The 112,646-nt window shown below is 70.2% G+C and carries 104 protein-coding genes (2 of these 104 only partly in view); 35 read left to right on the top strand and 69 right to left on the bottom strand.

Annotated features, from left to right (window positions below):
* The 5 genes in view from A4W93_RS23600 to A4W93_RS23620 are tightly spaced (at most 13 nt apart) and all read left to right on the top strand, a layout consistent with a single transcriptional unit that may run on beyond the window.
* Positions 1–46: the end of an FkbM family methyltransferase gene (locus tag A4W93_RS23600; protein WP_085752939.1), read on the top strand. 716 nt of this gene lie to the left of the window's left edge; the window shows 46 of its 762 coding nt (coding positions 717–762); its start codon lies beyond the left edge, outside the window; the stop codon is at positions 44–46.
* Between the two features lie 13 nt (positions 47–59).
* On the top strand, positions 60–998 hold the full coding sequence (locus A4W93_RS23605) for a UDP-glucuronic acid decarboxylase family protein (protein WP_085752940.1): 939 nt from the start codon (positions 60–62) through the stop codon (positions 996–998).
* Positions 995–1,942 (top strand): hypothetical protein, encoded by a 948-nt coding sequence (locus tag A4W93_RS23610; protein WP_085752941.1) that lies wholly within the window; start codon positions 995–997, stop codon positions 1,940–1,942. Before A4W93_RS23605 ends, A4W93_RS23610 begins: the two co-directional genes overlap by 4 nt.
* 1 nt (position 1,943) lies before the next feature.
* Positions 1,944–2,741, top strand: coding sequence for a class I SAM-dependent methyltransferase (locus A4W93_RS23615; protein WP_085752942.1), 798 nt, complete (start codon positions 1,944–1,946; stop codon positions 2,739–2,741).
* The gene (locus A4W93_RS23620) at positions 2,738–3,847 is read left to right on the top strand and encodes a glycosyltransferase family 4 protein (RefSeq protein ID WP_085752943.1); all 1,110 of its coding nucleotides are present in this window, start codon (positions 2,738–2,740) and stop codon (positions 3,845–3,847) included. Before A4W93_RS23615 ends, A4W93_RS23620 begins: the two co-directional genes overlap by 4 nt.
* Positions 3,848–3,877: 30 nt before the next feature.
* Here A4W93_RS23620 and A4W93_RS23625 read toward each other — a convergent pair whose 3' ends face one another.
* Genes A4W93_RS23625 through A4W93_RS23640 form a run of 4 tightly spaced genes read right to left on the bottom strand, consistent with a single transcriptional unit; the run spans position 3,878 to position 7,548 of the window.
* Complete coding sequence (locus tag A4W93_RS23625; RefSeq protein ID WP_157782225.1) at positions 3,878–4,447, bottom strand: class I SAM-dependent methyltransferase; 570 nt, start codon at positions 4,445–4,447, stop codon at positions 3,878–3,880.
* A 47-nt stretch (positions 4,448–4,494) separates the two neighbouring features.
* Complete coding sequence (locus tag A4W93_RS23630) at positions 4,495–5,601, bottom strand: glycoside hydrolase family 99-like domain-containing protein (protein WP_085752945.1); 1,107 nt, start codon at positions 5,599–5,601, stop codon at positions 4,495–4,497.
* Positions 5,602–5,606: 5 nt separating this feature from the next.
* Positions 5,607–6,341 (bottom strand): glycosyltransferase, encoded by a 735-nt coding sequence (locus tag A4W93_RS23635; protein WP_085752946.1) that lies wholly within the window; start codon positions 6,339–6,341, stop codon positions 5,607–5,609.
* Positions 6,292–7,548 (bottom strand): hypothetical protein, encoded by a 1,257-nt coding sequence (locus tag A4W93_RS23640; protein WP_157131761.1) that lies wholly within the window; start codon positions 7,546–7,548, stop codon positions 6,292–6,294. Before A4W93_RS23640 ends, A4W93_RS23635 begins: the two co-directional genes overlap by 50 nt.
* 199 nt (positions 7,549–7,747) lie before the next feature.
* Here A4W93_RS23640 and A4W93_RS23645 point away from each other — a divergent pair, with 199 nt between their 5' ends.
* Both A4W93_RS23645 and A4W93_RS23650 read left to right on the top strand, forming a co-directional pair.
* A complete protein-coding gene (locus tag A4W93_RS23645) occupies positions 7,748–8,530 on the top strand; it encodes a glycosyltransferase family protein (RefSeq protein ID WP_099959973.1) in 783 nt (260 codons plus the stop codon).
* A 115-nt stretch (positions 8,531–8,645) separates the two neighbouring features.
* On the top strand, positions 8,646–9,746 hold the full coding sequence (locus A4W93_RS23650; protein WP_085752948.1) for an MraY family glycosyltransferase: 1,101 nt from the start codon (positions 8,646–8,648) through the stop codon (positions 9,744–9,746).
* Between the two features lie 6 nt (positions 9,747–9,752).
* Here A4W93_RS23650 and A4W93_RS23655 read toward each other — a convergent pair whose 3' ends face one another.
* The 11 genes from A4W93_RS23655 to A4W93_RS23705 are packed head-to-tail and all read right to left on the bottom strand — an operon-like array spanning position 9,753 to position 20,957.
* Complete coding sequence (locus A4W93_RS23655) at positions 9,753–11,633, bottom strand: polysaccharide biosynthesis protein (RefSeq protein WP_085752949.1); 1,881 nt, start codon at positions 11,631–11,633, stop codon at positions 9,753–9,755.
* Complete coding sequence (locus A4W93_RS23660) at positions 11,630–12,226, bottom strand: sugar transferase (protein ID WP_085752950.1); 597 nt, start codon at positions 12,224–12,226, stop codon at positions 11,630–11,632. The genes A4W93_RS23655 and A4W93_RS23660 overlap by 4 nt, the downstream gene beginning before the upstream one ends.
* A 2-nt stretch (positions 12,227–12,228) precedes the next feature.
* Positions 12,229–13,395 (bottom strand): DegT/DnrJ/EryC1/StrS family aminotransferase, encoded by a 1,167-nt coding sequence (locus A4W93_RS23665; protein ID WP_085752951.1) that lies wholly within the window; start codon positions 13,393–13,395, stop codon positions 12,229–12,231.
* A gap of 5 nt (positions 13,396–13,400) precedes the next feature.
* A complete protein-coding gene (locus tag A4W93_RS23670; protein ID WP_085752952.1) occupies positions 13,401–14,084 on the bottom strand; it encodes a class I SAM-dependent methyltransferase in 684 nt (227 codons plus the stop codon).
* Between the two features lie 13 nt (positions 14,085–14,097).
* A complete protein-coding gene (locus tag A4W93_RS23675; protein WP_085752953.1) occupies positions 14,098–15,324 on the bottom strand; it encodes a glycosyltransferase family 4 protein in 1,227 nt (408 codons plus the stop codon).
* Positions 15,321–16,388: a glycosyltransferase gene (locus A4W93_RS23680; protein WP_085752954.1), complete on the bottom strand. Its 1,068-nt coding sequence runs from the start codon at positions 16,386–16,388 to the stop codon at positions 15,321–15,323. The genes A4W93_RS23675 and A4W93_RS23680 overlap by 4 nt, the downstream gene beginning before the upstream one ends.
* A complete protein-coding gene (locus A4W93_RS23685; protein WP_085752955.1) occupies positions 16,388–16,993 on the bottom strand; it encodes an acyltransferase in 606 nt (201 codons plus the stop codon). The genes A4W93_RS23680 and A4W93_RS23685 overlap by 1 nt, the downstream gene beginning before the upstream one ends.
* On the bottom strand, positions 16,974–18,215 hold the full coding sequence (locus A4W93_RS23690) for a lipopolysaccharide biosynthesis protein (RefSeq protein WP_085752956.1): 1,242 nt from the start codon (positions 18,213–18,215) through the stop codon (positions 16,974–16,976). The genes A4W93_RS23685 and A4W93_RS23690 overlap by 20 nt, the downstream gene beginning before the upstream one ends.
* 4 nt (positions 18,216–18,219) lie before the next feature.
* On the bottom strand, positions 18,220–19,311 hold the full coding sequence (locus A4W93_RS23695; RefSeq protein WP_085754301.1) for a DegT/DnrJ/EryC1/StrS family aminotransferase: 1,092 nt from the start codon (positions 19,309–19,311) through the stop codon (positions 18,220–18,222).
* A gap of 2 nt (positions 19,312–19,313) precedes the next feature.
* Positions 19,314–19,895, bottom strand: coding sequence for an acyltransferase (locus A4W93_RS23700; RefSeq protein WP_085752957.1), 582 nt, complete (start codon positions 19,893–19,895; stop codon positions 19,314–19,316).
* A 3-nt stretch (positions 19,896–19,898) separates the two neighbouring features.
* Positions 19,899–20,957 (bottom strand): Gfo/Idh/MocA family protein, encoded by a 1,059-nt coding sequence (locus A4W93_RS23705; protein ID WP_085752958.1) that lies wholly within the window; start codon positions 20,955–20,957, stop codon positions 19,899–19,901.
* Positions 20,958–21,055: 98 nt separating this feature from the next.
* On the opposite strand from A4W93_RS23705, the gene lysS reads away from it, so the two are divergent.
* Positions 21,056–22,552 (top strand): lysine--tRNA ligase, encoded by a 1,497-nt coding sequence (gene lysS / locus A4W93_RS23710; RefSeq protein WP_085752959.1) that lies wholly within the window; start codon positions 21,056–21,058, stop codon positions 22,550–22,552.
* A gap of 18 nt (positions 22,553–22,570) precedes the next feature.
* Here lysS and A4W93_RS23715 read toward each other — a convergent pair whose 3' ends face one another.
* The 7 genes from A4W93_RS23715 to A4W93_RS23745 form a co-directional block, all read right to left on the bottom strand.
* On the bottom strand, positions 22,571–23,950 hold the full coding sequence (locus A4W93_RS23715; RefSeq protein ID WP_085752960.1) for a hypothetical protein: 1,380 nt from the start codon (positions 23,948–23,950) through the stop codon (positions 22,571–22,573).
* Complete coding sequence (locus A4W93_RS23720) at positions 23,947–25,269, bottom strand: hypothetical protein (protein WP_099959974.1); 1,323 nt, start codon at positions 25,267–25,269, stop codon at positions 23,947–23,949. The genes A4W93_RS23715 and A4W93_RS23720 overlap by 4 nt, the downstream gene beginning before the upstream one ends.
* The gene (locus tag A4W93_RS23725) at positions 25,266–25,472 is read right to left on the bottom strand and encodes a hypothetical protein (protein ID WP_085752962.1); all 207 of its coding nucleotides are present in this window, start codon (positions 25,470–25,472) and stop codon (positions 25,266–25,268) included. Before A4W93_RS23725 ends, A4W93_RS23720 begins: the two co-directional genes overlap by 4 nt.
* Before the next feature lie 88 nt (positions 25,473–25,560).
* Positions 25,561–26,637: a DUF3108 domain-containing protein gene (locus tag A4W93_RS23730; protein ID WP_085752963.1), complete on the bottom strand. Its 1,077-nt coding sequence runs from the start codon at positions 26,635–26,637 to the stop codon at positions 25,561–25,563.
* Positions 26,622–28,355 carry a M61 family metallopeptidase gene (locus A4W93_RS23735; protein WP_099959975.1) on the bottom strand — a complete coding sequence of 578 codons (1,734 nt, stop codon included), beginning with the start codon at positions 28,353–28,355 and terminating at the stop codon, positions 26,622–26,624. The genes A4W93_RS23730 and A4W93_RS23735 overlap by 16 nt, the downstream gene beginning before the upstream one ends.
* A gap of 74 nt (positions 28,356–28,429) precedes the next feature.
* A complete protein-coding gene (locus A4W93_RS23740) occupies positions 28,430–29,182 on the bottom strand; it encodes a DsbC family protein (RefSeq protein WP_085752965.1) in 753 nt (250 codons plus the stop codon).
* A 12-nt stretch (positions 29,183–29,194) separates the two neighbouring features.
* The gene (locus tag A4W93_RS23745; RefSeq protein WP_085754302.1) at positions 29,195–30,298 is read right to left on the bottom strand and encodes an FAD-dependent monooxygenase; all 1,104 of its coding nucleotides are present in this window, start codon (positions 30,296–30,298) and stop codon (positions 29,195–29,197) included.
* 98 nt (positions 30,299–30,396) lie between these two features.
* On the opposite strand from A4W93_RS23745, the gene A4W93_RS23750 reads away from it, so the two are divergent.
* The 3 genes from A4W93_RS23750 to ychF all read left to right on the top strand — a co-directional run bounded on the left by A4W93_RS23750 (position 30,397) and on the right by ychF (position 35,946).
* Positions 30,397–32,817: an AsmA family protein gene (locus A4W93_RS23750; RefSeq protein ID WP_085752966.1), complete on the top strand. Its 2,421-nt coding sequence runs from the start codon at positions 30,397–30,399 to the stop codon at positions 32,815–32,817.
* Positions 32,818–32,994: 177 nt separating this feature from the next.
* Positions 32,995–34,782 (top strand): ATP-binding protein, encoded by a 1,788-nt coding sequence (locus A4W93_RS23755; RefSeq protein ID WP_169726582.1) that lies wholly within the window; start codon positions 32,995–32,997, stop codon positions 34,780–34,782.
* Positions 34,783–34,854: 72 nt separating this feature from the next.
* Positions 34,855–35,946: a redox-regulated ATPase YchF gene (ychF, locus tag A4W93_RS23760; RefSeq protein ID WP_085752968.1), complete on the top strand. Its 1,092-nt coding sequence runs from the start codon at positions 34,855–34,857 to the stop codon at positions 35,944–35,946.
* A 65-nt stretch (positions 35,947–36,011) separates the two neighbouring features.
* Here the strand turns inward: ychF and A4W93_RS23765 are convergent, their stop codons facing one another.
* A complete protein-coding gene (locus A4W93_RS23765) occupies positions 36,012–36,620 on the bottom strand; it encodes a hypothetical protein (protein WP_085752969.1) in 609 nt (202 codons plus the stop codon).
* A gap of 172 nt (positions 36,621–36,792) precedes the next feature.
* Complete coding sequence (locus A4W93_RS23770; RefSeq protein ID WP_169726583.1) at positions 36,793–37,668, bottom strand: LysR substrate-binding domain-containing protein; 876 nt, start codon at positions 37,666–37,668, stop codon at positions 36,793–36,795.
* Positions 37,669–37,837: 169 nt separating this feature from the next.
* On the opposite strand from A4W93_RS23770, the gene A4W93_RS23775 reads away from it, so the two are divergent.
* The 3 genes from A4W93_RS23775 to A4W93_RS23785 all read left to right on the top strand — a co-directional run bounded on the left by A4W93_RS23775 (position 37,838) and on the right by A4W93_RS23785 (position 43,926).
* Positions 37,838–40,393, top strand: a complete 2,556-nt coding sequence (locus A4W93_RS23775; protein WP_085752971.1) for a beta-glucosidase family protein — start codon at positions 37,838–37,840, stop codon at positions 40,391–40,393.
* 155 nt (positions 40,394–40,548) lie between these two features.
* Positions 40,549–41,349 carry a helix-turn-helix domain-containing protein gene (locus A4W93_RS23780; protein WP_085752972.1) on the top strand — a complete coding sequence of 267 codons (801 nt, stop codon included), beginning with the start codon at positions 40,549–40,551 and terminating at the stop codon, positions 41,347–41,349.
* Between the two features lie 63 nt (positions 41,350–41,412).
* Positions 41,413–43,926, top strand: coding sequence for a penicillin acylase family protein (locus A4W93_RS23785; RefSeq protein WP_085752973.1), 2,514 nt, complete (start codon positions 41,413–41,415; stop codon positions 43,924–43,926).
* 49 nt (positions 43,927–43,975) lie between these two features.
* Here A4W93_RS23785 and A4W93_RS23790 read toward each other — a convergent pair whose 3' ends face one another.
* From A4W93_RS23790 to A4W93_RS23805, 4 genes are read right to left on the bottom strand one after another with little or no spacing between them, the layout of a single operon-like run.
* Complete coding sequence (locus A4W93_RS23790; RefSeq protein WP_085752974.1) at positions 43,976–46,825, bottom strand: bpX6 domain-containing protein; 2,850 nt, start codon at positions 46,823–46,825, stop codon at positions 43,976–43,978.
* On the bottom strand, positions 46,818–48,617 hold the full coding sequence (locus A4W93_RS23795) for a hypothetical protein (RefSeq protein WP_085752975.1): 1,800 nt from the start codon (positions 48,615–48,617) through the stop codon (positions 46,818–46,820). The genes A4W93_RS23790 and A4W93_RS23795 overlap by 8 nt, the downstream gene beginning before the upstream one ends.
* Entirely contained in the window at positions 48,614–49,045 is a 432-nt protein-coding gene (locus A4W93_RS23800) for a bpX5 domain-containing protein (RefSeq protein WP_085752976.1), read from the bottom strand. Before A4W93_RS23800 ends, A4W93_RS23795 begins: the two co-directional genes overlap by 4 nt.
* Before the next feature lie 7 nt (positions 49,046–49,052).
* Positions 49,053–50,174 carry an AAA family ATPase gene (locus tag A4W93_RS23805; protein WP_085752977.1) on the bottom strand — a complete coding sequence of 374 codons (1,122 nt, stop codon included), beginning with the start codon at positions 50,172–50,174 and terminating at the stop codon, positions 49,053–49,055.
* A gap of 163 nt (positions 50,175–50,337) precedes the next feature.
* Between A4W93_RS23805 and A4W93_RS23810 the strand changes: the two genes are divergently transcribed.
* The gene (locus tag A4W93_RS23810; protein ID WP_085752978.1) at positions 50,338–53,520 is read left to right on the top strand and encodes a CHASE domain-containing protein; all 3,183 of its coding nucleotides are present in this window, start codon (positions 50,338–50,340) and stop codon (positions 53,518–53,520) included.
* 12 nt (positions 53,521–53,532) lie between these two features.
* Here the strand turns inward: A4W93_RS23810 and A4W93_RS23815 are convergent, their stop codons facing one another.
* Complete coding sequence (locus A4W93_RS23815; RefSeq protein WP_085752979.1) at positions 53,533–53,877, bottom strand: translation initiation factor Sui1; 345 nt, start codon at positions 53,875–53,877, stop codon at positions 53,533–53,535.
* Between the two features lie 271 nt (positions 53,878–54,148).
* Between A4W93_RS23815 and rpoH the strand changes: the two genes are divergently transcribed.
* Positions 54,149–55,093, top strand: coding sequence for an RNA polymerase sigma factor RpoH (gene rpoH, locus A4W93_RS23820; protein WP_174694894.1), 945 nt, complete (start codon positions 54,149–54,151; stop codon positions 55,091–55,093).
* Positions 55,094–55,215: 122 nt separating this feature from the next.
* Here the strand turns inward: rpoH and A4W93_RS23825 are convergent, their stop codons facing one another.
* Genes A4W93_RS23825 through A4W93_RS23845 form a run of 5 tightly spaced genes read right to left on the bottom strand, consistent with a single transcriptional unit; the run spans position 55,216 to position 59,281 of the window.
* On the bottom strand, positions 55,216–55,821 hold the full coding sequence (locus A4W93_RS23825) for an SCO family protein (RefSeq protein ID WP_085752981.1): 606 nt from the start codon (positions 55,819–55,821) through the stop codon (positions 55,216–55,218).
* A 10-nt stretch (positions 55,822–55,831) separates the two neighbouring features.
* Positions 55,832–56,737, bottom strand: a complete 906-nt coding sequence (cyoE, locus tag A4W93_RS23830) for a heme o synthase (protein WP_085752982.1) — start codon at positions 56,735–56,737, stop codon at positions 55,832–55,834.
* Between the two features lie 23 nt (positions 56,738–56,760).
* A complete protein-coding gene (locus A4W93_RS23835; RefSeq protein ID WP_085752983.1) occupies positions 56,761–57,882 on the bottom strand; it encodes a COX15/CtaA family protein in 1,122 nt (373 codons plus the stop codon).
* Positions 57,883–57,885: 3 nt separating this feature from the next.
* Entirely contained in the window at positions 57,886–58,575 is a 690-nt protein-coding gene (locus A4W93_RS23840) for an SCO family protein (protein ID WP_085752984.1), read from the bottom strand.
* Complete coding sequence (locus tag A4W93_RS23845; RefSeq protein ID WP_085752985.1) at positions 58,526–59,281, bottom strand: SURF1 family protein; 756 nt, start codon at positions 59,279–59,281, stop codon at positions 58,526–58,528. Before A4W93_RS23845 ends, A4W93_RS23840 begins: the two co-directional genes overlap by 50 nt.
* Here A4W93_RS23845 and A4W93_RS23850 point away from each other — a divergent pair.
* Positions 59,280–59,507, top strand: coding sequence for a DUF2909 domain-containing protein (locus A4W93_RS23850; RefSeq protein WP_085752986.1), 228 nt, complete (start codon positions 59,280–59,282; stop codon positions 59,505–59,507). The two genes, A4W93_RS23845 and A4W93_RS23850, sit on opposite strands and share 2 nt — an antisense overlap.
* Positions 59,508–59,574: 67 nt before the next feature.
* On the opposite strand, the gene A4W93_RS23855 is transcribed toward A4W93_RS23850, so the two are convergent.
* The 8 genes from A4W93_RS23855 to A4W93_RS23885 all read right to left on the bottom strand — a co-directional run bounded on the left by A4W93_RS23855 (position 59,575) and on the right by A4W93_RS23885 (position 66,070).
* Positions 59,575–60,459, bottom strand: coding sequence for a cytochrome c oxidase subunit 3 (locus A4W93_RS23855; protein WP_085752987.1), 885 nt, complete (start codon positions 60,457–60,459; stop codon positions 59,575–59,577).
* A gap of 93 nt (positions 60,460–60,552) precedes the next feature.
* On the bottom strand, positions 60,553–60,747 hold the full coding sequence (locus tag A4W93_RS23860) for a DUF2970 domain-containing protein (protein ID WP_085754304.1): 195 nt from the start codon (positions 60,745–60,747) through the stop codon (positions 60,553–60,555).
* Between the two features lie 38 nt (positions 60,748–60,785).
* Positions 60,786–61,352 (bottom strand): cytochrome c oxidase assembly protein, encoded by a 567-nt coding sequence (locus A4W93_RS23865; protein WP_085754303.1) that lies wholly within the window; start codon positions 61,350–61,352, stop codon positions 60,786–60,788.
* Between the two features lie 61 nt (positions 61,353–61,413).
* The gene (locus A4W93_RS30300; RefSeq protein WP_218919165.1) at positions 61,414–61,524 is read right to left on the bottom strand and encodes a cytochrome oxidase small assembly protein; all 111 of its coding nucleotides are present in this window, start codon (positions 61,522–61,524) and stop codon (positions 61,414–61,416) included.
* Positions 61,525–61,546: 22 nt separating this feature from the next.
* Positions 61,547–63,184, bottom strand: coding sequence for a cytochrome c oxidase subunit I (gene ctaD / locus A4W93_RS23870; RefSeq protein WP_085752988.1), 1,638 nt, complete (start codon positions 63,182–63,184; stop codon positions 61,547–61,549).
* A gap of 33 nt (positions 63,185–63,217) precedes the next feature.
* Positions 63,218–64,396: a cytochrome c oxidase subunit II gene (gene coxB / locus A4W93_RS23875; RefSeq protein ID WP_099960093.1), complete on the bottom strand. Its 1,179-nt coding sequence runs from the start codon at positions 64,394–64,396 to the stop codon at positions 63,218–63,220.
* Between the two features lie 23 nt (positions 64,397–64,419).
* Positions 64,420–64,917, bottom strand: coding sequence for a DUF2244 domain-containing protein (locus A4W93_RS23880; protein WP_157782226.1), 498 nt, complete (start codon positions 64,915–64,917; stop codon positions 64,420–64,422).
* A 244-nt stretch (positions 64,918–65,161) separates the two neighbouring features.
* Positions 65,162–66,070 carry a class I SAM-dependent methyltransferase gene (locus A4W93_RS23885; protein WP_237357614.1) on the bottom strand — a complete coding sequence of 303 codons (909 nt, stop codon included), beginning with the start codon at positions 66,068–66,070 and terminating at the stop codon, positions 65,162–65,164.
* Positions 66,071–66,120: 50 nt separating this feature from the next.
* Here A4W93_RS23885 and A4W93_RS23890 point away from each other — a divergent pair, with 50 nt between their 5' ends.
* Together A4W93_RS23890 and trmL are read left to right on the top strand one after the other, a co-directional pair.
* Positions 66,121–66,807: a ComF family protein gene (locus tag A4W93_RS23890; protein WP_085752991.1), complete on the top strand. Its 687-nt coding sequence runs from the start codon at positions 66,121–66,123 to the stop codon at positions 66,805–66,807.
* Between the two features lie 30 nt (positions 66,808–66,837).
* Positions 66,838–67,308, top strand: coding sequence for a tRNA (uridine(34)/cytosine(34)/5-carboxymethylaminomethyluridine(34)-2'-O)-methyltransferase TrmL (gene trmL, locus A4W93_RS23895; RefSeq protein ID WP_085752992.1), 471 nt, complete (start codon positions 66,838–66,840; stop codon positions 67,306–67,308).
* 44 nt (positions 67,309–67,352) lie between these two features.
* Here the strand turns inward: trmL and A4W93_RS23900 are convergent, their stop codons facing one another.
* The 5 genes from A4W93_RS23900 to A4W93_RS23920 form a co-directional block, all read right to left on the bottom strand.
* Positions 67,353–68,324: a Bug family tripartite tricarboxylate transporter substrate binding protein gene (locus A4W93_RS23900; protein ID WP_085752993.1), complete on the bottom strand. Its 972-nt coding sequence runs from the start codon at positions 68,322–68,324 to the stop codon at positions 67,353–67,355.
* Positions 68,321–69,310 carry an NAD(P)H-dependent glycerol-3-phosphate dehydrogenase gene (locus A4W93_RS23905; RefSeq protein WP_085752994.1) on the bottom strand — a complete coding sequence of 330 codons (990 nt, stop codon included), beginning with the start codon at positions 69,308–69,310 and terminating at the stop codon, positions 68,321–68,323. The genes A4W93_RS23900 and A4W93_RS23905 overlap by 4 nt, the downstream gene beginning before the upstream one ends.
* 19 nt (positions 69,311–69,329) lie before the next feature.
* Positions 69,330–69,788 carry a protein-export chaperone SecB gene (gene secB / locus A4W93_RS23910; protein WP_085752995.1) on the bottom strand — a complete coding sequence of 153 codons (459 nt, stop codon included), beginning with the start codon at positions 69,786–69,788 and terminating at the stop codon, positions 69,330–69,332.
* A 135-nt stretch (positions 69,789–69,923) separates the two neighbouring features.
* Positions 69,924–70,181 carry a glutaredoxin 3 gene (gene grxC / locus A4W93_RS23915; RefSeq protein ID WP_085752996.1) on the bottom strand — a complete coding sequence of 86 codons (258 nt, stop codon included), beginning with the start codon at positions 70,179–70,181 and terminating at the stop codon, positions 69,924–69,926.
* A gap of 25 nt (positions 70,182–70,206) precedes the next feature.
* The gene (locus tag A4W93_RS23920) at positions 70,207–70,617 is read right to left on the bottom strand and encodes a rhodanese-like domain-containing protein (protein WP_085752997.1); all 411 of its coding nucleotides are present in this window, start codon (positions 70,615–70,617) and stop codon (positions 70,207–70,209) included.
* 74 nt (positions 70,618–70,691) lie between these two features.
* Between A4W93_RS23920 and gpmA the strand changes: the two genes are divergently transcribed.
* The 3 genes from gpmA (at position 70,692) to A4W93_RS23935 (ending at position 74,291) form a co-directional block, all read left to right on the top strand.
* Entirely contained in the window at positions 70,692–71,438 is a 747-nt protein-coding gene (gene gpmA, locus A4W93_RS23925) for a 2,3-diphosphoglycerate-dependent phosphoglycerate mutase (protein ID WP_085752998.1), read from the top strand.
* 85 nt (positions 71,439–71,523) lie between these two features.
* Positions 71,524–73,197, top strand: a complete 1,674-nt coding sequence (locus A4W93_RS23930; protein WP_085752999.1) for an FAD-dependent oxidoreductase — start codon at positions 71,524–71,526, stop codon at positions 73,195–73,197.
* A 164-nt stretch (positions 73,198–73,361) separates the two neighbouring features.
* Positions 73,362–74,291: an alpha/beta fold hydrolase gene (locus tag A4W93_RS23935; RefSeq protein ID WP_085753000.1), complete on the top strand. Its 930-nt coding sequence runs from the start codon at positions 73,362–73,364 to the stop codon at positions 74,289–74,291.
* A 16-nt stretch (positions 74,292–74,307) separates the two neighbouring features.
* Here the strand turns inward: A4W93_RS23935 and A4W93_RS23940 are convergent, their stop codons facing one another.
* From A4W93_RS23940 to A4W93_RS23950, 3 genes are all read right to left on the bottom strand, one after another.
* Positions 74,308–75,021 carry an alpha/beta fold hydrolase gene (locus A4W93_RS23940; protein WP_085753001.1) on the bottom strand — a complete coding sequence of 238 codons (714 nt, stop codon included), beginning with the start codon at positions 75,019–75,021 and terminating at the stop codon, positions 74,308–74,310.
* Between the two features lie 18 nt (positions 75,022–75,039).
* On the bottom strand, positions 75,040–75,660 hold the full coding sequence (locus tag A4W93_RS23945; protein ID WP_237357615.1) for a DUF1294 domain-containing protein: 621 nt from the start codon (positions 75,658–75,660) through the stop codon (positions 75,040–75,042).
* A 139-nt stretch (positions 75,661–75,799) separates the two neighbouring features.
* Positions 75,800–76,168 carry a hypothetical protein gene (locus A4W93_RS23950; protein ID WP_085753002.1) on the bottom strand — a complete coding sequence of 123 codons (369 nt, stop codon included), beginning with the start codon at positions 76,166–76,168 and terminating at the stop codon, positions 75,800–75,802.
* Positions 76,169–76,327: 159 nt separating this feature from the next.
* Here A4W93_RS23950 and A4W93_RS23955 point away from each other — a divergent pair, with 159 nt between their 5' ends.
* Entirely contained in the window at positions 76,328–78,169 is a 1,842-nt protein-coding gene (locus tag A4W93_RS23955; protein WP_085753003.1) for a hypothetical protein, read from the top strand.
* 26 nt (positions 78,170–78,195) lie between these two features.
* Here A4W93_RS23955 and A4W93_RS23960 read toward each other — a convergent pair whose 3' ends face one another.
* The 9 genes from A4W93_RS23960 to A4W93_RS24000 form a co-directional block, all read right to left on the bottom strand.
* Entirely contained in the window at positions 78,196–79,305 is a 1,110-nt protein-coding gene (locus A4W93_RS23960; protein ID WP_085753004.1) for an AraC family transcriptional regulator, read from the bottom strand.
* Positions 79,265–80,359: a lipase secretion chaperone gene (locus A4W93_RS23965; protein ID WP_085753005.1), complete on the bottom strand. Its 1,095-nt coding sequence runs from the start codon at positions 80,357–80,359 to the stop codon at positions 79,265–79,267. The genes A4W93_RS23960 and A4W93_RS23965 overlap by 41 nt, the downstream gene beginning before the upstream one ends.
* Positions 80,360–80,362: 3 nt before the next feature.
* Positions 80,363–81,286, bottom strand: coding sequence for a lipase family alpha/beta hydrolase (locus A4W93_RS23970; RefSeq protein WP_085753006.1), 924 nt, complete (start codon positions 81,284–81,286; stop codon positions 80,363–80,365).
* A gap of 162 nt (positions 81,287–81,448) precedes the next feature.
* Entirely contained in the window at positions 81,449–82,198 is a 750-nt protein-coding gene (locus A4W93_RS23975; RefSeq protein WP_237357616.1) for a lysophospholipid acyltransferase family protein, read from the bottom strand.
* Complete coding sequence (locus A4W93_RS23980) at positions 82,195–83,490, bottom strand: dihydroorotase (protein WP_085753007.1); 1,296 nt, start codon at positions 83,488–83,490, stop codon at positions 82,195–82,197. Before A4W93_RS23980 ends, A4W93_RS23975 begins: the two co-directional genes overlap by 4 nt.
* A gap of 16 nt (positions 83,491–83,506) precedes the next feature.
* Positions 83,507–84,469, bottom strand: coding sequence for an aspartate carbamoyltransferase catalytic subunit (locus tag A4W93_RS23985; RefSeq protein ID WP_085753008.1), 963 nt, complete (start codon positions 84,467–84,469; stop codon positions 83,507–83,509).
* A 5-nt stretch (positions 84,470–84,474) separates the two neighbouring features.
* Positions 84,475–84,975 (bottom strand): bifunctional pyr operon transcriptional regulator/uracil phosphoribosyltransferase PyrR, encoded by a 501-nt coding sequence (gene pyrR / locus A4W93_RS23990; protein ID WP_085753009.1) that lies wholly within the window; start codon positions 84,973–84,975, stop codon positions 84,475–84,477.
* Positions 84,972–85,385, bottom strand: a complete 414-nt coding sequence (gene ruvX / locus A4W93_RS23995) for a Holliday junction resolvase RuvX (protein ID WP_085753010.1) — start codon at positions 85,383–85,385, stop codon at positions 84,972–84,974. The genes pyrR and ruvX overlap by 4 nt, the downstream gene beginning before the upstream one ends.
* Positions 85,382–85,963, bottom strand: a complete 582-nt coding sequence (locus A4W93_RS24000) for a YqgE/AlgH family protein (RefSeq protein WP_085753011.1) — start codon at positions 85,961–85,963, stop codon at positions 85,382–85,384. The genes ruvX and A4W93_RS24000 overlap by 4 nt, the downstream gene beginning before the upstream one ends.
* 56 nt (positions 85,964–86,019) lie before the next feature.
* Between A4W93_RS24000 and A4W93_RS24005 the strand changes: the two genes are divergently transcribed.
* Positions 86,020–87,495: a cryptochrome/photolyase family protein gene (locus A4W93_RS24005; RefSeq protein WP_085753012.1), complete on the top strand. Its 1,476-nt coding sequence runs from the start codon at positions 86,020–86,022 to the stop codon at positions 87,493–87,495.
* An 18-nt stretch (positions 87,496–87,513) separates the two neighbouring features.
* Here the strand turns inward: A4W93_RS24005 and A4W93_RS24010 are convergent, their stop codons facing one another.
* Complete coding sequence (locus A4W93_RS24010) at positions 87,514–88,728, bottom strand: acyltransferase family protein (RefSeq protein ID WP_085753013.1); 1,215 nt, start codon at positions 88,726–88,728, stop codon at positions 87,514–87,516.
* Positions 88,729–88,870: 142 nt separating this feature from the next.
* Between A4W93_RS24010 and A4W93_RS24015 the strand changes: the two genes are divergently transcribed.
* The 8 genes from A4W93_RS24015 to A4W93_RS24050 all read left to right on the top strand — a co-directional run bounded on the left by A4W93_RS24015 (position 88,871) and on the right by A4W93_RS24050 (position 96,132).
* The gene (locus tag A4W93_RS24015) at positions 88,871–89,269 is read left to right on the top strand and encodes a VOC family protein (RefSeq protein WP_085753014.1); all 399 of its coding nucleotides are present in this window, start codon (positions 88,871–88,873) and stop codon (positions 89,267–89,269) included.
* Positions 89,270–89,316: 47 nt separating this feature from the next.
* The gene (locus A4W93_RS29895) at positions 89,317–90,132 is read left to right on the top strand and encodes a helix-turn-helix transcriptional regulator (protein WP_157131763.1); all 816 of its coding nucleotides are present in this window, start codon (positions 89,317–89,319) and stop codon (positions 90,130–90,132) included.
* Positions 90,133–90,177: 45 nt separating this feature from the next.
* The gene (locus A4W93_RS24025; RefSeq protein WP_257790081.1) at positions 90,178–90,390 is read left to right on the top strand and encodes a type II toxin-antitoxin system VapB family antitoxin; all 213 of its coding nucleotides are present in this window, start codon (positions 90,178–90,180) and stop codon (positions 90,388–90,390) included.
* A gap of 182 nt (positions 90,391–90,572) precedes the next feature.
* Positions 90,573–93,521 (top strand): LysM peptidoglycan-binding domain-containing protein, encoded by a 2,949-nt coding sequence (locus A4W93_RS24030; protein WP_085753017.1) that lies wholly within the window; start codon positions 90,573–90,575, stop codon positions 93,519–93,521.
* A 21-nt stretch (positions 93,522–93,542) separates the two neighbouring features.
* Positions 93,543–93,878, top strand: a complete 336-nt coding sequence (locus A4W93_RS24035) for a hypothetical protein (RefSeq protein ID WP_085753018.1) — start codon at positions 93,543–93,545, stop codon at positions 93,876–93,878.
* A 176-nt stretch (positions 93,879–94,054) separates the two neighbouring features.
* Positions 94,055–95,134 (top strand): acyltransferase family protein, encoded by a 1,080-nt coding sequence (locus tag A4W93_RS24040; protein WP_085753019.1) that lies wholly within the window; start codon positions 94,055–94,057, stop codon positions 95,132–95,134.
* 33 nt (positions 95,135–95,167) lie between these two features.
* A complete protein-coding gene (locus A4W93_RS24045; protein ID WP_085753020.1) occupies positions 95,168–95,917 on the top strand; it encodes a class II aldolase/adducin family protein in 750 nt (249 codons plus the stop codon).
* Between the two features lie 23 nt (positions 95,918–95,940).
* A complete protein-coding gene (locus A4W93_RS24050; RefSeq protein ID WP_085753021.1) occupies positions 95,941–96,132 on the top strand; it encodes a 4-oxalocrotonate tautomerase in 192 nt (63 codons plus the stop codon).
* Between the two features lie 10 nt (positions 96,133–96,142).
* Here the strand turns inward: A4W93_RS24050 and A4W93_RS24055 are convergent, their stop codons facing one another.
* Positions 96,143–96,895, bottom strand: coding sequence for an SDR family oxidoreductase (locus tag A4W93_RS24055; protein ID WP_085753022.1), 753 nt, complete (start codon positions 96,893–96,895; stop codon positions 96,143–96,145).
* A gap of 96 nt (positions 96,896–96,991) precedes the next feature.
* Here A4W93_RS24055 and A4W93_RS24060 point away from each other — a divergent pair, with 96 nt between their 5' ends.
* Positions 96,992–97,936, top strand: coding sequence for an AraC family transcriptional regulator (locus A4W93_RS24060; RefSeq protein ID WP_085753023.1), 945 nt, complete (start codon positions 96,992–96,994; stop codon positions 97,934–97,936).
* A gap of 8 nt (positions 97,937–97,944) precedes the next feature.
* On the opposite strand, the gene A4W93_RS24065 is transcribed toward A4W93_RS24060, so the two are convergent.
* From A4W93_RS24065 to A4W93_RS24100, 8 genes are all read right to left on the bottom strand, one after another.
* Positions 97,945–98,970: a DUF695 domain-containing protein gene (locus tag A4W93_RS24065; protein WP_085753024.1), complete on the bottom strand. Its 1,026-nt coding sequence runs from the start codon at positions 98,968–98,970 to the stop codon at positions 97,945–97,947.
* Positions 98,971–99,058: 88 nt separating this feature from the next.
* The gene (locus A4W93_RS24070) at positions 99,059–100,102 is read right to left on the bottom strand and encodes a GGDEF domain-containing protein (RefSeq protein WP_085753025.1); all 1,044 of its coding nucleotides are present in this window, start codon (positions 100,100–100,102) and stop codon (positions 99,059–99,061) included.
* 38 nt (positions 100,103–100,140) lie between these two features.
* Positions 100,141–106,734 (bottom strand): hybrid sensor histidine kinase/response regulator, encoded by a 6,594-nt coding sequence (locus A4W93_RS24075; protein WP_085753026.1) that lies wholly within the window; start codon positions 106,732–106,734, stop codon positions 100,141–100,143.
* A gap of 76 nt (positions 106,735–106,810) precedes the next feature.
* A complete protein-coding gene (locus A4W93_RS24080; protein WP_085753027.1) occupies positions 106,811–109,120 on the bottom strand; it encodes a methyl-accepting chemotaxis protein in 2,310 nt (769 codons plus the stop codon).
* Between the two features lie 70 nt (positions 109,121–109,190).
* Positions 109,191–109,709, bottom strand: a complete 519-nt coding sequence (locus A4W93_RS24085; protein WP_085753028.1) for a chemotaxis protein CheW — start codon at positions 109,707–109,709, stop codon at positions 109,191–109,193.
* A gap of 47 nt (positions 109,710–109,756) precedes the next feature.
* Positions 109,757–110,122 (bottom strand): response regulator transcription factor, encoded by a 366-nt coding sequence (locus tag A4W93_RS24090; protein WP_056665926.1) that lies wholly within the window; start codon positions 110,120–110,122, stop codon positions 109,757–109,759.
* Between the two features lie 77 nt (positions 110,123–110,199).
* Positions 110,200–110,589, bottom strand: coding sequence for a response regulator (locus A4W93_RS24095; protein ID WP_085753029.1), 390 nt, complete (start codon positions 110,587–110,589; stop codon positions 110,200–110,202).
* A gap of 90 nt (positions 110,590–110,679) precedes the next feature.
* Positions 110,680–110,844: a rubredoxin gene (locus A4W93_RS24100; protein WP_085753030.1), complete on the bottom strand. Its 165-nt coding sequence runs from the start codon at positions 110,842–110,844 to the stop codon at positions 110,680–110,682.
* A 183-nt stretch (positions 110,845–111,027) separates the two neighbouring features.
* Here A4W93_RS24100 and thiD point away from each other — a divergent pair, with 183 nt between their 5' ends.
* Both thiD and hemL read left to right on the top strand, forming a co-directional pair.
* Complete coding sequence (gene thiD, locus A4W93_RS24105; protein ID WP_085753031.1) at positions 111,028–111,969, top strand: bifunctional hydroxymethylpyrimidine kinase/phosphomethylpyrimidine kinase; 942 nt, start codon at positions 111,028–111,030, stop codon at positions 111,967–111,969.
* Positions 111,959–112,646: the 5' portion of a glutamate-1-semialdehyde 2,1-aminomutase gene (gene hemL, locus A4W93_RS24110; RefSeq protein ID WP_085753032.1), read on the top strand. 629 nt of this gene lie beyond the right edge of the window; only the first 688 of its 1,317 coding nucleotides appear in the window; it begins with the start codon at positions 111,959–111,961; its stop codon lies beyond the right edge, outside the window. Before thiD ends, hemL begins: the two co-directional genes overlap by 11 nt.

Raw genomic sequence — 112,646 nt, forward strand, 5'->3', positions numbered from 1 at the left:
CAACGAACAATTCGTCTTCCAGAACATCATCGCCTTCCGGCGTTGAAAGGAGCTCCCTGATGACACGACACTTGATCACCGGCGGCGCCGGCTTCCTGGGCTCCCATCTCTGCGACCGGCTGATCGACCGCGGAGACGACGTCCTCTGCGTCGACAACTTCTTCACCGGCGCCAAACAGAACGTCAGCCACCTGCTCGACCATCCGCGCTTCGAGCTGATGCGCCACGACGTCACGTTCCCGCTGCACGTGGAGATCGACCGCATTTTCAACCTGGCCTGCCCTGCATCGCCCGTGCACTACCAGCACGACCCGGTGCAAACCATGAAAACCAGCGTGTTCGGTGCGCTGAACATGCTGGGCCTCGCCAAGCGCACAGGTGCACGGGTGCTGCAGGCCTCCACCAGCGAGGTGTACGGTGATCCGGACGTCCATCCCCAGCCAGAAGGCTACTGGGGCAAGGTGAACCCGATCGGCATCCGCAGTTGCTACGACGAAGGCAAGCGCGCCGCCGAGACCCTCTTCTTCGACTACCACCGCCAGCACCAGGTCCCGGTGAAGGTCGTGCGCATCTTCAACACCTACGGCCCGCGCATGAACCCGGAGGACGGCCGCGTCGTCAGCAACTTCATCGTGCAGGCCCTGCGGGGCGAGGACATCACGATCTACGGCACCGGACAGCAGACGCGCAGCTTCTGCTACGTCGACGACCTGGTCGAGGCCATGCTCCGCATGATGGACACGCCCGCCGACTTCACCGGCCCGATGAACATCGGCAACCCAGGTGAGTTCACGATGCTCGAACTGGCCGAGAAGGTGCTCCAGCTGACGGGTGGAAGTTCGAAGCTCGTGTTCAAGCCGCTGCCATCGGACGATCCGCGGCAGCGCCGGCCGGACATCGGCCTGGCCAAGCAGCGAATCGACTGGGAGCCGAAGGTCGCGCTGGACGACGGACTCAAGGAAACCATCGCGTACTTCCGCAAGGTGCTCGCCGCATGAGCATCCGCAGCCCCATTCTCTTCCTGGTGTTCAACCGGCCGGACACCACGGCGCGTGTCTTCGAGGCGATCCGTGCCGCGCGGCCGCCGCGTCTGTACGTCGCCTCCGATGGCCCGCGTGCCGGCCGGCCCGACGAAGCCGCGCGATGCGACGAAGTGCGGCGCATCGCAACGGCTGTCGACTGGCCCTGTGAAGTCAAGACCCTCCTGCGTCCCGAGAACCTCGGCTGCAAGCGAGCCGTGAGCTCCGGCATCAGCTGGTTCTTCGAGCAGGAACCGGAAGGCATCGTCATTGAGGACGACTGCGTTCCCGACCCGTCGTTCTTCACGTACTGCGACGAGTTGCTCGAGCGGTACCGCGACGACCCCCGCGTCATGTGCATCAGCGGCGACAACTTCATCTCGAGCGACTGGAAGCCCGACAGCAGCTACTACTTCTCCAAGTACATCCACGTCTGGGGCTGGGCCAGCTGGCGTCGGGCCTGGAATCTCTACGACGTGGAGATGCGAGACTGGTCCGCGCAGGACAAGGCCGGTCTGCTGGAGCGACGTTTCCCGAACGCACCGCGGGCGCAGGCCCATTGGCGGGAACTCTTCGATCGCGTGTCGACCGGCCGCATCGACACGTGGGACTACCAGTGGAACTACGCGTGCCTGAAACACGACGGCGTGAGCTGCATGCCCGAAGTCAACCTGATCTCGAACATCGGATTCGGCCAGGGCGCAACGCACACGGTCAGCCCCGAGAGCAAACTGGCCAACCTCCCGGTCTCGAGTCTCTCGCTGCCACTGCGCCACCCGGACAAGGTCGCCGCAGACGTGCGGGCCGACCAGTGGACGAGCGACCACGTGTTCGACATCGACGAACGCAACGTCAGCCTGAAGCGCCTGCGGCGCGCTGTGACGGGCCGGCTGCGCCGGGTGTGGTCGCTGGTGGCGAGCTGACATGACTGGCAGAGACCACGACACCTGCCGCGTGTGCGGCGGCCGGAGCCTCTTCACCTACAGCCAACGGGTACTCGACGACGACGTCCGCTATTTCGACTGCGCCGCCTGCGGCTACTTCCAGACCGAAAAGCCTTACTGGCTCGAGAAGGCCTACGCCTCGGCGATCAACGACGTGGACACCGGCATCCTCTGGCGCAACCAGCTGAACGTGCGCCGTGTGCTGATGACGCTCTCGGCGTTCGGGAAGTTGTCGGGCGTGGTCGTGGACCACGCGGGGGGTTACGGCATCCTCGTGAGGCTGCTCCGGGACGTCGGCGTCGACGCCCGATGGCGCGACAAGTATTGCGCCAATCTCCTTGCCCGAGGCTTCGAGGCTGATGGCACCCGTTGCGACCTGCTGACGGCCTTCGAGGTCTTCGAGCACCTGGAATACCCGCTCGCCGAACTCGAGTCACTGCTCGCGCAGGCGCCGGTGGTGCTCCTGTCCACCGACCTGATCCGCCAGACGGCGCCGCCCGCCCCGGACTGGTGGTACCTCGGCCAGGAACACGGCCAGCACATCGGCTTCTTTCGCGAGCGCACCCTCGCCGGGATGGCCAAGAAACTCGGCTGCCACCACGCGAGCGACGGCCGTTCCCTGCACGTCTTCTCGCACGAGCCCATACCGCGCCGCTGGTTGCCCATGCAGCGCCTCAACCGACTGGCGCCGCTCGTCACGGCGGGCGCGTTGCGGTCCCGCGTGCAAAGCGACTTCGAAGCGCTGCGGCGCTCGGGCGCTCCCCTCCCCCCACCATGAATCCAGTTGTCTACGACTATCAGACGTTCAGTCTCCAGCAGTATGGCGGCATCTCGCGGTACTTCTGTGAGCTGGCCCTGCGGGTCCATCGCACGGACGGCTTCCGGGTCAAAGTAGTGGCCCCGGTGCACTTCAACGAGTACCTGCCGGAGTGCGGCGTGCCCCAGGTGGCCGCGTACCTCCCCATGCGGATCCCGAGAACGGGACGGCTCTACCGTGGCGCGAACCGCCTGCTGGGGCCCCTGTTGACGCGGGCCGCCTCGCCGTCCCTCATCCACCGCACCTACTACACCCCCATGGGCAGCCCCTCGGGTGTTCCCGTAGTGGTGACGGTGTTCGACATGATCCATGAGCTGTTCGCGGACCGGTTCCCGGCCGGCGACACCACGAGCCGCGACAAGCGAGCGAGCCTCGAGCGTGCGGACCACATCCTGTGCATCTCCGAGTCGACGGCCAATGACCTGGTGCGCCTGTTCGACATCCCGCGCGAGAAGATGTCGGTCACGCACCTCGGCTACTCGAACATCTTCGCCACGCCGAGGACCGCGCAGGAAACCGCCCCGCATGCGCGACCCTACCTGCTGTATGTGGGACACCGCGTCGGGTACAAGAACTTCGACATGGCGCTCAAGGCATACGCCAGTTCGGCGCGCCTGCGCGGAGAGTTCGACTTCGTCACGTTCGGCGGGCCGCCGCTCAGCGCCTCGGAACGATCACTCATCGAGGAACTGGGGCTCGCGCCATCGCAGGTCGTGCGCATCGGTGGCTCCGACGCGGACCTCGCGCGGGCCTATCGCCACGCGCGGGCGTTCGTCTACCCCTCCCAGTACGAAGGATTCGGCATTCCGCCCCTGGAGGCCATGAGTTCGGGCTGCCCCGTTGCGTGCTCGGACGTGAGTTCGGTGCCGGAAGTGGTCGGGCAGGCTGCAGCACTCTTCGATCCCATGGACGTCGAGTCCATCCGGGCTGCCCTGGAAAGCCTGTGCCTGAACGACGTTCGCCGGCAGTCCATGATCGACGCTGGCAACGAACGTGTCAGGCAGTTCTCGTGGGATCGCTGCGCCGCCGACACCGTGGCGGCCTACCGAAAGGTGCTGGGCACCTGAGCACCCGAACGCACATGCCGCACAGGCGACTCAGCGACTCACCTCGAAGAGGCCGTACAGGCAGTACTGGCGCAGCTTGCGGTCGAGCAGGCTCGACTTGCCGATCGGAGTGTGGAGCACCTCGACGGAACGGAAGCCCGCCCGTTCGACCGTGGTGCGCAGCGAACCCTCGTCGTACATGACCTTGTGGTCCGGATCGCTCTGCCAGCCCCGCTGGCCGGGCACGCCGACGAGGAAACGTCCGCCGGGCACGAGCACGCGCCGCACTTCGGCGAGCAACGGTGCGGGCACCTCGATGTGCTCGAGCACGTTGTCGAGCAACACGGAGTCGAACGACATGTCAGCGAACGGCAGCACGTCCGGCACCATCAGGTGGGCCTCGAGGCCCCGCTCCCGGCAGAAGCGGAGCGTGTGCTCGTTGACGTCGACACCGGTCGTCTGCGGACGGAACGCGAGCATGTCACCAATTCCGCAGCCGATGTCGAGCGTCTTGCCGCGCAAGCGGCGCACGAGGCGCGGATAGAGCCAGTAAGTGCGGTACAGGTGTCCGAGCTTGCTGCGCTTGAGCAGGTACCGGAAGTATTGATCGTGGTCGGTCATACGGGCCTTCGTCGATGCGTTTCGTTCAAGGGGACGAGCGGCGCAGGTCAGGCGGAGGGGCCCGAGAGCGACACCAGCGCATCCACGTAACGGGTTCCGAAATAGGCGCACGGCTCGATCGCGGCCCCTTCCGACCATTCGTTCCAGGCGTTGATCAGCGGCGGAATGTCGTCGCGCATGCCCTGCGCCTGCCGGATCAGGCGCCCGAAGTCGGCGGGGTCGAGCGCTTCGAGCGCCGTGAAGCGCTCCCCGTAACGCGGCGTGTTGTTCCAGCCCGGGGACAAGACTTCCTGCAGCGGGCCGTCGATCGAATCGAGGAAGGCCTTGCGCTCGGGCGAGCCCATGTACTTCACGAAATCCGTGGCGTGGTAAACCTTGCCCTTCTGTTGCCACTTGTCGAGCAGGATCAGCAGCTGCGTGGAGGCCCGGTTGCCGAGCACCGATCGCAGGTGGTCGAACATGCGTTTGGCGCCAGAACCGCGTGCCGCGCGCTGGCTTCCGAAGTACAGCCGAGGCTCGAACACGTAGGTGAGGTCCACGAGCCGGGAGTGCGGCACCTCGAAGGGGTTCTTCACGAAGTGGCCGAACGACACGTCGACGCCCAGCTTGCGGAAACCTGAGCGGTACATGTCGACCACCTCGGCGGGGCGGTGGAAATGCCCGAGGTTGTACCAGACGAACAAGGGCTTGCCGTTCCACTGGAAGTAGTCCGGACGCTCGAAACACCGCACGAGGTGGCGGCAATGTGCATCCACCTCGGCCACCGCGGGCTCATGCGTCAGGTCCACGATGGGCGAGGGATCGCCGAGCCACCGCCGCGACCAGCTTTCGGTGGCCCAGATCAGGAACCACGGCAAAGGCGACGGCGACGAGAGCAGCGTCGACTCGACTGCGGGCAGTTCCTGGTGGCTGTAGAACCAGTAGTGGTAGAGAGCGACTCCACCAAGCCCGGACGCCTTCATCTCCGCCATCTGGGAAAGCTGCACTGCAGGGTCGCTGCCGTCGTAGAAACCGCGGCTGGGCGCGCGCCGCGCCCAGCGGTCATGCAGGTTGGCCGTGGCCACGAGCGACCAGTCAGTGAACCCACTGCCCCATGCTCGGTCGTTCGTGGGAGTGGGGTAGAACTGGGGGAAATAGATCGAGAAAGGTTTCATAAAGTTCAGCGCCCCCGCACCTTGCGGGACGCAATCAGCAGCCAGGAGGCGAACGCGCCGACGTACCGTCGCATCACGACGGGATACAAGCGCCAGAACACCGGATCCCGGGCGACCGATGAGAAGCCGTCGCCCGAATACCAGACGCGCGCGCCCGGCACATAGCGGGGGCCGGCGCCGAGAGACCGGTCCCACAGCACCTTGATGTTCACGAAATGATCGGCCTGCACACGCATCTTGCGCAGGTAGGGACCGTGTTTCTCCAGAGCCTCGCGCGAGTACACGATGCCCTGATGGCAGAAGTTCTTCAGCAGCACGCGCCAGCGGGATGGCCTGCCGGTGAAAATCCCGGTGCTGCCCCAGTAGACGTCGCAGAACACCGACGACGGTGCATCCTCGCGCAACACCTTCAGCACCTCGGCGAACGGGGGCAGGACGATGTCGTCCTTGCCGATGAAGTACAGGTAGCGGCCCCGGGCCGCGGCCAGGCCGTCATTCATCGCGGCATAGATCCCCCGCCTGCGCTCGGCAACGAACGACACGCCCTGAAGGAGCTTGCGGGCGTGTTCGATGCGGGCCGGCGGCATCACGATCAGGACCTCGCACTCGGGCCCGTTCCCGCAGGCCAGGTGGATGGAGTCGACGCATCGCCGGAGCTCCACGTCGGCGTCGATCGCGGGAATGATCACGCTAAGCAGCGGGCTGGACGTGTTTGGAGTGAATTCGGCTTGAGCGGTCATGTCGTTGATCAAGCATCGCCATCACGGCGATGGTGACGATGGCGAGGGGCATCACCACCTGGAAGGCGAGAAAATCCTGGGAGAACATCACCACGGCGATGAGACCCAGGGTGAGGACTGCACCTTGGTTGGCGCGATGACGCATGGCCCGGGCGCAGTGGAAGAAGAGCCATGCCAGCCCCCCAACCGCAAGCGAGCCGAACAGCGCGGGAATTGTGGCGTAGCCCGGCGTCGAATAGAACGTGACCAGGGCCATCAGGCTCGCGTTGGCGCCACTGCCGTTCGTCACGCCCAGCCGTTGGGCATAGAGCAGCACGCCGAGCGGATCATTGCGTGGTGGCGACCCGAACAGGTTGCCGAGCGAACGGAAGCTCTCCGAGAGCAGACCGGTCTCGGCGGTCACCTGGCTGCGCAGATCGAAGGCCAGCGAACGCGCGTCGTTGTTCAGAAAGAAGCGTGACAACGCGAGGTCGGTGAACTGTTCCGTGGTGATGCCGATGAAGTCGGCGATGATGATCGACGACACGACGAGGGCGCCGGCCCCGCCCACCGCCACCAGCAACTGCAGCGTCTTCGGGATGCGCGCACGCCGGTAGTCCACCAGTGCCGCGACAGAAAACATCCAGAGAAACGCGCCCCCCTTGGACCCCGCCGCGACGGACAGGCCGAGGTTCATCAGCAGCGCGAGCGCGCCGGGCCAGCCGATACCGCCGGTGTGCGTGATGCGGGAGGCGAGCAACGCCGCCTGGGTCGTGGCCACCATCAGGCCGGCGTACGTAAAGTATTTCGGCAGCGACCCGGCGTAGATGTACTCGATGCGCGCGCCTTCGGAGAAGATGCCGAAACCGCCGCTGGCCACGATGGGCACTGCGAACACGATCTGGAGCACGACGGAGATCTTGAGGCTGCGATTCACCTCGTCAACCGGGATCTCCCGTACGCATGCCAGCAGGCGCCGCAGCAGCATGAGGTACATGACGAAGACCACCAGCTCGAACGTGATCACGGAGAGCAAGTCAACGAGGTTGGGCGGCGAGTCGGCGAACAGCAGAGCGACGTAGAACGCGAGCGCGAGCATGGGGCCGAACCCGTAGGCCATCGACCTCAGCCCCAGTCCTCGCCCGCCCAGGGCAGCGCCCACGGTCACTGACAACAGCAAGCCGATCAGTCCGGTCAGCAGTTTGTGGGTCAGGAGGAATTCGTACACGGGGCAGGGTTCGGGTCAACACAATGGCGGGACTGCACGCTCGCGCACCTGTCCAGTGGGCAGCACCGGATTATCGTTCATTCGCACACGCTTGCCGGCGACCGCTCCCGCCCCTGCACCGAAGCTGCGCTATCGTGTGCACGCCTTCAGCGCCGGATCGGCCGGCGGGGCGCCCTCCCTTCGTTCCGGACCCTGTGCCTTGAGAAACCTGACCCTCTCGATCATCAGCCACGGCCACACCGCCCTGCTTCCCGCCCTGCTGGGTGACCTGGCGGCCCTGCCCGAAGCCAGCTCGCTCCGCGTGATCGTCACCCTGAACGTTCCGGACGCACGTTTCGACCCGCAGGCCTACCCTCCCCTGTCCATCGACGTCATCCACAACGCCGAGCCCAAGGGGTTCGGCGCCAACCACAACGCGGCCTTCCAGCAATGCCGCGACGACACGGCCTGGTTCGGGATCCTGAATCCCGACCTGCGCCTCCCTCGGAACCCGTTCCCGGCCTTGGAGGCGGCCACATCGGCCGACCCCCGGCTCGCGCTGGTCGCGCCAACCATCGTCGGTTCGTCCGGCCGGCCCGAGGACGCCGTGCGCGGAAACCTGACCCTCCCCTCGCTGCTGCGGCGAAGCCGCGGACACCGCTTGGCACTGCAGGTCGACCAGCCTGCGGTGGCCGGCCAGCCGTTCTACTGGCTCGCCGGCATGTTCCTGTTGGCGCGGGCGGACGCTTTCCGGGCCGTGGGAGGCTTCGACGAACGCTTCTTCCTCTACTGCGAGGACTACGACCTGTGCGCCAGGGTCTATGCCGCAGGTTACGCGCTGGCGCCGGTGGCCGCCGCCAGTGCCATCCACGATGCGCAACGGGACAGCCATCGCGCCTTCAAGTACCTGCGCTGGCACGTCGAAAGCCTGCTGAAGGTCTGGACATCCCGGGCGTTCTGGCGGGTCACCCTGGATCGCCGCGCCCGGCATCCGAATTCCTGATCGATTTGCCCTCGTTCGCCCTTGCTCGGCCGGGCACTGGCGTCACAATGCGAGCTTCGATTCGTACCGGTTGTTCCAGGACGGCCGAATCAGGCTGTATCAACTGCCCGCGTCCATGATCTATTTCACCAGCTGTTTTCTAGCCGGCCTGTTTGCCACCTTGATAACGATGCGATCATCGGTACGTTTCGCGAACTTGTTCGCCGACCATGACCTGCGCGGCGTCCAGAAATTCCATGCGCGTCCCGTCCCCCGCGTGGGTGGCATCGGCGTCATGCTCGGCCTGGTGGCCGGCGCGATCGTCGCCGAGATGAACCACGCGCCCTTCGCTCCCTCCATCTGGTTGCTGATGGCCTGCGCGCTACCGGCGTTCGGCGCCGGCATCGCGGAAGACCTGACCAAGAAAGTCACGCCCCGTTGGCGACTCCTGGCCACGGCCGTCTCAGCCGGCCTCGCAGCCTGGCTGCTCAACGGGCTCATCCTGCGGACGCACATCCCCGGACTCGACCTGCTGCTGCCCTGGACCCCGTTCGCCGTCGCGCTCACGCTGTTCACGGTGGCCGGCGTCGCCAACGCCATCAACATCATCGACGGCTTCAACGGCCTCGCGTCGATGTGCGTGTTCATGATGATCCTGGCCATGGCGTACGTGGCGTTCCAGGTGGGCGACACCTTCGTCTTCACGGCCTGCCTCATCACGGCGGGCGCCGTGCTGGGCTTCTTCGTCTGGAACTTCCCCGCGGGCCTGATCTTCCTGGGTGACGGCGGCGCCTACCTGCTCGGGTTCCTGCTGGCCGAGCTGGGCATCCTGCTCGTGCACCGCAACGCCAACGTCTCGCCCATCTTCCCGCTGCTGCTCTGCGCCTACCCCATCTTCGAGACCATCTTCACGATGTACCGGCGCAAGTTCGTGCGGGGCGTGGCCACGGCGGCGCCCGACGGCATCCACCTGCACACGCTGATCCACCGCCGCCTGATCCGCTGGACGCTGCAGAACAACCTCGAGCGCCGGCGCCTCACGCGCCGCAACTCGATGACGTCGCCGTACCTGTGGCTGCTGTGCCTGACCTCGGTGATCCCGAGCGTGCTGTGGTGGAACAGCACGGCGATCCTGTCGTGGTTCCTGCTGGCCTTCGTGATCGCGTACGTGTGGCTCTACGCCCGCATCGTGCGTTTCAAGACGCCCCGCTGGATGGTGTTCCGCCGCCACCGCTGAGCGGATTCAGCGCGCGTCGTACTCCGGCACGAACCGCTTGAGCGCCCGCCGGCACGCCGCCGGCTCGGTGGCCCCATCCACGCTGTCGAGCCAGGCCAGCAGCGCCTGCATCCAGTCGTCCCCCGCCCGCTCCTGCAGCCGCGCGATGCGCAGCCGCGGGTGTTTCGACGCCAGCGTGTCGTCCGCATCCGCCAGCAGCTCCTCGTAGAGCTTCTCGCCCGGGCGCAGGCCGCTGAACACGATGGGGATCTCCCCGTCGCGGTGGCCGGACAGGCGGATCAGGTCGCGCGCGAGGTCGACGATCTTGACGGGCTCGCCCATGTCGAGCACGTACACCTCGCCGCTGCCGGCCAGCGCCGCCGCCTGCAGCACGAGGCGCGCGGCCTCGGGGATGGTCATGAAGTAGCGGGTGATCTCCGGGTGGGTGACCGTGATCGGGCCGCCCTTGGCGATCTGTTCCTTGAACTTCGGGATGACGCTGCCGCTCGAACCCAGCACGTTGCCGAAACGCACCGCGACGAACGAGGTGGCGTGGTCCTGCGTGGCCATGTGGGACAGCACCATCTCGGCCGCGCGTTTGCTCGCGCCCATCACGTTGGTGGGGTTCACCGCCTTGTCGGTCGAGATCAGCACGAAACGTTCGGCGCCGCAGCGCGCGGCGGCCGTCGCGGCGTGCCACGTGCCGAGCGTGTTGTTCCTCACGGCGAGCCAGGCGTTCTCGTCCTCCATCAGCGGCACGTGCTTGTAGGCCGCGGCATGCACCACGAGTTGCGGGCGGTGCGCGAGGCAGGCGTGTTCGATCTGCGGGAGCTGCTTCACGTCGCCGATCAGGCGCACGAGCGGCAGGTGCGGATGGAGTTCGGCCAGTTGCTGCTCGACCTGGTACAGCGCGAACTCGCTCTGCTCGAACAGCACGAGGCGCGACGGGCCGTAGCGCGCGATCTGGCGGCACAACTCCGAGCCGATGGAGCCGCCGGCGCCGGTCACGAGCACCGTCTTGCCCGAGATCAGGCCCGAGACGCCGGGTTCGTCGAGCACCACCGGCTCGCGGCCGAGCAGGTCTTCCGGTTCGATGGTGCGGACGCGTTCGATGCGCGCGCTGCCGTCCTGGAGTTCGCTCATCGACGGCACGGTCAGCACCGGCAGGCCGGCCGACGCCGCGAGGTCCACCGCACGCCGGCGCCGGGCCGCGGACGACCCGGGCAGCGCGACGATCACGTGGGTCGCCCCGGCGATCACGTCGGGCCGGCCCACGTCGGCCAGCGGCCCCAGCACCTCGACGCCGCCGATGCGGGCGCCCTGCTTCGCCGGGTCGTCGTCGAGCAGCCCGAGCACGATCCAGCCCTGCTGGTGGATGGTGGCCAGCAGCCGCTTGGCGGCCTCGCCCGCGCCCATCACGATGGCGCGGCGCACCTCGGTGTCGCTGCCCGTGATGCGCGAGCGCGCCTGCTCGTACAGCATGCGGTACGCGATGCGCACGCCGAACACGGCCATCAGCGCGATGAAGGGGTGCAGCGCCAGCACCGCGCGGGGCACCTGGTGCAGCTGCGCCATCGACACCGCGATGGCGCAGACCGCGCCGGCCACGAGGCACGCGATGGTGAGCCGCTTGACCTCGCCGAAGCCCGCGAAGCGCCACATGCCGCGGGGAATGCCCGCGAGCGCGAACACCGAGAGGTACACCACGATCACGCCGGCCATCACCCACCCGTCGTAGCCGGGCCGCGCGGACAGCCAGCGCTCGAAGCCGAGGCGGAACAGGTAGGTGACGTTCCAGCTGAACGCGACCATCAGGCCGTCCACGGCGAGCGACAGCGGCTGGCGGTGCGGCCGCACCCGGGCGAGGAAGCCGTCGAGGCGGTGCCAGATCGTGAGGGAGGAGGTCATGGAAGGAACACGAGGCGCAGGGTGCGGCCGATCAGCCGCAGGTCGGTGGCGAGCGAGGCCTGCTCGACGTACCGGACGGCGAGCGCGAGTTTCGCCGGCATCACCACGTTGACGTACTCGGCCTCGGGGTCGGCCGCGGCGGCGAGGACGGCCGCCTCGTCGCGGTACTCGAGCGATGCGGGGTCGGTGATGCCCGGACGCACGCTGAGCACCCGGTCGCGCACGTCGGCCGGGTACAACGCGACGTAGCGGGGCACCTCCGGACGCGGGCCCACGAGGCTCATGTCGCCCTTGAGCACGTCGATCAGCTGCACGAGTTCATCGAGCTTGTAGTGCCGCAGCACGCGGCCGGCCCGCGTGATCCGGCGGTCGGCGCCCACCGTGATCTCCGGTCCGGCGCCCGCGGGCGCATCGGCCATCGTGCGCAGCTTGTGGATGCGGAACGGGCGGCCGCCGCGTCCCACGCGCACCTGGCGGTAGAACACGGGGCCGGGCGAGTCGAACTTGATCCAGGCGGCGAGCGCGAGCAGCAGCGGCGAAAGCACGAGGAGCCCGAGCCCCGCGAGCAGCACGTCGAAGCACCGCTTGGCCATGGTCACGCGATGGCGGCGCGCAGCGCGGCGGCGACGCGGGCCACGTCGCCGTCGGCCATGCGGGTGTAGAGCGGCAGCGTCAGGCTGCGCTCATAGGCGTGCTGCGAATGCGGGAACTGCTCCGCCCGCAGCCCGCCGCGTTCGCGCCAGTAGGGCTGCAGGTGCAGCGGGATGTAGTGCACGCTGCACCCGATGCCGGCGGCGAAGAGGCGTTCGATCACGGTCTCGCGTGGCACGGCCACCGCGTCGCCGAGGCGGATGGGGTACAGGTGCCACGAGTGCACGTCGCCCGCCGGCGCCTTCGGCGGCAGCACGATGGGCAGGCCCGCCAGCGCCTCGTCGTAGAGGGCCGCCAGGGCCGCGCGGCGCTGCTGGAAGCGCTGCGCCTTGCGCAGCTGGTGGAGGCCGAGCGCCGAGGCGATGTCGGTCAGGTTGTACTTGAAGCCCGGGGCGATGACCTCGTAATACCAGCTGGGCGCCTTCGACTGGAAGCGGTCGAACGCGTCGCGGCTGATGCCGTGCAGGCGCATCACCTGGATGCGCTTGGCGATGGCCGGGTCGCGCGTGACGACCATGCCGCCCTCGCCCGTCGTGATGGTCTTGTTCGCGTAGAAGCTGAACACCGTGACGTCGGAGTCGAGCGTGCCCACGAGGCGGCCGCCCACGGTGGTGGGCAGCGCGTGCGCGGCGTCTTCCACCACCTTGAGGCCATGGCGCTTCGCGAGCGCGAGCAGGCGCGGCATGTCGACGGCCAGGCCGCCGAAGTGCACCGGGATCACGGCCTTCGTGCGCGGCGTGATGGCGGCTTCCACCGCGTCGACGTCGAGGTTCAGCGTGGCGGGGTCGATGTCGACCAGCACCACGTCGGCACCGAGGTAGCGCACCACCTCGGCCGTGGCGGTGAACGTGTGCGTGGTGGTGATGACCTCGTCGCCGGGGCCGATGCCCAGCGCCTCCAGCGCGAGGTGCAGGCCGGCCGTGGCCGAGTTCACCGCCATCGACTGCAGCGACGGGTCGCCGAGGAACGCGGTGAAGTCGGCCTCGAACCGGCGGGTTTTCGGGCCGGTGGTGATCCAGCCCGACTTCAGCGTGTCGACCACCTCGGCGATGTCCTCGTCGTCGATGTCGGGGAGCGCGAAGGGCAGGAAGGGAAGTTCGGAGGAAGACATGGCGATCAGGGCTTGGCGATCCAGCACAGCGCGTGCGTGCGCAGCACCGGCAGGGTGTTGAAGAGAGTGTAGAGCGCGGGGTGCAGGCGGGTCACCGTGCGGGCGATGGGCGGGGCGAGCGTGACGCGCCGCGTGGCGATGCGGCCGTGCGGGAACAGCGCGCGCACGCGCGACAGCGGCACGCCGCGCACGTCGCGGTTGCGCGGGTTGTTCACCGTGAAGTCGTACCAGAGCACCGCACCGCCGGGCCGCACCCAGCGCCACATCGTGTCGGCCAGGCGCTGCTGGAAGCCGTCGTCGAGCAGCGACGAGAACACGGTGGAGACGAAGACGATGTCGAGCGACGCGGCCGGCACCTCCAGCTGCAGCGCGTCGCCGGCGTGCAGCGCCAGCGACGGCGGCAGCACGGCCCGGGCCGCGGCGAACCGGTCGGCCAGCAGCTCGACCCCGCTCAGGTGTTCGGGGCGGAACCCGGCGCGCAGCAACTCGAGCAGGTTGCCGCCGGCGCCGCAGCCCACCTCCATCAGACGCACGGCCGACAGGTCGCCGAGGCCCTCGCGCGCGAAGAAGCCGAGCATGGCCCGCTGCCGCTCGTGCACGGTCTGCCAGACGTCGGGGCGCACGAGGCTGTAGCGGTCGCCCGCCGTGCGCCGCGCGTACCGTTCGGCGACCGCTTCGGGTTCGTTCATGGCCGCTCTGCTTTCATGTCACCGCCTTCAGGAACCGGTCCGCGAGCACCGGGTAGGTGTGGTGGGCCTGGACGAACGCCCGGCCGCGTTCGCCCATCGCCGCGCGCTCGGCCGGACTCGCCGCCAGCAGGCGGCGCAGCCCGTCGGCCACGGCCGGCGCGGATTCGGGGGGCACCGTCAGGCCGCAGCCGGCCTCGGCGACCGGGTCGTTGCCGGCCTCCACCGAATGCAGCACGGCCCGGCCCGCCATCATGTAGTCCATCAGCTTGTTCGGCGCGATGCCGAAGCGGTACAGCGGCACCCGTTGCCAGCCGATGTACGCGATGTCGAACTCGGCCAGCAGCGCCGGGATCTGCGCCTTCGGCACCGGCGGCAGCATCACCACACGGTCGAGGCCCTCGGCCGCCACGCGTGCGGCGAGCCGCTGCTTCTCGTGGCCGTCGCCCACCAGCACGAAGGACACCGGCTCGTCGCGCATCGTGGCGGCGGCGTCGAGCAGCACGTCGAGCGCGTTCGGTTCGCCATGCGAACCCGCGTAGCCCACGATGGCACGGCCGGCCGCACGTTCGCGGGCGATGCGTTCGCGCACGGCGGCGTCGAGCGGCGGCGCGTCGCCCGCCCACTCCTCGGGCGAGATGCCGTTGGGCACGATGTGCAGCTTCGCCAGGTCGAGCCCGTGCGCGGCCATGTGGCCGGCCACCTTCGGCAGCATCGACACGACGGCATCGGCGTCGCGGTACGCGTCGTTCTCGGCCTTCTGGCACATCACGATGAACGGGTGCCGCGGCGACATGCCCGACAGCTCCACCGGCGAGGCCGGCCACAGGTCGTGCACCTCGTACACGAGCTTCGCCTTCGCGAGCCGCGCGAGGCGGCGGGCGACCCAGATGTCCATCGGGTACGTGCTCGACGCGATCACCACGTCGGGCCGGAAGGCCTCGACCTGGCGCCGCGCGTCGCGCCACACCTGCCAGAGGAACGTGGCGATGTTGCGCACGCGGCCCACGCCGTTGCCCACGTAGGCCGGCACGGGCCACCAGCGGTAGGCGATGCCGTCGATGACCTCGTCCACCGGGGCGCCGACCACCTCGGGCTGGCGTGCGCGCACGTGCGAGTACGACGCGGCGACGATCTGCACCCGGTGCCCGGCGCGCACCCATTCGCGGGCCAGGTAGTACGGCCGGAACTCCATGCCGTGGCGCGGCGAACCGGCGTAATGGTTGAGCAGCAGGATGTTCATGCCGGGGGGAATTCTTTCAGGCGGTCGAGCAGGCGCGCCACGGCGGGTGGGAACAGGGCGTGCTGCGCCACCCAGTCGCGGTTGGCGGCGGCGATGGCGGCGGCACGTTCGCGCAGCGGTTCGAGGGCGGGTGGCGCGGCCGGGTCCGTGACGATCAGGCCGTTGTCGCCGTCGCGCACCAGCTCGCGGTTGGCCGGCAGGTCGCTCAGCAGCGGCACGCAGCCGTGGGCCATCGCCTCGAGCACGGACACGGCGACCGAATCGCTCCCGGGCAGGCTCACGTACCACTGCGCGCGGCCATAGCACCGCGCCTGCGACTCGGCGTCGAGCCGGCCGGTGAAGGTGACGGCCTCGTCGATGCCGAGGTCGCGCGTCTTGCGTTCCAGCGACTCGCGCAGCGAGCCGTCGTTCGCCACCACGAGGCGGGCCTCCGGGCGGTGCCGCAGCACCTGGGCGAACAGCGCCAGCACGCGCTCGGGACGGTAGATCGGCTCCAGGCCGCGGTTCGCGTAGAACAGCCACGGGTCCTTCGCCGGCGGGGCCGGCGGCAGCGTGTCGAGACCGAACGGGAAGGTCATCACGTCCCGCGCGCCGAGGGCCTGCATGCGCGAGGTCATGTGCAGCGAGTCGCTGGTGCACACGGCGCAGGCCCGCAGCACGCGGCGGGTCAGCACGCGGTAGGGCGTCGAGCGTGCAGGGGTCACGAGGATGTCGCTGCCCCACGCCGAGCCCACGAGCCGCGCGCGCAGGCGCCACAGGCGCTTGGCCAGCCAGGCGAGCGTGCCGTGCGAGGTCAGGTAGTGGGCGTTGATCCAGTCCGCATCCACGTCGCGCAGCCACCAGCCGAGGCGGGGCAGCGACCGGAGCAGGCCCACATTGCCGCCGCCGTGGGCCGGGTCGTTGCCGAGCGCGAGCCGCTGCGACGGCGGCACGAGGCCCTGCAGCTCGGGCAGGAAGCCGCGGCTGGAAGCGACCCACAGCGACAGTCCCGGCACGGCCGCGAGCGCACGCGCCCACTTGAGCAGGTGCGGGCTCTCGCCGTCGCCGAACAGCACGTAGCGCATCAGCACGCCTCCCCGCGGCCCGCCCAGGCCTCGTAGTGCGGTCGCCAGGCCGGGTGCCGTTCGAGCAGCACCGCGTCGCCGTCGCGGGTGTCGCCCACCACCGTCGCGGGGGCACCGCCGATCACCGCGAAGTCGGGAAAGTCGCCCCGCACGCGGCTGTGCGACAGCACGAGGCAGCCCTTCCCGAGCGTGGTGTTCGGCTCGATCACGCTGTGCGGGCCGATGAAGCTGAACCCGCCGATGTGCACGGGCCCCGCGACGAAGCCCGGCCGGCCGCCCTCGGGCACCTCGCCGTACGCGTCCCCCATCAGGCGCAGGCTGCGGTGCGAGCTGTGGCTCACGATGCTGACGTAGTTGGTGATCTGCACGCCGGCGTCGATGCGCACGCCGTGGCTCGCCTCGATGAAGTTGAAGTGGCCGATGAACACGTTGTCGGCGAGCTGCAGTTGGTCCTCGTGTTCGATGCACGTGGTGGGCGAGAGGCGCGTGAGCGGCAGCAGCCGGCCGTCGGCCGCGCGCTCGCCGAACACGATGCGGAAGAAGAGCCGGTGCCACAGCCACCGGCGCGCGCGGTTGGTCCAGGCCCTAAGCGGCAGCAGCGCCATGCGGCACCTCCTTCCACGTCGCGAGGCACCAGAAGTAGGCCCCGAAGTACAGCGTCATGCCGGCCGACACGGCCCAGGCGCCGCCCAGCAGGCCGCCGAAGTGCAGTCCCGCGGCGAGCGCGGCCAGGAACACCGCCTGGCCCACGAGCGAGAAGCGCAGCGCCCAGCCCTGGGCGCGCCACGCGAGGGTCACGACGGCCAGCGGGGCGGCGACGAAGTGCGCGCCGATGTACGGGGCCAGCGCCCGCGCCAGCTCGCCGGCGGGCCGCCAGCGTTCGCCGAACAGCCACGCGAACAGCGACGGCCCCGTGATCACCAGCACCAGCACCAGCGGCACGGCGATCGCCGCGAGCATGCCCATCACCTGCCGCACCGCGCGGCGGGCGTCGTCGGGGGCCGCGTGCGCGAGCTTCGGGTACAGCGCCTGCGACACCGCGCTGCCCACGAGCGTGGCCGGCGCCTTCAGGTAACGCAGCGCGAGGCCCCAGAAGCCGGCGGCGGCCTCACCGGTCCAGGCCACGAGCAGCACCACGGCGAGCGTGTCCTGCAGCGCGCCCGCGAAGGCATGGGGCGTGTTGAGCAGCGGGAATTCGCGGTGCCGGCGCGCCACCGCGGCCAGCGCGGCGCGCGGCGTGTGCAGCAGCGCACGCCAGCCGCCCTTCGGCACGGGGCCGGTGAACCAGGCGCAGGCCGCGAGGGCCGCCACCACCGGCCCGCCCACGAGGCCCGCCGGGCCCAGGTGGGCGACACCCCCGGCCACCTGCAGCACCGCGGCCCCGCCATACTGCGTGACCCGGCTGCCCGACACCCGGCGGAAGTGCTGCGCGCGCGTGGCCCACAGCGTGAGGCACTGCACCAGGCCGGCCGCGGCCACCGCCACGGGCAGCCAGGCCCACAACGCGAGCCCGAACACCTCGCCCGCGATCCACGCGAGCGGCACGCAGCACAACGTGACGGCGGCGAGGACCCGCAGGCACAGCGCCATCAGGTCGCGGGCCTCGTCCTCGTCGCGGGCGAGCGGCAGCGCGAAGTCGTAGCGCGCGCAGGCGATCACCGCGACGTTGGCCGCCAGCGCCGCGAACGCGGTGTAGTGCCCGAACTCGTCCGGGGTATAGAGCCGCGTGAGCCACGGCCCGAGCAGCAGCGGGATGGCCTGGGCCACGGCGCCGCCGGCCAGCAGGGTCAGCGTCGCCTTCAGCAGACCATCGGGCCGGCTGTGCATGGGGTCAGGCGAGCGACCGCCGCAGGGCCTCGACGACCCGGTCCTGCTGGGCCTCGGTGAGGTCCGCGCTCATCGGCAGGCTCATCACCCGTTCGCTCGCGGCATCGCTCACGGGGAAGGCGGCGTCGCCCGCGTGCGCGGCATACGCCGGCTGCCGGTGCAGCGGCTTCGGGTAGTGCACGGCGGTGGGAATGCCGGCGGCCTGCAGGTGCGCCTGGACCTCGGCGCGCCGCTCAACGAACACGGTGTACTGCCCCCACACGCACTCGCGGTCGGGGCGCACCGTCAACAACTGCACGCCGCTGCCGTCGAGCAGTTGCGAGTACCGCGCACCGATCTCGCGGCGGCGCTGCAGCTCCCACTCGAAGCGCTCGAGCTTGGCGAGCACGATGGCGCACTGCAGCGTGTCCATGCGGCCGCCCACGCCCACGCGGGTGTGGGTGTAGCGCGCGCTCTGGCCGTGCACACGGATCTCGCGGCAGGCCCGGGCGAGCGTGTCGTCGCTCGTGAAGATGGCACCACCGTCGCCATAGCAGCCCAGCGGCTTGCTGGGGAAGAAGCTCGTGCAGCCGAACGTGCTCAGCGCACCGCTGCGGGCGCCCTGGTACGTGGCGCCGAAGCTCTGGGCCGCGTCCTCGATGACGGGGAGGCCGTGCCGCGCGGCGATGGCGTTCAGCGGCGCCATGTCGGCCACCTGGCCGTACAGGCTCACCGGCATGATGGCGCGGGTGCGGGGTGTGATGCGGGCCTCGACCAGCGAGACGTCGAGGTTGCAGGTGTCGGGTTCGATGTCGACAAAGACCGGCACGCCGCCCAGCAGCACGATGGTCTCGGCGGTGGCGGCGAAGGTGAACGGCGTGGTGATGACCTCGTCGCCGGGCTTCAGGTCGAGCGCCATCAGTGCGATCAGCAGCGCCTCGGTGCCGCTCGACACGGTGATGCAGTGGCGGGCGCCGGTGAACGCGGCGAGCTGGCCTTCCAGCTCGGCGACTTCGGGGCCCATGATGTACTGGCCGTGGTCGAGCACGCGCTGCATGCGTTCCGCGATGCGGTCTTTCAGCGCGGCGTACTGCGACGCCAGGTCGATGAAGGGCAGGCTCACTCGATGACCTCGCAGACCCCGTCGCGCAGCCGGTACCGTTCGCCCGTGGCCGGGCACGTGGCCTCGCCGTCGCCGGTGAGCGGCAGGTCGAGGCGTTCGCCGTGGCGGCTCATCCAGCCGATCTGCTTCGCCGGCACGCCCACCACCAGCGCGAAGGCCGGCACGTCGCGGCTGACCACGGCGCCCGCGCCCACGAAGGCGTACGGGTGGACGGTGGTGCCGCACACGATGGTGCAGTTGGCGCCGAGCGTGGCGCCCTGGCGCACCAGCGTGTGCCGGTATTCGTTCTTGCGCACGACGGCCGAGCGCGGGTTGAACACGTTCGTGAACACCATGCTCGGGCCGCAGAACACGTCGTCCTCCAGCGTGACCGCGTCGTACACCGACACGTTGTTCTGGATCTTCACGCGGTGCCCGATGCGCACGTGGTTGCCGACGTACACGCCCTGCCCGAGCGAACAGCCGTCACCGATGCGGGCGCCGGCGCACACGTGGGCGAAGTGCCACACACGGGTGCCCTCGCCGAGCACGGCGCCGTCGTCGACGATGGCGGACGGGTGGATGGTGGCCGCTGGCATCGGTCAGAACACCAGCGGCAGGCCCACGCGCACGCCGTCGCGGGCGGAGCGGTACGCGGCGATCAGCACCTCGAGCGACCGCAGGCCCTCGTAGCCGTCGACGTGGGCGTGCGCCTCGCCGCGCAACGTGCGGATCACGTTGTCGTAGTACAGCGGGTGGCCGGGGCCGTAGACGCTCTCGACGCCGTAGCTCGCCTGCTGCACGAGGGCGTCGTCGGCGTGGGGCGCGTCGAACTCCCAGTGCTCGATCTTGTTGACGGCCACGCCGCCCACGCGCACCGTGCCGCGTTCGCCGAGCAGCGTGATGCTGCCCTCGAAGTTGCGGTTGTGCGTGAGCATCGTCACGTTGACCGAGGCGAGCGCGCCGCTGCGCAGACGCAGGCTCATCACGCCGGTGTCCTCGGCCTCGATGTTGCGGGCGAGCGTGGCGGTGTACGCGTGCACGTTGTCGACCGGACCCACCAGCCAGTCGACCATGTCGACGTAGTGGCTCGCCTGGTTCATGAAGGCGCCGCCGTCCATGTCCCAGCGGCCGCGCCACGGGGCGGCGTCGTAGTAGGCCTGGGGGCGCGTCCAGAAGACATTGACGTTGACCATCGCGAGGCGGCCGAAGCGCCCCTGGTCCACCGCGCGCTTGACGAGTTGCAGCGTGGCGTTGAGCCGGTTCTGCTTCACGACGAAGAGCTTGACGCCCGCGTCGCGGCAGGCGCGCACCATCGCGACACCCTCGTCCCACTTGGTGGCCATGGGCTTTTCGCTGAGCACGTGGCGGCCGGCCTGGGCGACGCGGATGGCCTGCTGCGGGTGCAGGCCGCTCGGCGTGGCGAGCACCACCAGGTCGGGGCTGCTGCCGGCGAGCAGTTCGTCGAGCGAGGCGAAACCCGGGGCGCCCGTGTCGGCGACGGCGCGGGCGAGCGAATCGGGGTTCGTGTCGCAGACGGCGACCCACTCGGCCCGGTCGGCGTGCTGCTTCAGCGCGTCGATGTGGTTCTTCGAGATGCGGCCGCAGCCGACGAGCGCCAGTCGGAGCTTGCGGTCACGGATGACGGACGGGACGGGCATGGAGGCACTTTTCGGGCAGGACGCCCGCATGAAACGGCCGATTTTATGCGCCCCGGCCCCGGCGCCCCTAAAATCGCGGGTTCCTTCGAGAAAGCCCCATGAGCCATCCCACCCCGCCCCCCGACGAGAACCACCTGATTGCCGAACGCCGCGAGAAGCTCGCCGCCATCCGGAAACAGGGCATCGCCTTCCCGAACGACTTCAAGCCGGCCCACCGGGCGGCCGCGCTGGTGGGCGAACACGGCGAGAAAGACAACGAGACGCTCGAGCCGCTGGCCGTGACCGTGTCGGTGGCCGGCCGCATGATGCTGCGCCGGGTGATGGGCAAGGCGAGCTTCGCCACGATGCAGGACGCGACCGGCCAGATCCAGCTGTACGTCACCCGCGACGGCATCGGCGAGGAGGCCTATGCCGCGTTCAAGCACTGGGACCTGGGTGACATCCTCGGCGCCGAGGGCACGCTGTTCAAGACGAAGACGGGCGAGCTGTCGGTCAAGGTGACGTCGCTGCGCCTGCTCACGAAGAGCCTGCGCCCGCTGCCGGACAAGTTCCACGGCATGAGCGACCAGGAGCAGAAATACCGCCAGCGCTACGTCGACCTCATCACCGATGGCGACGCCCGCAAGCGTTTCGCCGCCCGCAGCAAGGCCATCAGCTCGATCCGCCAGTTCATGGTGGACAACGGCTTCATGGAAGTCGAGACGCCCATGCTGCACCCGATCCCGGGCGGCGCGAACGCCAAGCCGTTCGTCACGCACCACAACGCGCTCGACCAGGACATGTACCTGCGCATCGCCCCCGAGCTGTACCTCAAGCGCCTGATCGTGGGCGGCTTCGAGCGCGTGTTCGAGATCAACCGCAGCTTCCGCAACGAAGGCATCTCGGTCCGGCACAACCCGGAATTCACGATGATGGAGTTCTACGCGGCGTTCTGGAACCACCACGACCTGATGGACTTCACCGAAAACGTGCTGCGCCACGCCGCCCGTGAAGCCACGGGCTCGGCCACGCTGTCCTACGGCGGCCAGCCGGTGGACCTGGAACCGGCCTTCGCCCGCCTGACGGTGCGCGAATCGCTGGTGGCCCATGCCGGCCTGTCGATCGAGGAAGCCGACGACGCCGAGGTGCTGCGCGCCCGACTGAAGAAGGCCGGCGAGGAAGCCCCCGCGCACTGGAAGCTGCCCGAACTGCAGTTCGGCCTGTTCGAGGCGGTGGTCGAGGAGAAGCTCTGGAACCCCACCTTCATCATCGACTACCCGGTCGAGGTGTCGCCGCTGGCCCGTGCGTCCGACTCGAACCCGGCCATCACCGAACGCTTCGAGCTGTTCATCACCGGCCGCGAGTACGCGAACGGCTTCTCCGAACTGAACGACGCCGAAGACCAGGCGGCGCGGTTCCAGTCCCAGGCGGCCAACAAGGAAGCCGGCGACGAGGAGGCGATGTACTACGACGCCGACTTCATTCGCGCGCTGGAGTACGGCATGCCCCCGACCGGCGGCTGCGGCATCGGCCTCGACCGGCTGATGATGCTGGTGACCGATTCGCCGAGCATCCGGGACGTGATCCTGTTCCCTTCGCTGCGCAAGGAAGGCTGAGCCTTCGCCGCACCGCGCTCAGCGCGGTGCGGCGGGCCACTCGCCGATCAGCGAGAACACGCGGCTGTTGTCGGTGAGCCCAGCGAGGGCGGGGAGCACCGTGCCGGGCATGCCGGCCACGATCAGAGGCACCTGTGTGTCGCGCAGGGCCGGGTCAGGCACGCAGCCGGCCTGCCGGTACGGCACGTGGGCCTCGCACCAGTTTTCCTGCCGCAGTGGATGGTCCGAGAAGATCACGAACCGCGGGGAGAGGCCCGCTTGTCGCACACGCACCGCCAATCCGGCCACCCAGCGACTGGCCCGGTTCACGTTCTCCCGATAGTCCTCCGACAGCGAGGTGCCTCCCACCCGACCCGGGGGATGAGGCAATGGCACATGGGCGAACAGCAACCCGCCCAGTGTCATCGTGGGGGCCTCCTCCACGTCGCGCAGCACCCTCGATCGCAGATCTTCCCACGGCCAAACGAGGAGGTCGATGCAGCCAGAGGGGTTCGCTGGCGCCGACCAGAGGCCCCGCCGCCATAGCGCGCAGTGCCAGCGCGGCCACGCCGTGAACGCGAGGTCCAACCCCTCGCGCCGGCACCAGCGCAAACCCGCGATGGCACAGTAGGGGTGGTAGAAGCCGACCACGTCGATGTCCGGGCGGGTCGCGACGACCTTCGAGAAATCCAGGACCCGGCTGTCACTGCAGACGGACGAGATGGAACAGGGCTTCGCGTCCGAGAAGCGCCCCCCGGCGAACAGACTCGGGACAACCTGGATGGTGTTGCGATCGACCGATGTGACGCGCGCGCTGTCCACGGCCAGCCCGGCGTCCGCGAGCGCGCGTTCGAAAGCGGGGGCATCCGACGCGTTCAGTTCGTCCATCAGCAGCACGATGGTCGCCGTGCGCATCGACCCGTCAGCCGGCACCGGCACGGTCGCGACCGGTGGCCACGCGAACGAAGGCGCGGTCCACCACGCGATGAGAGGCTGACCTCCCACGAACAGCAGGACCGCGACCCCGACCACCGGACGGCACCGCGCCCATGCGCCAGCCGGGACGAACAGCACCGCGAGCCCCATCACGGCCAGGCCGGACCACAGCGCAGTGACGGTACCACCGGACACATGTGCCGTCGCCGCCGGCAGGACGGCGACATGGAGGGCGAGGCCCGCCGCGCCCACGACGGTGGCGCGCGACGTCCGTACCCGGCCTGGGGCGGAAGGCCGCCAACCGGCCCACCACGACACTCCCCACACGAGCGCCGTACCCGCCAGCAGCGGCACCAGGCGGCCGATGGTCAATCCGAAGCGGTGGTAGGCCTCGGCGATCGCCAGTTCGCTCAGCGCCGCCAGCAGCAAGGCCGCGAGGGCCCACCGGTCCCGACGGACCTCGGCACCTGCGTCAACGCTCATCGCCCCGCCCGAAGCAGCGCGAGACGGCGGCTGCCGGGAGACAGCACGACCTCCTCCTCGATCTCGAAACCCGCGTCCAGGAAGGCCTGGCGCTGCAGGTCAATGGAGAAGTCGCGTGGGTCGCGCTGGCGCTGCGAACACAGCAGCTGCATCTGCGGATCACCTTCGTCGATCCACTCGACCACCGCACGCTGCCTGGTGCAGCGCCTGACGAAACCGGCCACCTCGGCGAGCGGGATGGAACTGGAGACGATCAGGTGGTGCACCAGCGCCAGCACCAGGACGACGTCGAAGCGCCCCTCGAGCCGCTGCAGCAGGCCTGGATGCTCGCGGCCCGCCCAGCCGCGACCGCCCGACAGGTCGTCGAGCATGGCGATCAGCGGCAGGATGTCGCGCGCACCGCGCTGGGAGAGATACAGCGACTGAATGGCATCGTGGTCGCCATCAACGGCCACCACCCGCGCGCCCGCTGCCACGGCCAGGCGCGAGAACTCGCCGGTGTTGCACCCGAGGTCGAGCACCCACTGCGGCGCGAGCGTGCCCAGCCAGCGCTGCACGGCTTCGCGCTTGCGGTCCACGCTGCCTTCGGGATAGTGCTCGCGGTGTTCGCGGTAGGCGGCCCAGTTGGACGAACCCACGCCAGATGGTCGGCCACCGTCGACCATCCACGAGAGGGTCTCCTGGAGCCCCCCCCGGTAGGACACGATGGACTCGCGCGAGGCGGTCGGATCCGGGGATGCGGCGACCGCAGCCACACCGCTGCCGCCACCGGCCATGGCCGGCCAGAAACGGGTGAAAAAGCGGGAAATCCCGAACAGCCGGCGGGCGTCTTCGGGCAGCAGCCCGTCGCGCGACACGAGGAACGCCGTCCGAGCCTGCAGGCCCCTGGACCGCGCCACGGCCAGCGGCAGCACGAAGTGCCGGGCGAACTGGCCCGCCGCCCACCACTTCCGCCCGGCCAGCGGCACGAACGACATCAGGTCGCAGAACACCGGCCGGGCGCCGTCGAAGAGAACATTCCAGGCGGAAGCATCCTTCAGGTCGAACCCTTCCGCGACGGCGTCCTTCTGCAGGTCGAGCGTGAGCCGGGCAGCGTCGAACAACTGCGCGTCGCACCATTCCATGGGGTGCGACACGAACGGCAGTCGCTCCGATTCCACGCGCCGTTCGGACACCACCTCGAAGGGCACGAGGCGGCCGTCGCCGGCCCAGCGTCGGGCCAGCGAAGATGCGAGGAAATGCCCTTCCGGCAGCGGGTGTCGAAGGTGACGGATGACGCGGGTATCGCCGAACTCGATGCTTGCTTCCGGATCTCTCATTTGCGGCGCAGGCGATCCAGCAGCGACCTGATGGCCTTGACCGGGCTGCGCACGAAGACGATGACCGCCCCGAGGGCCGCCAGCAACCCTTGCCAGAGCAGCATGCCGCTGCCTGGGTCGACGTAGGCGAAGGCCGCGGCCGGGCTCAGCAGAATCGCCAGCACGAAGGTCGTGCGAAGGCTTTCGGGACGGTTTTTGGTCATAACCTCGACACAAGACACAGATAAAGGCGGAATGGTACAAGAGCCGGGGCTCTCTGCTTGCCCGTCGCGCCCCTGCCTCTCAAGGGTTTCACCTGGACGCTGGCGCCTCGGGTCCGCCCCCCAGCTCCGGCGGCTTCCTGATCATCAGGTCCACGTACGTCTCCGCATCCTGGTGGATCTTCAGCCGGATCGGGAGGTAGCGGTACTGCGGCGCGATCCACATCTCCACGGCCAGGTCGCCGCCGGCCCGCGGCACGAGGCGGGGCTTGAGGCGGTACACGGGGATCTCGCCGAAGGACGTCCACAGCGTCTCCGGCTCGGACACGTCGTACAGCATCGGCGTGACCGAACGGGGCATCGCCAGCGGCACCGTGATCACCGCACCCGGGGTCAACAGGGCCGGCTGGGTCGTGAACTGGAAGGCGAGCTGGACGAACTGGCTGGCCGTGTCCTGCACCCCGGGCCACCGTTCGCGGCGCTGGCCGTTGGCCAGCTGGATCTGCTGGTCCTCGAGCAGCACGATGGCCCGCGTGGGGTTGCTGAACGGCAGCTTCGTCTCCTGGTCGTAGCGTTCGGGCCGCAGGCCGTCGGGCGTGATGCGGCCCTGGCTCGTCATGCGGCGCGACATGAACGGCGCGAGCGACGGCCCCACGCTCACGTCCAGGTGGACCTGGTACGCGTCGTCCTGCCGGACCCATTCGACCTGCGCGTCGCCATGGATGGGCCCGCGGTAGTTGCCGGTCAGGTCGAAGGTGACCCGGGTGGCCAGCGGCCATTCGAACGGCGGTGCGCTCGCGGCCACGTCCACGGGGACCACCACCGGCACCGAGGCGGCCTCGGCGACGGGCTCCAACACCGGCTCGGGTTCGGGCACCGGCACGGGGGCCGATGCGGCCGGCTCCGGGGCCTCGGGCTCCGGCACGGCCGGCGCGGGAACGCGCTTGCGGCGCGGCGCCGGCGCGGCTTTCGCCACCGGCACGGGGTCGACCCGCTCCATGCTGCGCACGTAGACGGCCTTCATGCGCTCGGGCATGTCGCTGCGGGCGTCCAGCCCGGACAGTTGCTGGCCCACCTCGCGCACGATGCAGCCGTGCACCAGGGCCACCGCGCCCACGAGCGCACCGAGCGCCGCCCCCCGGCGCAGGCGCGTCAGCCGGGCAGCCACGCCCGCCGCAGTTCGAGCGCACCCGCCGCCAGCCCGGTGGCGGGCTCCGGCGCCAGCGTGACCGCGCCGGCATCGGGCGCGGCCGGCACGGTGGCGGTCAGCCGGCGCACCCGGCCGTCGCGCACCGTCAGCAGTTCGACCTCGCCCGAGGCCGGCAGCACCCGCGTGGCGTCGTCGAGCCGGCGCACGCGCCAGTCGTCCACGGCGATCAGTTCGTCACCAGCCGACAGCCCGGCGGCCTCGCCCTCGCCGCCGCGCAGCACCGAGGTCACCTTGACGCCGGTGAGCGGGCTCTCGGACACCCGCACGCCGAGCCGCTGTGCGAGCGTGGGCGCCTGGGCGGACCAGCTCACGCCGAAACGCGCGAGCAGCTTCTGCAACGGCAGGTCGTCCGTGCCGTGCACCCAGTCGCCCAGCTCGCGGGCCATCGACCGGCCCGACACCTCCTTCAGCACGGCCGCGATGTCGGCCTCGGACACGGGGCCGCCGCCGCTGCGCGCCCACAGGCCGCGCATCACGTCGTCGAGCGAGCCGCGGCCCTCGGCGCGCAGCGTGAGGTCGAGCGCGAGGCCCACGAGCGAGCCCTTCGTGTAGTAGCTGATGGTCGAGTTCGGGGTGTTCTCGTCGCCGCGGTAGTACTTGACCCACGCGTCGAAGCTTGCCTGCGCCACGCTCTGCACCTTGCGGCCCGGCATGGCCAGCACGCCCGACACCGTCTTCGCCACGAGCTTCAGGTACCGCGCCGGATCGATCAGCCCCGTGCGCAGCAGGAACTGGTCGTCGTAGTAGGACGTGAAGCCCTCGAAGAACCACAGCAGCTCGGTGTAGTTCTCCTGCGTGTAGTCGTACCGCTTGAACTCCGCGGGCCGCAGCTGCTTGACGTTCCAGGTGTGGAAGTACTCGTGGCTGATGAGCCCGAGCAAGGTCACGTAGCCGTCGGACGATTCGGGCCGCCCGCGCTGCGGCAGGTCGCGGCGCGCGGCGATCAGCGCCGTGCTGGCGCGGTGCTCCAGGCCGCCGTAGCCGTCGTCCACCGCGTTGAGCAGGAACACGTAGCGCTTGAAGTGCGGCTTCTTCTTGCCGTGCCAGAAGGCGATCTGCGCGTCGCAGATGCGGCGGCTGTCGGCGAGCAGGCGGTCGCCGTCGAAATCGGGCAGCGCGCCGGCGATCACGAACTCGTGGGGCACGCCGCCGGCCTTGAAGGTGCCGCGCCAGAATCGGCCCAGCTCCACGGGGTGGTCGACCAGCTCGTCGTAGTCGGCGGCCTCGTACACGCCCTTCTTCGCCCCGACCGGCATGGACGTCGCCACATCCCAGCCCTTGGGCAGCTTCGCCAGTTCGAGCTGGTGCGGCTCGGCCTCGCGGCCGTGCACCCGCAGGCAGACGCCGGTGCCGTTGAAGAAGCCGCGGTCGGCGTCGAGGAAGGCCGCGCGCACCGAGGTGTCGAACGCGTAGACGGTGTAGGTGACGACCAGGGCGCCCCGGCCGCCGCAGCGGGCGACCCAGCCGGCCTTGTCGACCTGTTCGAGGGGGACCGCCTCGCGGCCCTGCCGTGCCGAGACCCCGGACAGGTGCCGGGCGAATTCCCGCACGAGGTAGCTGCCGGGGATCCACACCGGCAGGCTCAGGCGCTGCTCGGCGGCGGGGGCCGGCACCGTGAGGGTCACCTCGTAGAGGTGGGCGTGGACGTCGGCGGGGGTGACACGGTACGAGATCATCGGCGGGGGCTTCCGGGCAGCGGCGATGCGGGCATTGTCACCCGCCGCCCGCCCTCCCCGCCGATGTCAGGACTTCACGACTTCGGCGCGGCGGTGCCGGCCGCGCTGGCGGCGTTCAGGCGCTTCTCGATCTCGTCGAAGCCGATGGCGCCCGGCACGCGGGTGTTGTCGACGAACACGAGGGCCGGCGTGCCGTTGACACGGTGCTTGCGGCTCAACGCGAGGTTGCGGTCGAGCGGCGTCTCGCAGGCGCCCATGGTCTTCACGGGCTGCTTGGCCTCGAGCATCCAGCCGAGCCAGGCCTTGGCCTGGTCCTTCGAGCACCAGATGTTCTTCGACTTCTCGCCCGAATCCGGGCCCAGCACCGGGATCAGGAACGTGTAGACCGTGACGTTCTTGAGCTTCTGCAGGTCCACCTCGAGGCGCTTGCAGTAGCCGCAGTTCGGGTCGGAGAACACCGCGAGCTTGCGCGCGCCGGTGCCGTTCTTCCAGACGATGGCGTCCTTCAGCGGCAGCTTGTCGAACTCGATGGCGGTGAGCTTGTTCAGCCGGGCCTCGGTGACGTTCGAGCGGGTGCGGGTGTCGATCAGGCTGCCCTGGAAGACGTAGTTGGCCGTCTCGTCGGTGTAGATGATGTCGGTGCCGTTCACGCGCACCTCGTAGATGCCCGGGATGTCGGTCTTGGTGACTTCGTCGATGGCGGGGAGGTCCGGCACGCGCTGCGGCAGGTTCTTGCGGATCGCCGCTTCATCGGCGAACGCCAGCGACGTGGCGAGGAGGCCGGCGGCCACGGCCGCCAGGCTTCGGGAGAGGTGATGCGTGGTCATCGGAGGCTTTCTTCAGAAGTCGAGGGCACGGGCCGTGAGCCAGCGCTTCAAGGGGGGGAGCTGATTGACAAGACCCATGCCGCGGTTGCGGAGTTCCCGCAACGGGGCCTGGGGACCGGCGAACAAGTGCAACAAGCCGTCCGTGAGCCGGCCCATGGCGCGGGTGGGCAGATCGCGCGCCCGCTCGTATCGCCGCAGCAACCGGGCGTCCCCGACCGGTCGCCACGATTCGCGTGTGGAGATGACCTGCGTCAGCGCGGCGACGTCGGCCAGCCCGAGGTTGAGGCCTTGCCCCGACAGCGGATGCACGACGTGCGCGGCATCGCCGAGCAGCACCCAGCCGGGGCCGCTCCAGGCGTTCGCGCGGGCGATCATCAGCGGCCACGAGGCGCGTTCGCCGGTGAGCGCCAGCACCCCGGCATCGCCCTGCGTGGCCTCGTTCAGCGCGGCCTCGAAGGTGGCGGGGTCGAGTGCGAGCAGCTCCTGCGCGCGCGCCTCGGGCAGCGACCAGACGAGCGCGTAGCCGCGGCCCGGCGACGGCGCGTCGAACGGCAGCAGCGCGAGGATGTCGGGCGAGCGGAACCACTGGCGCGCGACGTGGCGGTGGTCTTCCGTGGTGGACAGGCGCGCGGCGATGGCGCGGTGGCCGTAGTCCTGGCGTTCGAACACCACGCCGAGTTCGTCGCGGCCGGCCGAGGCCTTGCCTTCGCACACGGCGGTGAGGTCGGCCTCGACGGGGGCGCCCACGACGGTCACATGGGGCGCGTAGCGCACGGCGGCTTCGAGCGCCTGCTCGAGCAGCGCGGCGTCGGTGATCCACGCGAGTTCGGCCACCTGCTGCTGCCACGCGGAGAACTCGATCACGCCGGTGGCATCGCCCTCGACGTGCATCTCGTGCACCGCGGTGGCGGCGTGCGCGGGCAGCGCGTCCCACACCTTGAGGCCGCGCAACAGGTCGACCGAGGCGGCGTTGAGCGCGTAGGCGCGCACGTCGGGCCGGGCGGGCGCGGCCGGCTCGGCCACGAGCGCGACCCGCAGGCCCAGGCGGGCGAGCGACAGCGCGAGGCTGCGCCCCACGATCCCCGCACCCCGCACGCAGACGTCATGTCGTTTCATGGGGTCCATTGTAGGGAGGCACGGAGGGGTTCTGGGCCTGGGCAGAATGGCCGGGTTTTCACTCGCGCGGGTTCTGTTCACCGCACCGTCACACACCCATGGCACCTCTCCTCCGCAAGCTCCTGATCGCCTTCGGCGCGCTGCTCCTGGTTCTTGTGGCGGCCCTCGCCATCCTGGCCGCGACCTTCGATCCGAACGCCTACAAGGGCCTCGCCATCGACTGGATGAAGACCGAGCGCCAGCGCACCCTGGTGATCGAGGGCCCGGTGGCGCTGTCGTTCTTCCCGACCCTCGCGGTGCAGATCTCCGGTGTCACGCTGAGCGAACGCGGCAAGGCCACCGAGTTCATGCACCTCGACGAGGCGAAGCTGTCGGTGGCCGTGATGCCGCTGCTGCGCAAGCGCCTGCAGGTCGACGGCATCTCGGCGAAGGGCGTTCGCGCGGTCTGGCGGCGCGCGGCCGACGGCTCGTCGAACATCGACGACCTGCTCGCGAAGAAAAGGCCCGACGAACCCGAGGCGACCGGGGGCCCCGAGGGCGAGGCCCTGGCCTTCGACGTGAGCGGCGTGAAATTCGAGGACCTGAAGCTCACGGTGGACGACGCGCTGGCGGGGGTCGCCGGCGCGGTCGCGGTCAAGTCGTTCGTCACGGGGCGGCTGGCCGACCAGGCGGAATCGCCCGTCGAACTGGATGCGCAGGTCGACCTCACGCGCCCTGCGCTCAGCGGCCACCTGAGCGGGAAGACGAAGCTGCGGCTCGACCTGAAGGCCCACCGCACCGCGCTGCGCGACATGCAGCTCGCGTGGGTCGGCAACGCCTTCGGCATCCAGGCGCTCGACACGAAGCTCACCGGCGCCCTCGCCCACGACGGCGCGGCGGGCACGCTGGCCGCCACCGACCTCGACGTGCGCATCGGCGCCACGCTCGGCGCGCTGCGGCTCGACGGCTCGCAGGTCGCGGTGAAGTCCTTCGGCTACGACCCCGCGAAGAAACACCTCGCGCTCGAGCAGCTCAAGGTGCGCATCGCGGGCAAACAGGACGGCAACCCGCTCAAGCTCGACCTCGACTGGCCGAAGCTCGCGGTCGACGGCACGGCGCTGAGCGGCGGCCCCGTCACGGGTGAACTCTCGCTGAAGGGCCCCCTGGCGCTCGACGCCACCTTCAAGTCCGCCGCACCCCGCGGCAACTTCGAACGGGTGGAGGTGCCCGGCTTCGAGACCACGCTCAAGGGCAGCAGCGGCCCGCGCCGCATCGCGGGCACGGTGCGCTCGAACCTGGCGCTCGACGTGGCGGGCCAGGCGCTCGCCGTCGAAGGCCTGGCCGCGAAACTCACGATCGAGGAGCCCTCGCTGCAGCCGCTCGCGCTCGACGCCGGCGGCCGCGCGACGGCCTCGGCCAAGGCCGCCACGTGGAAGCTCACCGGCGCCATCAACACGAACCCGTTCGACACCGAAGGCCGGGTGGGCCTCGCCGACAAGCCCGTCTCCATCGAGGCCTCGGCGAACTTCAAGGCGCTCGACCTGAACCGACTGCTGCCGTCCGCGCCCCCTGCGGCGGCGGCCTCGTCCGCCGCGCCCGGCAAGGCCGGCGCGGGCGATGCCGCCCCGGTGGACCTGTCGGCCCTGAAGTCGGCCCAGGGCCGCTTCAGCCTGCGCGCCGGCACGTTCGCGTACCGCCAGTACCGCGCGACCAACCTCGCGATGGACGCCACGCTGCGCGGCGGCACGCTCAAGGTGGCGCCGTTCTCGGCCGAACTGTGGCGTGGCAAGCTCGACCTCGTGGCCCAGGCCGACGCCAACGCGAACCGCATCGCCGCGAAGGGCGCGGCCGACGGCATCGACATCCAGGCCCTGCTGAAGGACGTCGCCGACAAGGACCTGCTCGAAGGCCGCGGCCGCCTCGCACTGGACGTCGCCACCACGGGCCGCACGGTGGGCGAGCTCAAGTCGCACCTGGACGGCAGCACCAGCCTGTCGCTGCACGACGGCGCCATCAAGGGCATCAACCTCGCGCAGCGCCTGCGCCAGGCCCGCGCGGCGATCTCGATGAAGGCCGATGCCGCCGCGAAGGCTTCGGCCACCGAAAAGACCGACTTCTCCGAGCTGTCGGCCTCGTTCACGCTCGCCGACGGCATCGCGCGCAGCAGCGACCTGAACATGAAGAGCCCGTTCCTGCGCCTCGGCGGCGAGGGCCTCGTCGACATCCCGAAGTCCCGCATCGACTACACCGTGCGGGCCACGGTGGCCGACACGTCCAAGGGCCAGGGCGGCGCCGAGCTCGCCCTGCTGCGCGGCGTGACGGTGCCCGTGCGCCTCACGGGCCCGCTCGACGGCATCGAGTGGGACATCCGGTGGTCCGCCGTGGCCGCCGACGTGCTGCGCACCGACGTCGGCCGGGCCCTGGAAGACCGCCTCAAGGACAAGCTGGGCCTGCCGCCGCGCTCGGCCAGCGCACCCGACGGCGCCGCCTCGCGGCCGGAAGACCTGCTGAAGGACAAGTTGCGCCGCCTGCTCAAATGAGGCCCTCCTCGCGGCGTCGAACGCCCGTGCAATCGGGCAATCCGTCACGGAATGCCCGTGGATCCCGGGGAAAAAGACGACCGCGGCGCCCGTGCGCGCCATGAGAATTCGTCTCGTATGCAGCGCGCGCAACCGGCTCCCCTCCAGAGGTCCTCGGCATCCGATGCGGCGCCGAGGTTGACGCTGGTCGCCCAACGCACGGCCATCCGGCTGTTCCTGCTGCTGTCCGTCTGCATCGGGCTGATCTGGGGCGCGGAGGCGCATGCGGGGCTGCTCGTCCCCTCCGACCGCATCGCCTACCCGCTGATGATGGTGTGGTTCCTGGCATTGACGGTGCTGGTCTGGCGCAGACCCTCGCAGCTGCTGCTCACCCAGGGACTGGTGACGGTGGGCGTCGGCGCCTACCTGGTCGGCACCATCGGCTACGCGCTGCTGGTGCAGGGCGACATCTCGCTGTACTCGGCGGCCTCGCTCGGCTACTGGGTCATGGGCGCACACCTGCTGCTCTTCTTCACCTGGCCGGCCGGCACGGCCTGGGGCCTGAGCATCGCGATCACGCTGCTGTCCACGCTGCCCGCGGTGGTGGTGCAGGTGCAAGGCACCACCATGCCCGGCTGGGCCGACGTGCTGTGGCCGCTCTACATCAACGGCTTCTGCGCGCAGGCGATGCTGGGGGTCGTGCTGTTCGTCATCGCGCGCCAGGTGAGCCAGCTGATCCAGCTCACCCCGATGCGCAACGCCTCGCCCACGGGCGACGCCTTCACGGTCAACGAGTTCATCGCCCACCGCATGCGGGACCTGGAACTCGCCCGCGACGCGGCCGAGCAGGCCTCCGACGCGAAGTCGCGCTTCCTCGCCACGATGAGCCACGAACTGCGCACGCCGCTGCACGGCGTGCTCGGTGCGGCCGACCTGCTGCGCGACCAGACCACCCCGCCGAAACAGCGCGCCGAGCTGATCGAGACCGTGCGCCGCGGCGGCACGCACCTGCTGCACCTGATCAACGACGTGCTCGACCTGTCGCGCATCGAGGCCGGCCGGGTCGAGATCTTCAACGAGGGCTTCGACCTGAACCAGTGCCTCGCCCACGTGCGCGACACGATGCAGCCGCAGGCCCAGGCCAAGTCGCTCAAGCTCAACTACCGGGCCGCGCCCAAGCTGCCCCCCTTCGTGCTGGGCGACGAGTTCCGCCTGAAGCAGGTGCTGATCAACCTGATCGGCAACGCCCTCAAGTTCACCGACCGCGGCCACGTGACCCTCGAAGTCGACTACGACCGCGCCCGCAGCGAGCTGCTGCTGCGCATCCAGGACACGGGCATCGGCATCGCCCCGGGCGAACTCGCACGGGTGTTCGACGCCTTCCACCAGGCCGACAGCGGCAGCACGCGCCGCTTCGCGGGCACCGGCCTCGGCCTCGCCATCACCCGCCAGCTCGTCACGCTGATGGGCGGGCGCATCATGCTCGACAGCGAACCGGGCGTGGGCACGCGGGTGCAGCTGCAGCTGCCGCTGCCCGTGTCCGACTCGCCGGGGCGCGAGGCCATGACCAGCACGGTGTCGTTCGACGCCGACCTGGCCGGCGTGCGCGCGCTGCTGGTGGACGACGACCCGATCAACACGATGATCGCCGAACAGATGCTGCGCGGCGTGAACATCGAGGTGCGCACGGTGCACTCCGGCATCGCCGCGCTGGAGGCCCTGGCCCAGGGTGGTTTCGACGTGGTGCTGATGGACTGGCTGATGCCCGGCATGGACGGCCTCGAGGCCACGCGCCGCATGCGCTCGGGCTCGGCGGGCGAGACCGCACGCTCGCTGCCCGTCATCGGCCTGACCGCCCACGCCTTCGCCGAGGACCGCGCCGCCTGCCTGCAGGCCGGCATGGACGAGGTGCTGGTCAAGCCCGTCTCCCGGGTGCAGCTGCTGCGGGCGGTCAAGCGGGCGGTGGAAGTGCGCGCGCGCCCGTAAAATAGGCGTTTTGCACCGCCGCGGGCGGTTGCGTCAGTCAGTCACCCCTTCGCGCGCCCGCGCCACCACACCATGAGCCTCAAATGCGGCATCGTGGGCCTGCCCAACGTCGGCAAGTCCACCCTCTTCAACGCCCTCACCAAGGCAGGCATCGCGGCCGAGAACTACCCGTTCTGCACCATCGAGCCCAACGTCGGCATCGTCGAGCTGCCCGACCCCCGCCTCCAGGACCTCGCCGGCATCGTCAAGCCCGAGCGCATCGTCCCGGCCATCGTCGAGTTCGTCGACATCGCGGGCCTCGTGGCCGGCGCGTCGAAGGGCGAAGGCCTCGGCAACCAGTTCCTCGCCCACATCCGCGAGACCGACGCCATCGTCAACGTCGTGCGCTGCTTCGACGACGAGAACGTGATCCACGTGGCCGGCAAGGTCGACCCCATCGCCGACATCGAGGTCATCCAGACCGAGCTGTGCCTGGCGGACCTGGGCACCGTCGAGAAGGCCGTGCACCGCGCGCAGAAGCTGGGCCGTGCCGGTGACAAGGACGCGCTCAAGCTCGTGACCGTGCTCGAGAAGGTGCAGGCCGCGCTGGACGAAGCCAAGCCCGTGCGTTCGCTCGGCCTCAGCAAGGACGACCTGCTGCTCATCAAGCCCCTGTGCCTGATCACCGCGAAGCCGGCCATGTTCGTCGGCAACGTCGACGAAGGCGGCTTCGAGAACAACCCGTACCTCGACCGCCTGCGCGAGTACGCCGCCACGCAGAAGGCCCCCGTGGTCGCCATCTGCGCGAAGACCGAGGCCGAACTCTCCGAGATGGAAGACGAGGACCGCCTGATGTTCCTCCAGGAGATGGGCCAGAGCGAACCCGGCCTCAACCGCCTGATCCGCGCCGCCTTCACCCTGCTGGGCCTGCAGACCTACTTCACCGCCGGCGTGAAGGAAGTGCGCGCCTGGACCATCCACATCGGCGACACCGCCCCGCAGGCCGCCGGCGTCATCCACACCGACTTCGAACGCGGCTTCATCCGCGCCCAGACCATCGCCTTCGACGACTTCGTCGCGTTCAAGGGCGAACAGGGGGCGAAGGATGCGGGGAAGATGCGGGCGGAAGGCAAGGAGTACGTCGTCAAGGATGGGGACGTGCTCAACTTCCTGTTCAACGTCTGAGCGATCGGACGAACGTCATGTGAAAGAGGGCCTTCGGGCCCTCTTTCTTCTGGCCCGGGATCGGTCTACTTCTTGGCCGGGGCCACCGGTTCGACCGCAACGGCGAGCGCCTGCGTGTAGACCGCCTCGATCTGGTCACCCACCTTGATGAGCTTGAACTGCTTCGGATCGGACACGTTCAGCTCGACGGTGCGCTTCGGACCGCGGAGCGTCACCAGGTGCTTCTTCGGGTTGACCGCGATCACGTCGGCGATCACCGTGACCTTCTCGCCGACGATGCCGGCCGGGCGATCGCCCTCGGCGGCCCGGGCGCCATCGGCGCTCGACGTGGCGCTGCGCAACGCCTTGCCATCCTTCTTGAGTTCGAGCGACAGCGACTCGAGATAAGCCACCTTCACCGAATCACCGACCTTGACCTGTTCGAGGTTGCGCACGTCGGGGCTGACGCCGAGGTCGACCACCTGCCCCTTGGGGCCCTTGAGGGTGACCACGCGCTGCGCGACATCGATCGCCTCGACCGTGGCCGTGACCACCTGCTTGCGGGCGACGAGGGCCTTGCCGGGTTTGGCCGTGTGAATGATCTGGGGCTCTCCCGCCTGCGGTTGGGCATGGGCAGGCAGGGAGAGGGAACCCAGCGTGGCGGCCAGGGCAAGGAGCAGTGCGGATTGATTCATGGGACCTCGTTCAAGGAATGAAGGGGCACTCGCGGCACACCTCGCACCGGTTCGTCGAGGTGCTGCCTGCCCCGGCGAGTGACCTCGCCGCGAGGAGGTTACTGCGCGGACCGGCCGTTGAACACTGCCCGAAGGTGCAGCCCCGCGCCTTTGGTCGTGACACTCGCCGGGGTCAACCGCCCGCCGACTGCACGATCGCCAGCATCGACTCCAGCAACGGCGAGTCACTCGCCTTCAGGTAGAAGCAGTACAGGTCCATGTGCGCCGGCACGCGGCTCACGAGCGGCCGGTACGCGATGCCCGGGAACGCCACGTTGACCATCGATTCGGGGACCAGCGTGATGCCCTGCCCCGTCGACGCGAGCACCGTCGCGGCCACCACGTCGGAGGCCTCGCTGCCGAAACGCGGCTCGAAGCCGTGCGCGCGGCACAGGGCCAGTGCCTCGGACGCCGCGGCCGGGGCCGAGCCCACGAGCCAGGTTTCTCCGGCCAGTGCATCGACCTCGACCGCGCGCCGGGCCGCGAGCGGGTGCCGGGTGCTCAGGGCCACCCACAGGTCCTCGCGCGCGACGTGCCTGACCTCGATGTCCGGCTCCTTCGGCAGCAGCCGCTCGAAGACGATCAGCACGCGGCCCTTGCGCAGGGCGTCGATCTGCTGCGGGGTCTGCGCCTGGTGCAGCGCGAGTTCGACCTCCGGGTGGGCCGCCTTGAACGCGCTGAGGATCCTCGGCACGGCGCCGAACACGGCGGAGCCGTAGAGGCCCACGTGCAAGCGGCCCTGCTCGCCACGGGCCACCCGCCGCGTGTGGTCGGCCGCCTGCCCGGCCAGGGACAGCAGCGTGCGCGCGTGGCGCAGCAACTCCTCGCCCGCCTCCGTCAGGGACATGCCGTGTGGCGTCCGCCGGAACAGCGCGGTGCCCAGTTCCTCCTCCAGCGCCTGGATCTGCCGCGACAGCGGCGGCTGGGAAATGTGCAGCCGCTCGGCGGCCTTGCCGAGGTGTCCCGTCTCGGCGACGGCGATGAAGTAGCTCAGCTTGCGCAGGTCCATGGCCATTACCCAAAAGGTATCGAGTGGATCCAAAAAAGCAAGAAAACCATGGTGTTAACGATATCACAGCGAAGTTCGCACCTTTTCGATACTGACGGCTCCCGGGGCACGGTGAGGCGTTTCCTCAGCACGTGGCTCCACCTTTCCCTGTTTCGACCTGGAGTGAACCGTGAAGAAGTCGTTCGACCTGCGCCGCACCGCGCTCGCCCTTGCCGTCAGTTCCGCCCTCGCCCTCGCCGCCTGCGGCGGTGACGACGACACGGCGGGTTCGGCGCCCGACAACAGCCTGGCGTGGATGACCGAGGCGGTCGTCGCCGAGCAGAAGGCCGCGACCGCGGACACGGCGAAGGAGGCGGTGGCCAACCGCCGCGCGAAACTCCTGCTGGCCGCGATGACCCTCGAGCAGAAGCAGCAGCAGCTCACGGGCAGCCTGCCGGAGATCCTCCCCGAGCTCCCCGAGTGCTACGGCGCCCGCCACGTGAGCGGCATCGCCGCGCTGAAGATCCCCACCTTCCGCATCACCAACGGCCCGGTGGGCGTGGGCCAGAACGACTGCGTCTCCAAGAGCATCTACGAGCAGGTGATCGCCGGCCTGAAGTCGTTCACGGCCGCGTACACCGACCCGAGTTCGGCGAAGGCCACGGCGCTGCCGTCGGCCATGGGCGTGGCCGCGTCGTTCGACCCGGCGGTCGCCACCGCCTTCGGCGAGGTGATCGGCACCGAGATGAACAACCTGGGCCTGCACGTCTTCGAGGCCCCGGGCGTGAACATGGCCCGCCTGCCCATCCTCGGCCGCAACTTCGAGTACTTCGGCGAAGACCCGTACCTCACCGGCACCATGGGCGTGGCCGAGGTGAAGGCCGTGCAGGCCAAGGGCCTGATCGGCATGGCGAAACACTTCGTCGCGAACGAGCAGGAAACCAACCGCATGACGATCCAGCAGACCGTCGACCGGCAGGTGCTGCGCGAGATCTACCTGATCCCGTTCGAGATGGCGGTGAAGGACGGCAAGTCGGCGTCCATCATGTGCGCCTACAACTACGTCAACAGCTTCTCGTCCTGCCAGAACGAGGAGATGCTGACCGGCGTGCTCCGCAACGACTGGGGCTTCACCGGCTACGTGCAGTCCGACTTCTTCGCGATGAAGAGCACGGCGGGCACGCTGGACGCGGGCATGGACCACGAGATGCCGATTCCGCAGTTCTGGTCGAAGACCAACCTCAACGCCGGACTGGCCTCGGGCTCGATCAACACCGCGCAGCTCGACAAGGCGCTCGAGCGGCGCTACACGCAGATGTTCAAGGCGGGCATCTTCGACCGCGCGCTGAAGCAGACCCCGATCGACTTCACCGCCAACGGCGTCGTCGCACGTGACATCGGTGCCAAGGCGGCCGTGCTGCTGCAGAACAACGGCGCGCTGCCCATCGCCTCCACGGTGCAGACGGTGGTGCTGATCGGCAAGGCCACCCAGGTGTACGCGCAGCAGGCCGTGGCCGGCGGCGTGATGGTGGGTCAGCCGATGGGCGCCGGTGGCGGCAGCTCGGACGTGGTGCCGAACTACACCGTCGCGCCGGTCGACGGCCTGCGCGACGCGCTGAAGGCGCTGGGCAACACCACCGCGAAGGTCAAGCTGATCCTCGTGGACGACGGCAACACGACCGCGACGATCGACGGCACGGCCACCACCTTCGCGGCGGCCCTGACCGAGGCGGCGAACGCCGACGCCGTGGTGATGATGGCGGGCACGATCTCCGAGGAAGGCGCCGACCGCGCCACCTTCACGGCCACCAACGGCACCACCCTCGCCACCCCGGCCGGCGACGGCAGCAGCCTCGACTGGTACGCGGCCCGCTCGAACGTCATCGCCACCACCGGCACGAGCAACACCGCGAAGAACAGCAACACCGTCGCGATGATCCAGGCCGTGATGGCGACGGCGTCGGCCACGGCCACGCCGATGGCGCAGAAGGCCACGCTGGTGCTGAAGGACAACGCGGGCGTGTCGATGGACCCGTCCCTCGTGGGCGCCGCCGGCCCCTCCATCCTCGAGGTGTGGTTCCCGGGCCAGGAGGACGGCAACATCGTGGCCGACCTCGTGTTCGGCCGGAAGACCCCCGGCGGCAAGCTGCCGGTCACCTTCCCGTTCGCCGGCAAGGGCTTCCTCGACACGGTCACCACGCAGCAGTTCCCCGGCCTCGTGGGCGGCGACGGCGTGACGCAGGTGGTCGAGTACACCGAGAAGCTGCACATGGGCTACCGCTGGTACGACGCGAACGTCAGCGGCCAGTGCGCCCCGGTGGCGGGCGTCAACCCGTGCGTGGCCTTCCCGTTCGGCCACGGCCTCTCGTACACCACCTTCACCACCACCGCCCCGAGCGTGGCACTCGCCAGCGGCAAGTACACGGTCAAGGCCACGGTGACCAACACGGGCGCCAAGGCCGGTGCCGAGGTCGTGCAGGTGTACCTGTCGCTGCCGACCGGTGCCAGCACGGTGGGTGCCGCGCAGCCGCCGAAGCGCCTGGTCGGCTTCCAGAAGGTGGACCTCGCCGCGGGCGCATCGAAGGAGATCACCCTCACCATCGACCCGGCCGCCAGCAACCACCCGCTGAGCGTGTGGAGCACCACGTACAACCAGTGGATCACCGCCGCCGGGACGTACACGGTGCACCTCGGCAAGTCGTCCTCGCCGAGCGACCTCGTGGTGGCCGGCACCTTCACCCGCTGAGCGCGCGCGGGCGATCTCCGCACAAGTTCGGCAAAGGGGCCCTCGGGCCCCTTTTTCGTTCTTCCGCAACTCCGCATCGTCCCGGATGGCCGAACCGGTTCCACTCGCCCAGACTGCTTGGTCCGTCACACGCGAAGACGTCGAAGGGCGAGACGATGGACCCGCACAACCAACTGCACCTCTGGGACGACCGCTTCCTCTACGTCACGCCCGAGATCCATTCGGGCCTGACCGCGCGTTCGACGGCCACGCTGCTGCTGTCCGCGGTGGGCCGGCCGTTCCGGCTCGAAGGCCTCGACGGTGAAAGCGTGCGCTGCGAGGCGGCCCTCGTGGCGCCGCACGTGCCGCGGCGGCTGGACGTGGACGGCGGCGGCCTGCTGTCGCTCAACCTCGAACCCGCGACCCCGGCCTTCCGCCAACTCGCAACGCGCATCGGCGAACGGGGCATCGACGTGCTGGACCCGCGCCGGTTCGGCACGCTGCGCGACCTGTTCCAGCCTGCGCTGGACGGCGAGCTGAACGCGGTGCAGCTGCGCCACCTCTGCACCCGCCTCGTCGAGTGCGTGACCGGCGGCCCCGAACACGCCGCCGCACTCGACCCGCGCGTGGAGCGGGTGATGCAGGCCCTCCGGGAGAACACCGAGCCGCAGTCCCTCGCGAAACTCTCGGCCCTCGCCTGCCTGTCGCCCGATCGCCTCACCCACCTCTTCGCCCAGCAGGTGGGCCTGTCGATCAAGCGCTACGCGCTGTGGGGCAAGGTGCGGCGATCGGTCGCGCTGATCAGCGGCGCGCCACGCCTCACCGACGTCGCGCTGAACGGGGGCTTCACCGACGCGGCCCACATGAGCCGCACCTTCCAGAGCTACTTCGGTCTGCAGCCGTCGTTCGTCAGCCGGCAGATCGACGTCCGGACAAACCCGCGGAACGGTGCCGCGGTGGCGGGCATAGCCGCTTAGTTCAAGCCAGCCGCAAAGCGGCTGCCTATCCTCCGCCGCTCCATGCAGTCGAACGGAGATTCCATGCAACGCTTGTTCTTCCGCGGCAGAGCGCCGCTGACCGCGCTGGCCCTGGCCACCGTCGCCCTGGTCGCCGCGTGCGGCAGCGACGACGACGCCCCCGAGCCCACGTTCAAGGCCGACATCCGCCGCACGGGGATGGGCATTCCCCACATCAAGGCGGACAACTGGAGCGGCATCGGCTACGGCCTCGCGTACGCGCAGGCCCAGGACGACCTGTGCACGCTGGCCGACTCGTTCCTCACGTACCGCGGCGAACGCTCGAAGTTCTTCGGCGCCGACGCCCAGATCCCGTTCTCCAGCACCATCGGCCGGCCGAAGAACCTCGACGCCGACTTCTTCCACCGCCACGTGCTCAACGACGACGCGATCCAGGCCGTGGTCGCGGCGCAGCCCGACACGATGAAGCAGATGATCACGGGCTTCGCGGCGGGCTACAACCGCTACGTGCGCGAGATCAAGGCCGGTGGCGAGGCCGGCGCACACGCCGCATGCCGTGCCGAGGCGTGGGTCCGCCCCATCACCACCGACGACCTCTACCGCCGCATGTACGCCGCGAACTTCGCCGGCGGCTACAGCAACTTCCTCGCGAACATCGCCAACGCGATCGCCCCGGCCGCGGCCGCCGCCACGTCGCCCACCGTGGCGATGGCCCGCCGCGGCACGCGCGCCGCGAAGCCGCTGCAACTCGCCATCGCCTCGGAGAACCTCCCCGAGTTCCAGGTGGGCGGGGTCGAGGGCGTCGGCAGCAACATGATCGGCTTCGGCACCGCCGCCACCGGCGACGGCAGCCCGCTGCTGTTCGGCAACCCGCACTGGTACTGGCGCGGCCCCGACCGCTTCTACCAGGCCCACCTCACGATCCCCGGCACGCTCGACGTGAGCGGCTCGACCTTCCTCGGCATGTCGATCATCCAGATCGGCTTCAACCAGAACGTCGCGTGGAGCCACACGGTCTCGACGGCCCGCCGCTTCGGCTTCTTCCAGCTGACGCTGGCCGCCGGCGACCCCACCAGCTACATGCGCGACGGCCAGGCCGTGAAGATGAAGGCCCGCGCCATCACGGTGGACGTGCGCCAGACCGACGGCACCGTCACGCCCACGACCCGCACGCTGTACGAGTCCGAACACGGCCCGCTCGTGAACCTCGGCCTGCTGAACCCCGCCCTCGCGTGGAGCCAGACGATGGCCTTCGCGATCCGCGACGTCAACGGCGAGAACTACCGCCTGTACCGCAACTGGCAGCGCTGGAACCAGGCGAAGTCGCTCGACGAGTTCGCCGCCATCCAGCGCGAGGAAGTGGCCATCCCGTGGGTCAACACGGTGGCCGTGGGCCGCGGCAGCGCGAAGGCCTGGTACGCCGACATCGGCGCGGTGCCGAACGTGTCGCCGGCGCAGATGACCGCCTGCGCCACGCCCTTCGGTGCGGCACTCGCCCCGTCGCTGCCCCGCGTGCCGGTGCTCGATGGCTCGAAGAGCTCGTGCGACTGGCAGAGCGACACCGACTCGGTGCAGAAAGGCGCCATCGGCCCGGCCCGCCTGCCGAGCCTGATGCGCGCCGACTACGTCGCGAACATGAACGACAGCTACTGGCTCGCGAACCCGGCCGAACCGCTGACCGGCTTCCCCACCATCATGGGCCCGGCCGGCACCGAGGCGCAGAGCTTCCGCACCCGCCTCGGCCACCTGATCGCGCAGGGCCGCCTGGCCGGCACCGACGCCTACGGCAGCAGCACCGCCGCCACCAGCGACATCGTGCGCCGCATGGTGCTCGACAGCCGCGTGCACACGGCCGAGCTGTTCAAGGACCAGGCGCTGGCGCTGATCTGCACCGGCACGCCGATCTCGGTGACCGGTGACGTTGCCACGGGCACGACCTTCCCCGCCCCCGTCGACGTGGACCCGGCGGAAGCCTGCGCGGTGCTCGGCAACTGGAACAACACCGGGACCCGCACCTCGCGCGGCGCGCACCTGTGGGATGAGTTCTGGGCGCGTGCGAGCAAGGCCACGGCCGCCTCGCTCTACCAGGTGCCGTTCAGCGCCGCGGACCCGATCCGCACGCCGCGTGACCTGAAGACCGACGCCGGCAACACGGCCACGCTGCGGCAGGCCCTCGGCGCGGCGGTGCTGCGCGTGCAGGCCAGCGGCTACGCACTGGACGCGGAACGCGGCACGGTGCTCTTCGCCACCCGCGGTGGCCAGAAGATCCCGCTGTACGGCGGCTGCGGCGCGCAGGGGTACTTCACCATCGCGTGTTCGGAGAACCGCCTCGACCAGGGCGGCTACACGATGGACAACAACCCGAACGGCAACAGCTACATGCAGGTGGTGCGGTTCCCCGAAGGCAAGGTGGAGGCCTACACCTTCCTGACCTTCTCGCAATCCGACGACCCGGCCTCGGCGCACAACGCCGACTACACCCGCGCCTACAGCAACGGCGAGTGGCTGAAGGTGCCGTACACCGAAGCAGAGATCTCGGCCGACCCGGCGCTGAAGCAGACCCGCATCAGCGAGTGACGGTCCCGCGGGCCGGCCGGCGCGGGAGCGCCCGGCCGGCCCGGTTCATTCATTCACGCACCGACACCCGACCTTCGGCACCGCTGCCGGTGTCGACCGTCCACAGGCGGCCGGCTTCGTCGAACACGAGCCACTGGTGGTCGACGTGGCGCACGCGGCAAGCGGTGCCCCCGGGCCAGTCCAGCACGCCGAGCAACCCGCCCTGGTCGGCCGAGCGCAGTTCGTGGCGACCATCGGCACGCCGCATCATCCATTCGCCCCCGCCGCCCGCGATGGACCATCCGTCGAGGGCTCCACCGTCCCACGGCGCCGACCACCGCGTGGTGGCCGTGCCCGCGACCCCTTCGCCACGCAGGCTCGCCCCGTCCGGACCGACCCCCAGGTGCCACCAGCCCCGGCGCGGGTGCAGCAGGCCCCGGCCGTCGCCCTCGGGCAACACGAGCGGTTCGCGCCCGGCCAGCCGGCGCCGGAGTCCGACGTAGTGCCAGTGTTCGAGGCCCTGCCGGCCGTCGCCCACGACGACGTGCTCGTCCTGGCCGTCGGTCACCACCGCCCCCACCGGGCCGGGCAGGTCCGTCACCTGCCAGAGCACCTGCTGCAAGCCCTCGCGGGTGTCGAGCACGCGCAGCGCCTTGCCCTGGGCCACGGTCCAGCCGATGCCGTCGAAGGTCGTGGCGCAGAGGTCGAAGGCGATCGAGCCGAGGTCGGTGACCCGGCGCTCCAGCACGTCGATGCGGCTCACGCGCCACACGTCGCCGCGGGGCGCGAGCGCCAGCGCGACGAGCCCGCTCGGGGCCGTGACGAGCCGCGAGGCGGGCACCGCGAACCGCGTCCGGACACGCCCGCCCTCGTCCAGCAGCGCGGCCCCCGCCTCGCCGAACGCGACGAGGTACCGCCCCGCACCGGCCGGCGCGGCATCGAGGACGGCAAGCGTGCCGGGCTCCGGCGCGTGCCAGACGGGGACGTCGTCGCGTGGTGCCAGTGGCTCCATCAGCGGAGCCGGCAGCGGCACACCGTCCGGCAGGTCGGCCCGCAGCCAGGGATCCTGCGCGATGTCGAGCAGGCGCTGCACCTGGGGGCGCGGCAGGCGGCCGACACCGTCCGCCTGGTCCGCGAGCAGCGGCGGCAGCACGCGGCGCGCGAGCTGGTCCACGGCCGCGTTGCGGTCCTTCGCCTCGGCCACCGCGAGGGCGCCGGCCAGGGCCGCGCGGTCGCGGTGGCGGGCGGGGTCGTCGAGCAGCGCCCGGAGCGGTGTGGCCACCGAGGCCATCGTGTCGGGCGCGACCAGTGCCCGGACGATCAGGGCCTGCGCCGCCAGCTCGCCGCCCGCGGCGTCGGCCCGGGCCAGCCACTCGGCCGCCTGCTCGCGGTGGCTGTCGAGCGGCCACAGCACCCGCACCGCGTCGAGCCAGCGGCCCTCGTCGGCCAGCGACCGGGCCCAGCCCTCGGTCAGTTGCGCGGCCGCCTCGGGCCAGCGCTTGCGCAGCTGCAGCACGGCCTGCGCGAACGACTGGTCGCGCCGGGCCACCACGACGGCACGCCGCCAGTCGCCGGAGAGGCACAGCAGGCGCACGATGGTGGCGGAGTCCATGTCCCACTGGAGCGCGAGCTTGGCCGCCTGCTCGAAGCGCTGGTGGCGCTCGAGGTAGTCGAGCGCCTCCTGACGGGACTGCAGCAGCTCGGCCAGCACGAACACGGCCTCGTCGATCTGCCCCGCGCGGTCGAGCCGCTCGAACGCGCGTCGGTACACCTGGCGCAGGTGGATCTCGAACGCATCGTCCACGCCGATGCCGGTGCGCGCGCCACCGCCCCGCGGGCGGTCCAGCCGCAGGTCGTCCCGCGGCCCCGGCGTGCCGAAGGCCTGGCCGGCCGATGGTTCGCCGTCCTTCCCGAGCGGGATCGCGTGGCGCAGCGCCTCGCGCAGGTCGCCCTCGTCGAACATCTCGAGCATGCGCCGCAGGTAGGCCGCCTGCCGGAACCCGATCAGCGTCGACAGGCGCGAGGCGACGGCGAACCGGGCCAGCCACTGGCGCCATCGCTGTGGCACGGTGCGGGCCGTGCCGCGCGGGGGCACGTCGCCGTGGCCCGCCCCGCCCTGCCCTGCGGCGCCGGTGCCCTGGCCCGAGCCAGGTGCCGGTCGCGGCGACGCGGCCCCGACGGCCCGCGCGAACCCACGCATCGCCGTGTCCCACGCCCAGCGCGCCACCATGAAGACCAGCCAGGCCATCACGAGGGCGGTCACCAGCATCGCGAGGCTGCCGCGCGTTCCCTCGTCGGCCACGCCACCGAGGAGCCAGGCCGCGAGCAGCACGCCGGCCAGGGCGGAGGGTCCGACGCCGGCCTTCGTCCACCACCCCGGCCGGCGCCTTTCGGCGAGCCGCTGCCGGAAGCGGTGCTGCTCGTCGCTGGCCGGCGGGAGGTCGAGGCCCAGCACGTCGCGAATGTCGCCCTCGGGGCGCGGCGGGTCGACGAGTTCGAGGACCGGGGCGAGCCCCTCGTCGTCGAAGGTGTCGTGCAGCGCGAAGGCCCCCACGTCCAGCCACGCCGCGGCATCGAGGGGCACGGCCTGCGCGAAGTGCAGCGGCACGGCTTCGCCGCCGCGCACCACCACGAGGTCGCAGGCGGGCAGCGCGGCGCGTTCGTCCGCCGACAGTTCCGCGGTGCTCCAGAACATCCCGTCGCGCACGACGGGCCATGCGCGCAGCGCACTGCAGTCGAGGGTCGCAGGCCCGGGCCAGCGCAGCAGGTCGCCTTCGGGGAAACGCAGCACCGTCGCGCCGCGGCGCCAGTGCGCGAGCACGAGGCCGGCGCGTTCGCCCTCGGTGAAGCGCCGGGCCGGCAGCCAGAGGCCCGCCACCGGCCGATGGCCTTGCAGCACCGGTTCGCGCACGTCAGTCATCCCGGCCCTCCTCGCCGCTGCGCACCCTCAGCAGCACGGCGTTCTCGGGCACCGAAAACACCACCAGCGCGCGGTCCACCGTGAGCAGCGCCACGCGGCCCGACTCGGCATGCACCGACTGGCGCTCGATGGTTTCCGGCGAGCTCCACACGGTGCGGAATCCCGTCGGGCCGATGAGCAACAGGTCGCGGCGTGACGGGCTCAGGGCGACCAGCACCGAGCCGCGGCCCCCCGGCGCCGCCGTGAGTCCGAAGACGACGGCCCGCGTGGGCTCCGAGCGCCACACGACCGGCGGCGCGCCGCCCTCGACGGGTTCGTGCACGTCCCACACCGCCGTGAAGTCGGCCGCGACCCCGCGGACGGCACAGCCGCCGAACCCGTTCCGCCAGCGGCTGGCCGGCCCGATCAGGACCGACACCCCCTCGCCGGAGCGCACCGGACCGAGCGGGTGCGTGACCTGCACGCGCGCCCCGGTGTCGGACACGAAGGCCTTCAACACCCCCTGCTCTTCGGCCACGAACGCGAAGCGGCTGTGGTCGATCGCGGCGACGGCGTGCACCTCCTTCGCGCGCAGCATCGGCCCGCGCACCGGCGGCCCGGCCCAGAAGACCAGGCGGCGGGACGCGTCGAGCACGAACACCGACGAGCCCATCATGAACGCGTCGAGCCAGCGGCCGACCTGGGGCGGCGCATGGAAGTGCTCGCGTTCCGGCCGGGGCACCACACCGATCTGGCTCTGCCAGAACCGCAGCAGGCCGCCACCCGGGGCCGACAGCAGCAGCACCAGCTGCTTGCCCCTCATGGCCCCGGCCAGCGGCTCGCTGCCGGCGGACCAGCTGAGCGTCCGGGTGCGGCCGCGTGCCGGCTCGCCCAGGGCGTTCAACGGGAAGACCGACACGGCCGTGCCTTCGAGCAGCGGCACCACGACGTAGCGTCCGTCGTCCGAGAACAGCGGAGCGATGCGGATGGACAGCCGGTCGGACCGGAAGCTGCGGGCCTTGGGCACCGGCATGCCCTGGAACCGTCCCTTGAGCAGCAGCACGGACGTGTCCGCGTCGCCGAGCGGCAGTTCGGCGCGGCGGGTCGCACCGGGGCGGCCCACCTCCACGTCGAGCGAGTCGTCGAACAGCGCGGGTCGCACCCACGCCAGGTGCGTGGCCGTGTCGTGCCGCCGGGGCCCGGGCCCCACGTGCCAGCATTCACCGAAGTCCATCGCCTCGAGCACCGGTGACCATGCCTGCGCGCCGGCCGGACCGCCGGCGTCGTACGTGCGGGCGCCCAGGAGCGCGAGCAGGTCCTCCGGCCGCAGCGCGTCGTGCAGCACGCCGGGCTGCTGCAGCACGCCCCAGCGGAAGGTGCCGCCGGCGGCCACGGCGCGGCGCGCGAGCAGGATCCACAGCGCCAGCTGCACGAGCCGCGGTGCCCCGAGCTGGCGCGGTCCGGCATCGAACAGGGCCACGATCAGGCGCTGCGGCCGGCGCCCGCGCGGCTGCGGTGCGAGGAACAGGTGCTCGCCGCTGGCCGCGCGGCGAAGGAACTCGTCCGGCACGTCGGCGGCCAGCAGCCATTCGGACGTGAGCAGGCGTTCGTACGGCCCGCGGCGACGCAGGTCGCCCAGCCCGTCGGGCTCCTCGGCCCCGGCCGCACGCCGGCCCTCGAACCGGCCGACCAGGGGGTCGAGCCGGGCCAGGATGTCCCCGAGCGACACGGCCAGCTCGGGTGCGAACCAGTCCAACCACGGGAACCAGGGCCGCAGGGTCTCGGGCAGCGAGGCGGTGGTGGCGGCCGTCATCGGTCACGCCACCGTTCGGCCCAGGCGGCCAGCGGCGCCTGGGGCCAGGGGCGCTGCCGATCGAGCGGCACGGCCACCGACGGGCGCGGCCACAGCAGCAGCGGCGTGCGCCGGTGCGCGGCGGCCAGCGCGCGCTCCAGCAGGTCGAGCGGCACGTCGGGCTCCCACAGCGTGGGCAGCCACAGGGCCGGCGCCTCGCGGCGCGGGGCGGCGTAGGCCACGCCGTCCACCCACGGCAGGTCGGCCTCGGCGCCGAACAGCACCAGCACGTCGCGTCCCGCCGTGGCCTGCAGCCGGGCCTGCGAGGCCTCGGGCAAGGTCGCCACCCGGGCGCCGAGGCGCGGCGCCACGTCGCCCCAGGCCACGACGGCCTGAGGCGCGGGTGCGTCGGCGCAGGCGCGCCAGCGGCAGGGCAGCCCGGGGTTCAACGGGCGCTCACGCGGCCACGGCCAGCAGCGCCGCGAGCGAACGGCGGCACTCGGCCAGCTCCGCGGGCAAGGCGTCGGCGTGGAAGTTGGCGTCGATCTCGCGCAGCAGCGCCTCGGCCTCGGCCGTGCGCCCGGCCTCCGCGGACCCGAGGCAGCGCCGGGCCCCGTCGACCAGCCGGCCCACGCGCGACATCGGCTGCATCGACGCGGCCTCGACCGCGCTGAAGAGGTGCGGGTGCGTCGCGTGAGCGAGCTGCTCCTTGAGCACGTCACGGGCGCTGTGCTGGGCCTCCTTCGTGGGCAGCACGTAGAGCAGCGGCCAGAGGTCCGCCGGCCCCGCCTCCCGCCGGCCGGCGAGCACCGCGGCGGCCGCGATCAGGCGCTGCGACTTCACGATGCGCCGGTCCGAGAGGTGCACCCCGGCACGCCGCAGATCCCGCACCGCCTCGGCGAGCACAGGCCGGACCGCCTCGAGCTGGACGTCGTGCAGCGTGCGGCAGAGGGTGTCCAGGTGCACGAGCCCGGCGGGGGTCGCGGCCGGCGCGGCGTCCGACCGCCAGCCGCCCGCGAGCATCGCCTCGAGCTGGTGGTCGGGCACCGGTTCCACGAACAGGTGCAGCAGGAAGCGGTCGGCGAACGCGGCCAGCCCCTCGTCGTCGGGCAGCGCGTTGGCCGCCCCGACGGCCACGCGCAGCGGGCAGTCGACCTGCGTGTGCCCGCGCCGGAAGCGGCGTTCGTTGAGCACGCCGAGCAGCGTGTTGAGGATGGCGGTGGAGCCGAGGAACACCTCGTCGAGGAAGGCCACGTCGGCCTCGGGCAGCATGCCGGTGACGTCGGTCTCGACGGTGCCTTCGCGCAGCTTGCGCAGGTCCACCGGCCCGAACAGCTCCGAGGGTTCGGTGAAGCGGCCGAGGAGGTATTCGAAGTAGCGCCCACCGAGCGCCTGGGCGACACGGCGCACGACCGCGCTCTTCGCCGTGCCCGGCGGCCCGATCACGAGCAGGTGTTCGCCGGCCACCGCGGCCAGCACGATCAGTTCGGCGAGCTGGTCGCGCCCGACGAGTCCGGCGGTGGCCGCCTGGATGCCGTTGCGGACGTGACGGGCGGAGTCCTGGAGGGTCGAGGTCATGTCGGGGCCGGGGTGAAAACACCAGTTTGCCAGAGGGTCGCGAACGGCCGGCTCCCTCCGAAGCGGGACATGGCGGCGCCCGCCGGCAGTCTGCGCGGGTGGTTAGGTGGTAGGCTCTGCCCGCGGCACAACCGCGCCCACGAGCCCCGACATTCCCACCCCGATGACCTCAGCGCCTACCAGCCCTCGGCCGCACTGGGTGTTCGCCCTCGTGGGGACGACGCTGGCCTACGCGCTGATGGGGTGGGCGGCCCTGTGGCTGGCCATCCCGCCCGGCTACGCCTCCCCGCTGTATCCGGCCACCGGCGTCGCGCTGGCCTGCGTGCTGACGTATGGCAACCGCGTGCTGCCCGGCGTCGCCCTCGGCGCCTTCCTCGTCAACATCACGCTCGGGCCCGACCGGTCGCTCGGGCCCACGGCGTTCGTGGCGCTGCCGGCCGTCATCGCGTGTGGTGCGGCCCTGCAGGCCTGGCTCGCGTCCGTGCTGATCCGCCGCCACGTGCACCAGCCGCTCACGCTCAGCGAGCCGCGGGACGTCGCGCTCTTCTTCGGCATCGGGGCGGTCGTCACCGGCCTCACCAGCTCCAGCATCGCCAGCATCGCACTGTGGGCGCTGGCCGGCCAGTCCGGGTCCTCCTTGCTGCTCACCTGGTGGAGCTGGGCCACCGGCGACGCGCTCGGCATGCTGACGGCCACGCCCATCGTCCTCAGCTGGATCGGACACCCGCGCAGCGAGTGGGACTCCCGCCGCTGGACGGTCGGAGCCACGATGTTCGTCGCCACGCTGCTGATGGCGATGTCCATCAAGCAGGTCGACCAGTGGGAGCAGTCGCGGGTGCAGACCGCCTTCGAGCGCGATGCGCTGCACGCCACGTCGAACCTGTCCTCGCAACTCGAGTTCCCCATGCACGCACTGGAAGCGCTGCGCGGCGTGTTCATCGCCTCGGAGAGCGTGACCCGCGAGGAGATGCGCCGCGCCGTCGCGGCCTGGGTCAGCCCCGACAGCCACCTCCATGCGATGGGCTGGAGCGAGGTGATCCGGCGCGGCCAGTCGGCCGACTACCAGGCCAGCGTCGCCGCCTACGACCTGCCCGGCTTCAAGGTGTTCGACCGCGCCGACTCCACCTTCCCGGTGCGCGACGACGACCGCATGGTGGTGATCCGCTACATCGAGCCGATGCGCGGCAACGCCGCGGCGCTCGGGGTCAACACACGCTCGATCCCCGCCGCCCGCGCGGCCGTGGACATCGCGATCCGCACCGACAGCCCCGCGGCGACAGCCGGCTTCCGCGTGACGCAGGAGACGGGCTCGCAGGCCGCCGTCGTGATCTACCAGGCCATCTACAAGGGCACGCCCCGCTCACCCTCGGAGCGGGTCGAGGCGGTGCAGGGGGTGGTGTTCGTCACCGTGCGCATGGACGACGCGCTCGCCGCCTTCCGCAAGACACTGCCGCCCTACCTGCGCATCTGCATCATCGACACCGACACCGTGGCCGTGCGGCGCGTGCTCGCCGGCCCGCCGGGCTGCGACACCGAGGCGAGCGACCTGTCGTTCACCCGCGCGCTCGGCTTCGCCGACCGCAAGTGGAACCTGCGCGTGCTCGCCACGCGCAACGACATGCCCGACGCGCGCGCCCGCAACGCGCTGCTCTTCTCGGTGATCGGCCTGCTGGCCACCGCGATGCTCGGCACGCTGCTGCTCACGGTCACCGGCCGGGCCCGCCGCATCGAGACGGCGGTGAAGGAACGCACGCTCGCGCTGCAGCGAGAGATCGTCGAACGCGAGCGCACCGAGGCCGAGCTGCGCGAGAGCGAGCAGCGCTTCCGCAACATCCTGAACCACGTGCCCATCGGCGTGGTCTACACGGACCTGCGCGGCAACATCAAGCAGGTCAACCCGCGTTTCTGCGAGCTGACGGGGTACGCCAGCGACGACCTCGCCCAGCTCAACCAGTCGCACGTCATCCACCCGGAAGACCGCGTGCAGGAGATCGAGCTGACGCAGCAGCTGGTGCGCGGCGACATCCCGATGTTCCGGCGCCAGGCCCGCTACGTCACGCGCGACGGCCGCATCGTGTGGGTGCAGGCGGTGGTGTCGCTGCTCCGCCTGCCGTCGGGGGAGCCGTACCGCATCGTGGGCGTCGTGGAAGACATCACCGAACACCTGAAGCTCGCCGAGGCCGAACGCGCGCGGTCCCTCGCCGAGGCGGCCAACCTCGCGAAGAGCGAGTTCCTCTCGCGCATGAGCCACGAGCTGCGCACGCCGCTGAACGCGATGCTCGGCTTCGCGCAGTTGCTCGAACTCGACCAGACGCACCCGCTGCCCGCGGTGCAGCGCCCGTGGGTCGCGCAGATCCAGGGTGCCGGCTGGCACCTGCTCGACATGATCAACGACGTGCTCGACCTGTCGCGCATCGAATCCGGCACGCTGAGCCTGCAGGTGCAGACGCTCGACCTGGCGGAGCTCCTCGCCGCCACCCTCGCGCTGGTGGAGCGCGACGCGCAGCGCCGCGACATCGTCGTCACGCAGGACATCCCCGAACACGTCACGCGGCTCAAGGGCGACGCCACGCGCGTCAAGCAGATCCTCACGAACCTGCTGAGCAACGCGGTCAAGTACAACGCGGACAGCGGCCGCATCCACATCGCCGCCCGCCTGCTGCACCGAGACAGCATCGAGATCACCGTCACCGACACCGGCCTCGGCATGACGGAAGAGCAGCTGTCTCAGTTGTTCCAGCCGTTCAACCGCCTCGGCCGCGAGCGTTCGGGCCAGGAGGGCACCGGCATCGGCCTCGTCATCAGCCAGCGGCTGGCCGAGCTGATGGGCGGGTCGCTGCGGGCCCGCAGCGTGGCCGGCGAAGGCTCGTCGTTCATCCTGACCCTGCCCCGCGCGGGCGAGGTCACCGAGCGCCCGCTCGACGCCGAACCGTCGCGTCCCTCCATCAGCGACTACCACCAGCGGGTGGTCCACTACGTCGAGGACAACGAGACGAACGTCGAGGTGATGCGCGGGGTGCTCTCGCGCCGGCCGCAGGTGCGCCTCGACGTGTCCATCACCGGGCTCGACGGGTTGGCCTCGATCCGGGCCGACCGCCCCGACCTGATCCTGCTCGACATGCACCTGCCCGACATCGACGGGCTGGAACTGCTGCGCCACCTGAAGTCCGACCCGTCCACGGCGGACATCCCGGTGGTCGCGGTCTCGGCCGACGCGCTGGCGTCCCAGATCGAGGCCGCGATCCAGGCGGGCGCGCAGCAGTACCTGACGAAGCCGATCAGCGTGTCCGAACTGCTGGCGGTGGTGGACGCGGTGCTCGAGGACGCCGAGACCAAGTTCGGCTGAGGTCCCGCGCGGTCAGCCCCCGGTGCGCTTGACGGTGCGGCCCTGCTGCTTCAGCTTGTCCATCACCAGCACCACGTGGTCGCCCTGCAGTTCGACCACGCCGTCCTTGACCGTGCCGCCGGTCCCACAGGTCGCCTTCATCGCCTTCGCCCAGGCCGTCAGCTCCGGTTCGGCAAGGCCCAGGCCCTTGACCAGCGTCACGCCCTTGCCGGCCCGGCCCTTGGTTTCGCGCGAGACCCGCACGGCGCCGTCCGGGAACGTGGAGACGGCGGCGGCCGCCTTGCAGGTGCAGGCGGAGGCGGGCTGGCGGCACGTGGGACACATGCGGCCGGCATCGGTGGAGTAGACGAGGCTCATGGGGGGATTGTCGCGTGTCGGAAGGCGCTGACGCCGGATCGCGGTGGCCTGGGGGTAGGCGCTGCCCGCACCGGCGCGCAGGATGGTCGAGGAGGCTCCGGAGGAGCCGTGTCGGAGCAAAGAAATGCAAACGGACCACCCCGCTCGCACCAGACGCCACGACAGCAGGCGATCTCGGAGAGAGTTGTCACTCACGTTCCGGCGGAACTTTTCGGGCCGTCAGCACTCAGACACCGCGAGTGCTAATATGCCGATGAAAAGGAGTTCCCGGATGTCTGCTGCTTCCATGAACATGCCCATGGCCCCCGTCGCCCGCGCCGTCGCGGTGCGCGACCCCTGGGCGCTGGTGCCCTCCCTGGGCAACCTCGATGCGTACATTTCCGCCGTCAACCGCCTGCCCCTGCTGACGCAGGACGAAGAGGCCACGGCCGCCCGCCGCCTTCGTGCCGAAGGTGACGTCGAATCCGCCGGGATGCTGGTGCTGTCGCACCTGCGCCTCGTCGTTTCCATCTCCCGCCAGTACCTGGGCTACGGGCTGCCGCACGGCGACCTGATCCAGGAGGGCAACGTCGGCCTGATGAAGGCGGTGAAGCGTTTCGACCCGGACCAGAACGTCCGCCTGGTCAGCTACGCCATGCACTGGATCAAGGCCGAGATCCACGAGTACATCCTGAAGAACTGGCGCATGGTCAAGGTGGCCACCACCAAGGCCCAGCGCAAGCTGTTCTTCAACCTGCGCTCGATGAAGCAGCGCCTGAAGGAAGACGGCGCCGAAGGCACCACGCACCGCGCCACGCTCACGCAGGGCGAGGTGGATGCCGTCGCGCGCGACCTGAACGTCAAGCGCGAAGAGGTGCTCGAGATGGAAACCCGCCTGTCCGGCGGTGACATCGCCCTCGAACCGCAGAACGACGATGCGGAGGAGCAGTCCTACGCGCCCATCGCGTACCTGGCCGACGACAGCCAGGAGCCCACGCGTGTCATCGAGGCTCAGCGTCGCGACTGGCTGGCCGGCGACGGCATCCAGCAGGCCCTCGACACCCTCGACCCGCGCAGCCGCCGGATCGTGGAAGAGCGCTGGTTGAAGGTCAACGACGACAGCTCGGGTGGCTTGACGCTGCACGAGCTGGCGGGTGAGTACGGCGTCAGTGCCGAGCGCATTCGCCAGATCGAAGTCGCAGCCATGAAGAAGATGCGCAAGGCTTTGACGGTCTGAGCGTCGGCGACTGCCCAGGGTCCCGGCCTTCGCCGGGATGACGGGTGAAAAGACAACCAGGTGTCACCCCGGCGAAGGCCGGGGCCCTGGGCTTCCTCGAAGCACCGGGCGGCTGAACGTCCTCAGCCCGCCTTCATCAGCTGCTTCAGATCCGACGTCAACGCGTCGGCCCCGGTGCCATACCGGGTGAACAGCCGCACGTTCCCCTTCGTGTCGAACACGTACGACCCCGCCGTGTGGTCCATCGTGTAGCTGCCCGGCTCCTTGCCCGGCACCTTCTGGTAGAACACCTTGAAGTCCTTGGCCACCGCGGCGACCTGCTCGGGCGTGCCGCGCAGCGCGACGAAGCTCGGGTCGAACGCGGTGACGTAGCCCTTGAGCACCTCGGCGGTGTCGCGGTCCGGGTCCACCGTGATGAACACGCCCTGCACCTTGTCGCCGTCCGGGCCCAACGCCTTCTTCACCTGCGCCAGCTCGGCGAGCGTGCCGGGGCACACGTCGGGGCACTGCGTGAAGCCGAAGAACACCACGACGTACTTGCCGCCGAAGTCGGCCAGCGTGCGGGTGCGGCCCTCGGCATCCGTCAGCGACAGCGCCTTGCCGTAGGCCGCGCCGGTGATGTCGACCGCGTTGTAGTTCGCCGGCTTGGCCGGCATCAGCTTGTCGCAGCCGGTGGCGAGCACCAGGGCCGACAGGGCGGCGATCGTCAACAGCGGGCGGCGGCGCATCGGTGAGTCCTCAGAGCAGGAGCAGGTAGTGGTCGACCAGCAGCGCCGCGAAGAGCAGCGACAGGTGCCAGAGCGAGAAGCGGAAGGTCTTGCGGGCCAGCGCGTCCGAGTACGAGCGCCAGAGTTTCCAGGCGTAGCCGATGAAACCCGCGCCCAGCACCACGGCCGCGGCCAGGTACAGCCAGCCGCTCATGCCGAAGATGAACGGCAGCAGCGTGGAAGCGAACAGCACCAGCGTGTAGAGCAGGATCTGCAGCCGCGTGAACTCGTTGCCGTGCGTGACGGGCAGCATCGGCAGGCCGGCCTTGCGGTAGTCCTCGACGCGGTACAGCGCCAGCGCCCAGAAGTGCGGCGGCGTCCACAGGAAGATGATCAGGCACAGCATCAGCGCCTCGGGACCCACCTCGCCGCGCATGGCCGCCCAGCCGAGCACCGGCGGCATCGCGCCCGAGGCGCCGCCGATCACGATGTTCTGGGGCGTGGCCGGCTTGAGCACCACGGTGTAGATGACCGCGTAGCCCACGAACGTGGCGAACGTGAGCCACATCGTGATCGGGTTCACCAGCACGTACAGCATCACGCTGCCCACCGCACACAGCACGGTCGAGAACAGCAGCGTCTGGGTGTTGGTGAGTTCGCCCTTCGCGGTGGGGCGCCACGCGGTGCGCGCCATCTTCGCGTCGATGCGCTGCTCCACCAGGCAGTTGAATGCGGCGGCGGCCGACGCGACGAGCCAGATGCCCACCGCCGCCGGCACCGCGAGGCGCCAGTCGGGCACGCCCGGTTCGGCGAGCAGCATGCCGATGACCGCGCAGAACACGATCAGCTGCACGACACGCGGCTTGGTGAGCGCGTTGAACTGGCGCAGGCGCGACATCGAGGGAGCGGCCAGGGGGGTGGACAAGGTGTTGGACATGGCGGACGGCTGGACCCGTGATTTTACGTGCCGGCGCGATCCGCCTGATGGGCGCGGGTGATCATCGCGGCCATCAGCGTGAGCAAGGCCGCGGCGCCCCCGGTGTGCGCCAGCGCCGCGAGCAGCGGCCAGCCGAGCACCACGTTGCTGAGGCCGCTGGCCAGCTGCCAGGCGAGCGCCAGCCCGAGGCCCAGCGCGAACCGCTGCGCCACCGGGTCGGCCTGCCGGCGGAGTTGCCACGCGAGCCACACCACGGCGATCGTCAGCAGCAGCGCCCCCGCCCGGTGGGTCATGTGGATCGCGGTCAGCGCGGCGAACGGCAGCACCTCGCCGTGTTTCCCCATCCCGAGTTCACGGAACACCGCGAAGCCGTGCTCGAAGTCCATCGGCGGCCACCACTGGCCCTGGCAGGTCGGGAAGTCGGTGCAGGCGAGCACCGCGTAGTTCGTGCTGACCCAGCCGCCCAGCGTGATCTGCAGCACCGTCAGGCCGGCCACCACCCACGCCGCCACGCGCAGGCCCTTCGGCAGCGCCAGCGGCCGCCGCAGGTAACCCTCGCCCTGTGCCGCCAGCAGCACCAGCAGGCCGAGGCCGCCCAGCAGGTGCGCGGTGACGATGGCCGGGTACAGCTTCATCGTGACGGTGAGCGCCCCGAACGCGCCCTGCAGGCACACCCAGACGAAGGTCGCCGTGGGCCACCAGGGCGAGATCGCGAGCGGCCGGCGCCGCAGGTGCTCGCGCCACGCGGTCACCATCAGCACGGTGATCAGCGCGCCCACGCCGGTGGCGAGGTAGCGGTGGATCATCTCGATCCACGCCTTGCCGCGCGTGACCGGGCCGGTGGGCATCGCGGTCTCGGCCGCGTGGATGTCGGCATGGGCCTGGATCGGGCTCATCTCGCCGTAGCAGCCGGGCCAGTCGGGGCAGCCGAGGCCCGAGTCGGTGAGGCGAGTGAAGGCGCCGAAGATCACGAGATCGAACGTGAGGAACAGCGTCAGCACGGTCAGCGCCTTGCGGCGCGCGGCCGGGCCCTCGTGGCGGTGGCGGAACGAGACCCAGGCGAGCGGCCCGAGCGCGAGCACCACGCCCACGAGGGCGAGCCAGGCGATGGGGGCGAGGTCGTAGGCGGGAGGCGCGACGGGCATGGTTCAGCGACCCGGGTTGTCCCACGACGACGACGCGCGCAGCAGCTTCTCGAGGTCGCGCTTGACCTTCTTCGGGTCCGCGTCGACAGGCTCGCGCATCATCCAGTTGCCCATCGGGTCGACGATGTAGAAGTGGTTGCCGATCGCCTGACCCGGGGCCGGGGCCAGCCACGCGGCGAGCGCGTCGCCGGGCACCTTGAGCACCGTGGCCTCGGCGCCGTGCGGGTTCACGGCGGCCAGCACCTCGGACCGCGGCGCCACGTCGTCGGTGACGAACCACACCTTGTCGACGCGGTCGTGTTCCTTGCCGAGCGTCTCGCGCAGCTGGCGCTGCAGGTACAGCTGCTTCTCGCACGTGGTGTCGCAGGCGCCGCCGGACACCGTCACCAGCAGCCACTGCCCCTTCAGGCTCGACGCCTTCACCGGCTGACCGTCCAGCGTGGTCAGCGGCAGGTCGGGGATGGGGCGTTGCGGGTCGATCAGCTCGCCGTAGTTGCTGCGCGCGCCCGGCCGCACCACGTAGTAGGTGAAGTACGACGCGATCACGGGCGCCGCGCACACGGCCAGCACCAGCAGCATCTGCAGGCGGCCGGACAGGCGCCGTCGCTCCGGCGCGGGGACCGGCAGGCTGTGCACCGTGAGGCTAAGCGGCTCGGCGCGCGAGTCGGGGACGGACGAGTTGGAACCAGACATACAGACCTGCTATCAGCGCGCAGAGCGCGAACCATTGGAAGGCATAACCGTGGTGCTTCTGGATGTCGACCGCGGGGGCCGGCCAGTCGCGCTTGAGGCCGTCGCCCCGGGCGGCGGGAGACTCGTCGAGTTGCACGAGGGACAGAGGCCGCAACGGGGTGCGGAGTTCAATCGACATCGCCTCGACGTCGACATTCTGGCGGAGTGGGCCGGACGCGGCCCCGCCCGCGAAGTCATAAAGGCGGCCCGGGGGCGGCGCCACCTGCGCGAGCACCTCGACCGGGCCGGCCGGCGTGGGCACGTCGGGCACCTTCTGGCGGTCCAGCAGGTCGCGCGGCGCCCAGCCGCGTTGCACCAGCACGGCCTCATCGCTTCCCGGGAGTTTCAGCGGCGTCACGACGAAAAAGCCGGGCTGGCCGTGCATCTGCCGGTTCTCCAGGAACACGGTGCCCGACGGCAGCCATTCGCCCGTCACGCGGATGCGGCGCTGGTGCTGCGCCTCGGCGTCCGCGGCCGTCCGGGCGAGCGCCCCCGGGGCGAGTTCGGGCAGCGTGGCGCGGGTCTCGAGCAAGGTCTGCAGCGCCTGCTTCTGCGCCGCGCGGTCGAGCTGCCACAGGCCCAGGCGGCCGGTGAGCAGCACCCCCGCGAGCGCCGCCACGAACACGATCACGGCGCGCCGGCGTGCAGTGGAATAATCAGCCGCCATGAAATACCTCGTAGGCCTCGCCTTTGTGTTCATCCTCGGCGCCCTCGCCACCGCCGGCCTCTTCATGCTGCGCGGCGGTCGCAAGGGCGACGACCCGCAGTCGAAGAAGATGGCCCGGGCGCTCGCCGTGCGCGTGGGCTTGTCGGTCGGCTTGTTCGCGCTGATCTGGGTGCTCTACCTCGCCGGCTGGATTCAGCCCACCGGCATTCCGGTCAAACCCACCTGACCCCCGTGCCCCCAAGTGAAAAGGAGCGCCTGAGGGCGCTCCTTTCGCTTTCAGCGCCTGATGGGAATCAGAGCCAGTAGACGATCACGTAGAGACCCAGCCACACGACGTCGACGAAGTGCCAGTACCAAGCCGCACCTTCGAAACCGAAGTGGCGGTCAGGAGTGAAGTGGCCCTTGTGCAGGCGCAGCGTGATGAACAGCAGCATCAGCATGCCGACGAACACGTGGAAGCCGTGGAAGCCGGTCAGCAGGAAGAACGTGGAGCCGTAGACACCCGACGTGAGCTTCAGGTTCAGGTCGGTGTAGGCGTGGTAGTACTCGTAGCCCTGGAAGCCCAGGAACGTGATGCCCAGCAGCACGGTGGCCCACATCCAGAACAGCGTCTTGCCGCGTTCGCCGGCGATCAGCGCGTGGTGGGCGATGGTCAGCGTCACGCCCGAGGCCAGCAGCAGGCCGGTGTTGATCGTCGGGATGGGCCACGGGCCCATCGTGCTGAACGCTTCGACCGTGCCGGCCGGCGCGCCGGTGTAGCCCGGCACCGAGCTCGGCCAGAAGGCCTTGAAGTCGGGCCACAGGATGGCGTTGTCGAGGCTGCCGAGGCTCGGCACCGACATCACGCGGGCCCAGTACAGCGCGCCGAAGAACGCGGCGAAGAACATCACCTCGGAGAAGATGAACCAGGCCATGCTCCAGCGGAACGACACGTCGATGCGGTCGCTGTAGAGGCCCGATTCGCTTTCGCGGATGGCGTCGCCGAACCACTGCTTGAGCACGAAGGCCCACCACAGCAGGCCGAAGGCCAGCGAGTAGGCGCCCCACTGGTGGCCGTTGACCCACTGGCCGGCGCCGAGGATCACGAAGAACAGGCCGATGGCCGCCATCAGCGGGTGCCGCGAGGGACCCGGAACGAAGTAGTAAGGCGCGTGGCCGTCGTGTGTCGCTGCCGACATGTTTTTCTCCTGCGAAACTGACTGTTCTCTTCTCTGAACCTGCCGCCCGCGGCTCAGGTCGACGCCGGGGTCCCATCCATCATTTCAACCGCTTCAGGCCGCCACCCCGCTGGTGATGACCCACTTGACCAGCACCACCAGCACCGTCACGAACACCGCGGCGCCGATCAGGCCCGCGATGATCAGGTGCACCGGGTTGAGCTGGTTCACGTCCTTTTCGTAATCGGCCGACTTGCGCACCCCGAAGAACGACCACCCCACCGCCCGCATCGTCTGCCAGAACGACATCTTCCGCTGCACCGCGGACTTGAGGTCGTCCCCGCCACTCACGACTTGGGCTCCTGCTTGCCGGCGGCGACCTTCTCGGCCGGTGCCGGCGGGATCTTGCCGCCCACCTCGAAGAAGGTGTACGACAGCGTGATGGTGCGAACGTCCTTCGGCAGCTTCGAGTCGACCACGAACACCACCGGCCACTGCTTCGTCTCGCCCGGCTTCAACGTGTACTCGTTGAAGCAGAAGCACTCGAGCTTGTTGAAGTGGGCCATGGCCTGCTTCGGCGCGTAGCTCGGGATGGCCTGCGCGGCCATCGTGCGGTCCTGCGTGTTCTTGAACTCGTACATCACCGTGGTGAGTTCACCCGGGTGCACGTCGAGCGACCGCACCGCCGGCTTGAAGTCCCACGGACCGCGTGCGTTGGTGTCGAACTCGATGGTGATGGTGCGCGTGGGGTCGACCTGCGTGTTGACCTTCTCGCCGCTGTGGCCGTTGACGAGCAGCTCCGAGCGCGCGAGGTTGTTGATGCCCAGCGCGTTGCAGATCGCGTTGTACATCGGCACCAGCGCGTAGCCGAAGCCGAACATCAGCCCGACCACGACCGTCAGCTTGCCCAGCATGAGCCGGTTGTCGCGGCCCAGGAGGTTCTTGCGTTTCGGCGGCGTGGTCACGGCGGTGTCCTCAGTGCCCGACGAACACCATGCGGGCCAGGAAGCCCAGGAAGAAGACCAGCGCCACCGAGGCCAGGATCAGCCCCAGCCGCCGGTTGCTCTTCTTCTGTTCGGGTGTCATGGCCATGGTGTCCGGACCTCGATCAGCCGACGATCTTCGTGGCCGCCGCGTTCAGCTTCGGCGGGTTCTCGAAGGTGTGGAACGGCGCCGGCGACGGCACTTCCCACTCGAGGCCTTCCGCGCCGTCCCACGGACGCTGCGGTGCCGGCTCGCCCTTGCCGCGCATGCACGGCAGCACGACGAACAGGAAGAAGTACACCTGCATCAGGCCGAAGCCGAAGGCGCCGATGGTGGCGATCTCGTTGAAGTTCGCGAACTGCATCGGGTAGTCGGCATAGCGGCGCGGCATGCCGGCCAGACCCAGGAAGTGCATCGGGAAGAACGTGACGTTGAAGGTGATCAGCGAGCCCCAGAAGTGGAACTTGCCGCGCGCTTCGGAGTACATCACGCCGGTCCACTTGGGCATCCAGTAGTACACGCCGGCGAACATCGCGTACAGCGAGCCGGCCACCAGCACGTAGTGGAAGTGGGCCACGACGTAGTAGGTGTCCTGGAGCTGGATGTCGATGGGGGCCATCGACAGGATCAGGCCGGTGAAGCCACCCATCGTGAACACGAAGATGAAGCCGACCGCGAACAGCATCGGGGTCTCGAACGTCATGGAGCCACGCCACATGGTGGCGATCCAGTTGAACACCTTCACGCCCGTGGGCACGGAGATGAGCATCGTGGCGTACATGAAGAACAGCTGGCCGGTGACGGGCATGCCGGTGGCGTACATGTGGTGGGCCCACACGATGAACGACAGGATGGCGATGGACGCGGTGGCGTACACCATCGAGGTGTAGCCGAACAGGCGCTTGCGGGCGAAGGCCGGGATGATGTGGCTCACGATGCCGAACGCCGGCAGGATCATGATGTAGACCTCGGGGTGGCCGAAGAACCAGAAGATGTGCTGGTACATGATCGGGTCACCGCCGCCGGCGGGGTTGAAGAAGCTCGTGCCGAAGTGGCGGTCGGTGAGCGTCATCGTGATGGCGCCGGCCAGCACGGGCATCACGGCGATCAGCAGGTACGCGGTGATGAGCCAGGTCCAGCAGAACATCGGCATCTTCATCAGCGTCATGCCCGGGGCGCGCATGTTGAGGATGGTCACGATGATGTTGATCGAGCCCATGATCGAGCTGGCGCCGAGGATGTGCATCGCGAAGATGCCGGCGTCCATCGACGGGCCCATCTGCAGCGTCAGCGGCGCGTAGAGCGTCCAGCCGGCGGCGGGGGCGCCACCGGGCATGAAGAACGACGCCACGAGCATGATGGCCGCGGGGATCATCAGCCAGAAGCTGAAGTTGTTCATGCGGGCGAAGGCCATGTCGCTCGCGCCGATCTGCAGCGGCACCATCCAGTTCGCAAAGCCCACGAAGGCCGGCATGATGGCGCCGAACACCATGATCAGGCCGTGCATGGTGGTCAGCTGGTTGAACAGCTGCGGGTTCACGATCTGCAGGCCCGGCTGGAACAGCTCGGCGCGGATCAGCAGCGCGAGCACGCCGCCGATCATCAGCATCGTGAACGAGAACAGCAGGTACAGCGTGCCGATGTCCTTGTGGTTCGTGGCGAACATCCACCGGCGCCAGCCGTGCGGGTGGTCGTGTGCGTGATCGTCGTGACCGTGGGCGTCACCGGCAACGTGGCCATGGGGGTTGAGTACTGCACTCATGTGTCTTCCTTTTGGGCGCTGTTCGGTGACGGATTACTTGCGGAGGGCCGCAACTTCCTTCGGCTGCACGAGCTGGCCGGTCTTGTTGGACCAGGCGTTCTTCGTGTACGTGATCACGGCGGCGATGTCGGTGTCGCTCAGCTGCTTCCACGCCGGCATGCCCGGGGGGATGCCGTTCAGCACGGTGTTGATCTGCTTCGCATGGTCGGCGTCGAGCACGACCGGCGAACCGTCCAGCGCCTTGATGGGGCCGGCGCCCTTGCCGTTGGCCTGGTGGCAGGCCGCGCAGTTCGAGTACACCTTCTCGCCGCGGGCGATCAGGTCGGGCAGCGCCCACACCTTGTTCGGGTCGTCCGCCTTCGCGGCCAGTTCCTTCTTCTTGGCTTCCGTCCAGGCGGTGTAGTCGGCGGCGGACAGCACCTTCACGTGGATGGGCATGTACGCGTGTTCCTTGCCGCACAGCTCGGCGCACTGGCCGTAGAAGTCGCCGGTTTTGGTGGCGCGGAACCAGGTGTCGCGCACGAAGCCGGGGATGGCGTCCTGCTTGATGCCGAAGGCCGGGACCATGAACGCGTGGATCACGTCGTTCGCGGTGGTGATGATGCGGATCTTCTTGTCGACCGGCACCACGAGCGGGTTGTCGACCTTCAGCAGGTAGTCGTCCACCGGCGCGGGCTTGCCGCTGTCGGAGGCTTCGCGCTGGGCGGCGTCGAGCGTGGAGATGAAGGCGAGGCCTTCGCCTTCACCCTTCAGGTAGTCGTAGCCCCACTTCCACTGGTAGCCGGTGGCCTTGATGGTGAGGTCGGCGGCGCTGGTGTCCTTCATCGCGACCACGACCTTCGTGGCCGGCAGGGCCATCCCGATCACGATGACGAAGGGCACGATCGTCCAGATGATCTCGACGGTGGTGCTTTCGTGGAAGTTGGCCGACTTCGCACCCTTGGACCGGCGGTGCTTGAAGATCGAATAGAACATGACCCCGAAGACGCCGATGAAGATCACCGTGCAGATGATCAGCATGAAGCTGTGCAGCCACTGCTGGTCCGCGGCGATCTGGGTGACCGGCGGATGCAGATTGATCTGGTTCACGGCCGGGCCGCCCTTGAGGTCGTTCACCGCGAACGCCGCGGAGCTTCCCAGGGAGACGCAGAGCGCCAGACAGAGCTGACCAGCCTTGTGCCACGCGGGCCGCAGTGAGTTCATCGTCTTCATCATGGTCGTTCTAGTTTCCAAAATCACATCGATGCCGGCTTCGGCGTGGTGCCCTGGTGCCAGCGGCGCAGCGCCAAACGCAACTCCTCGGCCAGCTGGCGGCGCTGCTCCGGGGCGACGAACCGCCCCACCGCGATGCGCCGTCCCTGGCCCGACAACTCGATCAGGGACCGGTCGCCGGTTTCAGGTTCCACCCGGACCCACGCCGGCTGGAACTCGACCCGCTCGACGTGCGACCCGCTCGCGCGTTCCACGGTCAGGCGGTCCCCCCTCAACACAATGCATTCCCGGTCGAACGCGTGGCGGGCGAGCAGCCAGCCGATGCCTCCGACACCCATGAGCTGGACCCAGGCCAGCGGCATGACGACCTGGGCGCCGTGCGCCCAGAACACCGAGGCCACCGCGAGCGACACCGCGCACAGCGCGGCATAGGCCACCACCAGGCGGGGCACCCCGCGCGCCCGGTCCGCACCGGTGCGTTCGAGGACCCAGTCGACCGACCATTCCGAATCGCCGGCCATCCGCCCCGCCGACGACTCGCGGCCGAATTGGAAACCTTCCCGGTTTCCTTTCGGTGGCCACGCGCTGGTCGAAGTGGTAACGGACATGGTGCTGCTGCGGTCTAACGGGTCTGTAGGCCGACAGTTCACCGAAAGCGCGCCCAGCGCTTTCACGCTGAAAGTACCGACGCGCGCACGCCCAAGGCGAACCTGTGTCATTCAAGCCCACGAGTTTAACGCAGCGCGGGCAGGGGTATTGGGGGCGTTAATCCCGAGTGTCGCGCTTGCGTACCAGGGTACGCATTTCTTCGAGCGAAACCGTGGTTTCCGTGCTCGGTTTCCTCCGCGGGGGCACCTTGAAGGCGTGGCCGTAGGCCACTTCGACGCGCAGATGCAACCGTCCGTCGTTTCCCCGCAACCCGTTCAGTTCATCGACGAGGCGCTTCCGCCACCGGGGGGTGCGCAGGCCGGGGAACCGGTCGGGGGACGCGTTGCCGCCCAGGCCGCGCAGCTCCGCGAGCAGCGCCTCGGGGTCGGCCCAGCTCAGATGCAGGGTCTCCTGGTCCATCACCGGGTCGGCGAAACCGGCGTGCACCAGCATGTCGCCCAGGTCGTGCATGTCGACGAACTCGGCCATCGCCGGGGGCCAGCCCAGGCGGGCGTACAGGTCGCGCAGCTCGCGGAGGGTGTCCGGACCCAGGCACGAGAACATCACGAAGCCGTCGACCGCGAGCGCACGGTGCCAGCGGGCGATGGCCTGGGTGGGGTCGGCCGTGCCGTGCAGCATCATGTTGGCCCAGACGAGCTGCACGCCGCCCTCGGCAAGGTCGTCGGGACCGGCGACCTCGGGCTTCTGCGTGCGCGACCACGGCCACCGGCCCTTGGCCGTCGCCGCGCGGGCGCGTTCCCGCAGGGCCTCGGTGGGTTCGACCTGGATGCGGCGCGCCTCGGGGTAGGCCTTCGCCAGCAGCTCGGCCCCCGCACCCGCGAAGCTCCACCAGTCGGCGAGTGCCGTCGGGCGCAGCTTGATGATGTCGAGCCGGTCGGCCATGCGCCGCGCCACCTCCCCGTGCAGCCACGGGGCCGCGTCCGCCTTCGCGAGGCGGTTCAGGGCCGTCAGCACGCGCCTCAGGTCGAGGCGGCGTTTCGGCGTGGAATCGGGGGCGGTGCTCATCGGGGCGTCAGTATATTGACCGGGTGCTGTCCGCCTCGTTCGTCCGCCGAATGCCCTTGGCCCTGAACCTGGTGCCCAGCCTGTGCGCCGTGTGCCGCGGCTGGGGCCCGTCGCGGGTGTGCCCCGACTGCCTCGCCCGGTTCGCGGCTCCCGCCCCCCGCTGCTGCCGCTGCGCGCTGAGGGTGCCCGAGGGCACCAGCACCTGCGGAGCGTGCCTCGTGGCGCCCTCCCCACTCGATGGCGCCACGGCCGCGGTCGACTACGCGTTCCCGTGGGACCAGTTGCTGCTCGCATTCAAGTTCCACGCGGCCCTCGACCTGGCGCCGGCCCTCGCCGAACGGCTTCGCGCGGCGGCGCAGTCACCCGGGCAGGCCCCGCCCGACCTCGTGCTGCCCGCGCCCCAGAGCCCGGCCCGCCTGCGCGAACGCGGCTTCAACCAGGCCTGGGAACTCGCACGCCGCCTGGGCCTCGACGCCGACCCGCACACGCTGCTGCGCGTGCGGCACACGCCCCACCAGCTCGCGTTGCCCGAGGCGAGCCGGGCCGCGAACGTGCGCGGCGCGTTCGCGGTGGAGCCGTCACGCCGCCACCGGCTCGCGGGCCGGCACGTGGCCGTGGTGGACGACGTGATGACCACCGGGGCCACCGGCCGCGAGGTGGCGAAGGTGCTGCACGAGGCCGGTGCCGCCTCGGTGCGCTGGTGGGTGGTGGCACGCACGCCGCGCCCGTCCGACTGAACTCGCAGGCCGGGCACAATCGGCGCCACCATGTTCAACATCGTGCTCGTCCACCCCGAGATCCCGCCCAACACCGGCAACGTGATCCGCCTCGCGGCCAACACCGGCTGCGCCCTGCACCTGATCGAACCCCTCGGCTTCTCGATGGACGACCGCCTGCTGCGCCGCGCGGGCCTCGACTACCACGAGTACGCGCCGGTGCAGCGGCACGCCTCGTGGTCCGCCTTCCTCGAGACGGCCCGCCCCGCGCCCGATCGCCTCTTCGCGTTCACCACCCGCGGCAGCCGGCTGCTGCCCGAGTTCGGGTGGCAGGCGGGCGACTGGTTCGTGTTCGGCTCCGAGACGGCGGGGTTGCCCGCCGACCTGCGCGATGGGTTCCCGGAATCGCAGCGCGTGCGCCTGCCGATGCGCGCGGGGCAGCGCAGCCTCAACCTCAGCAATGCGGTGGCGGTGACGGTGTTCGACGCGTGGCGGCAGAACGGGTACGACGGCGGAGCGTAAAAGCCATGTCATCCCGGCGCAGGCCGGGATGGCCATCGTGAGTGCTATTCGGGCAACACACCCGCCACGCGGATCACCTTCGCCCACCGCTCGCGTTCGGTCACCATCAACCCGCGAAGGGCGTCAGGTGTCGTCCCCGCCGCCGTGAAGTACTGCCCCAGCAGCTTCGTGCGGAAGTCGTTGCCCTTGACGATGCGGATCACCTCGCGCGACATGCGCTCGATCATCGGCGCCGGCGTGCCCGCCGGCGCGAGCACCGCCTGCCACGAGATGGCCTCGAAGCCCGGATGCCCGAGTTCGGCCAGCGCCGGCAGGTCGGGCAGCGAGGCCACGCGGCCGAGGCTCGTGACGCCGAGGGCGCGCAGCTTGCCGGCCTTGACCTGTGCCATCGCGAGGCCCGGCACCATGAAGGCGGCCTGCACCTGGCCCGCGAGGATCGCGTTGACCACCTGAGGGAAGCCCGCGTAGGGCACGTGCACGAGTTCGAGCCCGGTGCGCGTGCGGAACCATTCCATCGCGAGGTGCGACGCACTGCCGTTGCCCACGCTGCCGTAGTTCCACGCGCCGCGCTTCTGCTTCGCGACACGAACTAAGTCGGCGAGGGTGTCGACGCCCAGCCGCGGGTCGACCACCAGCACATTGGGCGACGTGGCCACGAGCGACACCGGCGCGAGGTCGCGCACCGGGTCGTAGGGCAGGCGTTTCGACAGCAGCGGCGCGGTCACGAGCGGCCCCTGGATCGTGAAGAGCCACGTGAGGCCGTCGGGTGCGCTCTTGGCCACCACACCCGTGCCGATGTTGCCACCGGCGCCGGGCTTGTTGTCGACCACCACGGGCTGCCCGAGCGACTGCGCGAGCGGCTCGGCGAGCAGCCGCGCGACGATGTCGGGCGAACTGCCCGGCGGGAACGGCACGACGAGGCGCAACGGATGCGACGGCCACGCCTCGGCGCGGGCCGCCCACGGCACGCACAGCGCGCCGGCCCCGGCCAGCAGGTGGCGGCGGTTCACCGTCACCAGACTTCGCGCTGGGCTTCGCGCGACATCAGCGCGCGGATGGCCTGCTGCGGCGTGATGCGCGCCTCGAGCACATCCACCACCGCCTCGGTGATGGGCATGGGCACCGCCAGCGCCTTCGCGCGCTGCAGCACCGTGGCCGCGCACGCGACGCCCTCGGCCACGTGCCCCAGTTCCTGGAGGATGCGTGGCAGCGGCAGCCCCTGCGCGAGCAGCAGGCCCACCTTGCGGTTGCGCGACAGGTCACCGGTGGCGGTGAGCACCAGGTCGCCGAGGCCGCTCAGGCCCATGAAGGTTTCCGCGCGGGCGCCGAGGGCAAGGCCCAGCCGCGTGATCTCGGCGAGGCCGCGCGTGATGAGCGCCGCACGGGCGTTGAGCCCGAGCTGCATGCCGTCGGCGATGCCGGTGGCGATGGCGAGCACGTTCTTCACCGCGCCACCCACCTCCACGCCCACGGGGTCTTCCGACGCGTAGATGCGCAGGCGTTCGCCGTGCAGCACGTCGATGGCGAGCTGCGTGAGGGAGGCATCGGTGCTGGCGGCCACGAGGGCGGCCGGCTGGCCCCGGGCCACCTCGAGCGCGAAGCTGGGGCCGGACAGGATGCCCACCCGGGCGAGGTCGGGCCGCACCGCCTGAGCCACCTCGTGCCCGAGCCGGCCGGTCACGCCCTGGAAGCCCTTGCACAGCCACAGCACCCCCTGGCAGTCGGCGGGCAGCCGCTCCAGCGTGGCCTGCAGACCGGCCATGGGCGTGCCCACGATGATCAGGCCGTCGCGGGCATGGGCCACCGCCGCGTCGAAGTCGGCGGTGACGTCGAGCCCGTCGGGCAGCGCGATGCCGGGCAGGTAGCGCCCGTTCTCACGCGAGGCGGCGATCGTGGCCGCCTGGGCCGCATCGCGGGCCCACAGCAAGGTGGGGTGGCGCGGGGCCACGCTCACCGCGAGGGCGGTGCCCCAGGCACCGGCCCCGAGAACCGACACGTTCATCGATGAACGCCCCGGCCGATCAGTTGGCGCCGTTCGGGCCTGCGCCAGCCTGTTGCTGCTGCTGGGCTTCGTACATGGCCTGGAAGTTCACTTCCGACAGCAGCACCGGCGGGAAGCCGCCGCGCGTGCAGATGTCCGACACCACGGCGCGCAGGTACGGGTACACGATCTGCGGGCAGGCGATGCCCAGGATGGGCTGCAGCTGGTCCTGCGGGATGTTGCGGATCTCGAAGATGCCGGCCTGCTTGGCTTCCACCAGGAACAGGGTCTTGTCGTTGACGGTGGTGGTGACCGTGGCAGTGACGCTCACTTCGTACATGCCCTCGCCGACCGGCTCCACGCCGAGACCCAGGTTGATGTCCACGTGCGGCTGGGCCTGCTCGAGGAAGATCAGCGGCGAGTTCGGCTGCTCGAGGGACAGGTCCTTCAGGTACAGGCGCTGGATCTGGAACACGGGGGTCTGGTCTTGGTCTGCCATGGTCATCTCTCAATCACAAGAAAAAGCCCGCAACCGAGGGTTGCGGGCGGTGTGCCGCGGATTATGTCGCAGCGCCCGTGACATTCCGTGGGGACAGACCCCAACGTCGTCAGGCGTTCGGGCGGGGGACGGCCGTCAGGCGTTCAGCAGGGGCACGAGCCCACCGCGCTGGTCGAGCGCGATCAGGTCGTCGCAGCCGCCGACGTGGGTGTCGCCGATGAAGATCTGAGGCACCGTGCGGCGGCCGGTGATCTCCATCATCGTGGCGCGCTGGGAGGGATCGAGGTCGATGCGGACTTCGTCGATGGCATCGACCCCGCGCTGCTTCAGCAGGCTCTTCGCACGGATGCAGAAGGGACAAACCTGCGTCGTGTACATCTTGACTGCTTGCATCGTCGAACTTTCTTCGCTTTCCAGGTCAGGCGGTCTTTTCGACCGGCAGGTTGGCTTCACGCCAGGCGGCCAGGCCACCGGTGAGCGTGCGCGCGTTCTCGTAACCGAGTTTGCGAAGCATAACGACGGCCTTCGAGGCGTGTGCGCCGCGGTTGCACACCACCACGATGGGCAAGGACTTGTTCTTCGGCAGCGCCGTGCTCGTCTCGAGCGTGGCAAGCGGAATGTTCTTCGCGTTCATCACGTGGCCTGCGGCGTACTCGGCCGCGTCACGCACGTCGACCAGCACGGCCTTCTCGCGGTTGATCAGGTGGATGGCCTCGGCCGTGGTCACGCCACCGGCGGGGGCACCGCGGCGCAGCGTGGGCCAGGCGAGCAGGCCACCCGACACCAGGGCCACGGCAAAGAGGTACCACGTTTCCAGAAAGAATTTCACGACAGCGTCCGGGATTTGGAGACAAAGACGAATTATAGAATTCCGCCTCCACCGTCCAACCGATGCCCCCTGCCATGTACAAACTCGTGCTCATTCGCCACGGCGAATCGACCTGGAACCTCGAAAACCGCTTCACCGGCTGGACCGACGTCGAGCTGACCCCCACGGGCGTCGAACAGGCCAAGGAGGCCGGCCGGCTGCTGAAGGCCGAGGGCTACGAGTTCGACGTGGCCTACACGTCGGTGCTCAAGCGCGCCATCTGGACGCTGTGGCACACGCTCGACCAGATGGACCGCACCTGGCTGCCCGTCGTGCACAGCTGGCGCCTGAACGAGCGCCACTACGGCGGCCTGCAGGGCCTGAACAAGGCCGAGACGGCCAAGAAGTACGGCGACGAGCAGGTGCTCGTCTGGCGCCGCAGCTATGACACCCCGCCGCCGGAGCTCGACGCGAACGACGAGCGCAGCGAACGCAGCGACCCGCGCTACGCCAAGCTCAAGCCGGAAGACGTGCCCCTCACCGAATGCCTGAAGGACACCGTGGCCCGCGTGCTGCCGGTGTGGAACGAAAGCATCGGCCCGGCCATCAAGGCCGGCAAGCGCGTCGTGATCGCCGCGCACGGCAACAGCATCCGCGCCCTGGTCAAGTACCTCGACAACATCGCCGACGACGCCATCGTGGGCGTGAACATCCCGAACGGCATCCCGCTCGTCTACGAGCTGGACGCGAACCTGAAGCCCATCAAGAGCTACTACCTCGGCGACGAGGAAGCCGCGAAGGCCGCCGCGGCGGCGGTGGCGAACCAGGGCAAGAAGGGCTGACACCCCGCCGGGCCTTGGCCCAACGGGGGATGCGCGAGACACTCCGGTCAGTGCCCAATGCGGGCACGCCCCTCTCGGAGAAGCCATGTCCGCCGCCCCCGATCCCGCCTCCATCGCCCGCTTCGACCAGATGTTCCCGGCCCTCACCGAGGCCGAGATCGCCCGCGTGCGCCGCTTCGGCACGCCGCAACGCCACCCGGCGGGCACCCGGCTGCTGAGCGCCGGCGAGCCGGCGCCCGGGATGATGATCATCCTGTCCGGCCACGTGTCGATCAGCCAGCGCGACGGCCTCGGCCGCGTGCGCGGCATCGTGGACCATGCCCCGGGGCAGTTCATCGGCGAGGTGGGATCGCTCTCGGGCCGGCCCTCGCTCGTGGACGCCGTCACCACCGACGATGTGGACGTGCTGCTGGTGCCCCCCGAACAGCTGCGCGCACTGATCATCGCGGAGGCCTCGCTCGGCGAACGCCTCGTGCGGGCGCTGATCCTGCGGCGGGTCGCGCTGATCGAGTCGGGCGGCAGCGGCCCGGTGCTGCTGGGCCAGCCGGGTGCCGCGAACCTGCTGCGGCTGCGCAGCTTCCTGCAGCGCAACGGCGAGCCGCACCACGTCGTCGACGCGACGCTCGACACCGAGGCGGCCGCGCTGATGGCGCAGTACGGCGCCGACGAACACGCGGTGCTCGTGATCTGCCCGGATGGCGGCGTGCTGGTCGACCCCGACGAAACCGCGCTCGCGCGCTGCATCGGCATGGTCGACACGCACGAACACGACGAACTGTTCGACGTGGCGATCGTGGGCGCCGGCCCGGCCGGCCTGTCGACGGCCGTGTACGCCGCGTCCGAGGGCCTGCGCGTCGTCGTGCTCGACACCCGCGCCTACGGCGGCCAGGCCGGCGCCAGCTCGCGCATCGAGAACTACCTCGGTTTTCCCACCGGCATCTCGGGCCAGGCGCTCGCGGGCCGGGCCTACGTGCAGGCGCAGAAGTTCGGTGCCGAGATGATGATCCCGGCGCGCGTCACCTCGCTCGACTGCTCGCGCGACGACCCCGAGGGCGCGCTGCGGCTGCGCCTGGCCGACGGCCGCCGCCTGCGCACGCGCACCGTCGTGATCGCGAGCGGCGCGCGCTACCGCCGCCCGGCCGTGCCCCACCTCGCCGAGTACGAGGGCCGCGGCATCTGGTACTGGGTCTCGCCCGTCGAGGCCACGCCGTGCCGCAACGAGGTGGCCGCGCTCGTGGGCGGCGGCAACTCCGCGGGCCAGGCGGCCGTGATGCTGTCGCAGTACGCCGCGAAGGTGCACCTGCTCGTGCGCGGCCCCGGCCTCGCGGCGAGCATGTCGCGCTACCTGATCGACCGCATCGAGGCCACGCCCAACATCGAGCTGCGCCCGTTCACCGAACTCGTGGGCCTGCACGGCTGCGAGATGGGCCGCCTGCGCGCCGTCACGTGGCGCGACAGGCACCAGGACGCCGAGCAGCACGTGCCGCTGCGCCACCTGTTCCTGTTCACCGGCGCCGAGCCCGAGACCGCGTGGCTCGAGGGCTGCAACGTGCTGGTGGACGGCCACGGCTTCGTGCGCACCGGACCGGTCGCCTGCAACGACCTCAAGACCACGTCGCTCGAGACCAGCGTGCCCGGCGTCTTCGCGGTGGGCGACGTGCGCTCGGGGTCGGTCAAGCGCGTGGGCGGGGCCATCGGCGAGGGCGCCGCGGCGGTCGCGCAGATCCACCAGTTCCTCGCGGCGGGCGCCACGGCCTGAGCCGCCCGTTCGGGAGGGGAGAGCGGCCCCCCCGTCGAAAGTCCTGCCGCCGGCGTGACCAGCGAGAGTCGGCTGCGACGGCATCTCCGGCCACAGTGACCGGGTCATTCCCGCACGCCACATCCGTGGCCGTGCCGACCCGTCACTTTGCCGAAGGACCTCCCATGAAGACGCTCTTCCGCTGGCTCGCGGCCACCGCGCTCGCCACCACCCTCGCCGGCGCTGTCCACGCACAAGCCCTCACCTACCCGAAGGCGTTCACCTTCCGCGAGGTGGCCACCAACGGCACGACGATCCACGTGCGCCAGGCCGGCACCGGCCCGGCCGTGGTGCTGCTGCACGGCTACGGAGAAACCGGCGACATGTGGGTGCCGCTCGCCACCGAACTCGCACGCGACCACACCGTGGTGGTGCCCGACCTGCGCGGTCTCGGCCGCTCGGCCAAGCCCAAGGGCGGCTTCGACAAGATGAACCAGGCCGGCGACGTGGCCGGCGTGCTCGACGCGCTGAAGATCGAGCAGGCCGACGTGGTGGCCCATGACATCGGCAACATGGTGGCCTTCGCGTTCGCCGCGAAGTACCCGCAGCGCGTGGGCCGCCTCGTGGTCATCGACGCCCCGGTGCCCGGCGTGGGCCCGTGGGACGAGATCCTGAAGAACCCGCTGCTGTGGCACTTCCGCTTCGGCGGCCCCGACATGGAGCGCCTCGTGGCCGGCCGCGAGCGCATCTACCTCGACCGCTTCTGGAACGAGTTCTCCGCCACACCGGCCCGCTTCAGCGAACCGGCCCGCCAGCACTACGCGAAGCTCTACGCCCTGCCCGGCGCGATGCACTCGGGCTTCTCGCAGTTCGCCGCGTTCGACCAGGACGCCATCGACAACCGCGCCTGGCTCGCCGCCGGCAACCAGCTGAAGATGCCCGTGCTGGCGCTGGGCGGCGAAAAGTCCTTCGGCCTCGTGATGGCCGCCGTGATGCGCAACGCCGCCACCGACGTGCGCGAAGGGGTCGTGCCCGGCTCGGGCCACTGGATCATGGAAGAGAACCCGCAGGCGACGGTCGCGCTCGTGACCGGGTTCCTCGGCGAGAAGCGCTGAAGCGTCCGCGCCAGGGTCAGCGGCGCGCGTTCGCCGACGCCGATCCGGCGTCGCCCACGAACGCCGCCAGCACCTTGGCGCATTCCTCCGGCATCACCTGGAGCAGCGCGTGCGGCCCCGCCAGGCGGAGGACTTCCGTCGGCGGATGCCGCCGCACGATGAACCGGCCCGCCGACGCGGGCACCACGAGGTCCTCGTCGGCCTGCAGGTACAGCACCGGGCACACCACCTGGTTCAACCGCGGGGTGGCGTCGACGTCGACCACCGACCGCAGCCGGGCCCGCAGCACCGCCGCCGGCACGCGCTCCAGTGCCCTCGCCAACCCGGCACGCAGCGACGGGTTGTCGAAGCGGCCGTGCAGCACCCCCGCCATCAGCGGCAGCGGGACCTGTCCGAACGGCACGAACGGCAGCAGGGCCCGCAGGAGCCCGAGCAACGGCCGGGGGTTCCGCACGAAGGTGCAGCACAGGACGAGCCCGACGACCCGGCCGGGGTGTTTCGCCGCCAGCGAGACGGCCAGCGGACCGGAGAACGATTCGCCGAGCAGCACCAGCGGCCCCTGCGCCGGCAGCGCGGCCTCGGCGAGCGCCTCGAGCGCGTCGTAGCCCAGCGCGCGGTCGGCGGGGTAGGACAGCACCGTGACCCGCAGCTTCCCCGCGAGCGCCTCGAGCAGCGGGCCGAAGAGCGTGCCGGTGCCGTCCAGGCCGGGAAGCAGCACGAGCGTGGTCATGGCGGCGACGGCCTCACGTCACCCCGTCCTCGTGTTGAAGCAGAGCCACACGAACCCCGCGACGTTCACCACCACCGTGGCCCAGAACGCCGCGCGGAACGGCGCCTTCGACGACTTGTGCCGCAACAGCTGCTGCGCGAGGAGCGCGCCGGGCCATCCACCGGCCAGGCCGAGCAGCAGCAGCGTGCTTTCGGCCGTGCGCCAGCGCCCGGCCCGGGCCGCCGCCTTGTCGAACGCATACGCGAAGAAGCACACCACGCTCGCCACGGCATAGACGCCGGCCACCCACACCGGCACGCCCCAGGCCACCGCACAGGCGACCCAGACGCCGAGGAACACGGGCAGGGCCACCAGCGACGCGAGGGACCACCGCGGCGGCGCCGCGCGGCGCGCGACCCGCACCGACGGCGGGACACGGTCCACGCGCACCGCCACGTCCGTCGCGCGCTTCTGGCCACCGGGCCCGGTCTCCACCGCGAAGCTGACACGCTGCCCCGCATGCGGCCGCCCCGCGCGCCGCGCCATCGACTTGATGTGAAGGAAGATCTGCTGGCCGCCCTGATCCGGCGCGATGAAACCGAAGCCCCGTTCGTCGTTCCACGAGACGATCTCCCCCTCGAAACGGATGCGGCGGGTCATGCGCGGGCAGGCAGCGGCAGCGTCCCGGGTCGGACGAGCAAGGTGTTCATGGTCCCCTCCCTGGGGCGTCGTGTGGACACCGGCTTCGGTGGCCGGCGGGTGTGAGCGCGAGAGGATAGCAGCGGCCCGGCGTCCGGCGTCACTCGCGGCAGAACCCTTCCCCCGGCGCCACCACGAGGCACTCGGTCTTGTCCGCGAGCCACTTCATGCCGGTGCCTTCGCCGTTCGTCGCGCGCAGCACCTGCGGCTTGCCGTCGCGCTCGAAGCGGATGGTGTCGCCGTCGGCCGTGCCCTTGAACGAACGCGGGCCGTCGAGGTTGCTCAGCGTGAGGTCGTAGGTGCCGTGCGACCCGGCCACCTTCAGGAACGTGCCCTCGGGGCCGTTCCACTGCCCGACCCACGCGTCGGTGGGCACGGGGGTGTCGGTGCGGGCGTCCGGCGGTGCGGCACGTTCGCCGCACGCGGCCAGCGCGAGCACGCAGGCGAAACCGGCGATCTGGAATCTCATGGTCCGAGTGTAGGACGACCTTCATTCCTCAAGGCCAGCAGGGTTCCAGCGTCGCATGTCACCTCGGGGACACGGGTTGCACCCCGATGCGGGCCCGGGGACCCCGTGCATAGAGTGCCAACCACAACACGGTTTCGACCACCACGACAGGAGACACAGATGCCCCAGACCCGGAGCCCGCACCGGCTCGCCCTCGTCACGCCCGTGCTCGCCGCGGCCCTCGCCCTGGGCGCTTGCGGCGGCGGTGACGACGATGTCGCCACGCCGCCCCCGGCCCCCGAATTCACCATCGAGACCCACACGCTCGCGAGCGCCGCGAAACCCGCGCGCACGCCCGGCTCGCCCGGCGTCACCGTGCCCGCCGCACACAAGCTCGCGACGCAGTTCGGCGGCACGGCCGTCGACCTCAACCGCGTGCGCTACACCCGCTACGCGCTGACGGCCAACGCCGGCAAGCCGGTGGATGCGGTGCTGGTGGCGGTGCCAGGCACGCTCGCCGCGTCGCACAGCTACCTCGTGCTCGCCGAGAACCTCGTGCGCCGCATGTGGGCCGACCACGGCAAGGTGGTGGAGCTGTGGGGGGTGGACCGCCGCTCGGTGCAGCTGCAGGACATGGCCGGGCTGAACACCGCCGAACGCGAGCGCAACCCGCTGCTGGCGCTGAACTGGCTGTACGGCGGCGAACTGGGCCTGCCGCTCGACCCGAAGCTCACGCGGCGCGCCGTGTTCTACGACGGCACCGACGTGCCCTTCATGGCGAACTGGACGCCCCAGGTGCATTCGTTCGACATCGATGCCATCGTCGAACGCGCCCGCACCGTGGCGCGCAACCAGACCGTGTACCTCGGCGGGCATTCGGCCGGCACCGGCTTCGTCGCGCGCTACGCGGCCACCGACTTCGACCTGACCGGCGCGGGCCCCGCGAAGCCGGGCTACGGGAAACTCGCGGGCCTCGTGCTGTTCGAGGGCCCCGGCGGCGCGCTGGCCACCACCGCGCCCACGCCGGCCGACCTCGACGCCGTGATCGCCGCGGCCGACGGCGGTCTCTACGACAAGGTGGCCGCAGGCACCCTGCCCGCCTTCGTCACGCGCCCGGGCCTGACGCCGCGGGTCAACGCGTCCTCCGAGGTGTCGGGACTGCAGATCGACGTCGAAGGCACGATCAACGGCACGCAGGCGCTGCTGCAGGCCGACCAGGGCGGCACCGCCGGCAACAACGTCTACAACAAGGTCGCCGACTTCAACAAGCGCGCGTTCCCGGTCACGGCCGGTGCCGCGCTCGGCACCTTCATGGACGACGACAACGTGGCGCGCACCGAGTTCTATTCGGTGTCGATCGGCATCCTCGGCGACGCCCGCACCGACGGCACGCGCGTCTGGCTCGACAACGACGCGGCCCTGCCCGCCACCGCCTTCCGCGACTTCGGCCCGATGCCCGCAACCGTCAGCCTCGCCACGCCCCCGTGGGGCAAGGAGGTCGAACCCACGAACCTGAAACGCTTCTCGCGGGCCTTCTTCCTCGGCGACTCGACGTACAGCGACTGGTACTACCCGAGCACCGGCCTGCTGATCGGCAACGCCACCGCGGCCGCGGGCGGCGGCGCGAACCTCGGCCTCGACACCAGCGCCCTCTCGAAGCCCGTCGCCCAGGGCGGGCGCGGCCGCGCGGACATCGTGAACCAGACGCAGGCCCGCCTGATCGACATCCCGGTGATCGCCTTCGGCGGCACGAACGGCCTCACGCCGGTGCCCGGCATCTGGCGCGGCTTCGCCGAGGCCATCGCACCGTGCGCCGCGCCCAGCTGCACCGCGGGCACCGCGCGCACGCCGGCCGGCCAGGCCACGCTCGTGGCCAACCGCACCTTCGGCGGGGTCGCCGGCGGCTTCGAGGTCTTCATGAGCGAGGGCTACACCCACGTGGACGTGCTGACGGCCAACGACGACGCGACCAACAACGTCGTGCGGCCGCTGGCCGCGTTCATGCTGCGCAACCTGCGCTGAACGGAGGGAGCGGACAGGCGGGGCGTTCAGCGCCCCGTCTGCTCCCGCCGCCACTGCCCCGGCGACATGTCGGTCCAGCGCTTGAACGCATGCTGGAACGCGGACTGGTTCGCGAAACCGAGCGCGAGTGCGATCTCGGTGAGGTTGAGGTGCGCCTCCGCGAGGTACTGCTTGGCCTTGCGCTCGCGCACGCCGTCGAGCAGCGCGCGGAAGGTGAGGCCGCGCTCCTCGAGCCTCGCCTGCAGCGTGCGCGGGGCCATGTCGAGGTCGGCCGCCAGCGCGTCGAGCGTGAGCGAGCCGCTGCCGAGGCGTTCGCGCACGCGCCGGCGCAGCACCACCAGCAGGCCGGCGGCGTCGCCGCTCAGGCGCTCCAGTTCGAGCGCCACCTGCGCCCGCAACGCCGCGTTGGCGGCGGGGTCGTGCTGGCGCACCGGCAGCGCGAGGTATGAGGCCTGACCCTGCATCAGGTTGGCGGATTGACCGAAGCGCACCTGCCCGCCGAAGCAGCGTTCGTAGGCCGACACGTCCGCGGGCGCCGGCCCCTCGAAGCAGGCGTCGAACGGCAGCGAGGGCTCGCCCGTGAACCAGCGCGAGCGCCAGGCCCACGTGCCCATCAGCAGGTGCGCCAGCGCGGTGGAATGCGTGCCCGCGGCCGACACGAGGCGCAGCTGGAAGTGGTGGTCGTCCACGTGGGGGCGCACCTCGTAGACGTTGGTGAACAGCCGCTGGTAGCGCACGAGCAGGTTGCCCACCTCGGAGATGGACGGGCTCGTCATCAGCGCGAAGCCGAGCACACCGCCGTCCCACGGCTGCACGTGCTCGGACGCCTTGATCGCCAGGTCGGGATCGCGCAGGTGGCGCTGGGCCACGTCGATCACCGCGTGGAAGTCGTCGAGCGGAAAGGTCTCGCCGGGTGCGGCCTGCTCGACCCGGTGCACCAGGTCGGCCGCGTACAGCGACGCCGGATTCACGCCCTGCAGCCGCAGGTACGCGAACACCGCGCGGCTGTAGCCGATGTGCACGTCGGGCCGGGGCGCCGCGGGTCGTTCGGCCGACGGCAGCACCCGAAGCACCGGTTGCCGCGCGGGCGCGCGGTCAGCCGGGGACGGACAGGCGAGAGGCAGAGGTTGCGTCACGGGCGCCGGAATCCTGGATGCGTTCGATCGTCTCGATGCGAAGCCGCTCGGTGGCCGAGAACGCCTCGCTGCGCAGTGCGTCGACCCGCTCGCGGCGCGTGCTGTCGGCGAGGCTCACGTCGCCGAGGAGCACCGCGCGCTGCCGCAGGTAGTCCGCGACGCGATGATTCCACGCCTCGGTCTGCCGGTCCAGCGTTTCCAGGCGCTCCGCGGCCTCCGAACCCACCAGGGTTTCGCGCAATTGACGCAGGTCCGATGCAGTGCCAGACCGCTGTTTCAGGTCCTCGGTCAGCGTGCCGAGTGTCTCCACCACCTCCACCACGTCCTGCTCCGAACGCATGGACTCGGGCAGCCCCGCGCGCAGCGCCGCCACGCGCCGAGCCTTCTCCTGCGGCGACAGCGACGTGTCCTTCATGATCGCGAGCCGGCCGAGGCTGTAGGTGTCGTAGGTGTCCTCGTCGCCGAAGAAGGCCTTCACCACGGCGGGGTCGAAGTGGCGGTCGCGCGCCGCGCGCACCGACACCACGCGCGCGCGCATGTCCTCGAGCGACACGGGGCGCGTGTCGCGCAGCCGCGCGTCGAGGTCGTCCTTGTACGCCACGTAGCGGTCGAACAGCGCGAGCACCTGCGCCGCGGCGCGGGGCCCGACGTGCCGCGCGGCGAACGCCGCGACCCGCGCCCGCTGCTGCGCCGCCGGCTCCTCGCCGGTGGCCGACAGGAAGTAGTCGAACACGTTGCGCACGCCGCGGGTGAGCTTGAGGTTGCCCTGAGCATCTTCCTCGAGCTCGCCGCTGACCTCGGTGCCTCGCAGCGAGGCCGGCAAGGCTTCCACGCCGGTCTGGAACACCGCGGACGTCGCCGTGGTGCCGCGCACCACGGGAGCCGGCGAGACCGGGGCGGCGTCCGCCACCGGGGCGGACGCCAGCGCCCGAGGCGCGCCGGCGATGTCGTCGGCATGCACCCACCACGCCAGCGCGACCCCGATCGCCACGCTGCCGAACACGAGCCCCGCCCAGCGCGCGGAACGCGGCTTGTGAACGACGATGGCGCCCATGCCTCAGAGGCCCGCGTTCTTGAGGCGGTTGGCGTGCTGGCGGTACAGCGCGACGGGGTCGACGCGGCCGGTGACGCCGAAGAAGTGGTTGATGGTGTCGAGGTGGTTCAGCGCGTAGTCGCTGCGGATCACCTGGCCGAGGTGGCTGTCGCACTGGCCCACGAGGCCGTCGTTCGGCTGGCCCTTGAACGCGAGCGCGGTGCCGGCGAGCGGGTAGTCGCTGATGTCGAGGCCGCTCGTGATCAGGCCCGTGCCGCTCCACGAGTAGTAGCGCACGCCGTTGACCACGGCCGCGCCCTGGCCGCAGCGCGTGGTGGGCACGCCCTGCGGGAAGTTGCGGTTGAAATTGGCCGCGCCGCTTGTGGTCAGCGAGGTCAGCACCGCGTTGCCGTCGGCCGGCAGGCCGGGGCTGCCCGAGAACAGGTCGATCAGCTGGCCGAGGCCGCCGATGACCGCGTTGAGCACGACGTTCGTGAACGAGCCGCCCGGGGCCACGCCCGCGATGATGTCGGCCACCGGCGAGCCGCCCGTGGTGCCGCTGACCGACGTGGCCGACGCCACCTGGTTCGGGATCACGGCCGCCGCGTAGCGCACGGACTGGTTGCCCTGGCTGTGGCCGATCAGGTTGACCTTCTTCGCGCCGGTCACGGCGAGGATGGTCTGGATCTGCTGCACGAGCTGCTCGCCGCGCACTTCCGACGAGTTCACCGCCGACACCTTGGTGGTGTAGACCTTCGCGCCGTTCGACTTCAGGTCGCCGGTGATGCCGTACCAGTAGTCGATGCCGACAGCGGTGTCCCAGCCCATCAGGCCGTGGGCCAGCACGATGGGGTACTGCGTGGCCGCGTACGTGCCGGCGGCGTGAACGGGCGCGGACAGCGAGACGAGGGCGGCGGCGGCGAGGAGGCCGGAGAGGTGGCGTTTCATGCGGGGGTATCTCCTGGGGTTCTGATGATGTCCCCCACGGACGACGCCGCAAGGGACGCCGATGGTGTCACCGGCCCCCTCCCCCGTCTTGCCTGTTCGCGCCGATGTTGTGCTCGGACGCGTAGGCCTAGGGCAAATCCCGAGCGGCCTCGGGAGAACGTCCTACAGGCCGAGCGCCGCGGCGATGTCGCCGCGCACGAGCTCGCTCACTTCGCGTCGGTCCAGGCCCTCGACGGGCCGCACCGGCAGCCGCTTCACCGTCACGGTGAGCCCGCGGGCGCACACGATGGCCCACAGCGACTCGATCAGGTTCATGTCGCCGATGTAGGCCGCCGCCGCGCTGACGGGCGACGTGTCGTCGGAGAAGCGCAGCGCGATGGGCTGCACCGGCGTGTGCGTGACGACGGCCGCCTGCAGCAGGTTCGCGTGGAACGGCAGCAGGCCGTGGCCGTCGCTGGTGGTGCCCTCGGGGAACATCGCGATCACGTCACCCTGCTGCAGCGCCTCGGCCACCTGGTGCACCACGCGCATCGCGTCGCGCTTGCGCTCGCGTTCGATGAACAGCGTGCCGCCGCAGGCCACCATCCAGCCGATCAGCGGCCAGCGGCGGATGTCGGCCTTCGACACGAACCGCGCGGGCTGCGCGGCGTCGATGGCGAGGATGTCGAGCCACGACACGTGGTTCGCGGCCAGCAGCACCGGCCCGCGGTGCGGCACGCCCTCGAAGACGAGGCGCAGGCCCAGCGCGGCGAGCATGTGGCGGCAGAACACGCCCACGTGCCACATGCGCCGGTGCGACACGAGGAACGGGAACACGAACGCGCACGTGAGCAGGCCGCGCACCACCATGCCGAGGCAGCACACGAGCCGCCAGACGGCGAGCGGCAGCCCGACCCGCGCGGGCGCGGTCACTTGGCCTCGTAGGCCACGTGGCCGGCGACGAGCGTGGCGCGTACGCGGCCCGGCAGTTCGAGCCCCGCGAACGGCGAGTGTTTGCCCTGGCTGCGGAACGCGCGCGGCTCGACCGTCCAGCGCGCGGACGGATCGAACAGGCACAGGTCGGCCATGCCGCCCTCGACGAGGCGGCCCGCGCTCGATTGCAGCGACCCGAGCGCGTCGCCGAGCACCTTCACCGGTGCGCAGGTCACCGTGGCCAGCGCCTTCGACAGGCCCGCGCCACTCTCCTCACCCCACTTGAGCGCGAGGCTCAGCAGCAGCTCGAGGCCGGTGGCGCCGGGTTCGGCTTCGGCGAACGGCAGGTTCTTCGCGTCCTCGTCGACCGGCGTGTGGTCGCTCACCAGCGCATCGATCGTGCCGTCGGCCAGGCCGGCGCGGATGGCGTCTCGGTCGCGCTGCTGGCGCAGCGGCGGGGTGAGGCGCATCGCGGCGTTGAAGTAGCCGATGTCCATGTCGATCAGGTGCAGGTGGTTCACGCTGACGTCGCAGGTGACCGGCAGGCCCTCGGCCTTCGCGCGGCGCACGAGGTCGATGCCGGCGGCACTGCTCAGGCGGCACAGGTGCACGCGCGCGTTCGTCACGCGCACGAGTTCGAAGATGGTGTGCAGCGCGATGGTCTCGGCCACCACCGGCACGCCGGACAGGCCCAGCCGCGTGGCGAGCGCGCCGCTGGCGGCCACGCCCTTGCCGAGGTGGGCGTCCTGCGGGCGCAGCCACACGGTGTAGCCGAAGGTCGATGCGTACTGCAGCGCGCGCTGCAGCACCAGCGTGTCGGCGAGTGGCGCCTCGGCCTGCGAGAAGCCCACGCAGCCGGCCTCGGTCAGCTCGGCCATCTCGGTCAGCACCTCGCCGGCCAGGCCGCGCGTGAGCGTGCCCAGCGGGTACAGGTGCGCCTGGTTCAGGTTGCGGGCGCGGAACTTCAGCATCTCGACGAGGCCGGGCTCGTCGAGCGGCGGGTCGGTGTCGGGCGGGCACACGAGGCTCGTGACCCCGCCGGCCACGGCGGCGGCCATCTCGCTCTCGAGCATGCCCTCGTGCTCGTGGCCCGGCTCGCGCAGGCGCGCGGCGAGGTCGACGAGGCCGGGGGCCACCACGAGGCCGGAAGCGTCGAGGGTGCGGTTCGGGTGGAAGTCGGGGTTCACCGCGCCGAGCGCGACCACGCGGCCGGCGGCGATGGCCACGTCGCCGGGTTCGTCGCGGCCGGTGGCGGGGTCGACCAGGCGGCCGTTCTTGATGAGGATCTTCATGGTCTGCTGTTGTTCCTCAGGCGTTGTTCCCGGCGATGGTGGACATCACCGCCATGCGCACCGCGATGCCGAAGGTGACCTGCGGCAGGATCACGCTCTGGGTGCCGTCGGCGACGGCCGAGTCGATCTCGACGCCGCGGTTGATGGGGCCCGGGTGCATCACGATGGCGTCGGGCTTGGCGAGCGCGAGCTTCTCGGGCGTGAGGCCGTAGTTCTTGAAGAACTCGCCGGCGCTCGGCAGCATCGCGCCGCTCATGCGTTCGTTCTGCAGGCGCAGCATGATGATCACGTCGGCGCCGCGGATGCCCTCGGCCATGTCGTGGCACACGCGCACGCCCATGTCCTTCAAGTCGCCCGGCACCAGCGTCTTCGGGCCCACCGCGCGGATCTCGGGCACGCCCAGCGTGGTCAGCGCGTGGATGTCGGAGCGGGCCACGCGCGAGTGCACGATGTCGCCCACGATGGCCACGGTGAGCTTCGTGAAGTCCTGCTTGTAGTGCCGGATGGTGTACATGTCGAGCAGCGCCTGCGTGGGGTGCGCGTGGCGGCCGTCGCCGGCGTTCACCACGTGCACGTGCGGGGCGCAGTGCTTCGCGATCAGGTACGGCGCGCCGCTTTCGCTGTGGCGCACCACGAACATGTCGGCGTGCATGGCCGACAGGTTCGCGATGGTGTCGAGCAGGCTCTCGCCCTTCGCGGCCGACGAGCGGGCGATGTCGAGGTTGATCACGTCGGCGCTCAGGCGCTTGGCCGCGATCTCGAACGTGGTGCGCGTGCGCGTGCTGTTCTCGAAGAACAGGTTGAACACGCTCTTGCCCCGCAGCAGCGGCACCTTCTTGACCTCGCGGTCGTTCACGCTGAGGAACGTGCCCGCGGTGTCGAGGATGTGGTGGATCACCGCCCGCGGCAGTCCCTCGATGGACAGCAGGTGGATGAGTTCGCCGTGCGAGTTGAGTTGCGGATTGCGTTGTTGCAACATCGTGATCAGTCGCTTTCCTTGATGTCGAAGCTGAAGCGGCCGGCGTCGTCGCGCGCGAGGCGCAGGCGGTCGTCGGGGGCCAGCGCGATGCGGGCGGCGGTGAAGGCCGCCTCGATGGGCAGCTCGCGGCCGCCCCGGTCCACCAGCACCGCGAGCGTCACGCTCGCCGGGCGGCCGAAGTCGAAGAGTTCGTTGATGACGGCCCGCGTGGTGCGGCCCGTGTAGAGCACGTCGTCGATCAGCAGGATGGCCCGGCCGTCCACCTCGAAGGGCAGCTTCGTGGGATCGGCGTTGCTCATGCCGCGCTGGGAGAAGTCGTCGCGGTGCAGCGCGCTGGAGATCACGCCGTGTTCGCCGGCGAGGCCCAGGTCGCGCTGCAGGCGTTCGGCGAGCCACGCGCCGCCCGACCACACGCCCACCAGGGCGGTGTTGGGTTTCACCAGGGGCTTCACGCCCGCCAGCAGGGCGGTGTACAGCGATTCGGCGTCGAGCTGGTTGACGGTCATGGCGTGTCTCTCAGAAATTGCTCCAGGATGATGGCGGCGGAGGCGGCGTCCACGTCCGAGGCGCCCGCGGCATGGGCCTCGGTGGTGGAGTAGCGCTCGTCGACCTCGTGCACCGGCAGGCCGAAGCGGCCATGCAGCTGCCGGCCGAACCGCCGGGCGCGGTGGGTATTGTCGTGCGGCGCGCCGTCCGGGTGAACCGGCACGCCGATCACCAGGGCGGCCGGCTGCCATTCGGCGATCAGGTCGGCGATGGCCTTGAACCGGGCGTCACCTTCGGCCGCGATGGTGCGCAGCGGCGTGGCGCTGCGGGTCAGCGTGTTGCCGCTGGCCACCCCCACCCGCTTGGTGCCGAAATCGAATGCCAGGAACGAACGGATCGCGGTCGCCGGGGTGGACGACGCAGCGCTCATGCGTGCCCCGCCTCCTGGCTCAGCATCCGCGGATCGATGCCCAGCAGGGACAAGGCCTTGTCGTAGCGCTGCTCGACCGGGGTCTCGAAGATGACCGCGGGTTCAGCGTCGACGTTGAGCCAGCCGTTGCGGCCGATCTCTTCCTCCAGCTGCCCGGCGCTCCAGCCGCTGTAGCCCAGCGTCACGAGGATGCGCTTGGGGCCGGCGCCGTTGGAGAGCGCCTCCAGCACGTCCTTGCTGGTGGTCATCTCGAGGCCGCCGGGAATCTGCAGCGACGAGTTGTAGTGGCCGCCGTCGCCGTCCCCGCCGTCGAGCCGGTCGTGCAGCACGAAGCCGCGTTCGGTCTGGACGGGGCCACCGAAGTACACCGGCGTCTCGGCCAGGTCCTCCCGGTCGAGGGTGAGCTCCACCTTCTCGAACAGGTTCTTCAGCTTGATGTCGATCGGCTTGTTGATGACCAGCCCGAGCGCACCCTTCTCGGTGTGCTCGCACAGGTAGACCACGGCCCCGGCGAAGGTTTCGTCGGCCATCCCGGGCATCGCGATCAGGAACTGGTTGGTCAGGTTGATGGCAGACATGCCCTGATTTTATGCCTGAGGCAAACTGGGGGCTCTTTCGGAGGTTTCCGCCCCGCATGCCCCACCGCGAACGCCCGCTCGACAAGCCCCTGCCGTCGGCCCTGGTGTGGTTCCGCCGCGACCTGCGCGCCGACGACCACGCCGCGCTGTACCACGCGCTGAAGGCGGCCCGGAAGGTCTGGTGCGTGTTTTTCCTCGACCGCGACATCCTCGACCCCCTGCCCCAAGCCGACCGCCGCGTGGAGTTCATCGTCGACAGCCTGCACGCGCTCGACGCCCAGCTGCGCGCGCTGAACCCCGAGGCCCGGCTGATCGTGCGCCACGCCCATGCGGGCACCGCCCTGCCGCGCCTGGCCGACGAGCTTCACGTGCAGGCGGTGTACGCCAGCCACGACGACGAACCCGCCGCGCTGGCCCGCGACCACGCCGTGCGCGGTGCCCTCGCGGAAATGGGCATCGCGCTGCACACGGCGAAGGACCATGTGATCTTCGAGCGCAACGAGGTGCTGACCGCCACCGGCAAGCCCTACAGCGTGTTCACGCCCTACAAGAACGCCTGGCTGAAGAAGCTGGAGCCGTTCTACCTGAAGGCCTACCCGGTGGCCCGTTACGCCGACGCGCTGGCGCCCCTGCCCGACGACGTGCCGGCCCACCTGCCCACGCTGAGCGGCATCGGCTTCGAACCCACCAACCTGCACGAGCTGGCGCTGGGCGCCGGCAGCGAGGGCGCCCAGGCCCTGCTGGCCGACTTCCTGCCCCGCATCGACCGCTACGACGTGGCCCGCGACTTCCCGTCGGTGAAGGGCCCGAGCTACCTGTCGATGCACCTGCGCTTCGGCACCGTCTCCATCCGCCAGCTGGCCCGCGAGGCCCACGCCCACCGCTCGAAGGGCGCGCAGACGTGGTTGTCCGAACTGGTGTGGCGCGACTTCTACCACCAGGTGCTGCACCATCATCCGCACGTGGCGGAGTCCGCCTTCAAGCCCGCGTACGACGCCATCAAGTGGGAGCGTGGCAAACACGCCGACACCCTGTTCGCCGCCTGGTGCCACGGCCGCACCGGCTACCCGCTGGTGGACGCCGCGATGGCCCAGATCAACCAGACCGGCTACATGCACAACCGCCTGCGCATGGTGGTGGCGAGTTTCCTCGTGAAGGACCTCGGCATCGACTGGCGCCGCGGCGAAGCGTACTTCGCCGAAAAGCTCAACGACTTCGACCTCGCCGCCAACAACGGCGGCTGGCAGTGGGCTGCCTCCACCGGCTGCGACGCGCAACCGTACTTCCGCATCTTCAACCCCATCACGCAGAGCGAGAAGTTCGACCCCGAGGGCAAGTTCATCCGGCGCTACCTGCCCGAACTGGCCGGGCTGTCGAACAAGGCGATCCATGCGCCGTGGCTGGCGCGCCCCCTCGAGCTGGCGGAGGCGAGGATCGTGATCGGGCAGGACTACCCGGCGCCCATCGTGGACCACGACGAAGCGCGGGCGAAGACGCTGGCGAGGTATGCGGTGGTGAAGGCCGGCGATTGACGAAGACCTGACGGGAACTCAGCCAGCGGGCAGGGGGACACCTTGGCGTTCGTCTCTGGCCTGGCGCTTGCCATTGAGGAGCAGCCCCACGGCCGTCGAGCGCACCAGCCAGTGGTAGCTGACCAGGCTGAGCGCCGTGGTGGCCGAGATGTTGACCAGCATCTTCACGCCCGCGGGCAACGGCAGGCCGAACAGCAACGCGCCGAAACCGATCGTCATGGGCATGTGGACCAGGTACACCCAGTAGGAGCTTTCGGCGAGGTAGCGCATGACGGGACTCGGCCGTCCGAGATGGGCCACGAACACGCCGATGAGGGCAAAGCTCCAGCACCATGCAGCAGCGTTGTACGCGAAGGAAAACGCCCAACGGGTCCCCATCGGCAGTGCGTGGCGGGACTCGGCGGGAACGTGTTCGAGCACCATGCCGGACACCAGGAACAACACCAGCCCCGCGCCGGCGTACCACGGCCAACGCCGCACGCAGTGCGCCAGCAGCACCTGCCGGTGCGCGTACAGCGCCAGGCCGAACACATAGAAAAGACCGTTGTGCGCCCATTCCATCCAGGGCGGCAGGAAGGCGTTTCCGGGTTGGACCAGCCCCGAGCCATACCGGACACCGATGCTCGCCAGCACGGCCGCCAGCAAGGCGATGCCCCATGGCGTGGGCCCCAGGGCCGCCAGCCACCGCCCCACCGCCGGCGCGACGGTGGGAGCGGTGCGTTGCAGCACCGCCTGCATCAGCGGCGTGAGGAGGCTGAGCCACAGCAGCAGCCACAGGAACCAGAGGTGCAGCGTATGGAGTCCCTCATGCGCGGATGTCCCGCCTGCAGCAGATGCCAGGCCGAGGTCCAGGCCCCACGTGCCGCGGGCCATGCGGTGCATGAAGAGCAGCGCCAATGTGGAGCAAGCGACGAACAGCGGCGGCCAGAACACAGCGAACGGCAGGGCCAGGCGGCGAAGCCGGTGGCGCACGGTCGCGGCCAGCCCCCGCTGCGTCATCAGCATGGCCACGAAGAATCCGGCCAGGATGAAGAACACGGGCATGCGGAAGGCATGGATGAAGGCGACCAGCACGTCGGCCGCGGGCGTGGTCCTGTCGTCGCGCCAGGGCAACAGCTGAGTGCCGGTCATGTGGATCACCGCCACATGCAGCACGATGCCGAGCCACATCATGGCGGCGCGCAGGTTGTCGAGTGCGTGGAGCCTTTGCGGGCCGCCGTCTCCGTCGGTCATTTTCCTGTCTCCCTGTCTTTGTAGTGCGACGGACTCTAGCAGCAGTCCGAATGAGCGGATCGGCACCGAACTTGATCGACCGCGGCAAGGCACGAGGCGCCTCGCTTCCTACACTGGGCACCATCAACCACGAGGAGCGTCCATGTTCAATCACATCGTCATCGGCACCAACGACATCGAGCGCGCCCGGCGCTTCTACGACCAGGTCCTGGGGGTGCTGGGCGCCGGCGGCGCCATGCCGCACCAGGCGAAGTCCGGGCACCACCGGCTGTTCTATCGCCACGACGGCGGCACGCTGGGCATCGCGCAACCCATCAACGACGAGCCCGCGACCATCGCGAACGGCGGCACCATCGCCTTCCGCTGCACGTCGCCCGAGCAGGTCCATGCCTTCCACGACACGGCCGTGGCGCAGGGGGGTGTCTCGATCGAGGAGCCTCCCGGTCTGCGCACCGATTCGCTGGGGCAGTTCTACCTGGCCTATGTCCGCGACCCGGACGGCAACAAGCTGTGCGCCGTCCATCGCCCCCGGCCGGCTTGAGCGCCGTGCCGTTGCCGCCGGGCGCCCGGCTCGCCCGGACCTTGCACGTGAGGCCGGCCGTGGGCATGGCCGCCCACGTGATGCAGGGGGAAGGGCTGGAGATCGTGCGCATCCGCGTCGATCGGCCGGCGCTGATCCGCGTGGACCGCGGCATCAAGACGGTCAAGCCGGCGCGCGGTCCCGCCGTGCGCGTCCTGCCCGGCCAGGCGCTGCTGCTGGCCGGGGGACAGACCGTCGACTTCCACAACCGCATCACCGATGGCGAGCGCTACGAAGCCCGCTGGCTGATGTTCAGCGGCACCGTGCTCGCGGATCCCTACTACCTGGCCGCCACGGAGCGCATCTCCCCGGCCGATGCGGGGCTCCCTCCGGCACGCGCGTTGCGGGGCGTGCCGGCTGGCCTGGAGGAGGCGTTCGAGCGAGCACGGAGCGGCCTGGCGCCGGACCCGTCGCGCCCCGATGCGGTCGTGCGCCAGCAGCTGCTCGAAGTGGCGCACTGGCTGCTCGCGGAAGGCCTGGTGCTGCGCGTCCCGGCGGACGACGCGCGCATCTCGGGCCGCATCCGCGCCATGCTGTCCACGCAGCTGGACGGCGACTGGAGTTCGCCGGCCATCGCGAAGGCGCTCGCCATGTCCGAGGCAACCCTGCGGCGCCGCCTCTCGGTCGAGGGGATCACGCTGCGGGAGCTGATCGCCGACGTGCGCATGGCCTCCGCGCTGATCCTGTTGCAAGCCACGTCACGGCAGGTCAGCGACATCGCACTGGCCGTCGGCTACGACTCGCCGTCGCGCTTCGCGGTGCGCTTCCGCGACCGCTTCGGTTTTGCGCCCACCGCGGTGCGAGGTCATGCCCGAGGCATGTGACCTCGGCGAGCAACCGGCGTACGATGCATCGGCCAGTCACAGCGGATCAACGTCGTCCGAACCCCTCTCGAGATCGACGAACAGCTGATGAAGGACGCATTGCGTGCCACCCGACTGAAGACCGAGCAAGACGTCGTCGAACTCGGTCTGCGGACACTGTTGAAGTTGCGCTTGAGATCGCAGGAAGACATCAAGCAGTTCCGCGGGAAGCTGAAATGGGAAGGCGACCTGGACGCCATGAGGGCCGACGCGCCCTGAGCCCGTCCGCCAGGAATCCATCATCCGACGCCTGCCTCGCACCGCGCGCAGGCCCTCCCAACCTCGGGTCGACCCCAGCCCCGCCATACCCGACCTCGGGCCGCCCCGAGCTTGTGACCGGACTCCCCCCTGCTTAACGTGCCGCCTGCGCCGAAGAGGTCGGCGTGTTGGAGGAGTTCCCGATGTTGCCCGATGCCGTTCGCCGTTCGCCCGTCGCTGCCCCGCCCCCGCCGCCGCCGCCGCCGCCTCCTCCTGCGGCACCCCCGGCCCGCCACGTCGAGCACAAGGTCCAGCGCGGCGAGTCGATGGCCGAGATCTCGACGCGCTACCGCACCACGCCGGAGCAGCTGAAGGCGGCGAACCCCGACATCCAGGACCCCGACCAGCTGCGCATCGACCAGACGGTGCGTGTGCCGATCGGCGAAGGCTACGGCGTCGAACCCATCGAGCGCGAGGTCAAGCCCGGCGAGACGCTGGCCGACCTCGCCGCGCAGTACCGGCAGCCGCCGGTCGAGCTGGCCCGCGCGAACCGCCACAACACGGGTGGCACGCAGGAGCCGCTGGTCGTCGGCCAGAAGGTGTGGATCCCCGGCACCCGCTCGCCGGACGTGACCCCGACCGGCCCCGCGCCGTCGCCGCTGGAGGCCAAGGTGCAGGCCACCGACGCGGCCGCGCAGCGTGTGGCCGAGGCGCAGCGCCAGTACGACGACATGAACGCGTCCACCCAGGGCCGCGGCGCCGCGATGCCGTGGCTGCAGGACAACCTGAACACGGCCCGCAAGGGGCTCGACACCGCGGTGCAGTCCGAGATCGCGCAGCGCGCGGGTCCGGGCGCCACCGACGCGGCGTGGAAGACCGCGGCCGACACCGTGTCGGCCCGCTACGCCAACGACCCGGCCACCGCCGCGCCGGTCGACGCATCCATCAAGAAGGTCACGCTGGACCGCCAGACCCAGGCCATCGTCGACACCGCCAAGGCCGCCGGGGATCCGCAGAAGGCGATGCAATCGCTCAGCGACCAGTACGCCAAGGCGCCGGCCGAGGTGCAGGACGCCCTGCGCATCCACGACGGCGCCCGAGCCGTGATCGACGACGCCGCGAAGTGGGCGCTGGAGCCAGTGCAGGGCAAGCCCGACGGCAGCATGGGCCCGCAGGCCCCCGGCCGCGAGGCGATGGAGCGCCTGAACAAGCTGACCGAGACCCTCGACCCGGCCCTCGCCGGCCGCGTGGTGCTCGCGGCCACGCCGGGCATCGAGCAGTACGTGCAGCGCTACCAGGGCGAGTTCGGCGGCCAGCCGTTCGGACCCGACGGCGTGTCGAACCTCGTCACCACGCTGGGCCGCGTCGCCGACGCGCCCGGTGGCGCGACCGCCATCGACCGCATCGCGAAGCTGGGCATCTGGGACTACGGCGGCATCAGCAACGCCATCGGCCAGGGCGCCAACCCCGCCTATGCGCTGGCCCTCGCGAAGCAGCCCGGCGTGGACGCCACGATGGTGCTCGACGCCGTGCAGGGCGGTGTCTCGGCCTTCCGCCAGAAGACCGAGGACGACGTGAAGGCCTACGGGGCCCACATGGAGGAGCTGTCGTGGCTCGTCGCGAACCACGGCGGTTCGATGACCACGCAGCAGCTCGACCAGGCCATCGCCGACTACAAGAAGGACAAGGGCCAGGCGTGGGCGGACCAGGCCGAGGCGCTGCGCCGGAAGGTCGCCGACGACGGCGAGAAGCTGCTGGAGCAGATGGCCTCGTTGAGCCCGCTGCCGTCCGAGCTCGCGAGCCATCAGGGTCAGGTCGACAAGACGCTCGAAGCCGCGCTGTCGGATCCGGCCGCCCAGGTCGCCATCGAGAACGCACTGCAGACCCGCCCCGAGATCGTCACCGGTGAACGCGGGCAGCGGCTGCTGGAGTTCGTCAACACCACGCCGCTCGCGGTGAGCGCGAAGGTGAGCGACCAGGTGCGCAAGCTGTCGCAGGAACTCGCCACGGCCCACGTGAAGGCCACGGTGATCGGTGCCATCGGCCCCGACTTCGACCCGAAGAACCCGGCCAGCGTGCAGCGCGCGACGAACGCGCTGGAGAGCCTGCGCAGCAACACGCAGTGGGCCAAGGCCATGGGCCTCGAAGGCCAGGCGCTGAACAAGACCATCGACGCGTTGAAGAACACCGTGCCGGCGGCCGGTGAATCGGCCGACGACGTGGCCAAGCGCCTCACCGCGCTCGACAGCCAGCTCGACGGCCTGAAGGGCTTCGACAAGTCGACGTTCAAGGGCCAGATGCTGCGCGGCGTGGGCCTCGCCCTCGCCGGCGTGGGTTTCCTGTCGTCCGTCGACAAGGCCCAGATGGACCCCACGCTGAAGAACCAGCTGAAGGTCGTGATCGACGCCGCGGGCCTCGGCCAGAAGGGCTTCGAGCTGTATGCCGGCCTCACCGGTGCATCGTCGTCATCCACTGCCGGGCGCCTGGGCGGCGCCTTCGCCAGCAAGCTGCTCGGCGGGTTGACCGCCGGCATCGACGCGTGGAGCTCGGCGGAGTCGTTCGCGAAGGGCGACATCCCGTCGGGCATCCTCTACGGCGTGGGCGCGGGCGGTGGTCTGCTGGCGGCGCTGGGCACCGGCAGCCTCGCGGGCCCGATCGGCCTCGGCCTCGTCGTGGTGTCCGCCGTGGGCCTCGCGATCTGGAACGGCACGAAGGAAGCCAACAAGCACGAGTTCGACAGCGACGGCGGCGCCTCGATGCGCTTCCTCGAACACGCGGGCTTCGACGCCGAGGCGTCCCGTGCGCTCGTGGACCACAGCGGCGACGGCCACAGCACGGTGCCGCTGCTGGAGCAGTACGCGCGCACCCAGGGCCTCGACCTCTCCGACCCGGCGGACCACGGCCGCTACGTGCAGTGGGTCAACGACATGCCGGCCGAGAAGCTCGCCGCGCTGCGCGACAGCCTGCACCGCACGGCCGACGAGTTCGAGGGCGATGCGAGCCGCTTCAAGGCCACCGCGGACGACGACAAGTGGGTGGTGCCCGACACCGCCCAGCGGCCGTGGTTCGCCGCGTCCGGCGCCGCGCAGCCCGAATCGGCCGCGCAGCTGAACGCCGTGCTGGCGGTGCTGGGTGTCCCACCGCTGACATGATCGCCGGCTGACAATCCGGGCATGGAAACCACCTGCCCGCACTGCGGCCTCGACGCCGTCTCCGCCTGGCGCAAGCTCGCGCTGGGACCTGCGTCGACGGCGAAGTGCCGCCGCTGCGGCCTGAAGGTCTCGGCGGCGGTGCCTCAGGCGCTGCTGTCGTTCGTGCCGTGTGTGGTGGCCGTCGCGGTGGTGCTGTCGGGGGTCGTGCGTGGCACGGGGCCGCTGATCGCCATCGGGGCGGGCGGCTGGGTGTTCACGTCGGTGCTCTACCTCGTGTGGGTGCCGCTGGTGGCGCGGCAGGTGACACGGCAGGACGCGGTCGCAGCCGCGAGGGCCGCCGCAGGACACCGGACCTGACCTCCCCGCACCGGTCATCCCGGCGAACGCCGGGATCCACCGCAGGCCAGGCGCGCCACTCGACCCGTGGGCCCCGGCGTTCGCGGGGGTGACGCGCCTGCGGGGCAGTGCGCGCCGCCCTACAATCGACGGCTTTGCCCGCCGCACCGCCTTGCCGGCGCCCGGTACCGCTGCTCATGTCCGCCCCGTCGCCCCGCCTGCTCCACCTCGATGCCCTCAAGGCCCTGGCCGCCCAGGCCATCGTGTGGCACCACCTCGTGAGCTACGGCCCCATCGCCGACACGGTGCAGGAACTGATGCCGGAGGTCACCGACCTGCTGTTCCACCACGGCCGCATGGCGGTGCAGGTGTTCCTCGTGGTCGGCGGTTTCCTCAGTGCCCGCGCCCTCGCGCCGCGCCGCGAAGCGCTGCAGGGCTCGCTCGCGCAGGTGGGCCTGCTGATCGGGCGCCGCTGGCTGCGGCTCGCGCTGCCCTTCTTCGCCGCGGTGCTGCTGACCCTCGGCTGTTCCGCGCTGGTGGCCGACTGGCTGCCGGACCTCGTGCCCCACTCGGTGGGCCTGGCGCAACTGCTGTCGCATGCGCTGCTGCTGCACGGCGTGCTGGGCCACGAGTCGCTGACGGTGGGCGCCTGGTACGTGGCGATCGACCTGCAGCTGTTCGCGCTGTTGCTCGGCCTGCTGTGGTGCGCGGGGCGGTTCCGGCGGTCGAGGTGGATGGCGCCGGTGCTGGTGCTCGCGGCGGTGGCGGCCTCGCTGTGGGTCTTCAACCGCGACCCGTCCCTCGACAACTGGGCGCCCTACTTCTTCGGTGCCTACGGCCTCGGCGTGCTGGTGCACTGGCTCAGCGCCAGCCGCTGGCGCGAACGCTGGCTGGCCCTGCTGTGCGCGATGGTGCTGGCCGCGCTGGCCCACGACTTCCGCGGCCGCATCGCGCTCGCGCTGGTGACGGCCCTCGTGCTCGCCTTGCTGCAATGGCGCCACCAGGGCGGCCGCCCGCTGCTGCCGGCCGGGCGGCCTGCCGCACTGCTCGGGCACCTCGGCACCCACTCGTACGCCCTCTTCCTCGTGCACTTCCCCATCTGCCTGCTGGTCAACGGCCTGTTCGAGCAGAAGGACCCGACGCAGCAGGGCGCGGCGCTGATGGCCATCGTCAGCGCCTGGCTGCTGAGCAACGCCGCCGCGGTGCCGTTCCACCGCTGGGTGGAGCGGCCGGCCGGACGCCTGCGCTGGCCGCGCTGGGGCCTGCAGCGGGCCTGACGTTTCTGCACAATGGACGGTGAGGACTCCACCATGCCGACCCGACCTGCCCCACGCACCGAAGCCGAGGTGCGCACCGACCTCGCCGCCGCCTACCGCCTCGCGGCCCTGGCCGGCTGGGACGACACGATCTACACGCACCTGTCGGCCGCCGTGCCCGGAGAGCCGGGCGTCTACCTGCTGAACGAGTTCGGGCTGGGCTTCGACGAGGTGTGTGCGTCGAACCTCGTGAAGGTGGACGTGCGAGGCCGCGTGGCCGACGGCACGGGCCGCCGCGTGAACCCGAGCGGCTTCGCGATCCACGGCGCCATCCACGTCGCGCGTCCCGACGTCGAATGCGTGATCCACCTCCATGCGCCGTGGGGCGTGTCGCTGTCGATGCTGCCGGACGGCCTGCTGCCCACGTCGCAGTGGGCCATGCGCCTGCACGGGCGCCTGGGCCGCCATGCCTACGAAGGGCTGGCGCTGGGCGCCGAGGAGCAGCAGCGCCTCGTGGCCAACCTCGGCACGCTCGACGGTCTGATCCTCGAGAACCACGGCACACTGACGGTCGGCCGCTCGGTGGCCGAGGCCTTCCTGCTGATGCACATCCTCGAACGTGCCGCCCGGGCCCAGCTGCGCGCGATGGCCGCGACGGGCGGCCGGGTGCTCACGGCGAACCCTGATCTCGCCGCCCTCACCCACCGCCAGTGGGTGGGCGACGGCACCGAGCGGGACGGCGATGCCGAATGGCCCGCGCTGCTGCGGCGCGCGGACCGGCTGTCGCCGGGCTTCCGCGATTGAACCCACCCTGAAAGGACCCCTTCATGCCCACCCTCCGCGTCGAACTCTTCGAAGGCCGCACGCCCCAGCAGAAAGCCGAACTGGCGAAGGAACTCACCGAGGCCTGCGTGCGCGTGCTCGGCGGCAGCCCCGACGCCGTCGACATCCTGTTCTTCGACGTGGCGAAGCAGGACTGGTCGACCGGCGGGGTGATGTGGAGCGACAAGGGGAAGTGACCCGACCGGGTCACCGGCCCGCCAACGCCAGCGCGTCCGCACCGGCCGGCGTCCGCATCGGGGCCGACGGATCGGTCACCGCGTGCCACACGGCCTCGGCCACGTCGGCCGCGTGCGTGACCGGTGTCGAGGTGTCCCGCACCGCCGCGAACACGCGCTCGCGGAAGTCGCTGTACGCCCCGTGGTCGCTGCCCTCCATGCGGCGGCGGGCGTTGTCCCCGAAGCTCGTGCCCGGCGCGCGGCCCGGCAGCACCAGGCGCACCCGCACGTCGAACGGGGCCAGTTCCAGTGCCAGCGATTCGGTGAACGCGTTCACCGCCGCCTTGCTCGCGGTGTAGACCGCCAGCAGGGGCAGCGGCAGCAGCGTCACGCTCGACGTCACGTTCACGACCACGCCCGACCGCCGGAGGCGGAACTGCGGCAGCACCGCCTGCGTCATCGCGATCGTGCCGAACGTGTTGGTCTCGAAGAGGTCGCGCACGCCGGCGAGCGTGATGCCCTCGACCGGCCCCAGCCAGCCCACGCCGGCGTTGTTGACCAGCGCATCGAGGGGTCCGGCCGCATCGATGCACCGGGCGATGCTCCCGGGGTCGGTGACGTCGAGCGGCAGGATGCGGATGCGGTCGGACCGCGGCAGCACGTCCTCGCGCGGCGTGCGCATCGTCGCGACGACACGCCAGCCCTGGTCGGCGAAATGCCGCGCGGTCTCCAGGCCGAAGCCGGACGAACAGCCGGTGATCAGGACAGTGGACGGGTGGGACATCGGGAAACTCCTTCAGGGGGTGGAGCCTGAACGATAGGCAGCGGCCGCCGGACTGACTACACTTCAGAGTCCTTGGTTTTGTCGAAAGCGTCCGGCATGGTGGACCCGCTGGCCGAAGTCGTGTCCCTGCTGCAACCCACCGCGCCGTTCTCGAAACTGGTGGTGGCGTCGGCGCCCTGGGCGGTGCGGCGCGCCGACACCGGGCGTCCCTTCTACTTCGTGGTGCTCGAAGGCGGCTGCCGCCTGCACGTCGACGGCCCCTCCGGCGGCGCCTCGATCCCGCTCGACGGAGGCGACTTCGTGCTGATTCCCGCCGCCCGCGGTTTCGCCACCTCCAGCCGGGACCGCGAGCCTCCGCGTGAAGGCGAGGCCGTCACCACGCCGATCGCCCCCATGCCCGGTGGTGCGCGCGTCGGTGACCCGAACGGGCCGGTGGACGCGCGCCTGCTCGTCGGCCACTGCGTGTTCGGATCCCCCGACGCCGCGCTGCTGGTGTCGCTGCTGCCGCAGTGGATCCACGTGCGCGGCGATCACCGCCTGTCGATGCTGGTCCAGTTGGTGGGCGAGGAATCCCGCGCCGATCGGCCCGCGCGGGACATCGTCCTGGCCCGGCTGCTCGAGGTGCTGCTGATCGAGGCCCTGCGTTCGGCGGCCGGCACGGCGGGTTCCGCGGGCCTCGTGCGGGGCCTGGCCGATTCGAGGCTCGCCCTGGCGCTTCGGTGCATGCACGAGCGGCCCGGCGCCCCCTGGACCATCGACGAACTCGCGCGCGAGGCGGCGATGTCGCGCTCGGCCTTCTTCGAGCGGTTCAGCCGCACCGTGGGCGTCGCCCCGATGGCCTACCTGCTGGCCTGGCGCATGGCGCTCGCGAAGCAGCTGCTGCGACAACGGGAACTCGCCATCGCCGACATCGCAGAACGTGTGGGCTACAGCACGGTCAGCACCTTCGGCGTGGCCTTCACGCGGCACGCGGGCATGCCGCCCGGCCGCTATGCCCGCACCGCGGCCGGCGACCCGGGCGAAGCGCCCGCGGCCGCCTGACGCGCCCCTCAGTTGCCGTAGATGGCGAACTCGAAATACCGCGACCAGGCGGGATCGAACTCGACGTCCAGCGTGTCCGCGGCGATGCCGTCGCGCGACAGCAGCGGCGCCAGCGCCGCGCGCGCGCGCTCCACGTCGGCGACGTAGTACACGGCTCGCCGGCGACCGCCCCGCGTGACCACGAGCGTCAGGATGCCGAGGCGGGACTGCTCGAGCACGGTGGCCGCCTGGTCCTGGAAGGCGTGGGCCGCCGACAGGGCGTCGCTGTCGGGCACCGGCAGGTCGAGCGTGAGCGCATGCACGAGGTCGGCCCGCATGGCCACCGCGTTCGCGCTTCGGTTGATGCTCACCACGAGGGTGTCCACCGCGTCGTCGTTGTTCGCCTGGAGGGTCACGCCCGACCATTCGTACTCGCCGTCGGGGAAGTCGCCGGTGCGCCCCAGCACGTCGCGCCAGTGCGCGTCGAACACGCGGGCGAAACTCTCGAGCGGTGTCCATGGCGCCTCGAGGTCGGGCACGTCGTCGGTGAAGTCGACCGCGCCCACCTTCACGGCGAAGTCGTACTCGCCGAGCACGTGGTCCAGCAGGATGTACGCCATCTGCTGCGCGTGGTCCTGCATGTCGTCGGGCACCTCGACGTCGAAGCGGATCTGCAGCGCGATGCGGCCGTCGTCCTCGCCGCAGGCGACGAGCAGGTCGCTGGTGTCGAGCGAGAAGTCGCCCATGCGGATGCCGAACTCGCCGTTCTTCGTGCGTTCGCGGAAGGCGCGCACGGTGTGGTGCTCGAGCGGCGGCGCCTCGGCCACCAGCTGCAGCAGCAGCGGGAAGCGCTCCAGGTCGCCGTGGGCCGTGGCGGTGATCTCGTGCACGGCATCGCTCTCCTGGCCCTGCACCTCCAGCGCGAGGCCACTCACGTGGCGCTCGAGGATTTCATTGGCGCGTTCGACCCGCTCGCGCAGCGGACGGGACTTGAGTTCGTCCTCGGCCAGGAGGAAGGCTTGCCAGAAGGCCTGGATTTCGGGGGAGACCGCCATGGGGTTCGGGTGTGCGTGTTCGGACAGGTGAGCAGTATTCCAGAAGTGGGCGGCGCGCTCGCAGGGCTCGTCGTCCCGAGGGCCGAGGTCAGAACAACTCGACGTCGCCGATCTTCGAGCCGTCTTCCAGCTCGCCACGCGCCACGAGGTCGGTGTGGCTCTGCACCTGGTCGCGGCCGTGCGCCTTCGCGAAGTACACGGCCTTGTCGGCGCGCTCGAACGCGGCGCTGGGCGTGTCACCGGGCTTGACCTCGGTGAAGCCGATGCTGATGGTGATGGAGCCCACCTGCGGGAACGGATAGGTCTTCGTGTTCGCGCGCATGCGCTCGAGGGCCTGGCGCGCGTCGTCGTCGGTGGCGCAGCGCATCAGCACCACGAACTCCTCGCCGCCGAAGCGGTACAGGCGGTCGTGGTAGCGGAAGCTGCTGCGCATCAGGCGCGACAGCAGCAGCAGCACCTCGTCGCCGATCAGGTGCCCGTAGTTGTCGTTGACGCTCTTGAAGTGGTCGATGTCGATCACGCCCAGCCAGTACCGGTGCGTGGAGGCCACGTGGCGGCGGCCGTCGGGCGACGTGGCCACGGCCATCGCCTCGGTCATCGGCGGCGAGTTGGTGGCCTTCAGGAAACTCTCGTCGAAGGTCTTGCGGTTGAGCAGGCCCGTCAGCGTGTCGCGTTCGCTGTAGTCGAGCAGGCCCTGGAAGTTGCGGTAGATGCGCAGGATGCTGCCCACCATGCGCACGTCCTCGTCCTTCAGCGGCGTGCGGCTCTCGATCTCCATGACGCCCACGACCTCGCGGTCGGTGCGCACGGGGAAGATGCTGCGGCTCAGGCTGCCGGGCAGCGTGACCACGCTGGTCTCGCCGGCCATGGCCTGCACGCGGGCGGGGAACAGGTCCAGGCGGGGCAGCGACTCGGTGTCGGCCCACACCGGGTCGGCCGTGGCCACCGCGTCGCTTTCACCCAGGCGCGCCCGGGTGATCCAGTGCTCCTGGCCGCGCTCGCCCACCACCCGGTAGATGGCCACCGAGATGGGGCGCAGCAGGTCCCGCAACGCGTTGACCAGCGTGACGTCCAGGATGTCCCGGTCCCGAAAACCGGTCATCTCCGCCAGGTGATCGACCAGTTGAGACATGGGGTACTGCGCGCCTCGGCAAAGCGTTGAAGGACGGATCAGGCAGGCGCCGCCACGGAGGTGGTGTACCGCGCGATCAATGCCAACAAGTCTTCCTCGGAATAGGGCTTGCCGAGGTAGTGGTCTACACCCAGTTCGGCCGCGTAATCGCGGTGCTTTTGCGCAATCCGCGACGTGATCATGATGATCGGCAGGTCGCTCATGCGGGCATCACCGCGGATGTTGCGGGCGAGGTCGAAGCCGTCCATGCGCGGCATCTCGATGTCGCTCAGCACCACCTGCGGCCGTTCCTCGGCCAGGCGTTCGAGCGCTTCGATGCCGTCCTTGGCCAGCGTGACGCGGAAGCCTTCGCGGGTCAGCAGGCGCTGCGTGACGCGGCGCACCGTGAGCGAATCGTCCACCACCAGCACGAGCGGTGCGAGGTGCTGGTGCGCCTCTTCCACCGTGGGCTTGACCACCTGCTGCTCCGGCGACAGGCGCGCGGCCTGCGTGGCCTGGCGTGCGGCATCGCCGTACAGCGTGGCCAGCGCCACCGGGTTGTAGATCAGCGCGACCGAGCCGGAGGCCAGCAGCGTCATGCCCGCGAGACCCGGCAGGCGCGACAGCTGCGGCCCGAGGTTCTTCACGACCACTTCCTGCGTGCCCAGCACTTCGTCGACGTGCAGTGCGACGCGCTGCTGCGCGCTTCGCACCACCACGACCGGACGGGTGCGGCCGGCTTCGCCGCTGACCGGCGTCTGCTGCAGCAGCGCGCCGAACCAGAAGAACAGCATGGACCGTTCGGCCAACGTGTAGCTGCCCGACTGGTACGCGTGCTCGATCTCCTCGACCGACAGGCGGCGCACGATCTCGATCAGCGTGGCGGGCACGGCCACGATGCTGTCGCCGCAGCGGAGCATCACGACCTGCGTCACCGCGGTGGTCAGCGGCAGCACCAGCGTGAAGCCGGTGCCCTGGCCTGCGGCCGTGGCGGTCTCGATGCGGCCGCCCATGGCGTTCACCTCGGAGCGGACCACGTCCATGCCGACGCCGCGGCCGGCGAGTTCGGTCACCGTCTCGGCGGTGGAGAAGCCCGGCATGAAGATCAGGTTGGCGAGTTCGCCGTCGCTGTGTTCGCTGCCCGGGGCGATGAGGCCCATCTTCTCGGCCTTGTCACGGATGCGCGAGAGGTTCAGGCCGGCGCCGTCGTCGCGGAACTCGACGCCGACTTCGTTGCCTTCCTGGCGCAGCACCACGACGATGTTGCCGACCGGGTCCTTGCCCGCAGCCGTTCGGACCTCGGGCGACTCGATGCCGTGCGTGACGCAGTTGCGCAGCAGGTGTTCGAAGGCCGGCGTCATCCGGTCGAGCACGCCGCGGTCGATTTCGATCGAGCCGCCGATGATGTCGAGGCGGACCTGCTTGCCGGTTTCCTTCGCGGCCTGGCGCACGACCCGGTACAGGCGGTCGGACTGGCTTTCGAATTCGACCATGCGGGTGCGCAGCAGGTCGTCCTGCAGGTCACGCGTCAGGCGGGCCTGGGCGGCCAGTTCGTCTTCCGTGGTTTCCAGCGTGCGCTGGAGCGAGCGCTGCACCGTGGCCACGTCGTTGACGGACTCGGCCATCATGCGCGTCAGTTCCTGGAAGCGCGTGAAGCGGTCGGACTCGAGCGGGTCGAAGGTCTCGTGGGCGGCCTTGGCGGCCTCCTGGCGCGAGATCATCTGCGTTTCGGCCTGGAACTCGATGTCGCGCAGCTGCTGGCGCAGGCGCTCCAGGTTGTCCGTCAGGTCGCCGAGCGAACCGCGGATGTTGCCGACCTCGGCCTCGATCCGCGAACGCGTGATGCTGACCTCACCGGCCTGGTTCACCATGCGTTCGAGCAGCGGACCGCGCACGCGCACGGCGGCGTTGGCCGCGGCCACCGGCTGGTGGGTGGGCGTGTCGAGGTCCGGGGCGCTTTCGGCGAAACGCGACCAGTCGATCTCGTTGGAGACCGGGGCGGCGGGCGGCAGGTCCACCAGCGGCGCGGCGGCCGTGTCGGACGCGGCGGCGTGCACGATGGGCACCACCGACACCGGCTCGATCACCGGCAGCGCGGGGATGGCTTCGAGGGCGGCGGGCGTGGTGTGCGGCTCGACGGCCACCACCGGCTCCTCGGCCGTGGGCGTGTCGAGGGCTTCTTCTGCCTCGGCGTAGGCCTGGGCGTCGCGCGACTTCAGCGCTTCGAAGGCGCCGCTCAGCGCGTCGGCGCGGGACTCGAGGCGTTCGACGTCGGCCGCCGTGGCGTTCTCGGCCTGCAGCAGGTGCTCGATGGCGGTCTCGAGGCGGTGCGCCATTTCGCCGAGGCGCATGGCGCCGGCGAGGCGGGCACCGCCCTTGAGCGTGTGCAGCGTGCGCATGCACGACGCGGCGTGGGCGTTGTTCTCGGGCTGGCGGGTCCAGTCGCGCAGGGCGGCGGACAGCTGCGGCAGCAGTTCCTCGGCCTCTTCCTCGAAGATCGGGAAGAGTTCGGCGTCGACCGCGTCGACGGCGTCGATGTCCTCGTCGTCTTCGTCGCGGTCGGCACGGAACGGCGCGGCGGAGGCCACGGGTGCGGCCACCGGCAGCGGCGTGAAGGCCTTGAACTCGGCCTGGCCCAGTTCACCCGGTTCGGGCAACGAGCCGAAGGCGGATTCGCGGGCTTCGGCCGGAGCCTGGGCCGCAGGTTCGAACGCGGGTTCCGGCAGCCGCTCGGCTGCGGGCTGCACTTCGGGCAGCGCCAGCGCCTCGGCTTCCGCGGCCTGCAGGTCGACCTCGAGGGCTCCCGGGCGGGTGTCCTGCACCGGCACGTCGGCCGCGGGCGGTGCGGCCTCGGCCAGCGCCTCGGTCAACGACTCGGGTTCGGCGTCGAGCAGCAGGTCGGGTTCGTCGTCGCCACGCGCGGCCTGCGCGTCGACGGCGGCGTTGGCTTCTTCCAGGCGGCGTGCCGAGCTGACCTCGTGTTCGGCGAGACGCTCGAGCAGTTCCGGCGCCGGGGCCTTCAGGAAACCGGCGGCGAACTGGTGCAGCAGGCGGCGGACTTCTTCCGCGGCCTCGACGAACAAGCGGCCTTCTTCCGGCGTGCCATGGCCGATGGCCTGCGAGCGCATCAGCGCGTGTTCGAGCGTGCGGGCGAGCTGCGACAGGTCGGCGAAGCCCACCGTGGCGGAACTGCCGGCCAGCGAGTGCGCGAGCGCGATGGGCATCTCGCCCACCGGGCGGTGCAGCTCCATCGCCCACTCGGCCACTTCCGTGGTGAGCTTGCGCGACAGCTCGTCGGCTTCGTTCAGGTAGATGTTGAACAGCGGGATGCTGATGCGCAGCGGGCCGACGATGCGGACCTGGTCGTCGTCGACGAACGGGGCCGGCTCTTCGACGGCGGCCTCGATGGCCTCCACGGCCTCGGCGAATTCGATGGTCTCGGGTTCGCCGGCCGGCTCGGCGGCGGCCACGGGCACGGCGTCGTCGAACGGGATGTCGAGGTGGTCGATCTCGGCGGCGGGGAAGTCGACGAGTGCACCCGGTGCGGTGTCCTGGCGCGGTTCGATGACCGTGCGCTCCTCGGCGACGGGCGCGGCTGCGACGGCGGGCACGGCATCGCCGAACACGTCGTCACCGAGGTCGAGTTCGATCAGTTCCACCGACTCGGCGGCGGGCAGCGCGTCGAGTTCGACGGCCTGCGGCACGTCCAGCGACGACAGCACGGCTTCTTCAGCCGGCAGGCCGGCCGTGAGGTCGACCACCGGCGCATCGGCCGGCTCGGCCGCGGGCGGCACGGTGACCGGCGGGGTGTCGTCGAAGGCACCCAGGTCGAGGTCGAAGCTGAGTTCCGGCAGGGCCTCGGCGACCGGCACGGCCGCGGCTTGCACCGGCGCTTCGGGCGGGATGTCGGCGACGGGCGCCAGATCGAGGTCGAGGTCGAACGACTCGATGGTCTCGACGGCCTGGGCCACCGGCAGTTCGGGGGTTTCGACCGGCGCGGGCGCCGGAGCCACCACGGGCGCCTCGGCGGGCGTGTCGAGCGCCAGCGACATCAGGGGCAGCGCGGCCGCCTCGGCGGACGGCGTGGCGATGTCGCCGACGGGTTCGCCGCGGCCGAAGGCTTCGGCCGCCTTCACGAGCGGGCCGGACTTCCAGCCATGGGCGGTCTGGTTCGCGATGGCCTCGATCCAGTCGGCGAGGTGGTTCAGCGCCTTGTGGGAGAAGTCGAGCAGGGCCGGCGTGGCGGCGTTCTGTCCGGCGAGCCAGGTGTTGTAGAGCTGTTCGCAGGCCCAGGCCGCGTCACCGAACTCCTTCAGCCCGACCATGCGGGAACTGCCCTTGAAGGTGTGGAACGCGCGGCGCACCGCGGTGAGTTGTTCGACGTCGCCGGGGGCGGCGGCCAGCTGGGCGAGCGAATCGCGCGCCTCGCCGACCTTCTCGCGCGCTTCCTCGAGGAAGATCTCGCGCATCTCGGGGTCGTCGGCCAGGTCGGCGCCCGGGGCGCTGGCGGCGGGGGCCGCGACCGGCGCAGCCACCGGGGCCGGCGCGGGTGCGGGAGCGGATTTCGCGGCCGGCAGCGGCAGCGGGTCGAGCGCGACGGCATCGCCGGCGGTGATGACGAAGTCGTTGAGGGCTTCGGAGAGCTGCTCGCGGGCCTCGGTGACCTCGGCCAGACCCTGGGCCTGTTCGATGTTGTGCTGGGCCTGCTCGATGGTGGCGACGAGGCCGGCCTGGTCGGCGGCTTGTGCTTCCTGCTGCAGGTGTTCGAGTTCGTTCGACAGCGCGTCGAGCGGCATGCGTTCGCTGACGGCGGCCTCGGCCAGGGCCTGGGCCTGCTCGATCACGCGTGGCTCGACCGTGGGCGCCATCTTGGGCACCGCGAGGTTCGTGGCGCTGCGCGCGGCGGCGCTGCGGCCCATCAGCGGGCTCAGCGCGCCGGTGAGGGGGTCGAACACGAACAGCGACTTGGCGACCTGCGGCTGCGCGCCGAGCATGTCGATCAGGAAGCCGAGCGCGCCGAGGTTGCCGGCGAGACGGTCGAAGGTGCCGGACTGCACGACACCCTGCGGGTCCACTTCGGTGGCGATCAGGCCTTCGACGTCGTCGCGCATGCGCAGCAGCGCCTGCGTGGCCTGGTCCATGCCGAGCACGGACATCACGCCGCGCATCGACGACAGCTGGCCGGGCACCGGCATCAGCACGTCGCGTTCGGCGGGCTTGCGGAAGAACTGGTCGATCTGCTTCTCGACCTCGGCGAGCGAGGAGCGCAGCTCCTGCACGACGCTGCCCATGGTCTGGCGGTCGGACACGCGGCGGTACAGCTCCTCCATCCACGCTTCGAGCGGGTCGGGAGTCTGGCCGGAACGCACGCCGGCGATGCGCTGCGCGAGGCGGCGCACGCGCTGGGCCTGCTCGGGGTGGTCGAAGTCGGTGTCTTCGAGCGAGGACTCGAGGTACAGCACGCTGGTGGCGACTTCCATCGCGAGCGGCGTCTCGGGCGCGGCCCCGCTCTGCTGCGTCTGGAGGATGGCCTGCTGGAGTTCGTCGGCGAGCACCTCGCCGCTCGGGTAGAGGCGGCGCAGCGAATCGCCCACGAGCGAGAACTGCTCGGAGAGTCCGCCGAGGCGATGCATTTCACCGCCGGCAACGCCGGACCAGGCGTCCTTCGCGCTCGACACGCGCTTCTTCGCCTGCGCGACCCACGCGGGGTCGTAGCGGCCGAGGCGGCTGACTTCGTAGTCGACCGGCACGTGGGACTCGAGGTCGTAGGCCTGGCGCACGGCCGCGAGGCGCGGCGCACGGCCATCGGCCGGCGTGGGGGTCTGGGCGCAGAAGAACAGCAGGTCCTGCGCGAGGCGTTCGGAGACTTCGTTGTCGCCACGCTCGAAGATGCGCAGTTGCGCGAGCAGGCGCGAGGCCACGCGCTTGCCGAACACGTCGGCCTGCAGCAGGCCCTGGGCCTGCGACTGGAAGAAGGCGCCAGCGAGCTTCCACAGCGTGGACGCGGCGAGGTCGGACGCACCGGCACCGAGGCCCGCGCACAGGTCGCTCATGCGGCCCGCGGCGGTGGCCTGCTGGCCGCGCATCAGCAGCAGCATCTGCTGCTCCATCTCCGTGCGGGCGGACGCGTCGGCCGGGCGCGGGGTCACGCCCGGCTCGGACGGCACTTCACGCCACTGCCAGTCGAAGACCCACAGGTCGGCCGGGTGCACCCGGTCGGCACCGGCCACGGCCTGCACGTCGCGGTAGCGCGGGAACAGTGCGAGCGGCGAGAGCGGCTTGCCGGCGAGCAGGCGCTGCAGGTAGTCGAGCAGCGCGAAGGAGGTCTGTTCGATGACGTCGACGTCGGCCGAGGTCATCTTCTGCGGTTTCAGCACGAAGCGCTTGACCGCGGATTCGCTGGCGCGAAGCACGCTGGCCACGGCCGGCAGGCCGACGAGTTCGAGGGCACCCACGCCCTGGTGGATCTGCTGGTGCGCGGTGCGCAGCACGGCGGGATCGACGGCATCGACGTCGGAGCCGCTGACGGCCTCGGCATCCTTGACGAAGCGGCGAAGCGCCTTGTGGGCAGCCTCCAGGGAGCGGCGCAGTTCTTCCTGCACCCACGCCAGTGCGCTCAGGTCGTCGGTGGTTTCGCTGTGGTTGTCGCTCATCGTGGCCTGTGTGCGTTTGGCTTCGAACCGGGGATCAGTCCGCGGCGCATGGGTTCATGGCCGCGGGATTCTCCGGTCAGTCGATCTTGAACCGTGCAACCGATTGCTTCAGTTCTTCAGCGGTACGGGACAGCTCGCGCACCATCTGGGCGGTGGACCGGGTACCTTCACCGGTCTGCTCCGTCACCGCGAAGATGTGCTGGATGTTCGCGGCCACCACGTTCGCCGATTCGGCTTCGCGGAGCGCCTGGTTGGAAATCTGTCCGATCAGGTCGGCGAGCTGGCGCGACACGCGGTCGATGTCACCCAGTGCGCTACCGGCCGCGTCAGACAGCCGGGTACCTTCCACCACCCCTTGCGTGGAGCGTTCCATGGCGCCCACCGCGTCCTGGGTGTCGGTCTGAATGGTCTTCACCAGCGCCGCGATCTGGCGCGTTGCGTCGCCGGAGCGTTCAGCGAGTCGTTGCACTTCTTCCGCAACCACCGAGAAGCCTCGGCCGGCTTCACCGGCGGAGGCCGCCTGGATGGCGGCGTTCAGTGCCAGCACGTTCGTCTGTTCCGTAATGTCCGAGATCAGTTCGGTGATTTCACCGATCTCCTGCGAGGATTCGCCCAGACGCTTGATGCGCTTGGAGGTTTCCTGGATGTGGTCGCGGATGGAGTTCATACCGCCGATGGTGTTCTGCACCGCGGTCAGACCGGATTCAGCGGCCTGCAGCGATTGACGGGCCACCTGGGCGGTCTGCTGGGCTTGCGCGGACACGTCGTTGATTCGGTTCGCCATCTGGAGCACCGACTCGCCGGTTTCGCGAATCTCGCGGAGCTGCTCGTCGGAGGCGGCGAGCAGTTCGGTCGACGTGGCTTCCACCTGCTGCGTGGTTTCGGTCACCCGACCCACCGTGCCCTGCACCTGCGACACCAGGGTACGCAGTTCTTCCACCGTGTAGTTCACCGAGTCGGCGATGGCGCCCGTGATGTCTTCCGTCACGGTGGCTTGTTGCGTCAGGTCACCTTCAGCAACCGTCTGCAGTTCGTTCATCAATCGCAGAATGGCGGCCTGGTTCGCGTCGTTGACGCGCTTGGCTTCCTGTTCCTGGCGTTCGGCTTCGAGTCGTTGCGTTTCGGCGAGGGCGGCACGTTGGCGCTGGTCGCGCAGCGAGAGTTGCACGAGGCCGGCACCGCCGGCGGCCAGCACGGCGGCCGACAGCAGCAGCAGGATCAGCGTGCTGGTGGAGAAGCCGGTTTCGTCGCCGAGGCCGGACTGGACCTTCTCGAGGCCGATGCGCAGCGGTTCGCTGTCCTTGATGATGGCGGCTTGCGCTTCACGAGCGGACACCAGGCCCTGCAGGTTGCCCAGAATGGAGCCGGCTTGAACACGGGTCTCTTCGTACAGGGCGAGCAGCGCGGTGAGGCGCTCCTTGGTCTGCGGTTCCTTCGTACCCGGCAGGCGCAGTTCCTGGTTGCCGGTCAGCAGGCCGTCGGCGATTTCCTTGAACGAGTTCAAGTCCTTGCCGAGCAGGAACACGGCTTCGGGGCTCACGCCTTCCATCGTCAGGAATTCGTTGGCGGACTTGCCGATGCGCTGGGTCAGCATCACGAGCTGGCCCACGGCGGAGATTTCAGCGGAGGAGGCGTCCTGCTGCAGCTTCAGCGACGACACCGTTTCGGCGATTTCGAGCAGGTCGGACGACTGGCGGTTGATGGCGCGGAGCGCCTGACCCACCTGCGTCAGGATCTGCTGCTGGCCCAGCACGGTCTTCGCGTTCTTTTCGGCGGCGTCGACGAGCGGGAGCAGCGGCGCGAGTTCGGTCTGGACCGAGGCCGGTGCGGCGCTCAGTTCGCCGTCACCGGTGGCCAGGCCGCGCACGTTGCGCGCCAGCACCTCGGTGGATTCCTTCACTTCCGGGAAGGCGGACGCGGAGCCGATCAGGGCCTGCGACACCGACTTCGCGAGACGCTGCGACTGCATCAGCGCCTGGCCGGAAGCACCCACCTGGGCCGCGCCCTTGGTGGCGGAGAAGATGGACGCCGTGGCGGTGATCAGCAGGCCGGCGAGGCCCACCAGCACCATCGCGACGAGCACCCGCTGCTGCGTGCCCACCGGCTGGTCGCCGATGATGGGCAGGCCGGTGCCGGAGCCGCTGACGCCGTCGGCCGACGGCATGCGCGTGTCGGCGAAGTCGGCGATCTCGGACGGCGCCGCCTCGGTGATGATCGAGGAGTCCATCTGGGCCGTGGCCGCGGCGGAGCGCGGTTCAGCGGCCGGCCGCGTTTCTTCGTGCATGGGCACGTCGAGTGCGATCACGTCATTGAGCGGCAGATCGGAGTTGCCTCCGTCCTCGTCCCGCCCCTTGCCCTTGCCTTTGATTTTGTCCAGGAAGCCCATAAGTTCCTCGTTCCGTCTTATCTCGGTACCACTAACACACTGTCAGGATGGGTTGTGCGCTTGTGGCGCGTCAGCCCGCGATTCTCAGAAATGCCGCTTCGTTGGCGAGCGCCGCGAGGTTGAGTTCTCGCCACAGCCGATTGCCTTCGTCGCGGTAGTGACCACCGACGAAGGAAGGGCGGGCTTGACCGTCGTCGGCCTGCAGCGTGAGCTGCTCCGCGCTGCGCAGGCCGGCGAGCCGGTCCACGAGCACCGCGGAATTGATGTTCAGCGTGGTGTTGAAGGCCACGAACCAGCTCTGGTCGCGGCCGGCCTCGTTCCCGCGGATGCCGAGGAAGCCCGCCAGGTCGACCACGCCGTGCAGGCGACCCCGCAGGTTGGCGACACCGAGGAACCAGCGGCTCGTGTACGGCACGGGCACGGTGGGACCGAACGGGAAGATCTCACCGGCTTCCTGCAGCGGAAACAGAAAACCGTGGCCGCCGCTTTCGACGGCCAACCACGATTTGCCACGCTCTTGCGTTCGAGCTGCCCGCAGCCGGTCGGCCAGGCGGGTCTGTAGCTCGCGCAGTGCTTCCTTATTGGCCATTCACACCTGCCTCTGGAACGAGAAGGGGGTCATTGTGAATGACCGGTTCAGTCGAAGGCCTTGATCTTGGCCATCAATTCGTCGGCATCGACGGGCTTGACGATGTAGTCGCGTGCGCCCTGGCGCATGCCCCACACGCGGTCGGTTTCCTGGTTCTTGCTGGTGCACATGATCACGGGCACGTCGGTGAACCGGGCGTCGCGGGTGATGGCGCGCGTGAGCTGGAAGCCGTTCTGGCCGGGCATCACCACGTCCATCAGGATCAGGTCGGGCTTTTCCTCGGCGAGACGGCGCATGGCGTCCTCGCCGTCCTCGGCGGTGCGCACGGAAAAACCGCGCTTCGTCAGCAGGTCGGACAGGAAGTGCAGTTCCGTCTTCGAGTCGTCAACCAACAGGATCTTCTTGATCGGCATATCGTTCTCCATCTGGCGGCGCGGGGTCACCGCGCCTCATGGGGACAAGGCCTCGCGGCCCGGTCCCGTGCGTTGTGTCAGGCCTTCAGCCGGTACTGCTCGACGGCCTGAAGCAACTGGTCTTTCGTGAAAGGCTTGGTGAGGTAGGCCTCGGCGCCCACCATGCGCCCGCGCGCCTTGTCGAACAGGCCGTCCTTCGAGGACAGCATGATCACCGGCACGCCGGAGAAGGTGGGGTTGCGCTTGATGATCGCGCAGGTCTGGTACCCGTCCAGGCGCGGCATCAGGATGTCGCAGAAGATCAGGTCGGGGTGCAGGTCGTTGACCTTCGCGAGCGCGTCGAAACCATCCTCGGCGAGCAGGACGTCGTAGCCGCCCTGCTTCAGGAAGATGTCGGCGCTGCGCCGGATGGTGTTGCTGTCGTCGATGACCAGCACCTTGATGCCTGCTGCGGCTTCATTGCTCACCGGGAATCTCCTCTGTGCCTCGTTCGCGTGGCTGCCAACTACTTTTCCGGGCCACCGGTGTGTTCGGGTGAGACGGTCCAGGCCAGATCGTCAGATCTGGACCATCTCGAAATCTTCCTTGCGGGCGCCACACTCCGGACAGGTCCAGTTCATGGGGACCTGGTCCCAGGGGGTGCCGGGCGCGATGTCGTGATCGGGGTCGCCCGTGGCTTCGTCATAGATCCAGCCGCAGATCAGGCACATCCAGGTCCGCATCGTGGTCGCGTCTTTACTCACGTTATTCTTTACCAAGCTCACTACAATGAGGAAAGATTGTAGCCACGCAAAATGCCAAAAATGCGATGGTTTTTAGGTACATACGCCACATTCCTCACGTTTGTCTAGAAGTTCCCGGCGATCCCGGTCACTCCCTTCGCTCCATCTGACGGAAGCCTTTCCATGACCGCTGACGCTCCCGTGTCCGACCCCAACGACCCCTCCCAGGAAGGCGTGGGGCCGGCCTGCGTGATGACCTTCAACGCCACCGATCCCAGCGGGGCCGGCGGCCTCGCGGGGGACATCGCCACCATCGCCGCCATGGGCGCCCATGCGCTGCCCGTGGTCACCGCCATCGTGCTGCGCGACACCGCCGAGGTGTTCGACCACAGCGTGATCGACGCCGACGTGGTCGTCGAACAGGCCCGCAGCATCCTGGAGGATGTCACCATCTCCGCCTGGAAGGTGGGGTTCCTGGGATCCGCGGAGGGTGTCAGCGCCGTGGCCGAGGTGCTCTCCGACTACCCGGACGTGCCGCTCGTGGCCTACATGCCCAACCTGTCCTGGGTCGAGGAAGACGACCAGGCGGCCTACCTCGACGCCTACCGCGAGCTGGTGCTGCCGCAGGCCGAGGTGCTCGTGGGCAGCCACCAGACCCTCACCGACTTCCTGCTGCCCGAGTGGAACAACGACCGCCCGGCCTCGCCGCGCGAACTCGCGGTGGCCGCCGCCGAACACGGCACGCGCTTCGTGCTCGTGAGCAGCGTGCCCCTGCCCGACCAGTTCCTCGACAACGTGCTGGCCTCGCCCCAGGGCGCCATCACCGGCGAGAAGTTCGAACGCTTCGAGGTGAGCTTCGTGGGCGCCGGCGACACGCTGGCCGCCTCGCTCGCCGCCCTGCTGGCCTCGGGGGCCGAGCTGCACGCCGCCGTCGGCGAGGCGCTCGCGTTCCTCGACCAGTCGCTCGACGCGGGCTTCCGCCCCGGCATGGGCAACGTCATCCCCGACCGCTTCTTCTGGGCCCTGCCCCCGGGCGAGGAGGAGGAAGGCGACGGCGGCCCGGCGGCCGACACGGGCGCGGCCGACGACGACAACCTGCCCAAGGACCCGCGGCATGTCCACTGAGCCCCGCTCGACCCTGACCAACGACTCCCTCTTCGAACGTGCCCGCCGGGTGATCCCCGGCGGTGTGAACTCGCCCGTGCGCGCCTTCCGCGCCGTGGGCGGCACACCGCGGTTCATCCAGCGCGCCGAGGGTGCGTACATGATCGACGCCGAGGGCCGGCGCTACATCGACTACATCGGCTCCTGGGGCCCGATGATCCTCGGCCACGGCCACCCCGCGGTGGTCGAGGCGGTGCAGAAGGCCGTGCTCGAGGGCTTCTCGTTCGGCGCCCCCACCGAACGCGAGATCGAACTCGCCGAGGAAATCCTGAAGCTCGTGCCCACGATGGATCAGGTGCGCCTGGTCAGCTCGGGCACCGAAGCCTGCATGAGCGCGCTGCGCCTCGCGCGCGGCGCCACCGGCCGCCCGAAGATCATCAAGTTCGAGGGCTGCTACCACGGCCACGCCGACTCGCTGCTCGTGAAGGCCGGCTCCGGCCTCGCCACGTTCGGCCACCCCACCAGCGCCGGCGTGCCGCCCGAGGTGGTGCAGCACACGCTCGTGCTCGAGTACAACCACATCGGCCAGATCGAGGAAGCCTTCGCACGCGACGGCAGCCAGATCGCCTGCGTGGTGATCGAACCCATCGCCGGCAACATGAACTTCGTGCGCGCGAGCGTGCCGTTCATGAAGCGCG

This window comes from Piscinibacter gummiphilus, from assembly GCF_002116905.1.
In the GTDB taxonomy this organism is placed as follows: domain Bacteria; phylum Pseudomonadota; class Gammaproteobacteria; order Burkholderiales; family Burkholderiaceae_C; genus Rhizobacter; species Rhizobacter gummiphilus.

Bases quoted from the DNA above. Each gene is read 5' to 3' on its own strand.
- A4W93_RS23625 (WP_157782225.1), bottom strand. From the start codon at position 4,447: ATGACCGACCACGATCAATACTTCCGGTACCTGCTCAAGCGCAGCAAG.
- A4W93_RS24030 (WP_085753017.1), top strand. From the start codon at position 90,573: ATGTTGCCCGATGCCGTTCGCCGTTCGCCCGTCGCTGCCCCGCCCCCG.
- A4W93_RS24015 (WP_085753014.1), top strand. From the start codon at position 88,871: ATGTTCAATCACATCGTCATCGGCACCAACGACATCGAGCGCGCCCGG.
- A4W93_RS24000 (WP_085753011.1), bottom strand. From the start codon at position 85,963: ATGTCTGCCATCAACCTGACCAACCAGTTCCTGATCGCGATGCCCGGG.
- A4W93_RS23635 (WP_085752946.1), bottom strand. From the start codon at position 6,341: ATGACCGCTCAAGCCGAATTCACTCCAAACACGTCCAGCCCGCTGCTT.
- A4W93_RS24055 (WP_085753022.1), bottom strand. From the start codon at position 96,895: ATGTCCCACCCGTCCACTGTCCTGATCACCGGCTGTTCGTCCGGCTTC.
- A4W93_RS23940 (WP_085753001.1), bottom strand. From the start codon at position 75,021: ATGACCACGCTCGTGCTGCTTCCCGGCCTGGACGGCACCGGCACGCTC.
- A4W93_RS23680 (WP_085752954.1), bottom strand. From the start codon at position 16,388: ATGCGCTACGTGCTGTTCGGCGACGGCGAGAGCCCGCACCTGCTCAAG.
- A4W93_RS23815 (WP_085752979.1), bottom strand. From the start codon at position 53,877: ATGAGCCTCGTCTACTCCACCGATGCCGGCCGCATGTGTCCCACGTGC.
- A4W93_RS23715 (WP_085752960.1), bottom strand. From the start codon at position 23,950: ATGAGCGTTGACGCAGGTGCCGAGGTCCGTCGGGACCGGTGGGCCCTC.
- A4W93_RS23690 (WP_085752956.1), bottom strand. From the start codon at position 18,215: ATGCACAGCCGGCCCGATGGTCTGCTGAAGGCGACGCTGACCCTGCTG.
- A4W93_RS23845 (WP_085752985.1), bottom strand. From the start codon at position 59,281: ATGGCGGCTGATTATTCCACTGCACGCCGGCGCGCCGTGATCGTGTTC.
- A4W93_RS23810 (WP_085752978.1), top strand. From the start codon at position 50,338: ATGACCTCAGCGCCTACCAGCCCTCGGCCGCACTGGGTGTTCGCCCTC.
- A4W93_RS23705 (WP_085752958.1), bottom strand. From the start codon at position 20,957: ATGCCCGTCCCGTCCGTCATCCGTGACCGCAAGCTCCGACTGGCGCTC.
- A4W93_RS24040 (WP_085753019.1), top strand. From the start codon at position 94,055: ATGTCCGCCCCGTCGCCCCGCCTGCTCCACCTCGATGCCCTCAAGGCC.
- A4W93_RS24070 (WP_085753025.1), bottom strand. From the start codon at position 100,102: ATGTCTCAACTGGTCGATCACCTGGCGGAGATGACCGGTTTTCGGGAC.
- A4W93_RS23805 (WP_085752977.1), bottom strand. From the start codon at position 50,174: ATGACCTCGACCCTCCAGGACTCCGCCCGTCACGTCCGCAACGGCATC.
- A4W93_RS23610 (WP_085752941.1), top strand. From the start codon at position 995: ATGAGCATCCGCAGCCCCATTCTCTTCCTGGTGTTCAACCGGCCGGAC.
- A4W93_RS23650 (WP_085752948.1), top strand. From the start codon at position 8,646: ATGATCTATTTCACCAGCTGTTTTCTAGCCGGCCTGTTTGCCACCTTG.
- A4W93_RS23605 (WP_085752940.1), top strand. From the start codon at position 60: ATGACACGACACTTGATCACCGGCGGCGCCGGCTTCCTGGGCTCCCAT.
- A4W93_RS23950 (WP_085753002.1), bottom strand. From the start codon at position 76,168: ATGAGATTCCAGATCGCCGGTTTCGCCTGCGTGCTCGCGCTGGCCGCG.
- A4W93_RS23985 (WP_085753008.1), bottom strand. From the start codon at position 84,469: ATGTTGCAACAACGCAATCCGCAACTCAACTCGCACGGCGAACTCATC.
- A4W93_RS24035 (WP_085753018.1), top strand. From the start codon at position 93,543: ATGGAAACCACCTGCCCGCACTGCGGCCTCGACGCCGTCTCCGCCTGG.
- A4W93_RS23750 (WP_085752966.1), top strand. From the start codon at position 30,397: ATGGCACCTCTCCTCCGCAAGCTCCTGATCGCCTTCGGCGCGCTGCTC.
- A4W93_RS24090 (WP_056665926.1), bottom strand. From the start codon at position 110,122: ATGCCGATCAAGAAGATCCTGTTGGTTGACGACTCGAAGACGGAACTG.
- A4W93_RS23670 (WP_085752952.1), bottom strand. From the start codon at position 14,084: ATGAACGAACCCGAAGCGGTCGCCGAACGGTACGCGCGGCGCACGGCG.
- gpmA (WP_085752998.1), top strand. From the start codon at position 70,692: ATGTACAAACTCGTGCTCATTCGCCACGGCGAATCGACCTGGAACCTC.
- A4W93_RS23785 (WP_085752973.1), top strand. From the start codon at position 41,413: ATGCAACGCTTGTTCTTCCGCGGCAGAGCGCCGCTGACCGCGCTGGCC.
- A4W93_RS24065 (WP_085753024.1), bottom strand. From the start codon at position 98,970: ATGGCGGTCTCCCCCGAAATCCAGGCCTTCTGGCAAGCCTTCCTCCTG.
- A4W93_RS23740 (WP_085752965.1), bottom strand. From the start codon at position 29,182: ATGACCACGCATCACCTCTCCCGAAGCCTGGCGGCCGTGGCCGCCGGC.
- A4W93_RS23700 (WP_085752957.1), bottom strand. From the start codon at position 19,895: ATGCCAGCGGCCACCATCCACCCGTCCGCCATCGTCGACGACGGCGCC.
- A4W93_RS23860 (WP_085754304.1), bottom strand. From the start codon at position 60,747: ATGTCGTTCTGGCAGACGATGCGGGCGGTGGGGTGGTCGTTCTTCGGG.
- A4W93_RS23615 (WP_085752942.1), top strand. From the start codon at position 1,944: ATGACTGGCAGAGACCACGACACCTGCCGCGTGTGCGGCGGCCGGAGC.
- A4W93_RS23735 (WP_099959975.1), bottom strand. From the start codon at position 28,355: ATGATCTCGTACCGTGTCACCCCCGCCGACGTCCACGCCCACCTCTAC.
- A4W93_RS23855 (WP_085752987.1), bottom strand. From the start codon at position 60,459: ATGTCGGCAGCGACACACGACGGCCACGCGCCTTACTACTTCGTTCCG.
- ychF (WP_085752968.1), top strand. From the start codon at position 34,855: ATGAGCCTCAAATGCGGCATCGTGGGCCTGCCCAACGTCGGCAAGTCC.
- A4W93_RS24075 (WP_085753026.1), bottom strand. From the start codon at position 106,734: ATGAGCGACAACCACAGCGAAACCACCGACGACCTGAGCGCACTGGCG.
- rpoH (WP_174694894.1), top strand. From the start codon at position 54,149: ATGTCTGCTGCTTCCATGAACATGCCCATGGCCCCCGTCGCCCGCGCC.
- A4W93_RS30300 (WP_218919165.1), bottom strand. From the start codon at position 61,524: ATGACACCCGAACAGAAGAAGAGCAACCGGCGGCTGGGGCTGATCCTG.
- A4W93_RS23795 (WP_085752975.1), bottom strand. From the start codon at position 48,617: ATGACGGCCGCCACCACCGCCTCGCTGCCCGAGACCCTGCGGCCCTGG.
- A4W93_RS23660 (WP_085752950.1), bottom strand. From the start codon at position 12,226: ATGGCCAAGCGGTGCTTCGACGTGCTGCTCGCGGGGCTCGGGCTCCTC.
- lysS (WP_085752959.1), top strand. From the start codon at position 21,056: ATGAGCCATCCCACCCCGCCCCCCGACGAGAACCACCTGATTGCCGAA.
- A4W93_RS23790 (WP_085752974.1), bottom strand. From the start codon at position 46,825: ATGACTGACGTGCGCGAACCGGTGCTGCAAGGCCATCGGCCGGTGGCG.
- A4W93_RS24085 (WP_085753028.1), bottom strand. From the start codon at position 109,709: ATGGCCAATAAGGAAGCACTGCGCGAGCTACAGACCCGCCTGGCCGAC.
- A4W93_RS23770 (WP_169726583.1), bottom strand. From the start codon at position 37,668: ATGGACCTGCGCAAGCTGAGCTACTTCATCGCCGTCGCCGAGACGGGA.
- grxC (WP_085752996.1), bottom strand. From the start codon at position 70,181: ATGCAAGCAGTCAAGATGTACACGACGCAGGTTTGTCCCTTCTGCATC.
- coxB (WP_099960093.1), bottom strand. From the start codon at position 64,396: ATGAAGACGATGAACTCACTGCGGCCCGCGTGGCACAAGGCTGGTCAG.
- A4W93_RS23665 (WP_085752951.1), bottom strand. From the start codon at position 13,395: ATGTCTTCCTCCGAACTTCCCTTCCTGCCCTTCGCGCTCCCCGACATC.
- A4W93_RS24010 (WP_085753013.1), bottom strand. From the start codon at position 88,728: ATGACCGACGGAGACGGCGGCCCGCAAAGGCTCCACGCACTCGACAAC.
- A4W93_RS23885 (WP_237357614.1), bottom strand. From the start codon at position 66,070: ATGAGCACCGCCCCCGATTCCACGCCGAAACGCCGCCTCGACCTGAGG.
- A4W93_RS24005 (WP_085753012.1), top strand. From the start codon at position 86,020: ATGCCCCACCGCGAACGCCCGCTCGACAAGCCCCTGCCGTCGGCCCTG.
- A4W93_RS23930 (WP_085752999.1), top strand. From the start codon at position 71,524: ATGTCCGCCGCCCCCGATCCCGCCTCCATCGCCCGCTTCGACCAGATG.
- A4W93_RS23935 (WP_085753000.1), top strand. From the start codon at position 73,362: ATGAAGACGCTCTTCCGCTGGCTCGCGGCCACCGCGCTCGCCACCACC.
- cyoE (WP_085752982.1), bottom strand. From the start codon at position 56,737: ATGTCCAACACCTTGTCCACCCCCCTGGCCGCTCCCTCGATGTCGCGC.
- A4W93_RS23905 (WP_085752994.1), bottom strand. From the start codon at position 69,310: ATGAACGTGTCGGTTCTCGGGGCCGGTGCCTGGGGCACCGCCCTCGCG.
- A4W93_RS23630 (WP_085752945.1), bottom strand. From the start codon at position 5,601: ATGAAACCTTTCTCGATCTATTTCCCCCAGTTCTACCCCACTCCCACG.
- A4W93_RS23835 (WP_085752983.1), bottom strand. From the start codon at position 57,882: ATGCCCGTCGCGCCTCCCGCCTACGACCTCGCCCCCATCGCCTGGCTC.
- pyrR (WP_085753009.1), bottom strand. From the start codon at position 84,975: ATGACCGTCAACCAGCTCGACGCCGAATCGCTGTACACCGCCCTGCTG.
- A4W93_RS23840 (WP_085752984.1), bottom strand. From the start codon at position 58,575: ATGTCTGGTTCCAACTCGTCCGTCCCCGACTCGCGCGCCGAGCCGCTT.
- A4W93_RS23955 (WP_085753003.1), top strand. From the start codon at position 76,328: ATGCCCCAGACCCGGAGCCCGCACCGGCTCGCCCTCGTCACGCCCGTG.
- A4W93_RS23865 (WP_085754303.1), bottom strand. From the start codon at position 61,352: ATGCTGGGCAAGCTGACGGTCGTGGTCGGGCTGATGTTCGGCTTCGGC.
- A4W93_RS23725 (WP_085752962.1), bottom strand. From the start codon at position 25,472: ATGACCAAAAACCGTCCCGAAAGCCTTCGCACGACCTTCGTGCTGGCG.
- A4W93_RS23780 (WP_085752972.1), top strand. From the start codon at position 40,549: ATGGACCCGCACAACCAACTGCACCTCTGGGACGACCGCTTCCTCTAC.
- A4W93_RS23745 (WP_085754302.1), bottom strand. From the start codon at position 30,298: ATGAAACGACATGACGTCTGCGTGCGGGGTGCGGGGATCGTGGGGCGC.
- A4W93_RS23720 (WP_099959974.1), bottom strand. From the start codon at position 25,269: ATGAGAGATCCGGAAGCAAGCATCGAGTTCGGCGATACCCGCGTCATC.
- A4W93_RS23850 (WP_085752986.1), top strand. From the start codon at position 59,280: ATGAAATACCTCGTAGGCCTCGCCTTTGTGTTCATCCTCGGCGCCCTC.
- A4W93_RS24045 (WP_085753020.1), top strand. From the start codon at position 95,168: ATGCCGACCCGACCTGCCCCACGCACCGAAGCCGAGGTGCGCACCGAC.
- A4W93_RS23890 (WP_085752991.1), top strand. From the start codon at position 66,121: ATGCCCTTGGCCCTGAACCTGGTGCCCAGCCTGTGCGCCGTGTGCCGC.
- A4W93_RS23965 (WP_085753005.1), bottom strand. From the start codon at position 80,359: ATGGGCGCCATCGTCGTTCACAAGCCGCGTTCCGCGCGCTGGGCGGGG.
- A4W93_RS23620 (WP_085752943.1), top strand. From the start codon at position 2,738: ATGAATCCAGTTGTCTACGACTATCAGACGTTCAGTCTCCAGCAGTAT.
- A4W93_RS24050 (WP_085753021.1), top strand. From the start codon at position 95,941: ATGCCCACCCTCCGCGTCGAACTCTTCGAAGGCCGCACGCCCCAGCAG.
- ruvX (WP_085753010.1), bottom strand. From the start codon at position 85,385: ATGAGCGCTGCGTCGTCCACCCCGGCGACCGCGATCCGTTCGTTCCTG.
- A4W93_RS23655 (WP_085752949.1), bottom strand. From the start codon at position 11,633: ATGACCTCCTCCCTCACGATCTGGCACCGCCTCGACGGCTTCCTCGCC.
- A4W93_RS23980 (WP_085753007.1), bottom strand. From the start codon at position 83,490: ATGAAGATCCTCATCAAGAACGGCCGCCTGGTCGACCCCGCCACCGGC.
- secB (WP_085752995.1), bottom strand. From the start codon at position 69,788: ATGGCAGACCAAGACCAGACCCCCGTGTTCCAGATCCAGCGCCTGTAC.
- A4W93_RS23685 (WP_085752955.1), bottom strand. From the start codon at position 16,993: ATGGCGCTGCTGCCGCTTAGGGCCTGGACCAACCGCGCGCGCCGGTGG.
- A4W93_RS23945 (WP_237357615.1), bottom strand. From the start codon at position 75,660: ATGACCCGCCGCATCCGTTTCGAGGGGGAGATCGTCTCGTGGAACGAC.
- A4W93_RS24080 (WP_085753027.1), bottom strand. From the start codon at position 109,120: ATGGGCTTCCTGGACAAAATCAAAGGCAAGGGCAAGGGGCGGGACGAG.
- thiD (WP_085753031.1), top strand. From the start codon at position 111,028: ATGACCGCTGACGCTCCCGTGTCCGACCCCAACGACCCCTCCCAGGAA.
- A4W93_RS23825 (WP_085752981.1), bottom strand. From the start codon at position 55,821: ATGCGCCGCCGCCCGCTGTTGACGATCGCCGCCCTGTCGGCCCTGGTG.
- A4W93_RS24100 (WP_085753030.1), bottom strand. From the start codon at position 110,844: ATGCGGACCTGGATGTGCCTGATCTGCGGCTGGATCTATGACGAAGCC.
- A4W93_RS23675 (WP_085752953.1), bottom strand. From the start codon at position 15,324: ATGAACATCCTGCTGCTCAACCATTACGCCGGTTCGCCGCGCCACGGC.
- A4W93_RS23880 (WP_157782226.1), bottom strand. From the start codon at position 64,917: ATGGCCGGCGATTCGGAATGGTCGGTCGACTGGGTCCTCGAACGCACC.
- ctaD (WP_085752988.1), bottom strand. From the start codon at position 63,184: ATGAGTGCAGTACTCAACCCCCATGGCCACGTTGCCGGTGACGCCCAC.
- A4W93_RS24060 (WP_085753023.1), top strand. From the start codon at position 96,992: ATGGTGGACCCGCTGGCCGAAGTCGTGTCCCTGCTGCAACCCACCGCG.
- A4W93_RS23970 (WP_085753006.1), bottom strand. From the start codon at position 81,286: ATGAAACGCCACCTCTCCGGCCTCCTCGCCGCCGCCGCCCTCGTCTCG.
- A4W93_RS23765 (WP_085752969.1), bottom strand. From the start codon at position 36,620: ATGAATCAATCCGCACTGCTCCTTGCCCTGGCCGCCACGCTGGGTTCC.
- trmL (WP_085752992.1), top strand. From the start codon at position 66,838: ATGTTCAACATCGTGCTCGTCCACCCCGAGATCCCGCCCAACACCGGC.